The organism is Halorussus lipolyticus (assembly GCF_029338375.1).
GTDB lineage: Archaea > Halobacteriota > Halobacteria > Halobacteriales > Haladaptataceae > Halorussus > Halorussus lipolyticus.
The window spans coordinates 109,693-220,750 of record NZ_CP119804.1 but is presented as its reverse complement, the minus strand read 5'-3'; the positions used below and the strand labels follow the sequence as shown (position 1 = coordinate 220,750).

116 protein-coding genes and 1 tRNA gene (2 of these 117 running past the window's edge) are annotated in these 111,058 nt (G+C 64.8%); 64 read left to right on the top strand and 53 right to left on the bottom strand.

The window, feature by feature from the left end; all coding sequences use genetic code 11:
• The 6 genes from P2T57_RS01160 to P2T57_RS01135 all read left to right on the top strand — a co-directional run.
• Positions 1-3, top strand: the 3' end of a protein-coding gene (locus P2T57_RS01160) for a CBS domain-containing protein (RefSeq protein WP_276300644.1). 537 nt of this gene lie to the left of the window's left edge; the window shows 3 of its 540 coding nt (coding positions 538-540); the start codon falls outside the window, past its left edge; the stop codon is at positions 1-3.
• A 132-nt stretch (positions 4-135) separates the two neighbouring features.
• Entirely contained in the window at positions 136-1,257 is a 1,122-nt protein-coding gene (locus P2T57_RS01155) for a pyridoxal phosphate-dependent aminotransferase (RefSeq protein ID WP_276300643.1), read from the top strand.
• A gap of 761 nt (positions 1,258-2,018) precedes the next feature.
• Positions 2,019-2,870, top strand: coding sequence for a UbiA family prenyltransferase (locus P2T57_RS01150; RefSeq protein ID WP_276300642.1), 852 nt, complete (start codon positions 2,019-2,021; stop codon positions 2,868-2,870).
• A 200-nt stretch (positions 2,871-3,070) separates the two neighbouring features.
• Positions 3,071-3,742: a DUF7282 domain-containing protein gene (locus P2T57_RS01145; RefSeq protein WP_276300641.1), complete on the top strand. Its 672-nt coding sequence runs from the start codon at positions 3,071-3,073 to the stop codon at positions 3,740-3,742.
• A gap of 113 nt (positions 3,743-3,855) precedes the next feature.
• Positions 3,856-4,755, top strand: a complete 900-nt coding sequence (locus P2T57_RS01140; RefSeq protein WP_276300640.1) for an alpha/beta fold hydrolase — start codon at positions 3,856-3,858, stop codon at positions 4,753-4,755.
• Positions 4,756-4,981: 226 nt separating this feature from the next.
• Positions 4,982-5,809 carry a hypothetical protein gene (locus P2T57_RS01135; RefSeq protein ID WP_276300639.1) on the top strand — a complete coding sequence of 276 codons (828 nt, stop codon included), beginning with the start codon at positions 4,982-4,984 and terminating at the stop codon, positions 5,807-5,809.
• A gap of 9 nt (positions 5,810-5,818) precedes the next feature.
• Here P2T57_RS01135 and P2T57_RS01130 read toward each other — a convergent pair whose 3' ends face one another.
• Positions 5,819-6,358 carry a hypothetical protein gene (locus P2T57_RS01130; RefSeq protein WP_276300638.1) on the bottom strand — a complete coding sequence of 180 codons (540 nt, stop codon included), beginning with the start codon at positions 6,356-6,358 and terminating at the stop codon, positions 5,819-5,821.
• Positions 6,359-6,439: 81 nt separating this feature from the next.
• Positions 6,440-7,621, bottom strand: coding sequence for a redox-regulated ATPase YchF (locus P2T57_RS01125; protein WP_276300637.1), 1,182 nt, complete (start codon positions 7,619-7,621; stop codon positions 6,440-6,442).
• Positions 7,622-7,778: 157 nt separating this feature from the next.
• Between P2T57_RS01125 and P2T57_RS01120 the strand changes: the two genes are divergently transcribed.
• On the top strand, positions 7,779-7,997 hold the full coding sequence (locus tag P2T57_RS01120; RefSeq protein WP_276300635.1) for a dodecin family protein: 219 nt from the start codon (positions 7,779-7,781) through the stop codon (positions 7,995-7,997).
• A gap of 74 nt (positions 7,998-8,071) precedes the next feature.
• Here the strand turns inward: P2T57_RS01120 and P2T57_RS01115 are convergent, their stop codons facing one another.
• The 7 genes from P2T57_RS01115 to P2T57_RS01085 all read right to left on the bottom strand — a co-directional run bounded on the left by P2T57_RS01115 (position 8,072) and on the right by P2T57_RS01085 (position 15,712).
• Positions 8,072-9,001 carry a cation diffusion facilitator family transporter gene (locus P2T57_RS01115; protein WP_276300634.1) on the bottom strand — a complete coding sequence of 310 codons (930 nt, stop codon included), beginning with the start codon at positions 8,999-9,001 and terminating at the stop codon, positions 8,072-8,074.
• A 108-nt stretch (positions 9,002-9,109) separates the two neighbouring features.
• The gene (locus P2T57_RS01110) at positions 9,110-9,841 is read right to left on the bottom strand and encodes a bifunctional helix-turn-helix transcriptional regulator/GNAT family N-acetyltransferase (protein WP_276300633.1); all 732 of its coding nucleotides are present in this window, start codon (positions 9,839-9,841) and stop codon (positions 9,110-9,112) included.
• A 226-nt stretch (positions 9,842-10,067) separates the two neighbouring features.
• The gene (locus P2T57_RS01105) at positions 10,068-10,472 is read right to left on the bottom strand and encodes a DUF8055 family protein (protein WP_276300632.1); all 405 of its coding nucleotides are present in this window, start codon (positions 10,470-10,472) and stop codon (positions 10,068-10,070) included.
• A gap of 20 nt (positions 10,473-10,492) precedes the next feature.
• Complete coding sequence (locus tag P2T57_RS01100; protein ID WP_276300631.1) at positions 10,493-12,160, bottom strand: FAD-dependent monooxygenase; 1,668 nt, start codon at positions 12,158-12,160, stop codon at positions 10,493-10,495.
• Positions 12,161-12,199: 39 nt separating this feature from the next.
• Positions 12,200-13,678, bottom strand: coding sequence for an electron transfer flavoprotein subunit alpha/FixB family protein (locus P2T57_RS01095; RefSeq protein WP_276300630.1), 1,479 nt, complete (start codon positions 13,676-13,678; stop codon positions 12,200-12,202).
• A 2-nt stretch (positions 13,679-13,680) separates the two neighbouring features.
• Entirely contained in the window at positions 13,681-14,550 is an 870-nt protein-coding gene (locus tag P2T57_RS01090) for an electron transfer flavoprotein subunit beta/FixA family protein (RefSeq protein WP_276300629.1), read from the bottom strand.
• A 208-nt stretch (positions 14,551-14,758) separates the two neighbouring features.
• A complete protein-coding gene (locus P2T57_RS01085; protein ID WP_276300628.1) occupies positions 14,759-15,712 on the bottom strand; it encodes a polymer-forming cytoskeletal protein in 954 nt (317 codons plus the stop codon).
• Positions 15,713-15,826: 114 nt separating this feature from the next.
• Between P2T57_RS01085 and P2T57_RS01080 the strand changes: the two genes are divergently transcribed.
• The 3 genes from P2T57_RS01080 to P2T57_RS01070 all read left to right on the top strand — a co-directional run bounded on the left by P2T57_RS01080 (position 15,827) and on the right by P2T57_RS01070 (position 17,183).
• On the top strand, positions 15,827-16,024 hold the full coding sequence (locus tag P2T57_RS01080) for a DUF5800 family protein (RefSeq protein WP_276300627.1): 198 nt from the start codon (positions 15,827-15,829) through the stop codon (positions 16,022-16,024).
• A 93-nt stretch (positions 16,025-16,117) separates the two neighbouring features.
• Positions 16,118-16,255 (top strand): hypothetical protein, encoded by a 138-nt coding sequence (locus P2T57_RS01075; RefSeq protein ID WP_276300626.1) that lies wholly within the window; start codon positions 16,118-16,120, stop codon positions 16,253-16,255.
• A gap of 142 nt (positions 16,256-16,397) precedes the next feature.
• Complete coding sequence (locus tag P2T57_RS01070; RefSeq protein WP_276300625.1) at positions 16,398-17,183, top strand: lamin tail domain-containing protein; 786 nt, start codon at positions 16,398-16,400, stop codon at positions 17,181-17,183.
• Positions 17,184-17,210: 27 nt separating this feature from the next.
• On the opposite strand, the gene P2T57_RS01065 is transcribed toward P2T57_RS01070, so the two are convergent.
• From P2T57_RS01065 to pan1, 3 genes are all read right to left on the bottom strand, one after another.
• Complete coding sequence (locus P2T57_RS01065; RefSeq protein WP_276300624.1) at positions 17,211-19,472, bottom strand: amino acid permease; 2,262 nt, start codon at positions 19,470-19,472, stop codon at positions 17,211-17,213.
• The gene (locus P2T57_RS01060) at positions 19,469-19,900 is read right to left on the bottom strand and encodes a universal stress protein (protein WP_276300623.1); all 432 of its coding nucleotides are present in this window, start codon (positions 19,898-19,900) and stop codon (positions 19,469-19,471) included. Before P2T57_RS01060 ends, P2T57_RS01065 begins: the two co-directional genes overlap by 4 nt.
• 138 nt (positions 19,901-20,038) lie before the next feature.
• Positions 20,039-21,253, bottom strand: coding sequence for a proteasome-activating nucleotidase Pan1 (gene pan1 / locus P2T57_RS01055; protein WP_276300622.1), 1,215 nt, complete (start codon positions 21,251-21,253; stop codon positions 20,039-20,041).
• Positions 21,254-21,425: 172 nt separating this feature from the next.
• On the opposite strand from pan1, the gene P2T57_RS01050 reads away from it, so the two are divergent.
• The 3 genes from P2T57_RS01050 to rad50 all read left to right on the top strand — a co-directional run bounded on the left by P2T57_RS01050 (position 21,426) and on the right by rad50 (position 25,765).
• Positions 21,426-21,701, top strand: coding sequence for a MarR family transcriptional regulator (locus tag P2T57_RS01050; RefSeq protein ID WP_276300621.1), 276 nt, complete (start codon positions 21,426-21,428; stop codon positions 21,699-21,701).
• 153 nt (positions 21,702-21,854) lie between these two features.
• The gene (gene mre11 / locus P2T57_RS01045) at positions 21,855-23,102 is read left to right on the top strand and encodes a DNA double-strand break repair protein Mre11 (protein WP_276300620.1); all 1,248 of its coding nucleotides are present in this window, start codon (positions 21,855-21,857) and stop codon (positions 23,100-23,102) included.
• A complete protein-coding gene (rad50, locus tag P2T57_RS01040; protein ID WP_276300619.1) occupies positions 23,099-25,765 on the top strand; it encodes a DNA double-strand break repair ATPase Rad50 in 2,667 nt (888 codons plus the stop codon). The genes mre11 and rad50 overlap by 4 nt, the downstream gene beginning before the upstream one ends.
• Positions 25,766-26,115: 350 nt before the next feature.
• Here rad50 and P2T57_RS01035 read toward each other — a convergent pair whose 3' ends face one another.
• From P2T57_RS01035 to P2T57_RS01025, 3 genes are all read right to left on the bottom strand, one after another.
• Complete coding sequence (locus P2T57_RS01035) at positions 26,116-26,541, bottom strand: DUF7346 family protein (protein WP_276300618.1); 426 nt, start codon at positions 26,539-26,541, stop codon at positions 26,116-26,118.
• Positions 26,542-26,920: 379 nt separating this feature from the next.
• On the bottom strand, positions 26,921-27,301 hold the full coding sequence (locus tag P2T57_RS01030) for a DUF7322 domain-containing protein (RefSeq protein ID WP_276300617.1): 381 nt from the start codon (positions 27,299-27,301) through the stop codon (positions 26,921-26,923).
• Between the two features lie 44 nt (positions 27,302-27,345).
• Positions 27,346-27,531, bottom strand: a complete 186-nt coding sequence (locus P2T57_RS01025; protein ID WP_276300616.1) for a DUF7331 family protein — start codon at positions 27,529-27,531, stop codon at positions 27,346-27,348.
• A 130-nt stretch (positions 27,532-27,661) separates the two neighbouring features.
• On the opposite strand from P2T57_RS01025, the gene P2T57_RS01020 reads away from it, so the two are divergent.
• The 7 genes from P2T57_RS01020 (at position 27,662) to P2T57_RS00990 (ending at position 38,200) form a co-directional block, all read left to right on the top strand.
• Positions 27,662-32,917: a DNA polymerase domain-containing protein gene (locus tag P2T57_RS01020; RefSeq protein WP_276300615.1), complete on the top strand. Its 5,256-nt coding sequence runs from the start codon at positions 27,662-27,664 to the stop codon at positions 32,915-32,917.
• A gap of 149 nt (positions 32,918-33,066) precedes the next feature.
• The gene (locus P2T57_RS01015) at positions 33,067-33,975 is read left to right on the top strand and encodes an ABC transporter ATP-binding protein (RefSeq protein ID WP_276300614.1); all 909 of its coding nucleotides are present in this window, start codon (positions 33,067-33,069) and stop codon (positions 33,973-33,975) included.
• 9 nt (positions 33,976-33,984) lie between these two features.
• Entirely contained in the window at positions 33,985-35,415 is a 1,431-nt protein-coding gene (sufB, locus tag P2T57_RS01010; RefSeq protein WP_276300613.1) for a Fe-S cluster assembly protein SufB, read from the top strand.
• The gene (gene sufD, locus P2T57_RS01005) at positions 35,412-36,665 is read left to right on the top strand and encodes a Fe-S cluster assembly protein SufD (RefSeq protein WP_276300612.1); all 1,254 of its coding nucleotides are present in this window, start codon (positions 35,412-35,414) and stop codon (positions 36,663-36,665) included. Before sufB ends, sufD begins: the two co-directional genes overlap by 4 nt.
• A gap of 374 nt (positions 36,666-37,039) precedes the next feature.
• Positions 37,040-37,531: a replication factor C small subunit gene (locus P2T57_RS01000; RefSeq protein ID WP_276300611.1), complete on the top strand. Its 492-nt coding sequence runs from the start codon at positions 37,040-37,042 to the stop codon at positions 37,529-37,531.
• The gene (locus P2T57_RS00995; RefSeq protein WP_276300610.1) at positions 37,528-37,959 is read left to right on the top strand and encodes a metal-dependent transcriptional regulator; all 432 of its coding nucleotides are present in this window, start codon (positions 37,528-37,530) and stop codon (positions 37,957-37,959) included. The genes P2T57_RS01000 and P2T57_RS00995 overlap by 4 nt, the downstream gene beginning before the upstream one ends.
• Before the next feature lie 137 nt (positions 37,960-38,096).
• Positions 38,097-38,200: transfer RNA gene (locus tag P2T57_RS00990), tRNA-Gln, on the top strand.
• Between the two features lie 34 nt (positions 38,201-38,234).
• On the opposite strand, the gene P2T57_RS00985 is transcribed toward P2T57_RS00990, so the two are convergent.
• On the bottom strand, positions 38,235-39,383 hold the full coding sequence (locus P2T57_RS00985) for a site-2 protease family protein (RefSeq protein WP_276300609.1): 1,149 nt from the start codon (positions 39,381-39,383) through the stop codon (positions 38,235-38,237).
• Positions 39,384-39,559: 176 nt separating this feature from the next.
• Between P2T57_RS00985 and P2T57_RS00980 the strand changes: the two genes are divergently transcribed.
• The 4 genes from P2T57_RS00980 to P2T57_RS00965 all read left to right on the top strand — a co-directional run bounded on the left by P2T57_RS00980 (position 39,560) and on the right by P2T57_RS00965 (position 41,915).
• Entirely contained in the window at positions 39,560-39,769 is a 210-nt protein-coding gene (locus tag P2T57_RS00980; protein ID WP_276300608.1) for a DUF2065 domain-containing protein, read from the top strand.
• A gap of 187 nt (positions 39,770-39,956) precedes the next feature.
• Entirely contained in the window at positions 39,957-40,238 is a 282-nt protein-coding gene (locus tag P2T57_RS00975) for a hypothetical protein (RefSeq protein WP_276300607.1), read from the top strand.
• A 47-nt stretch (positions 40,239-40,285) separates the two neighbouring features.
• Complete coding sequence (locus P2T57_RS00970; protein WP_276300606.1) at positions 40,286-41,011, top strand: alanyl-tRNA editing protein; 726 nt, start codon at positions 40,286-40,288, stop codon at positions 41,009-41,011.
• Positions 41,012-41,204: 193 nt separating this feature from the next.
• Entirely contained in the window at positions 41,205-41,915 is a 711-nt protein-coding gene (locus tag P2T57_RS00965; RefSeq protein ID WP_276300605.1) for an HD domain-containing protein, read from the top strand.
• Positions 41,916-42,012: 97 nt separating this feature from the next.
• Here the strand turns inward: P2T57_RS00965 and P2T57_RS00960 are convergent, their stop codons facing one another.
• Both P2T57_RS00960 and P2T57_RS00955 read right to left on the bottom strand, forming a co-directional pair.
• Positions 42,013-42,690, bottom strand: coding sequence for a LysE family translocator (locus P2T57_RS00960; RefSeq protein ID WP_276300604.1), 678 nt, complete (start codon positions 42,688-42,690; stop codon positions 42,013-42,015).
• 54 nt (positions 42,691-42,744) lie between these two features.
• Positions 42,745-43,470, bottom strand: a complete 726-nt coding sequence (locus tag P2T57_RS00955) for a metal-dependent transcriptional regulator (protein ID WP_276300603.1) — start codon at positions 43,468-43,470, stop codon at positions 42,745-42,747.
• A 200-nt stretch (positions 43,471-43,670) separates the two neighbouring features.
• Here P2T57_RS00955 and P2T57_RS00950 point away from each other — a divergent pair, with 200 nt between their 5' ends.
• A complete protein-coding gene (locus tag P2T57_RS00950) occupies positions 43,671-43,841 on the top strand; it encodes a hypothetical protein (RefSeq protein WP_276300602.1) in 171 nt (56 codons plus the stop codon).
• A gap of 158 nt (positions 43,842-43,999) precedes the next feature.
• On the top strand, positions 44,000-44,125 hold the full coding sequence (locus P2T57_RS00945; protein ID WP_276300601.1) for a hypothetical protein: 126 nt from the start codon (positions 44,000-44,002) through the stop codon (positions 44,123-44,125).
• Here the strand turns inward: P2T57_RS00945 and P2T57_RS00940 are convergent.
• A complete protein-coding gene (locus P2T57_RS00940) occupies positions 44,122-45,315 on the bottom strand; it encodes a threonine synthase (protein WP_276300600.1) in 1,194 nt (397 codons plus the stop codon). The genes P2T57_RS00945 and P2T57_RS00940 overlap by 4 nt on opposite strands.
• Before the next feature lie 122 nt (positions 45,316-45,437).
• Here P2T57_RS00940 and P2T57_RS00935 point away from each other — a divergent pair, with 122 nt between their 5' ends.
• Complete coding sequence (locus tag P2T57_RS00935; RefSeq protein ID WP_276300599.1) at positions 45,438-45,569, top strand: hypothetical protein; 132 nt, start codon at positions 45,438-45,440, stop codon at positions 45,567-45,569.
• A gap of 139 nt (positions 45,570-45,708) precedes the next feature.
• The gene (locus P2T57_RS00930) at positions 45,709-46,140 is read left to right on the top strand and encodes a universal stress protein (protein ID WP_276300598.1); all 432 of its coding nucleotides are present in this window, start codon (positions 45,709-45,711) and stop codon (positions 46,138-46,140) included.
• A 343-nt stretch (positions 46,141-46,483) separates the two neighbouring features.
• On the opposite strand, the gene P2T57_RS00925 is transcribed toward P2T57_RS00930, so the two are convergent.
• A complete protein-coding gene (locus P2T57_RS00925) occupies positions 46,484-47,686 on the bottom strand; it encodes an inorganic phosphate transporter (protein ID WP_276300597.1) in 1,203 nt (400 codons plus the stop codon).
• A gap of 115 nt (positions 47,687-47,801) precedes the next feature.
• On the bottom strand, positions 47,802-47,930 hold the full coding sequence (locus P2T57_RS00920) for a hypothetical protein (RefSeq protein ID WP_276300596.1): 129 nt from the start codon (positions 47,928-47,930) through the stop codon (positions 47,802-47,804).
• Positions 47,931-48,089: 159 nt separating this feature from the next.
• Between P2T57_RS00920 and P2T57_RS00915 the strand changes: the two genes are divergently transcribed.
• Positions 48,090-49,373 carry an MFS transporter gene (locus P2T57_RS00915; protein ID WP_276300595.1) on the top strand — a complete coding sequence of 428 codons (1,284 nt, stop codon included), beginning with the start codon at positions 48,090-48,092 and terminating at the stop codon, positions 49,371-49,373.
• Here P2T57_RS00915 and P2T57_RS00910 read toward each other — a convergent pair whose 3' ends face one another.
• Positions 49,374-50,150 carry an enoyl-CoA hydratase/isomerase family protein gene (locus P2T57_RS00910; RefSeq protein WP_276300594.1) on the bottom strand — a complete coding sequence of 259 codons (777 nt, stop codon included), beginning with the start codon at positions 50,148-50,150 and terminating at the stop codon, positions 49,374-49,376. It abuts the gene before it with no gap.
• Positions 50,151-50,405: 255 nt separating this feature from the next.
• Here P2T57_RS00910 and P2T57_RS00905 point away from each other — a divergent pair, with 255 nt between their 5' ends.
• Together P2T57_RS00905 and P2T57_RS00900 are read left to right on the top strand one after the other, a co-directional pair.
• Complete coding sequence (locus tag P2T57_RS00905; protein ID WP_276300593.1) at positions 50,406-50,906, top strand: DUF5797 family protein; 501 nt, start codon at positions 50,406-50,408, stop codon at positions 50,904-50,906.
• A gap of 45 nt (positions 50,907-50,951) precedes the next feature.
• Complete coding sequence (locus P2T57_RS00900; RefSeq protein ID WP_276300592.1) at positions 50,952-51,299, top strand: hypothetical protein; 348 nt, start codon at positions 50,952-50,954, stop codon at positions 51,297-51,299.
• A gap of 1 nt (position 51,300) precedes the next feature.
• Here P2T57_RS00900 and P2T57_RS00895 read toward each other — a convergent pair whose 3' ends face one another.
• Together P2T57_RS00895 and P2T57_RS00890 are read right to left on the bottom strand one after the other, a co-directional pair.
• A complete protein-coding gene (locus P2T57_RS00895; RefSeq protein ID WP_276300591.1) occupies positions 51,301-52,371 on the bottom strand; it encodes a DUF5787 family protein in 1,071 nt (356 codons plus the stop codon).
• A gap of 134 nt (positions 52,372-52,505) precedes the next feature.
• Complete coding sequence (locus P2T57_RS00890) at positions 52,506-52,943, bottom strand: bis(5'-nucleosyl)-tetraphosphatase (protein ID WP_135825632.1); 438 nt, start codon at positions 52,941-52,943, stop codon at positions 52,506-52,508.
• 161 nt (positions 52,944-53,104) lie between these two features.
• Between P2T57_RS00890 and P2T57_RS00885 the strand changes: the two genes are divergently transcribed.
• Positions 53,105-53,431, top strand: a complete 327-nt coding sequence (locus P2T57_RS00885) for an uS10/mL48 family ribosomal protein (protein WP_276300590.1) — start codon at positions 53,105-53,107, stop codon at positions 53,429-53,431.
• Between the two features lie 279 nt (positions 53,432-53,710).
• Here P2T57_RS00885 and P2T57_RS00880 read toward each other — a convergent pair whose 3' ends face one another.
• Together P2T57_RS00880 and P2T57_RS00875 are read right to left on the bottom strand one after the other, a co-directional pair.
• Positions 53,711-53,977 carry a DUF7513 family protein gene (locus P2T57_RS00880; protein ID WP_276300589.1) on the bottom strand — a complete coding sequence of 89 codons (267 nt, stop codon included), beginning with the start codon at positions 53,975-53,977 and terminating at the stop codon, positions 53,711-53,713.
• Positions 53,974-55,545, bottom strand: a complete 1,572-nt coding sequence (locus P2T57_RS00875) for a Na+/H+ antiporter NhaC family protein (protein WP_276300588.1) — start codon at positions 55,543-55,545, stop codon at positions 53,974-53,976. The genes P2T57_RS00880 and P2T57_RS00875 overlap by 4 nt, the downstream gene beginning before the upstream one ends.
• Before the next feature lie 105 nt (positions 55,546-55,650).
• Here P2T57_RS00875 and P2T57_RS00870 point away from each other — a divergent pair, with 105 nt between their 5' ends.
• The 6 genes from P2T57_RS00870 to P2T57_RS00845 all read left to right on the top strand — a co-directional run bounded on the left by P2T57_RS00870 (position 55,651) and on the right by P2T57_RS00845 (position 59,625).
• Complete coding sequence (locus tag P2T57_RS00870; RefSeq protein WP_276300587.1) at positions 55,651-56,943, top strand: amidohydrolase; 1,293 nt, start codon at positions 55,651-55,653, stop codon at positions 56,941-56,943.
• 58 nt (positions 56,944-57,001) lie between these two features.
• Positions 57,002-57,592: a plastocyanin/azurin family copper-binding protein gene (locus P2T57_RS00865; protein WP_337250809.1), complete on the top strand. Its 591-nt coding sequence runs from the start codon at positions 57,002-57,004 to the stop codon at positions 57,590-57,592.
• 109 nt (positions 57,593-57,701) lie between these two features.
• Positions 57,702-57,998, top strand: a complete 297-nt coding sequence (locus P2T57_RS00860; protein WP_276300586.1) for a DdfA family disk-determining factor — start codon at positions 57,702-57,704, stop codon at positions 57,996-57,998.
• Between the two features lie 54 nt (positions 57,999-58,052).
• Complete coding sequence (locus P2T57_RS00855) at positions 58,053-58,343, top strand: DUF5789 family protein (RefSeq protein ID WP_276300585.1); 291 nt, start codon at positions 58,053-58,055, stop codon at positions 58,341-58,343.
• Positions 58,344-58,437: 94 nt separating this feature from the next.
• Positions 58,438-59,025 (top strand): CPBP family intramembrane glutamic endopeptidase, encoded by a 588-nt coding sequence (locus tag P2T57_RS00850; protein WP_420028549.1) that lies wholly within the window; start codon positions 58,438-58,440, stop codon positions 59,023-59,025.
• A gap of 150 nt (positions 59,026-59,175) precedes the next feature.
• Entirely contained in the window at positions 59,176-59,625 is a 450-nt protein-coding gene (locus P2T57_RS00845) for a DUF302 domain-containing protein (protein WP_276300583.1), read from the top strand.
• Here the strand turns inward: P2T57_RS00845 and P2T57_RS00840 are convergent, their stop codons facing one another.
• Positions 59,626-59,847, bottom strand: a complete 222-nt coding sequence (locus P2T57_RS00840) for a hypothetical protein (protein ID WP_276300582.1) — start codon at positions 59,845-59,847, stop codon at positions 59,626-59,628.
• A gap of 152 nt (positions 59,848-59,999) precedes the next feature.
• Here P2T57_RS00840 and P2T57_RS00835 point away from each other — a divergent pair, with 152 nt between their 5' ends.
• Positions 60,000-60,650: a hypothetical protein gene (locus P2T57_RS00835; RefSeq protein ID WP_276300581.1), complete on the top strand. Its 651-nt coding sequence runs from the start codon at positions 60,000-60,002 to the stop codon at positions 60,648-60,650.
• 9 nt (positions 60,651-60,659) lie between these two features.
• Here P2T57_RS00835 and nreA read toward each other — a convergent pair whose 3' ends face one another.
• From nreA to P2T57_RS00820, 3 genes are all read right to left on the bottom strand, one after another.
• On the bottom strand, positions 60,660-61,919 hold the full coding sequence (gene nreA / locus P2T57_RS00830) for a DNA repair protein NreA (RefSeq protein ID WP_276300580.1): 1,260 nt from the start codon (positions 61,917-61,919) through the stop codon (positions 60,660-60,662).
• 350 nt (positions 61,920-62,269) lie between these two features.
• Entirely contained in the window at positions 62,270-63,385 is a 1,116-nt protein-coding gene (locus P2T57_RS00825; protein WP_276300579.1) for a DHH family phosphoesterase, read from the bottom strand.
• Positions 63,386-63,473: 88 nt separating this feature from the next.
• Positions 63,474-64,007 (bottom strand): inorganic diphosphatase, encoded by a 534-nt coding sequence (locus P2T57_RS00820; RefSeq protein ID WP_276300578.1) that lies wholly within the window; start codon positions 64,005-64,007, stop codon positions 63,474-63,476.
• 226 nt (positions 64,008-64,233) lie between these two features.
• On the opposite strand from P2T57_RS00820, the gene P2T57_RS00815 reads away from it, so the two are divergent.
• Complete coding sequence (locus tag P2T57_RS00815; RefSeq protein WP_276300577.1) at positions 64,234-64,590, top strand: PadR family transcriptional regulator; 357 nt, start codon at positions 64,234-64,236, stop codon at positions 64,588-64,590.
• A gap of 25 nt (positions 64,591-64,615) precedes the next feature.
• Here the strand turns inward: P2T57_RS00815 and P2T57_RS00810 are convergent, their stop codons facing one another.
• A complete protein-coding gene (locus tag P2T57_RS00810) occupies positions 64,616-65,182 on the bottom strand; it encodes a DUF7108 family protein (protein ID WP_276300576.1) in 567 nt (188 codons plus the stop codon).
• On the bottom strand, positions 65,175-65,768 hold the full coding sequence (gene rnhA, locus P2T57_RS00805) for a ribonuclease HI (RefSeq protein ID WP_276300575.1): 594 nt from the start codon (positions 65,766-65,768) through the stop codon (positions 65,175-65,177). Before rnhA ends, P2T57_RS00810 begins: the two co-directional genes overlap by 8 nt.
• A 175-nt stretch (positions 65,769-65,943) precedes the next feature.
• Between rnhA and P2T57_RS00800 the strand changes: the two genes are divergently transcribed.
• A complete protein-coding gene (locus P2T57_RS00800; RefSeq protein ID WP_135825617.1) occupies positions 65,944-66,909 on the top strand; it encodes a transcription initiation factor IIB in 966 nt (321 codons plus the stop codon).
• 148 nt (positions 66,910-67,057) lie between these two features.
• Positions 67,058-68,401: an alkaline phosphatase family protein gene (locus tag P2T57_RS00795; protein ID WP_276300574.1), complete on the top strand. Its 1,344-nt coding sequence runs from the start codon at positions 67,058-67,060 to the stop codon at positions 68,399-68,401.
• A 54-nt stretch (positions 68,402-68,455) separates the two neighbouring features.
• Here P2T57_RS00795 and P2T57_RS00790 read toward each other — a convergent pair whose 3' ends face one another.
• Both P2T57_RS00790 and P2T57_RS00785 read right to left on the bottom strand, forming a co-directional pair.
• Positions 68,456-68,872 (bottom strand): HVO_A0114 family putative DNA-binding protein, encoded by a 417-nt coding sequence (locus P2T57_RS00790; RefSeq protein ID WP_276300573.1) that lies wholly within the window; start codon positions 68,870-68,872, stop codon positions 68,456-68,458.
• Positions 68,873-68,962: 90 nt separating this feature from the next.
• Positions 68,963-70,042, bottom strand: a complete 1,080-nt coding sequence (locus tag P2T57_RS00785) for a tubulin/FtsZ family protein (RefSeq protein WP_276300572.1) — start codon at positions 70,040-70,042, stop codon at positions 68,963-68,965.
• A 176-nt stretch (positions 70,043-70,218) separates the two neighbouring features.
• Between P2T57_RS00785 and P2T57_RS00780 the strand changes: the two genes are divergently transcribed.
• Positions 70,219-70,692: a DUF7310 family coiled-coil domain-containing protein gene (locus tag P2T57_RS00780; protein WP_276300571.1), complete on the top strand. Its 474-nt coding sequence runs from the start codon at positions 70,219-70,221 to the stop codon at positions 70,690-70,692.
• Positions 70,689-71,174 (top strand): DUF7311 family protein, encoded by a 486-nt coding sequence (locus P2T57_RS00775; protein WP_276300570.1) that lies wholly within the window; start codon positions 70,689-70,691, stop codon positions 71,172-71,174. Before P2T57_RS00780 ends, P2T57_RS00775 begins: the two co-directional genes overlap by 4 nt.
• Before the next feature lie 476 nt (positions 71,175-71,650).
• Here the strand turns inward: P2T57_RS00775 and P2T57_RS00770 are convergent, their stop codons facing one another.
• Together P2T57_RS00770 and P2T57_RS00765 are read right to left on the bottom strand one after the other, a co-directional pair.
• A complete protein-coding gene (locus tag P2T57_RS00770; protein ID WP_276300569.1) occupies positions 71,651-73,423 on the bottom strand; it encodes a type II secretion system protein in 1,773 nt (590 codons plus the stop codon).
• The gene (locus P2T57_RS00765; RefSeq protein WP_276300568.1) at positions 73,420-75,339 is read right to left on the bottom strand and encodes an ATPase, T2SS/T4P/T4SS family; all 1,920 of its coding nucleotides are present in this window, start codon (positions 75,337-75,339) and stop codon (positions 73,420-73,422) included. Before P2T57_RS00765 ends, P2T57_RS00770 begins: the two co-directional genes overlap by 4 nt.
• Positions 75,340-75,813: 474 nt before the next feature.
• On the opposite strand from P2T57_RS00765, the gene solA reads away from it, so the two are divergent.
• Positions 75,814-77,010: an N-methyl-L-tryptophan oxidase gene (solA, locus tag P2T57_RS00760; RefSeq protein WP_276300567.1), complete on the top strand. Its 1,197-nt coding sequence runs from the start codon at positions 75,814-75,816 to the stop codon at positions 77,008-77,010.
• Between the two features lie 47 nt (positions 77,011-77,057).
• Here the strand turns inward: solA and P2T57_RS00755 are convergent, their stop codons facing one another.
• The 5 genes from P2T57_RS00755 to P2T57_RS00735 form a co-directional block, all read right to left on the bottom strand.
• Positions 77,058-77,486, bottom strand: coding sequence for a DUF5791 family protein (locus P2T57_RS00755; RefSeq protein WP_276300566.1), 429 nt, complete (start codon positions 77,484-77,486; stop codon positions 77,058-77,060).
• Positions 77,487-77,903: 417 nt separating this feature from the next.
• Positions 77,904-81,056, bottom strand: coding sequence for a DUF7286 family protein (locus tag P2T57_RS00750; RefSeq protein ID WP_276300565.1), 3,153 nt, complete (start codon positions 81,054-81,056; stop codon positions 77,904-77,906).
• The gene (locus P2T57_RS00745; protein WP_276300564.1) at positions 81,053-81,586 is read right to left on the bottom strand and encodes a DUF7284 family protein; all 534 of its coding nucleotides are present in this window, start codon (positions 81,584-81,586) and stop codon (positions 81,053-81,055) included. Before P2T57_RS00745 ends, P2T57_RS00750 begins: the two co-directional genes overlap by 4 nt.
• Positions 81,583-82,002 carry a DUF7285 family protein gene (locus P2T57_RS00740; RefSeq protein WP_276300563.1) on the bottom strand — a complete coding sequence of 140 codons (420 nt, stop codon included), beginning with the start codon at positions 82,000-82,002 and terminating at the stop codon, positions 81,583-81,585. The genes P2T57_RS00745 and P2T57_RS00740 overlap by 4 nt, the downstream gene beginning before the upstream one ends.
• Positions 81,983-82,447: a DUF7283 family protein gene (locus P2T57_RS00735; protein ID WP_276300562.1), complete on the bottom strand. Its 465-nt coding sequence runs from the start codon at positions 82,445-82,447 to the stop codon at positions 81,983-81,985. Before P2T57_RS00735 ends, P2T57_RS00740 begins: the two co-directional genes overlap by 20 nt.
• A 351-nt stretch (positions 82,448-82,798) precedes the next feature.
• Here P2T57_RS00735 and P2T57_RS00730 point away from each other — a divergent pair, with 351 nt between their 5' ends.
• The 4 genes from P2T57_RS00730 to P2T57_RS00715 all read left to right on the top strand — a co-directional run bounded on the left by P2T57_RS00730 (position 82,799) and on the right by P2T57_RS00715 (position 86,299).
• A complete protein-coding gene (locus tag P2T57_RS00730) occupies positions 82,799-83,695 on the top strand; it encodes an SDR family oxidoreductase (RefSeq protein WP_276300561.1) in 897 nt (298 codons plus the stop codon).
• 61 nt (positions 83,696-83,756) lie between these two features.
• Positions 83,757-84,944: a DHH family phosphoesterase gene (locus tag P2T57_RS00725; protein WP_276300560.1), complete on the top strand. Its 1,188-nt coding sequence runs from the start codon at positions 83,757-83,759 to the stop codon at positions 84,942-84,944.
• A 52-nt stretch (positions 84,945-84,996) separates the two neighbouring features.
• Positions 84,997-86,085, top strand: a complete 1,089-nt coding sequence (locus P2T57_RS00720; RefSeq protein ID WP_276300559.1) for an aldo/keto reductase — start codon at positions 84,997-84,999, stop codon at positions 86,083-86,085.
• A 40-nt stretch (positions 86,086-86,125) separates the two neighbouring features.
• Positions 86,126-86,299 carry a hypothetical protein gene (locus P2T57_RS00715; protein ID WP_276300558.1) on the top strand — a complete coding sequence of 58 codons (174 nt, stop codon included), beginning with the start codon at positions 86,126-86,128 and terminating at the stop codon, positions 86,297-86,299.
• Between the two features lie 29 nt (positions 86,300-86,328).
• Here the strand turns inward: P2T57_RS00715 and P2T57_RS00710 are convergent, their stop codons facing one another.
• Positions 86,329-86,526: an HVO_0758 family zinc finger protein gene (locus P2T57_RS00710; RefSeq protein WP_276300557.1), complete on the bottom strand. Its 198-nt coding sequence runs from the start codon at positions 86,524-86,526 to the stop codon at positions 86,329-86,331.
• Between the two features lie 313 nt (positions 86,527-86,839).
• Here P2T57_RS00710 and P2T57_RS00705 point away from each other — a divergent pair, with 313 nt between their 5' ends.
• Entirely contained in the window at positions 86,840-88,036 is a 1,197-nt protein-coding gene (locus P2T57_RS00705; RefSeq protein ID WP_276300556.1) for an MFS transporter, read from the top strand.
• A gap of 5 nt (positions 88,037-88,041) precedes the next feature.
• Here the strand turns inward: P2T57_RS00705 and P2T57_RS00700 are convergent, their stop codons facing one another.
• Positions 88,042-88,437 carry a DUF7522 family protein gene (locus tag P2T57_RS00700; protein WP_276300555.1) on the bottom strand — a complete coding sequence of 132 codons (396 nt, stop codon included), beginning with the start codon at positions 88,435-88,437 and terminating at the stop codon, positions 88,042-88,044.
• Positions 88,438-88,548: 111 nt separating this feature from the next.
• On the opposite strand from P2T57_RS00700, the gene P2T57_RS00695 reads away from it, so the two are divergent.
• The gene (locus P2T57_RS00695; protein ID WP_276300554.1) at positions 88,549-89,655 is read left to right on the top strand and encodes a glycosyltransferase family protein; all 1,107 of its coding nucleotides are present in this window, start codon (positions 88,549-88,551) and stop codon (positions 89,653-89,655) included.
• A 43-nt stretch (positions 89,656-89,698) separates the two neighbouring features.
• On the opposite strand, the gene P2T57_RS00690 is transcribed toward P2T57_RS00695, so the two are convergent.
• Positions 89,699-90,712 (bottom strand): hypothetical protein, encoded by a 1,014-nt coding sequence (locus tag P2T57_RS00690; protein ID WP_276300553.1) that lies wholly within the window; start codon positions 90,710-90,712, stop codon positions 89,699-89,701.
• Between the two features lie 358 nt (positions 90,713-91,070).
• Between P2T57_RS00690 and P2T57_RS00685 the strand changes: the two genes are divergently transcribed.
• The 7 genes from P2T57_RS00685 to P2T57_RS00655 all read left to right on the top strand — a co-directional run bounded on the left by P2T57_RS00685 (position 91,071) and on the right by P2T57_RS00655 (position 97,692).
• Complete coding sequence (locus P2T57_RS00685; protein ID WP_276300552.1) at positions 91,071-93,080, top strand: PGF-pre-PGF domain-containing protein; 2,010 nt, start codon at positions 91,071-91,073, stop codon at positions 93,078-93,080.
• Between the two features lie 62 nt (positions 93,081-93,142).
• On the top strand, positions 93,143-93,775 hold the full coding sequence (locus P2T57_RS00680) for a rubrerythrin family protein (RefSeq protein WP_276300551.1): 633 nt from the start codon (positions 93,143-93,145) through the stop codon (positions 93,773-93,775).
• A gap of 120 nt (positions 93,776-93,895) precedes the next feature.
• Positions 93,896-94,573: an SCO family protein gene (locus P2T57_RS00675; protein WP_276300550.1), complete on the top strand. Its 678-nt coding sequence runs from the start codon at positions 93,896-93,898 to the stop codon at positions 94,571-94,573.
• Positions 94,570-95,094 (top strand): TlpA family protein disulfide reductase, encoded by a 525-nt coding sequence (locus P2T57_RS00670; protein WP_276300549.1) that lies wholly within the window; start codon positions 94,570-94,572, stop codon positions 95,092-95,094. The genes P2T57_RS00675 and P2T57_RS00670 overlap by 4 nt, the downstream gene beginning before the upstream one ends.
• Positions 95,095-95,751: a cytochrome c biogenesis CcdA family protein gene (locus P2T57_RS00665; RefSeq protein ID WP_276300548.1), complete on the top strand. Its 657-nt coding sequence runs from the start codon at positions 95,095-95,097 to the stop codon at positions 95,749-95,751.
• A 509-nt stretch (positions 95,752-96,260) separates the two neighbouring features.
• Complete coding sequence (gene msrA / locus P2T57_RS00660) at positions 96,261-96,803, top strand: peptide-methionine (S)-S-oxide reductase MsrA (RefSeq protein ID WP_276300547.1); 543 nt, start codon at positions 96,261-96,263, stop codon at positions 96,801-96,803.
• A 49-nt stretch (positions 96,804-96,852) separates the two neighbouring features.
• Complete coding sequence (locus P2T57_RS00655) at positions 96,853-97,692, top strand: ABC transporter permease (protein ID WP_276300546.1); 840 nt, start codon at positions 96,853-96,855, stop codon at positions 97,690-97,692.
• 35 nt (positions 97,693-97,727) lie between these two features.
• Here the strand turns inward: P2T57_RS00655 and P2T57_RS00650 are convergent, their stop codons facing one another.
• From P2T57_RS00650 to P2T57_RS00620, 7 genes are all read right to left on the bottom strand, one after another.
• Positions 97,728-98,267, bottom strand: a complete 540-nt coding sequence (locus P2T57_RS00650) for a chemotaxis protein CheD (RefSeq protein WP_276300545.1) — start codon at positions 98,265-98,267, stop codon at positions 97,728-97,730.
• Entirely contained in the window at positions 98,264-98,947 is a 684-nt protein-coding gene (locus P2T57_RS00645) for a chemotaxis protein CheC (RefSeq protein WP_276300544.1), read from the bottom strand. The genes P2T57_RS00650 and P2T57_RS00645 overlap by 4 nt, the downstream gene beginning before the upstream one ends.
• Entirely contained in the window at positions 98,944-99,453 is a 510-nt protein-coding gene (locus P2T57_RS00640) for a chemotaxis protein CheW (RefSeq protein WP_276300543.1), read from the bottom strand. Before P2T57_RS00640 ends, P2T57_RS00645 begins: the two co-directional genes overlap by 4 nt.
• Position 99,454: 1 nt before the next feature.
• Positions 99,455-101,245 (bottom strand): methyl-accepting chemotaxis protein, encoded by a 1,791-nt coding sequence (locus tag P2T57_RS00635; RefSeq protein ID WP_276300542.1) that lies wholly within the window; start codon positions 101,243-101,245, stop codon positions 99,455-99,457.
• A gap of 254 nt (positions 101,246-101,499) precedes the next feature.
• A complete protein-coding gene (locus tag P2T57_RS00630; protein ID WP_276300541.1) occupies positions 101,500-102,756 on the bottom strand; it encodes a chemotaxis protein CheC in 1,257 nt (418 codons plus the stop codon).
• Positions 102,753-105,692 (bottom strand): ATP-binding protein, encoded by a 2,940-nt coding sequence (locus P2T57_RS00625; protein ID WP_276300540.1) that lies wholly within the window; start codon positions 105,690-105,692, stop codon positions 102,753-102,755. Before P2T57_RS00625 ends, P2T57_RS00630 begins: the two co-directional genes overlap by 4 nt.
• A 66-nt stretch (positions 105,693-105,758) precedes the next feature.
• On the bottom strand, positions 105,759-106,127 hold the full coding sequence (locus P2T57_RS00620; protein WP_276300539.1) for a response regulator: 369 nt from the start codon (positions 106,125-106,127) through the stop codon (positions 105,759-105,761).
• A 239-nt stretch (positions 106,128-106,366) separates the two neighbouring features.
• Between P2T57_RS00620 and P2T57_RS00615 the strand changes: the two genes are divergently transcribed.
• From P2T57_RS00615 to P2T57_RS00600, 4 genes are all read left to right on the top strand, one after another.
• The gene (locus P2T57_RS00615; RefSeq protein WP_276300538.1) at positions 106,367-107,530 is read left to right on the top strand and encodes a DUF3179 domain-containing protein; all 1,164 of its coding nucleotides are present in this window, start codon (positions 106,367-106,369) and stop codon (positions 107,528-107,530) included.
• Entirely contained in the window at positions 107,530-108,135 is a 606-nt protein-coding gene (locus P2T57_RS00610) for a hypothetical protein (RefSeq protein WP_276300537.1), read from the top strand. Before P2T57_RS00615 ends, P2T57_RS00610 begins: the two co-directional genes overlap by 1 nt.
• A gap of 304 nt (positions 108,136-108,439) precedes the next feature.
• The gene (locus tag P2T57_RS00605) at positions 108,440-108,595 is read left to right on the top strand and encodes a hypothetical protein (RefSeq protein ID WP_276300536.1); all 156 of its coding nucleotides are present in this window, start codon (positions 108,440-108,442) and stop codon (positions 108,593-108,595) included.
• A gap of 136 nt (positions 108,596-108,731) precedes the next feature.
• Positions 108,732-108,962, top strand: a complete 231-nt coding sequence (locus tag P2T57_RS00600; RefSeq protein WP_276300535.1) for a hypothetical protein — start codon at positions 108,732-108,734, stop codon at positions 108,960-108,962.
• A gap of 32 nt (positions 108,963-108,994) precedes the next feature.
• On the opposite strand, the gene P2T57_RS00595 is transcribed toward P2T57_RS00600, so the two are convergent.
• Complete coding sequence (locus P2T57_RS00595) at positions 108,995-109,822, bottom strand: TrmB family transcriptional regulator (protein ID WP_276300534.1); 828 nt, start codon at positions 109,820-109,822, stop codon at positions 108,995-108,997.
• Between the two features lie 477 nt (positions 109,823-110,299).
• On the opposite strand from P2T57_RS00595, the gene P2T57_RS00590 reads away from it, so the two are divergent.
• The gene (locus tag P2T57_RS00590) at positions 110,300-110,677 is read left to right on the top strand and encodes a DUF7344 domain-containing protein (RefSeq protein WP_276300533.1); all 378 of its coding nucleotides are present in this window, start codon (positions 110,300-110,302) and stop codon (positions 110,675-110,677) included.
• A complete protein-coding gene (locus P2T57_RS00585; RefSeq protein ID WP_276300532.1) occupies positions 110,674-110,913 on the top strand; it encodes a hypothetical protein in 240 nt (79 codons plus the stop codon). The genes P2T57_RS00590 and P2T57_RS00585 overlap by 4 nt, the downstream gene beginning before the upstream one ends.
• A 9-nt stretch (positions 110,914-110,922) precedes the next feature.
• Here the strand turns inward: P2T57_RS00585 and P2T57_RS00580 are convergent, their stop codons facing one another.
• A protein-coding gene (locus P2T57_RS00580; protein ID WP_276300531.1) for an acetamidase/formamidase family protein crosses the window boundary here: on the bottom strand, positions 110,923-111,058 show its end. 827 nt of this gene lie beyond the right edge of the window; 136 of the gene's 963 nt are visible here — the last part of the coding sequence; its start codon lies off the right edge, out of view; the stop codon is at positions 110,923-110,925.

Below are 111,058 nucleotides of genomic sequence, written 5' to 3'. Positions count from 1 at the left end.
TAAACGACCGTTTGCCGCGCTCGCGGTACAACTGCTTGTATTCCCTTCCGGAAACATCGCCCGAGATTGAACGAGGCCGGTAACGTCCGTCCAGAACCACCAACAATTATCGTTCGGGGCGCGTTTGTCGGACGTATGACGGACTTCTCCGACAGGGTCGAGCAGGTGTCGATAAGCGGTATCCGCGAAGTGTTCGAGGCCGCGGGCGAGGACGCCATCAACCTCGGAATCGGGCAACCCGACTTCCCGACGCCCGAACACGCCCGACAGGCCGCAGTCGAGGCCATCGAGGAGGGCGCGGCCGACGCCTACACCTCCAACAAGGGGACGCTGGAACTCCGCGAGGCCATCAGCGCGAAACACGAGCGAGACAACGACTTCGCGGTCCCGCCTGAGAACCTGATTGCGACGGCGGGCGGGAGCGAGGCGCTCCACCTCGCCATGGAGGCCCACGTCGATGCCGGTGAGGAGGTCATCTTCCCCGACCCCGGATTCGTCTCCTACGACGCGCTGACCCGCATCGCGGGCGGCGAACCGAAACCAGTCGCGCTCCGCGAGGACCTGACGATGGACCCCGCCGACGTGGAGGAAGCCATCACCGACGACACCGCGGCGTTCATCGTCAACAGCCCCGCGAACCCGACCGGTGCGGTCCAGACCGAGGAGGACATGCGGGAGTTCGCCCGCATCGCCGACGAACACGACGTGCTGTGCATCTCCGACGAAGTGTACGAACACATCGTCTTCGAGGGCGACCACTACTCGCCGATGGAGTTCGCCGAGTCGGACAACGTGGTCGTGGTCAACGCCTGCTCGAAGACCTATTCGATGACCGGGTGGCGTCTCGGGTGGGTCGCCGGAAGCGAGCGCCGAATCGAGCGCATGCTCCGGGTGCATCAGTACGTCCAAGCCTGCGCCTCCGCCCCGGCGCAGTTCGCCGCCGAGGCCGCCCTCTCCGGCCCGCAGAACGCCGTGGACGAGATGGTGTCTGCATTCGAGGAGCGCCGGGACGTCCTCCTCGATGGCTTCGCCGACATGGGACTGGACTGCCCGACGCCGAAGGGCGCGTTCTACGCCATGCCCAACGTTCCCGAGGGCTGGACCGACGAAGTGCTTGACCGCGGCGTCGTGGTCGTGCCCGGCGAGGCGTTCGGCGACCACGGCGAGGGCTACGCCCGCATCTCCTACGCGACCGACATGGAGTCGCTGAAGGAAGCCATCGAGATTATGCGTGAGGCGACGAACGCGGTTCGATAATCAGGAGAGCAATTAAATTATTTCTTTAAGGATTGTTTTTGTTTTCTTACTATGGGAAGTTATTTCTATACATTCGCTACGTCTGAACCGCGGTTTGGCGCGCGCTGGCGCGGCCTCCGTGCCGCGCCATCGGCGTGCGAGGGATGAGTAGCGCAGGCCGAAGGCCGAGGCTTGCGAGACGCCGCGCGTCTCGCTGATCTGCGAACGTGGTTCGCAGACAACGCAAGAGGTTGGGGAGGTGTGAGGCCCGCGGTAGGCGGTGCGGGCGGTGTAGTGCGGTGCTGTGCGGTTGCGGTGACGCCTCGGTTCAAGCCTGAAGCTAGTCCACTGATTCGTTTCCGTTGTGGCACAGTCAACGTGTCAGGCGACATCACTATTTCAAGATAGCAGATGAAACTTCGGTTTCGAAAGCCCTCGCGGACCTCGCGGTCGCTCAGCGGGATATTTGCGGCTTCGCTGACGCTCGCCGCAAATATTGGCCACGCTGAGACGACCACGTAAACGCGAGGTCCGCTCGCCCTTTCAGTCCGCCGAGGCTCCTCGGTAAGAGGACCGAAACCGCACCGCAACCGCGCCCCGAACCTCCCCGGACCGTTCGCGCCTGTCGGCGCTGACGATGCGCGTCCCGTAGTCGGTGAAGATTCACGCCCCGGTGGATGGTCGAAGTTCCCGATTTCCACGCAGAACGAACTACTTCGACGCCGAGTCGGTCCCCTAGCCGCCCTGAGATTTTATGCCTCTCCCGCCCGTCATGAGGTACCATGCCCATCTCGCGCCGGGATTCCGGCGTCGTCCCCGCCCTCGCCGCGCTGGCCTCGCAGGTCCACCCCGTGTTCATGCTCCCGCCGGTCGCCTGCTCGCTGTTCGGCGGCGTACTAGCCGGGCAGTTCGCACCAGTGGTCGGTCTCCTCCACGCCACCGCCATCTTCTCGGCGGTGTACACCGCCCACGTCAAGGACGGCTACGTCGATTTCTACGTCCGCGACGAGGACGACGACCATCCCCTCTCCGAGCGAGGGTGCAAGACTGCGCTCGCCGGTTCGACCGCGCTCTTTTTCACCTGCCTGCTGGCGCTCTGGGTCGTCGCGGGCCTCGGGACCGCACTGCTCACGCTCCCGGCGTGGCTCATCGCGTACCACCACGCCCCGCAGTTGGACACCAACCCCGTGACCGCCACGACCGGGTACCCACTCGGCATCGCCTTGGCGCTTCTGGGCGGGTTTCACGCACAGGCCGGGGCGCTGGCTCCCATCGCTCTCGCCTTCTCTGCGGTGTTCCTCGTCCTGCTGTCGGGCGTGAAGGTCATCGACGACGCCCAAGACTTCGAGTACGACAAGTCCATCCAGAAGCGCACCGTCGCAGTGACTCTCGGTCCTCGGCGCGCCCGGACCGCGGCCTACGCCCTGATGGCGACTTCGTTGCTCCTCGTCGTCGCGCTGGCCGCGCTGGCGGTCTTTCCGCCGAGTAGCGTGGCCGCCGTCGCTGGCTTCGGTGCCGTCGCGGGAGTCGCCCGCCGTGCCGACCCCGAATTGGCGACGATGTTGTTGGTCCGGGGGTCGTACCTGTTTCTGGCGCTCCTGCTCGTTGCGGTCTGGTTCCGACCGCTCGCGTGACTCGCCGTCAGCGATTAGCGGGAGAGTCCGCCGTAACCTCCGTTTCGAGCGCGGAGCAGGCCACCGTCCCGACTGTTCCTCGCCCAATCGGTCGATTACGCGAGTTAAGTCCGGACCTATCTCGCGGTATGCTCTCGTTCGCCACGTAAACGATTGATACGTTCTTCCCCGCGACCGGCGTGGTTCCTTCCGGAGAAACAATGACACGACAGACAGCAGTCCTCGCAGTCGTCGCGCTGATGGTCGTCGGAACCGGGGTCGCCTTGGCGGGTGGCGTCCCGTCTGCGACCGACGACGCGCCGATGGCACAGGACACCGAGACCACGACCGCAATGGACGGCAACGAGACGACTGCCGCCGACGGCGAGACGATGGGGAACGAGACGACGACCATGGCCGACGGCGGAATGGCTGAGAACGCAACCGCGAGCGTCATCTTCCTCAACCAGAGCGCGGGCTTCACCTTCACGGGTGAGAATCCGAACACGACGACAGTGCTGATAGAGCGCGTCGTCGTCCCCGAAGGCGGCTTCCTCGTGATTCACGAGGCCCAGAACGTCTCGGGCGACTACGCCCCCGCAGACAACGTGTCGGTGGGTCCGGTGGTCGGCAACTCGACCTACCTCGAACCCGGCGACCACAGTAACGTCGTCGTGGAACTCGACGAGCGAATCAACGAGAGCCAGACGCTCGTCGCCATGCCCCACCGCGACACGAACGACAACCAGCGATACGAGTTCCCCGAGGCCGACGACCCATACGTGACTGACGGTTCGCCGGTCATCGAAACCGCGTACATCATCGTGGACTACGACGTCATCGACGCGAATCTCGGTGACGACGCCGCGAACGAAACCACGACCGAGATGTAGGTTGGACTCTCCTCGCCAATCCCTCTCGGCGCGGAGAGATTCACAAACGACATTATAAATAATATTATATTTTGACATAAAGACTTAATCGCGTCTGCTTATATGTCTAGAATATGGAAATTGAAGGCCCGTGGACGCACGAGCAGGCTATCGTCGGCGACGTGCGACTCCACTACGTCACGGCTGGAGACGACGACGACCCGCTCGTGGTTCTGCTACACGGGTTCCCCGAGTTCTGGTACTCGTGGCGCGAACAGATTCCGGCGCTGGCAGACGCCGGGTACCGCGTCGTCGCCCCTGACATGCGGGGGTACAACCGGTCGGAGAAGCCCCACGGCGTCCGAAGCTACCGGACAGAGGAGTTAGCCGAGGACGTGGCAAATCTTATCGAACACTTCGACCGCGACGAGGCCCGCGTCGTCGGCCACGACTGGGGTGGGGTGGTCGCGTGGGAGGTAGCGATTCGCCACCCCGAGGTCGTCGAGCAACTGGCGGTGCTGAACGCGCCCCATCCGGCGGCCTACCGCCGGGAACTCGCCAGAAACGCCGAGCAGTGGAAGCGGTCGTGGTACGCGATGGCCTTCCAGATTCCGTGGCTTCCGGAGGCGTGGCTTGGCGCACAGGACGCCGCCAGAGTCGAAACGCTGTTCCGCGAGACGGCGACGCCCGACACCTTCAGCGACGACGACCTCCGGCGGTATCGAGCGGCCGCCTCCCGGCCGGGTGCGCTGACCGCCGCCATCAACTACTATCGGGCGCTCTTTCGGGAGAACCTCGCCAGCGAGGCCAAGCGACTGGTCGGCCGGGGAAGTCGAACCCTCGACGTGGACGCGCCGACCCTGCTTCTGTGGGGTGAACGGGACGACGCGCTGAGCGTCCACCTGACCGAAGACTTGGACCGGTGGGTGCCCGACCTGCGAGTCGAGCGATTCCCCGAGGCCACCCACTGGGTCCAGCACGACGAGGCCGAGGCGGTGTCCGAGTCGCTGGTCGAGTTCTTCGGGAGTAGCTAGCCTCCTCGTCGGTCGTCCGTTGGTCTGCTACTTGAAGTGGATGAATATGTCTAAAAGAAATCCGATGCTGTCTCTAGAACATAATTTAGTTGCTTTCGAACTCCCTTTTCAGCTCCCAACCATGACCCGCTCGTTCACGCCCGACTCGCCGAACGGGTTGACAAATATATAGAATCAAATATTTATACTAGAAAATTTTAAGTTCTTATCGTGTTATTAAACATTCATGTCTGACAGCGATACTCGGAACGAATCGGACCGGAAGCCGACCACCTCCCGACGGAATCTGCTCCGGGTTGGGACCACAGCGGTCGCAACCGGCGTCGTCCCCGGAATCGTCAGTGCCAACGACGGACAACCGACCAACAGCGAGCGCGCCGACCGAGTTCACCAGCAGGCCCTCAGCGTCCGGGACCGGACCGGAAGCCAGCGACGGTTCAAGCAGTTCCTCTCGAAGCGCGCCGACTACTTCGCAAACAAGCGGATGTCGTTCACGCCGGCGTCGTTCGAGGCCGACGCTCCCTCCACCCAGAACTGGAGTTCCGACGCCATCTCGACCGACCTGACGCTGACCTACTACTACGACTCCTGTACCTCGGGCGACCCCTACGCCTACTTCGACTTCTACATCACGGTAGATTCGGAGTACGGCCGCGGCGAGGGCGGTCCCGACCAGCACAGCATCGGGTGGGCCGACCACCACTTCCGGTACGAACAGGACTCGGCGTACCACGACAGCGACATGAGCAACCTCAGCCTCGAAAAGGAAGCACTCAACGGCGTGGACTGGTCGTGGAAGGACGGCAAGTCCTGCGGTCTCGGCACGTGTGGGACGAAAGACTACTACGTCGGCTGTAAGGCCCAACTGCTCACGACCGACCAAGAGCGCGGCGTCGAGGCGTCCTACTGGGACATGTGGAAAGACGCGAAGGTCGAGAGCGTCAGTTTCACCTCGTCGGGGTCGGTCTCGTTCACCTTCACCCAAGAAGGCCGAACCGACCAGTACGGCTACCAAATCCGCGAGGACAGCGACGCCTACAGCGGGTGCTGGTAGTCCGAGACCTCATTTGTTCTCGGGAAGCCGAACGACCTCCTCGGGGTTCTGGAAGGCGTACATCACGATAGACCCCTCTAGACGCTGATTCTTCAGGAGTCTCCGGGCCTCGGCGCGGTCCATCTCGCCGATGATTTCGGCCGCGGTCAGCAGGTCCTCCTGCGAGACGCCGAGGTCCTCGCGCTCGATTTCGACTCCCTCGGGCGCTCGAACGCTTTCGAGCATGACCTCGACGTACTCAGCGAGGTCTGTCGTGTCGGCAAGTCGCTCGTGCCACGACTGGGGGTAGATGCTCACGTTGTCGCCGATTCGGTAGAGTCGCTCGCCGGACTGCCACGACCGGGCGTCGGTGAGTCGGTTCTCCAGCGACGAGTCGAACCGGTCGCGGTCGTACTCCAACTCGTCGGCGTAGGCCTCCAGCAGGTCGCCGGGGACGCCCGGCCCCTCGACGGTGTGGTGGCGTTCGAGGTACCGGACGAGTTCGCGGGCAGTGAAGTAATCGTCGTGGTGAGAGAGTTCGTTTGCGAGGTCGGAATCGACGGATGCCATAGACGCTGTGCGACGGGAACAGCCAAAAGCATCGTGTAAGTTTTCGGTCGTCTCCGAGGCGGTGTTAGCAGACCGACCGGGCTACTTGGCGGTACTCACGATTTTCACCACGTCGCCCTCCTCCAGTTCGTAGTCGTCGCTAATCTCCCGATTCGTCTTCCCGTTCACGGCGTGCAGATAGCCGTCGCCGATGTCGGAGTGGACCGCGTAGGCCAAGTCCGTGGGCGTCGAACCGCGCCGTAGCAAGAAGGCGTCGGGCAGGACGTTACCCTTCGCGTCGGTCCACTTCGATTCGTTCTGGACCGGGTAGGCCGTAATCTGGTCCAGCAGGTCGTAGACCGCGGTGTTGAGCGCCTCCTGAACTCCCGTGCCGCCCCACTCCTGCATGACCTCTCGAATCTGGTCGAGGCCCGCGGACTGCTCGTCGGAGAGGTCGCCCAGAATCTCGAAGTCGTCGTCGCCGGGATTGTAGTCGATGGCCCCCGCGTTCTCGGCCTGTCGGAGGGCCAACTCGCCCTCGGCGGTGGCCGCAATCACGGGCTTGCCGGTCTCCTTGAGGCGCTCGATGTTCTCCGGCGGCGCGATGTCGGCCTTGTTCGCCACGAGGATGATGGGCTTGGTCCGGGCGCGAACGTCTCTGGCGAGGGCTTCCCGGTGGTCGTCGGTCCACTGGATGGGGTCCTCGGGGTACTCGATTTCCCGGAGGCTGGCGGCCACGTCGGCCTCCGTCGCGCCGAATCCGGTCAGCATGTCGGCCAGCGCGTCGTCGATGTCGAAGTCCGGCGACCGGGACTTGCGCTCGACCGATTCCCAGTTGCGGTCGATGATGCTTGCCAGCCACTGGTCCATCTCCTCCTCGATGAAGTCCACTTCCTCTACCGGGTCGTAGGTGCCGACTTCGACCGGTTCGCCCTCCTCGTTGGTCCCGCCGGAGGCGTCCACGACGTTGACGATTGCGTCGGCGTTGGTCAACTCGTCCAAGAACTGGTTGCCGAGGCCCTTGCCCTCGTGGGCACCGGGGACGAGGCCGGCCACGTCCAGCAGTTCGATGGGGACGTATCGCTTGCCGTCGTGGCAGTTCTCGTCTCTGCACCGCTCGTCGCGTTCGAGACAGGGGCAGTCGGTTCGGACGTGACTGACGCCGCGGTTGGCGTCGATGGTCGTGAACGGGTAGTTAGCCACATCCACGTCGGCCATAGTCGCAGACTTGTAGAAGGTTGACTTGCCCGCGTTGGGCTTGCCCGCCAGCGCGATGGAAATCATGCTAGGAGATACCGGCGTCGAAGAAAAGCCCCTTTCGGTTCTTCGAGTCCGCGGTTCGCACGTCGTCGTTCGACCATTCCCGATTCTGACCGCCTCACGTCGTCACCGTAGCGCGGCCACAAGACGCTACTCACATCCCGTCGTAGTGCCGCTGGCCATGACGGCAGTAAAAATCATCAAAGTCCTCGGCACCTCAGACGAGGGCTGGGAGCAAGCGGCCCAAGAAGCAGTGGACCAAGCCAGCAAGACCATCGACGACATCCACGGCGTCGAAGTCGAGGACTGGACGGCCGACGTGGAGAACGGCCAGATTCAGGAGTACAAGACCACCGTCGAAGTCGCCTTCCCGGTCCACGAACAGCAGGAGTCCCAGTAGCGCAACGACGCGAGCGTCCGCGGTCGTCGGGTTCTTTTCGGGCCGGTTTCGCGGGTTCTCGTCTCGAAAGCGCGTCACGACCCAGTGCGTTCCCCGCGTCCCGTCGCCGACGGGCGGTCGGCGGCGTCCTTCCACTCGCCGAGGCCGGCGGGGTCGAGGTGGACGTGAACGTCCTCGACTGACTCGACTTCCCGGACGCGCTGGCGGAGGTCGGACTCGATTTCGTGGGCCTCGCGGACCGTGCGGTCGGACTCGATTTCGGCGTGGAACTCGACTTCCACGACCTGCCCCGAGTAGTAGGCCGCGAAGTCGTGGACGCCGTAGACCTCGGGGTGGTCTCGAATCCGAGACCGGATTCGTCGCTGGTGGTCCTCGGGCGGCGCGCGGTCCACGAGGTAGTCGATGTTCTCGCGGGAGATTTCGACGCCCTGATACACGACGAGGAGGCTGACGACGCCCCCGGCGATGGGGTCGAGAATCGGGTAGCCGAGCGCCATGCCGGCGACGCCGGCGAACGCCGCCAGCGTGGTGTAGATGTCGTTGAGGCTGTCGGCGGCGAGCGCGCGCAGGCTGGACGACTGGACGCGACGGTTCACCCGGACGGTGTACCAGTAACAGCCGAGTCGGTCGAGGAGCGCGAAGCCGAGTCCGGCGACGAGGACGACGCTGTACTCGGCCTCCGGCCCGGCCAGAAGCGACTTCCCGGAATCGACCAGCAGTTTGAGACCGAGGAGGACGAGGACGCCGCCGACGAACAGCGCGCTCAGCGGTTCGAATCGCTCGTGGCCGTGCGGGTGGGTCTCGTCGGGGTTCTCGAACGCGAACCGACCCCAGACGAGTACCACGCCGCTGGCCAGCAGGTCCGCAACCGAGTGGGCGGCGTCGGCGGTGAGCGCGAGGCTTCCCGAAAAGACGCCGAGCGCCCCCTCCACGACGATTTTGAGGAGGTTCGACGCGACGTTGACCCACGACGCTTCGAGGAAGGCGGTTCTTCGGTCGGACATCGAGTGAGTACAACGTCCCGCTCAAACTCCTTAAGAACCACCATTAGCCGCCTCTAACGGTGTTTTAGATTGAATCTAAATTTCTTTTTGTCGGGGGGACAGCTGTGATTACAACTCCACCGCCATCATCACTTCGTCCACGTACTCGCCGTCGATTTTGTAGTGGTCCTCGCGGACCGCCTCGGTCTCCCAGCCCTGCGCTTTCAGGAACTCGATGGCGTACTCGTTGGTCGAGGGCGCGCTCTGGTAGACCTTCTCGTAGCCGTTCGACGCGGCCCACTCCAGTCCGCGTTCCAGCAGGTGGCTCCCGATGCCCAGTCCCTGATAGTCGTCCAGCACGCCCACGGTCAGTTCGGCGGTGTGGGCCAACTTGTCGAGTTCCGGCGCGTAGAGGTGGACCCACCCCACCACGTCGTCGCCGACGGTGGCGACGAAGAACATCCGGGACTCGATTTCGTTGTGCCGGAGCAGGGCGTCGTCGTGGTCGATTTCGTCGGCCACGCTCTCGGCGACGATGTAGCTTCCCTGCTCGGCGACCCGGCGAATCGCGCCGACGATGCCCGAGAGGTCGTCTTGGCGGGCGGGCCGGACGACGAACTCCACGTCGTCGACTTCGTACTCCTCGGCCGTGCCCTCCTCGAAGGCGGCCCGAAGCATCCCGTCGCGTTCTTCGAGATAGCCGTCGCGCTTGAGGATGGCGACGTGGTGGCGGAACCCGCCGGGGTCTACGTGGAGGACATCGCGGGCCTCCTCGAAATCGACCTCGCCGTGGCTCTCGACGTACTCGTAGATTCGCTTGCGGTCCTCGTGGCCGAACTCCAGCGTTTCGGAGAATTTCATGTTCAATGATAACACACTCCGTGGCCACTTAGTCCTTTCTCGCGTTTGGGGTGTTGGGTAGGTGACCGGGAGCAGAGACAACTATAAATTTCTTTGAGGCTTCATTTTATTTTCTTCCAATATCTATACAATTGCCTCGGGCGGAACGGTGAGTCCGCCGAGTGCCCGCCTCCCGACCTTCCACTCGCCTATTGACCTTGCGCCCGCCTACCGCCTTCGCACCCACCTACCGACTTTTCACCCGCCACGCGACACCGGCCTCACGGTCGGCGTCGCGGTCCGGAACGCCCGTCAGGAGTCGCGCGCTCTCCACCACGTCGCGGGTCTCGATGACGGCCTCGGCGGCCGCTCGGACCGTGCAGTCCGGGTCGATTTCCCGGCCGTGACACCGGGCGTAGAGGGCTAACCAGTCGTTGACCGCCCGCTCCATCGCCGCCATCTCGTCGCTGTCGAGCGGCGCGAACTCGCCGGTTCGGGCCTCGACGTAGACCGAGACCACCTCGCCCACGCCGTCTCGGGCGAACTCGACGGCGCGCTCCTCGTCCGGCGGGTCGTCGGGCGGGTCGAACGCCCGGCGGTCGTCGCGGGCCTGTTCGGCGAGGACCTCGATTCGTCTTCGGTAGTCGCTCATCGCGGTTCGCTTCCCATCGCTCACCCTTCCTTGTACTCGACGCCCTTGCCGCCGCGGGGGTGTTCCCAGTCGGTGTCGGCGACCACCGCGCAGGTGCCGCACTCGACGCAGGGCTGAGTGTCGAGGCTGACGCGCTTCTCGTCCGAGCCGTTGGTTTTGACCGTCTCGGCCCGGTAGCACCCGCCGCCGAAGTCCTCGGCGCTGACCGGGCAGGCGTACACCGCCGCGCCGCTGGCCTCCATCGAATTGTCCCGGAGTTCGATGTGGGGATTGCCCACGTCGGTATCGTAGGTCAGGTCGCCGATTCGGGTGGCGAGGTCCTTGGGTTCGTAGTCGGCCTCGCCCGAGACGCGCTCGCCCAACTCCTCGGCGATGACGGTCGGCAGGGTGACGTAGGGCGTCTGGGTGTCGGGCACGATTTGGGAGAGGGTCGGCGACGAGTAGAGGTCTTCGAGGAGACCCCCGGCCAGTCGCACGCCGAGGCGACCCACCGACGACGTGAGCAGGGAGTCGGCCACCTCGGTCACGGCGTCGTGTTCGCCGAGCGCGCTGGCGACCTGATACCCCTTCGGCCGCAACTTGCCCATGATGCCCTCGGTGCGGAGTTTCTGCTCGTAGAGTTCGCCCGCCTTATCCGGGTCGCCCCGCAGTTTAGCCTCGGCGAAGGCCTCGCCGGCCAGCGCGCCAGCACTCACGGCGTGGTTCATCCCCTTGATGATGGGACCTTGGGCCTGCATCTGGCCCGCGGCGTCGCCGACGACCAGCAAGCGACCGCGGTGTGGCGCGGGGTGGGCCGCCTTCTTCGAGTCGGGGACCAACTTGGCGCTGTACTCCACTTCGTCGTAGTGGCCCTCAAGCCAGTCGGCCATCAGGGGGTGGGTCAGCAGGTTGTCCAGCAGTCGGTGGGGTTCGGCCTCCTGTTCCACGATGCTATCGAGGTGGAAGACCGACCCAATCGAGAGACTGTCCTCGTTGGTGTAGACGAACCCGCCGCCCCGCACGTCCTCGAACAGGTCGCCCGAGAACAGGTGGGCCTCGCCCTCGTCGTCGCCGACGCCGAATCGCTCGGCGATGACCTCGGGGGGCACGTCCACGACCGCTTTCACGCCTTGGAACCACTCGTCGGGGTCCTCCCAGTCCATCAGTCCCGCGTCGCGGGCCAACTCCGAGTTCACGCCATCCGCCGCAACCACGAGGTCGGCCCGAATCGGGTCGAGTTCGTCGCAGGTGACGCCGACAATCTCGCCGCCGTCCCGCAGGAGGCCGTTCACTCGCACGTCGGTCAGGAGGCCGCCGCCGGTCTCGCTGGTCATCTCGTGAACTCGGTCGGCCATCCACGAGTCCATCTTCCGGCGAAGTACCGCGTCGGACCACTCGGTGTCGTGTTCGTGGAGGTCGGTGATGTCGAAGGTCTCGACCTGCTCGCCCGCCACGTTGTGGAGGTAGTAGTCGGTGACCGGGCGCTCGGTTGCCTGCTCGCGGAACTCCGGGAACAGGCCGTCGATGGTGTAGGGCGCGGACTCCTCGGCGTAGATGAGACCCCCAGTCACGTTCTTCGACCCGGCTTCGACCCCGCGTTCGAGGACGAGGGTCTCCACGTCGTTTCGCGCCAGTACCGCCCCGGCGGCGGCCCCGCCGGGTCCGGCCCCGACCACGACCGCCTCGTAGTGTTCGTACTCGTCAGTCATCGCTGGTCTCCGTCGTGCTGGTCAGTCTCGTTCCGCTTGTCAGTCATCGCTGGCCTCCGCTTTCATGGTCAGTTCGCCCGCCTCGACCGACTCGGTGAGGCGGGGAAGCACGTCGAACAGGTCGCCTTCGATGAAGTAGTCGCTGAAGTCCCGAATCCGGGCGTCGGTGTCGGTGTTGATGGCGACGATGGTGTCGGACTCGTCCATCCCCACCTTGTGCTGGACCGCGCCCGAGATACCGGCCGCGATGTAGAGGGTCGGTTGGACGATTTGGCCAGTCTCGCCGATTTGGCGCTCCTCGGTGACGTACTGGGCGACGTGCCCGTCGAGGTCGTAGGACGCCGTGACGACTCCTCGGGAGAGACCGAACGCGGCGTCGTCGAAGGTCTCGACCAAATCGAGACCCAACTCGATGCCTTCGGTCGGGTCGTCGCCGATGCCTCGACCGAGCGCCACGACGACCTCGTGGCCGGTCAAATCGACGCCCTCGTCCAGTCTGTCGAAGTCGGTCACGGCCACCCGGAACCAGTCGTCTTCGAGGTGCAGGTCGTGTTCGACCACTTCGCCCTCCTTCTCGTAATCCGGTTCGATGGGGTCGAAACTCCCCGGAATCACCGAACACCCCTGCGGGTGGAACTCCCGGCCGGGGTTGTCCAGACAGAGGATGGTCGAGTACTCGAACCCCGAGAAGTCCGGGCGCTTCATGTGGAGGACGCGCTCGAACTCGACCTTCTCGCCGGGTTCGCCGGTCTTGACCGGGTTCGAAACGAGTTCCTCCTCGATGAACAGGCCCGAGCAGTCAGAGGCGAGGCCCGAGTCGAGTTCGGCCTGCACCTGCGCCGAGAGGTCCCGGCCGTTGTTGGTCGCCGGAAAGAGGAAGTACCGTGGCTTGTCGTAGTCGCGCCACTCGGCGGTCGGTTCGGTGCCGGGATTTCCGGTGGCCCAGTTCGGCGGGTCGGCACCCCCGCGGGCCATATCCGAGACGATTTCGGTGTAGGGCTTGTGGCGGAATCGCTCTAACCGCGGGTCCTCGTGGTAGATTGCTACGTCCGCGCCGTAGGCGAGTACCTCGTCCGTGAGGTCGGTGACTTCGCCATCGCCGACGAGGACGCCGACGACGCGCTCCGATTCGTACTCGTCGTTGTAGTCGTCCATCAACTCGCGGGCCTTGCCGAGCATCTCCTTGGACACGTCGAGCAGTTCCCCGGCTTGGGTCTCGCAGTAGACCCACATGTCCTCGTACTCGCCGCCCTTCAGCGCCCGGACGTGCTTCTTGTCGCGGGTCTGGGTCTCGACCTCGTAACTGGCGTCTTCCTCGATTCGGTCGTCTGGTTCCGGTCGGTCCTCCAACTTCTCGATTCGGTCCCGGATGGCCTCCTTGGCGGTTTTCCGGTCCTTCCCGTCCTGTTCGGCCGCCAGCACCGCGTCGAGTTCGTCGGGGTCGTCTATCGCCGCGAGTTCGTCTTCCAGTTCGTCCACGGTGTAGTCGCTCGGGTCGAGGTCGGGATTTTCGGCCACGCTCAGTCACCTCCCGCGAGGGGTCGCATCTCGTCAAGCACCTGTTCCATGCCCTCCTCGTCGCCGGGAGTTATCATCGTGGCCTCGCGCTCGGAGGGAGCCTTCGGGATGGGGTCCACGCCCGAGACGATGGTCGGCGAGCCATCGAGACCGATGAAATCGGGGTCGAGTTCCAACTCGTCGGCGCTCCACGACGTGAGGTGATTTTCGTACTCCTCGACGCGCTCGTCGGTCTCGGCCTTGAGTTGCTTGTGGCGCAGTCGGTGTTCGGCCCGCCGGTAGGAGGGTTCGAACTCGGGGTCGGTCACGACGAACGCGGGCAAGGGGGCCTCGACGGTTTCGATTTCGTCCACGTCGCCCTCCACGAGGCGCTTTGCGCGGATTTTGTCGTTCTCGTCGTCCACGTCGAGCGCGATGACGTGGGTCACGATTGGCCGGTCCAGACACCAGCAAGTCTGGGGACCGGTCTGGCCGGTCTCGCCGTCTGCGGTCTTGAACCCCGCGAAAATAAGGTCTGGTTCGTTCGATTCACCATCGCCCTCGCCTATCTTCTCGATGCCCGCCGAGAGCGTGATGGCGGTGGACCACGTGTCTGCCGCCGCCATCTCGCGGTCCGACAGGAGATAGAGGTCGTCGGCGTAGACGCCCATGGCCTCCTCCAGCACGCTCTCGTAGCCCGGCGGTCCCATGCTCATCACGCTGACCGTCCCGCCGTGCTTGACCTTGGTCTGGAGCGCGGCCTGAAGCGCGAACTCGTCGTTCGGGTTCATCACCGTGGGGGTCGCACCGCGTTCGAGGTGGCCGTCCTCGTCGAACGACACCTGTCCCTCCCGGAAGTCGGGTACGCCCTTCGTCAGCACTACCGAGTGCATCGACACCACCGTCCTAGAGTGAGTCTCTCTCCCATACGTCGTCAGTATATCATCGTCAATGTTTATTACATTAACCCCGGCCCGAACTACTCAGGTTCGGACAGCATCGGTAAAAACCGGCGGGCGACTGTCGAACTCGTCGGAGAGCGGTCGCGCACTCGAACGAACGTCGAAAATGACAGGTCCGTGTCCTTCTGGGACGGGCGATTTACTCGCCGCCTTCGGACGTGTTCTCCGTCCCCGCGTTCGCGCCGTTCCCGTCTTCGGCGTCGCCGTGGAACCGCTTCCGGCCGCCGTCGCCGTCGGCCGCGATGTGTTCGTGCGTTCCGGCCTTGACCATCGACATCTCGCCGCTGGCGCGCATGGTTCCGTCCACGATTGCCCCCTCGTGGAAATGGAGGTCCTCGCAGGACACGTCGCCCCGGACCTCCACGTCGTCGGCAAGTTCGACCGTCCCGCTCCGGGTGGTCACGTCGCCGTGGATGACAGTGTGTTCGCCGACCGAGATGTCGCCCCGAGCGCGGAGACTGCCGAACACGTCGTTGCGCTGGCCGACCTCGATGGATTCGGCGCGGATGTTGCCGTGGAGTCGGCAGTCGTCGCCGATGGTCGCGGGGGTCGAGACCCGCCACGAGTCGTCCGAGACGTGGCCGTTCCGGGGGACGACTACGGGGTCGGCCTCGACTTCCTCGCTTTCGAGAAGGTCCGAGACGACTTCTTCGGCGGCCTCCTCCTCGCCGATTTGGAGGAGTTGCTGGAGGTAGACGAAGACGAAGACGATGGTCGGCATGGGGTTGCGGATGACAATCCAGCCGTTGGCCTCGAAACCCTCCTCGATGTCCACGTCGTCACCGATGTCGAGGTCACCGCTGACCATCAGGCGGCCGCCGACGTGGACTCGCTCGCCGAGGTAGGCATCCCGGCCGACCAGCACGTTGTCCTGCACGTCCGACCACATGTCGAGGCGACAGTCGGCCTCGGCCTCGATGTGGCCGCCGAACTGGACTCGCTCGCCCGCGATGACGTTGTGTCCTCGGACCCCGAACTCCACGGTACTCTGTCCGCCGACGATGACGTCACCGTCGGTCACTAAGTCGTGCTCCTCGACGGTCGTTCCGTCGGGGATGGCGAGTTCGTCGAGCGGGTCCGAACCGAGTGGCACACGGGTAAGTTCCACGTCAGTCCTAATAAACTTCCGTCAGACATGCACCACAAAACGAACACTCCTCGGCGCGGTTCGGATGGGTTTTTAAATGGCGGGGCCAAACGGCGGGGTATGACGACGCTCGCCTTCGAAGAAGACGGCGTGGACGTGGTGTACGAGGGGACCGAGTTCCGACTCTCGAAGGACCTCATCGAGGGAGCGACCGGGAAGAACTACTTCGACGTGACCGACCACGAGGTCCTGCGCATCGTGGAGAAGGACCCCGACATCTCGGGCGAGGCCCGGCGCATCGGCGACATCATCCGGTGACTCCCGACTCCGAGGGCGCTCCGCGGCCGACTCGCCCGAGTCGGCCGCGGCGCTTCAGGTAGGATTAAGGTCCGCTGGCCGAACGTATCGAGTATGAACCTGCCCGCCGACTTCGACCACCCCTCGTGGCTGACCGCGTTCGGAACGTTCGCCGGTTACGGCGCGATTCTGCTGGCGATGTTCGTCGCCCTCTTCGTCGTCCCCTACGCGGTGTTCGTCGCGCTCGGCTGACGCATCGGAAAAGAAATATCTTCCTTTCTCTTAGCAATCTAGATGTTTCCCATACATTACAAATTGTTTCTGAGAAGCGCATATTTATTTCTGAGGGAGAATACATAAGCGGCTCGCGGTTGCCCTCTCTGCGGGGATGGGAATGACAGAGACCAAACCGTGGGCGAGCAGAACCACGACAGACCACGACGAGATACGCGAGTGGGTCGAGGACCGCGACGGCGAACCGGCGCACGTCGTCGGCACCGGCGGGGACGACGACCTCGGGATTCTGCGGTTCGACTTTCCCGAGGAGGAACCCGACAGGAACCTCGAAGCCGTCGAGTGGGACGCCTTCTTCGAGAAGTTCGAGACCGCCAATCTCGCACTCCGGTACCAGCGCGAGAAGCAAAACGGCGAGCGGAGCTACTTCAATCGGTTCGTCCGGCGGGCCGAAACCGGCGTGGCCGAGGTCCCCGACGCGGACGTGTCGGTGGTCGCGGTCGGGTCCGAACCGATTCCGGATGCCGGAGCGGCCGACGAGTCGGCGTCCGAATCGACGGACGACTCCGACGACGAGTCCGCGTCCGAGGAACCGCAACCGACGCCCCGACTCACCGTCGGCCTCGCCGTGGACGAAATCCACGAGGACGCCCGCGGCTACGACCACTGGAACAAGAACGACGAGTATCTGGTCTTCCGGAACGAGGCCGACGAACCGCTCGACCTCACCGGGTGGACCGTCGCAAACAGCGACGAGACGACCTACGAGTTCCCCGAGAAGTTCGTCCTCGACCCCCGGAAGGCTGTGACGCTCCACTCGGGGTCGGGCGAGGACACCGACCGGGACCTCTACTGGGGGTCCGAGCGCGCCATTTGGAAGAACACCGGCGACGTGCTGACGGTCCGTGACGACGAAGACCGGCGCGCGATTCGGGAGTCATACTGAAAAAACGAAATCCGCTTTTCGACCGGTTTACCGGCCGAACAGTCGGTCTACGATGCCTCGCTCGTGGGCGCTCTCGGCCAGCAGGACCGAGCAGTCCACGTCTTCTACCACGTCGAGGACCAGCGACCCGCCGACCAGACGCGACAGCAGGCCTCGCTCGGTCGCGCCGATGATGACCATCGAGGAGTCCTCAGCGGCGCGTTCGATTGCGCCCTCCACGTCGCCGGTTTCGACCCGGCGCTCGGCGTCTTCGAGGCCGTGGTCGGCCGCCCACTCTTCGAGGAACGCCTCACCCTCCGCGGCGTCGTCGGCGACGTGCAGGAGCGTGACCTCCGAGTCGTAGGTGTCCTGTAGGAGTTTGGCGATTTCGGCGCTGAGGTCCGAGTCGGGACCGCCCGCGGTGGGCACCAGCACTCGCTCGGGGTCGAACCCGCGGTCTTTCAGCACGAGGAAGTCGCTCGGGAGGTCCATCCCGAGGTCGTCCATCGCGCTCTCGACTCGACCGGGCGACCCGTGGGAGTCGTCGCCCCATCCCATCACCACGAGGTCGGCGTCGTGGGCCTCGGCCGCCGAGAAAATCTCCTCGAACGACCGGTGGGAGACGATGGTGTGGGTTTCCACGTCCACGCCGAACGTCTCGGCGTCACGTTGGGCCTCGTCCAGAATCTCGTGGTAGTTCTCCTCGTGTTCGTCGAGATGGTCGGCGGCGTGCGACAGTGGCGTCTGGTCGGGCACCGTGATGACGTGAACCGCGTCCAGCACCCCGTTACGCTGTTTGGCCACGGCGCTCGCCAGCGTGATGAGGTCCTTCTCGTGTTCGGGGTTGGCCAGCGGCACCATCACCCGGTACTGGCCGCCGTCGGGTTTGATGGACGTCGCGGCCGACACCGCCGAGTCGGGCATCTCGTCGCTCCGCGAGAGGACCAGATTCGAGAGGCGGCCCTGCTTGTCGGTCCGGGACTTGCCGTAGGCGAAGTACCAGACGATGCCGCCCACGACGAAGACGAGCGACAGTCCGATTTCGATGGGCTTCATGAACGCGATGAGGCCGAACGAGGTCAACGCGCCGAGTATCGGGACGAACGGATACAGCGGCACCTTGAAGTCGGGTTGATACTCGGGGTCGTCGGACTCGCGCATCACGATGAGCGCGACGTTCAGCAGGCCGTAGACGATGAGGTGGAGGACGCTCCCGGCCTTCGCCAGCGTCTTCACGTCGCCGACGACGATGAACAGCAGGATGAGGCCGCCCGTGACCGCGATGCTCCGGTAGGGGGTGGCGAACTTGGGGTGGATGTCGTTGAGTTTCGCGCTGATGAGTTTGTCCCGACCCATAGCGAAGTTGATGCGCGACGACGCCAGAATCGAGGCGTTCGCGCTGGATGCGGTCGCCAACAGCCCGGCGAACGTCAGCAGTCCGACCCCAATCGCGCCGAGACCGAACGCGCCGAACGAGATTTCGGCCACGTCGAGAACCGGCGTCTTGGTGAACTCGGGACTCAACTGTCGCCAGTTGATGACGCCCATCAGGACCACCATGATGATGGCGTACATCACCGTCACGATGACGACGCTCCCGACTACTGCGAGCGGCAGGTTCCGACCCGGATTCTTCAACTCCTCGGCGACGGTGGTAATCTTGGCGAACCCGAGGAAGGAGACGAACACGAGTCCGGTCGCGGGGAGAATCGCAGTCGCACCGCCGGTCTCGGCCGGGAAGAACGGCCTCAGCGTCGAGAGGTCGGCCTGTAGGAACCCCAGCGCGGAGAACAGCGTGAGGATGCCCACCAGCGTGACGACGATGAACACCTGCAGGCGACCCGTCTCCTTCGCACCGACGTAGTTGACCGCGATGAACGTCGCCCCAGCGAGGAGCGCCCCGATTTGGAAGGACGAGAGCGTAATCACGCCGAGTCCGACGGCCGGAATCGGGAGGAAGGTAGCGAGGTACTCGCCGAATCCGAGGGTGTAGAACGCGCTGGCGAACGCCAGCCCCATCCAGTTGCCCCATCCGGCGACCGACCCGAACAGCGGACCGAGTGCGTGGTTGATGTAGTAGTACCCGCCGCCCGCCTTCGGCATCGCGGTGCCGAGTTCCGACGCCGACAGCGCGGTGAACAGCGAGATGACGCCGCCGACCACGAACGACAGCGCCACCGCGGGTCCGGCCGCCGCGGCCGCCTGCCCCGGCAGGACAAAGATGCCGGCTCCAATCATGGTCCCGACGCCGATGGTCAGCGCCGCGAGGAGACCGAGGTCTTTGGCCAGCTCCTCGTCACCCGATGTCATCCGTCCTCCCCTCGGGGTAGTGCGATTACCGGTCGGTCGGCCTGTGTCACCAACTTGGTCGTTCGGTCGCCGGAGAGAAGGCGGACGAGTCGCCCGCTCCGGCGCGGCCGGAAGGCGATGGCGCTCGCGTCCAACTCGTCGGCCACGTCGAGGATGGCCTGCACCACGTCACGCCGGTAGGCGGTTTCTTCGTCGGCGTCCGGGAAGGTTTCCCGAATCGCCGTGAATGCGTCCTCGGCGAGTTGCTCGGACTGCTCGACCGGCGTCTTGTCCGGCACGCCCTCGCCCTTCTCCACGACGTGCAGGGCAGTCACTCGCTCGGGACTGTACGGCGCGAGTTCTCGCGCCGACAATCGCGCGTCCTCCTCGTCCGCCACGGGGACGAGGACGTGCGAGAGTAGTTTCGATTCGGAGTCAGAGTGAGTCATACGAGGGCATTCCCGCGTGGAGGCTAAAATGATTCCCCATCTACAGTGAGCGCGGAAAGGTTTCAATTCCGACACTACTGGCGCTCTCGTCGGGGTCAACGAGAAAACAGCAGACGGTGACGAGGAGCGTCGAACGCCTCAGGCGAAGGTCTTGGACACTTCGTCGTCGTCGTCCTCGGCGTCGATTTTCGCCTTGGCGTCCTCGAAGTCCTGCATCGTGATTTCGGTCCGGTCGTCGCGGATGGCGAACATCCCGGCCTCGGTACAGATGGCCTTGATGTCCGCGCCGGAAGCGTCTTCGACGTCCTCGGCCAGTTTGGCGTAGTCGAGGTCGTCGCTGACGTTCATGTCGCGGGTGTGGATGCGGAAGATTTTCTCCTTGCCCGCTTGGTCGGGTTTGGGCACCTCGATGAGGCGGTCGAACCGGCCGGGCCGAAGGATGGCGCGGTCGAGCATGTCGAAGCGGTTCGTGGCCGCGATGATGCGAATCTCGCCGCGGTCCTCGAAGCCGTCCATCTCGCTGAGGAGTTGCATCATCGTGCGCTGGACCTCGGCGTCGCCGGAGGTCTTCGAGTCGGTCCGCTTGGCCGCGATGGCGTCGATTTCGTCGATGAACAGCACGGCGGGTTCGTGCTGGCGAGCGACCTCGAACAGGTCACGCACCAACTTCGCGCCCTCGCCGATGAACTTGTGGACCAGCTCCGAGCCAGCCATCTTGATGAAGGTGGCGTCGGTCTGGTTGGCGACGGCCTTGGCGAGCATCGTCTTGCCAGTGCCGGGCGGGCCGTAGAGGAGGACGCCGCTGGGCGGGTCGATGCCAACCTCGCCGAACATGTCGGGGTTTTCGAGGGGCATCTCGACCGTCTCGCGGACCTCCTTCATCTGCTCTTCAAGGCCGCCGATGTCCTCGTAAGTCACTTCGGGCGACTGGTCAACCTGCATGACTCGTGCCCGAACGTCGGTCTCGTTCTCTAGCGTCTTCACGATAGAGAGAGAGTTGTTGACGGCCACTCGGTCGTCGGGGTCGAGGTCCTCGCGCATCTCGTCGGTGACCTCGGTGACGGCCTCCTGATTGTTGCCGTGTTGCTTGATAATCACGCCGTCGTCGGTGAGTTCCTGCACCGTGGCGACGAACAGCGGCGACTGCTTGAGTTTCTTGTTCTCGTGGGTCAGACGTTCGAGCTTCTGCTGGTACTTGTTGTTCTCGGCGTTCGCATCCAGAAGCTTGTCTCGCATCTCCTCGTTCTGAGACTCCAGAACCTCTAACCGCTCCTGCAGGGCTTCGATCTTGTCCTGCTGGGACGCGCTCTCCTCGTCGTAGGGGAGATCAACGTCTTCCACAGTATCGGTCATCACGACGGTCTAGGTCCCACCCTCATAAGAGGCTTCGGGTGGGGTGTGACGAGTGTCAGACAATAGCACGTTTCCTCGGCCCTTACTGTCAGTGAGGAACAACAATTATGCCCTAAGGTAATATTTTAGAAAAGGAAATATTATTATGTTGTATCCAGAAGTAGGAGATAGCATGAGCGCCTCAGAGACTGCACAGCACGAGGAGAGTCGGCTCACGGGGGAGAACGCGACCGAGGCGATACAGGAACTGCCGCCGAGCGCGAAGTTGGTCGCCAAGGTCCTCGAATATAACGACACGTTAACCCAGAGCCAAATCGCCGACGAGTCCCTGCTCCCGGACCGAACCGTCCGGTACGCGCTGAACCGACTGGACGAGGAGGGCATCGTGGACTCGCGGTTCTCCTTTTCGGACGCCCGCAAGCGACTCTACTCGCTGGACCTCGACTGACCGGGAGACGACGCTCGCTGGTCCTCGGGTGGGGTCCAAGTTTATATCTCATCGCGCGCGACTCGGGGCTATGCCGGAGAGCAACGATTCGCCGGACCGCCGAGTTGCTACGTCACCGAATACATTTAGGCCCCGGATGCAAACGACGAATCAATGACACGGGTGATACACACGGGGGACACCCACCTCGGGTATCGACAGTACCACTCCCCCGAGCGCCGGAAAGACTTCCTCCGGGCGTTCGAGCAGGTTATCGACGACGCGATAGACGAGGACGTAGACGCGGTGGTCCACGCCGGAGACCTGTTCCACGACCGGCGGCCCGACCTGAACGCCCTCCACGGAACCATCTCTATTCTGGGCAAACTTCGGGACGCCGACATCCCGTTTCTCGCCATCGTCGGCAACCACGAGGGAACTCGCGGCCGCCAATGGCTCGACCTCTTCGAGATGCTCGGACTTGCCACGCGACTGGACGATACCCCCGAGGTCGTGGGCGAAACCGCCTTCTACGGCCTCGACCACGTGCCCAAGTCCAAGCGCGAGGACTTGGACTACCAGTTCGCCGACCACGACCAACCCCACGCCGCGCTGGTGAGCCACGGCCTGTTTCAGCCCTTCGACCTCGGCGACTGGGACGCCGAGGAGGTCCTGACCGAGGCCAACCTCGATTTCGACGCGATGCTGTTGGGCGACAACCACAAGCCCGACAAAACGGAGGTCGCTGGCGCGTGGGTCACCTACTGCGGTTCGACCGAGCGGTGTAGCGCCGCCGAGCGCGACGACCGGGGCTACAACATCGTGGAGTTCGACGGCGAGGCAACCATCACTCGCCGGGGCATCGACGCGACCCGCGACTTCGAATACGTCCGCGCCGACCTCGCAGAGGGCGAGGGCATCGAGCGCGTCCGGGAGAAAATCCGGGAGCGAGACGTTTCGGAGGCCGTCGTCGTCGTGGAAATCGAGGGCGAGGGCGACCACATCGCGCCCGCCACCGTCGAGGAGTTCGCGCTGGACGAGGGCGCGCTGGTGGCCCGAGTGAAGGACCGCCGCGAAGTCGAAGACGAGGACGGAGAGGTCGAAGTCTCGTTCGCCGACCCCGACGACGCGGTGCGAGAGCGAGTCAGGGACCTCGGCCTGAGCGAGGCCGCCCGCGGTCTCGACGAGACGGTCCGAGCGAGCAAAGTCGCCGACTCGAACGTCCGCGAGTCGGTCGAGAATCGGGTGAGCGAACTAGTTGAGGGCGACCTCTCGGCGTTCGAGTCAGCGCCCGACGAGCGCGAGGAGAAAGCGCCCGACCCGGACGACACCGAGGCCGTGGAAGCAGTCGCGGAGGCCGCGGCCGATTCCGCCGCGACGGAGACTGAACTCGAAGATGGAACGCTGGAGGAATATCAATGAAATTCGACCGAGTTCGCCTGCGAAACTTCAAGTGTTACGCCGACGCTGACCTGCGCCTCGACCCCGGCGTGACCGTCATCCACGGGTTGAACGGGAGCGGGAAGTCGTCGCTGTTGGAAGCCTGTTTCTTCGCGCTCTACGGCGCGAAGGCCCTCGACCGCACCCTCGAAGACGTGGTGACCATCGGCGAGGACGAAGCCATCATCGAACTCTGGTTCACCCACGAGGGAGGTAACTACCACGTCCGGCGGCGGATTCGAGCGACCGGCGAGCGAGCGACGACTGCCGAGTGCGTGCTGGAGACGCCGGTGGATACCGTAGAAGGGGCGCGAGACGTGCGCGCAGAGGTGACGAAGCTATTCCGGATGGACTCTGAGGCGTTCGTCAACTGCGCCTACGTCCGGCAGGGCGAGGTCAACAAACTCATCAACGCTACGCCGGGCCAGCGCCAAGACATGATAGACGACCTCCTCCAACTCGGCAAACTGGAGGAGTACCGCGAACGCGCCAGCGACGCCAGACTCGGCGTCAAGTCGGTGCTGGACGACAAGTGCGGCAGTCTCTCGGAGTTGGACGCCCAAATCGAGCAGAAAGAGGACAAGGGCCTCCACGAGCGCCTGAACAACCTCAAGTCGAAGCTCAAAGAGACCGAGGGCGACATCGACCGGTTCGAGGAGAACCGAGAGACCGCCCGGAAGACCCGCGAGCAGGCAATCGAAGTGTTGGAGACCTACGAACAGAAGCGCGACGAGTTGGACTCGCTCTCCGAGGACATCGAGCAGTTGGAGTCCGAAATCAGCCAGACCGAACAGAAGCGCGCCGAACACGGCGAGCGCGTCCGAGACCTCCGCGAGCGCGTCGAGGACCTGAACGACCAAATCGCGGACCTGCTGGCCGAAACCGCGCTCGACTCGGCCGACGAGGAGGCCATCGAGAATCGACTGGCCGAACTCGACGCCGAGGACGAGGCGGTCGCCGACGAACTGAACGACGCCAAGACGCAGGCCCAGATGTTCACCAATCAGGCCGAAAACCTCGCCAGCAGGGCCGACGAGTTGGCATCCGACGCGGACGACAAGCGCGAGGCGGCCGACGAACGCGAGGCCGAGGCCGACGAGGCCGAGGCGGACCTCGAATCGCGCTGTGAGCGAGTCGCCGAGTTGGACGCCCAAATCGAGACCGAGCGAGCCAAGTTCGAGGACGCGCCCGTCGAGTTCGGCGACGCCGAGGGCCTCCTCGAAGACCGGCGCGAGGAGAAGTCCGACCTCCAGCGCCGAATCGAGGAGACCAAGGCGAATCTCCAGAGCGCCCGCGACAGCGTGGCCGAGGCCCAAGAATTGCTGGACGAGGGCAAGTGCCCCGAGTGCGGCCAACCGGTCGAGGACTCGCCCCACGTCGATACGCTCGAAGAAGACCGCGAGCGAGTCGCCGAACTCGAAGACGAACTGGCCGACCTGCGCGACCAGCGCGAGGAGGTCGCCGAGGCGGTCGAACACGCCGAAACGCTCGTGGAGGCCGAGCGCGAAGTCGGAAACCTGCGCGAGAACCGCAAGTTGGCCGAGGAGTCCGTCGCCGACCGCGAGGAGACTGTCGAGCAGAAGCGCGAGGAGGCCGAAAGCCTGCGCGAGGCGGCCGACGAACGCGAGGCCGATGCTGGAGACAAGCGCGACGACGCCGAAGAACTCCGGGAGAAGGCCAACGACCGCCGGGAGACGGTCGAAAGACTCGAAGCCGAGCGCGAGGAAATCGAGGCCAAGCGCGACCGCCTCGACCGGATTCGGTCGCTCCGGAGCGACCGCTCCGACGCCGAGGACGACATCGAGCGCCACCGCGAGAAGCGCGCCAGCCTCGAAGACCAGAACGACCTGCGCCGGGACCGACTCGCCGACAAGCGCGACCGGCGGAGCGAACTCCGGGAGAGTTACGACGACCAGAAGGTCCAGACCGCCCGCGAGAACAAACAGGAGGCCGAAGACTATCTAGAGGACGTCGCGGTGAAACTGGACGAACTCAGCGAACGACGCGACAACCTCCAGACCGCCATCGGCGGCGTCGAGAACGAAATCGAGGAGCTAGAGAACCTGCGCGACCGGCGCGAGGACCTACTGGAGCGGGTCGAATCGCTCGAATCGCTCCGCGACGAGGCCGCCGAACTGCAGGAGATGTACGGCGACCTCCGGGCGGAACTCCGCCAGCGCAACGTCGAGCAGTTGGAGCAGATGCTCAACGAGGTGTTCGACCTCGTGTATCAGAATGACTCGTACGCGCGCATCGAACTCGACGGCGAGTACGAGTTGACCGTCTACCAGAAGGACGGCGAACCCCTCGACCCCGAGCAGTTGTCCGGCGGCGAGCGCGCGCTGTTCAACCTGAGCCTGCGGTGTGCAATCTATCGCCTCCTCTCGGAGGGCATCGAGGGAACCGCGCCGATGCCGCCCCTGATTCTGGACGAACCGACCGTCTTCCTCGACTCGGGCCACGTCTCGCAACTCGCGGAACTCATCGCGTCGATGCGGGAGTTGGGCGTCGAGCAAATCGTGGTCGTGAGCCACGACGACGAACTCGTCGCCGCCGCCGACGACGTGGTGTACGTCGAGAAGGACTCGGTGTCGAACCGCTCGACGGTCGAGCGCCGCGAGAGTCTGGTCGAGGCCGCGGACTGACCGCCGCGGTCGGCGTGATTTTCTCGGCGTCGATTACCCGGCGCGTGACGGGCGGCTCCCCGTGAGCCGCCCACCGCGCGAGGTCGTCGGGAGCGTGGCGACCGACTGCTCGGCAGACGCGGGTTGTCTGCCGGTGGACGACTGAGCGCCGGGACGGCGCGAAGGAGGAGGCTGGGGAGGAGTGAGGTTCGCGCTCAGTGACTGAACCCATCGGGTGCGCGCCGACCGCCGACCCCGAGCAGGCGGGCATGTCGAACTCGTCTCCCGTTCCACAAACTGTGACGAGCGACCGGAACTAGACGTGTAAAAGAGTGTTTAGAACACCTATATATTGCTAAAAGACAGCAATATCAATCTTGGGAGAGTAACGCCAGACCGTCTTCCGCCGTTTCGGTCGTCGCGTAGCCCCGTTCGCCCATCACCGTGGTCTCCTCGACCAGTCCGCCAGCGCGGAACTCGGTGAGGAGGCCCAACAAATCGCTCTCGCAGAGGTCGGTCGCGTCCAACAGGTGCCGAACCGAGTGCGGTCCGCGCTCGCGCAACTCCACCAGCAGGCCGAGCGCCCGGTCGTCGGGCGCGGCAGTCAGAATCCGCCGGGCGGGTTCCGGAATCGCCCGCGCAGAGGTCGCTAGCGGCGACTCGCCCGAGACGGGTTCGAGGTCGGCGCGGTTTCGGTGGGTCTCCTCGCCCGTCTCGGGGTCCCGGACCTTGCAGGAGTCCCCCGACTCCTTGACAACCAAGAAAACGTCGCCAGCGTCGTCCCGAACGGTTCTCATGGCCCGTCGTAGGTGTGGGTCTGGGTTAGGCCTTCTGGACTCCGAGAAACTGTTTCGAAAGTCTCCATCCGGTCGCTCTATCTTAATGTGGTCGGGAACGCGAACAGCAGGATTGCGGTGGTGTTGTCCTCTTGAAGCCCCCGCCCGGTCTGAATCGTGAGAACCGGTATTGAGAACGCAATTAGTGAGGTGAATACCTCTGAAGGCCCCGCCCGGTCGCGGCCCCTTCATCCACCGGAAGACAAACCGCGTCTTCCGAGCCGCTCGTTCGCTTCGCTCACGAGGACCACCCACGGTGGTTTGTGGAGGAGGCTTCTCGGTGGATTGGTCGGCCGAGCGCAGTCAGTAGAGAAGTCAGGCAGTCGCCGAAAAGCGGTCGTCAGTCTTCGTCGTCGCCGTCAGTCACTTTTTGATACTGCCGCCAGCCCCGGAGGAAGGCGAACGCACCGGCGAGGAAAATCGCGCCGCCGACTTGCAGACGCCCGCGGAAGCCGACGACCATCAGGCCGAGGCTCATCCCGAACAGCGCGACGTTGAAGATGAGGACGAGCGACCAGAACTGCTTCTTGAGTTCCGGGTCGGCCTCGTCCTCGTTTTGCGACAGGTCGGGGACCGACGGCGGGTCCGGCCCGAGGTCCGCGCCGAGGCCCTCCGCGGGGTCGTCCGGCAGGAGGTCGGCCTCGGCTTGGGGCGGGTCCTCGGGCAGTAACTCGGCTACCGAATCGTCGCTGTCGTCGGGCGTCGAATCGTCGGAGGCCACAGTTCGAATCCGGAAGGAGCGAGGAAAAGCGCTTCGCCCTCGGGTCAGACTTGTTCTTTGAGCGTAAGCGGTTTGCCCGCCTTCAACCACGCCAACGGATTCTCCGCGTCGTAGAATACAACGCCGTCCTCCGTGTCGTAGGACTCGATGGTCGCTTCCGTCTCGGTGGTGTCGGGAAGCGCCGCTTCCGCACGGTCCAGCTCGTCGTCGGGGTTGACGTGGTCGGACATAGGCGTCACCTCGTCCCGTGGTAAGCGTTAACACATTAAATATCTTTCCGTCCCGGAAACCTTTCGGGGTAATCGACCGGGGTCCGTCAAAAGGGAGGGTTTTTACCCGAAAGGGCCAAACTCCGGATATATGAGCGATTCGGGGTCTAACAGTACGCTTACGGACTTCTCCGGCGGGGGTGGCGGCGAGCGCGACGTAGCGGCCGAGGCCCGCGCAGTCGCCGGAACCGACGACCAGAACGTCGATTCGGTCGTCGAGGCCGACGACTGGCTTCCCGCCCGCGACGGCGAAATCGAACTGTCCGTCATTCAAGTCGATTACACCATCGAAGGCTCGGGTGACGACGAGAAACCCGTCGTCCACGTCTTCGGCAGGACCGCCGACAACGACCTCGAACACGTCACGGTCCACGAGTTCGAACCCTACTTCTACGCGCCGACCGACTCGCTGGACGCTCCTCCCGAGGATCAGTACGACCGACTCATCGACAGCCGCGAGACCGACGAGAACGGCGACCCCTTCGTAAGCATCCGGGGCGAGAAACTCACCAAAATCGTCGGTCAGACGCCCCGCGACGTGGGGAACATCCGCGACGACTTCGACCACTACGAGGCCGACATCCTGTTCCCCAACCGGTTTCTCATCGACAAGGACATCAAGAGCGGTATCAGGATTCCCGAGCGCAGAGACGACGAGGGCACCCTCCACTTCCACGACGAGGTAGACGAGTTGGAGACCGTCGAGGTGCAGGCCGACCCCCGCGTCCACTACTTCGACATCGAGGTTGACGACCGGTCGGGCTTTCCGGAGGAGGGCGAAGAACCCATCATCTGTCTCACCACCTTCGACTCCTACGACGAGACCTACATCGCGTGGCTCGCCGACGCGCCCGAGGGCGACGCCGAGGCCCCCGAGGAACTCCCCGGCTACGACCCCATCGAGGACATCGACCTCGAAGTCCGGTCGTTCCCCGACGAGCGCGAGATGCTCGAAGCGTACCTCGACTACCTTAACGAGACCGACGTAGACGTTATATCGGGGTGGAATGCGGATGATTTCGACGCACCCTATCTCATCGACCGACTGGACGAACTCGACGGTCCCCACGAGTACGACCTCGACTCGGACCGCCTCTCGCGGGTGGACGAGGTTTGGCACTCCGACTGGGGTGCCCCGACGGTCAAGGGCCGGGTCGTCTTCGACCTGTTGTACGCCTACAAGCGAACCCAGTTCACCGAACTCGAATCCTACCGCCTCGACGCAGTGGGCGAAGTCGAGTTGGGCGTCGGCAAGGAGCGGTACGCCGGCGACATCGGGGACCTCTGGGAGGACGACCCCGAGCGCCTGTTGGAGTACAACGTCAGGGACGTGGAACTCTGCGTCCAACTCGACCGCAAGCAGGACATCGTCTCCTTCTGGGAGGAGGTCGCCTCCTTCGTCGGGTGCAAACTCGAAGACGCTACCACGCCCGGCGACGCGGTGGACATGTACGTCCTCCACAAGGCCTACGGCGAGTTCGCGCTCCCCTCGAAGGGCAAACAGGAGAGCGAGGACTACGAGGGCGGTGCGGTCTTCGAACCCATCACCGGCGTCAAGGAGAACGTGACCGTACTGGACCTGAAGTGTTTCAGCGGAGATACACAGGTCCTCACTCCAACCGGTACTCGAAACATCACCGACATGGAAGTCGGTGACGACGTTTACACACTCAATCCGGAAACGTTCGAATGTGAGGTCAAACCAGTCGTAGACACTCAATCGTATTCGAACAAGTATGGAGAACTGCATCACCTCTCGGGGAGCACCCACGACCTGAAAGTCACGGAGAATCACCGCTTCCTCTGCTCCTCAAAGCGAGGATGGGACGACCTCGAACCGACCGACTTCGAGTTCTCGGAGTATAGGGACCTGACCTCCGCTGACCGATTCGCGTTCCCCAATCACGAACCGATGTCTGGCGAACGTCCAGAGACGTTCGCGCTGTACGAAGCGGTGACGAACGAAGCGAAAGTCGCCGTTTACTCCGATAACGACCTGCGATGGCTCCGCCATCGACTTCCCGACGAAACCGAGCAGTCGCTCAATCTCGTTCACGGCTCGTCGTCTGCGGCTGGCTTACAACAGAAGGTCGGAAAGTATCTGTTGCCCGTTTCGGTCTATCGGGCACATCGTGAAGAGATAGAAGAACACGCCGACGACGTGTTCCTCAAGTACGGCAAAAGTCATAGCGAACTTCCGACCGAAGTCGAGATGGACGACTGGTTGGAACTCGTCGGCTGGTACGTTACGGAGGGAAGCGTCGATGTAGAGCATGGACGGTTTACGCTCCACCAGTCCGACGAAGACGGTCGAGACTCTATCACGTCATTGCTCGACCGAATCGGAATCGACTACAGTACCGACCAGCGAGGCGTCAACGTCTCGAACGCGATTCTCGTAGACTGGCTCGTCGAAAACTGCGGCAAAGGATTCGCAGAAAAACAGCTTCCGAAATGGGTATTCGACCTCGACGGAAGACTGCTCGAAACCCTACTAAAGACCGCTATCGGTGGTGATGGTAGCCGTACCGAGAGCGGTCTTCGAAAGTTCTGGACGAAGAGCGACCAACTCAAAAGGGATGTTTCTCGGGTCGCCGTTCGCTGTGGTCACAAACCGACCGTTACGAAACAAAACGATGGAACGTGGTATCTCTCGATAGGAAAACAGGGGTCGTTCTGTAAGGACACGAACGCGACGGTTGAGGACCACGACGGCGATGTGCATTGTCTGACTGCGAAAGACAATCACGTCGTACTCGCCGGTCGTAACGGCCACTTTCAGTGGGTCGGTCAGTCGCTCTACCCCATGTCGATGACCACCATCAACGCCTCGCCCGAGACCAAGGTGGACCCCGGCGAGTACGACGGCGAGACCTACCGGGCACCCACGGGCACCCACTTCCGGAAGGAACCCGACGGCATCATCCGGGAAATCATCGACGAGACGCTGGCCGAGCGCGAGGAGAAGAAGGCCCTCCGGAACGAGCGCGACCCCGACACCCCCGAGTACGAGCGGTTCGACCGACAGCAGGCCGCGGTGAAGGTCATCATGAACTGCTTCACGCCGGATACCGAAGTCCTCACGCCGGAGGGGGTCAGGAACATTCGGGACCTCGACGTAGGCGACGAAGTGTACTCGCTCGACCCTGAGACCGAGGAGATGGAACGCAAACCGGTCGTAGAGACACACGCCTATCCCGACTACCGCGGCGACCTCGTAGACATCGAGACCAGCAAAATGGACTTCCGGGTGACGCCGAACCATCGCATGCTGGTCCGGAAGAACGAGACGAACGGCAGTACTGAAGACGGGTACAGTTTCGTGGAGGCCGGAGAGTTAGACCGGGCGACGAACTACGAACTCCCCCATGACTGGGATGGGCCGGAGGGGACACCCATCGAGGAAATCGACCTGACCGAACTTGCCGACGACTACGAAGTCTGGGCAAATCACGAGGTACACGGTCACACCCTCGCCGCCGAAATCGGCTGGTATCCCGACAAAGTTCAGAAATCCGACATCGACGAGGAGGGCTACGTCTTCTCGGCCGACGAGTTCGAAGAACACCGCGAGTATCTGGAGTCGGTCTGCTCGGAGTTCTACGTCCACGCCGAGTCCGGCCGCAAGTGGATTCCTCGGACGTACGACGGCGACGACTTCCTCGAACTCCTCGCGTGGTACGTCACCGAAGGAAACGTCTACACGTCGGAGGAAAAGCAGTTCGGCGAGAACTACCGCGGGTCCGCGACGAGTATCCAGATTGCCCAAGACGCGGTCATGGCTGACGGAGGCGAGGGCGACCATTCCGCCATCGGCGACCTCCTCGACCGGATGGGCTTCGACTACTACGTAGACGACACGGGCTATCAGTTCACCTCGAAACTTCTCGGCGAAGTCCTCGAACGTCTCTGTGGCGACAGCAGTTTCGAGAAGCGGATTCCGGAGTTCGTCTTCGAGAGTAGCCAGAAGCAAAAACGCCGGTTCCTCGAAACGCTGGTAGACGGTGATGGCGACAGGCAGAAGAATTCGTGGCGATACTCCACGGCGAGCGACCGTCTCCGAGACGACGTACTCCGACTCTGCGCCCACCTCGGACTGACGACGAACTACCGGAAGGATAGCGGGGCGTGGCGCATCTACTGCACCGAAGACAGCAAGAACACCCTCCGAATGCATCGTAGTTCCTCACGGAGTACTGCCGACGATGGCGTCTACTGCGTGACCGTCGAGGACAACCACACCCTCCTCGCGGGTCGGAACGGGAAGTTCCAGTTCGTCGGCCAGTCGCTCTACGGCGTCCTCGGTTGGGAGCGGTTCCGCCTCTACGACAAGGCGATGGGTGCCGCGATTACGGCGACTGGCCGAGAAGTCATCGAACACACCCAAGCGACGGCCGAGGAGATGGACTACGACGTTGCCTATGGCGATACCGACTCCGTAATGTTGGAAGTTGGACACATAAGTCCAGCGGACATCGATGGCGAGGTCGAAGTGACCGACGGAATGCGGGAGGCCCACCCCGAGATGGACGAGGAGGAACTCGAATCGCTCGCGGCGACGATTCAGAAAGGGTACGAAGTCGAGGAGCAAATCAATGACTCGTACGACGAGTTCGCGCTGGAGGAACTCAACGCGGCGGCCCACCGCTTCCAAATCGAGTTCGAGAAACTCTATCGCCGGTTCTTCCAAGCAGGCAAGAAGAAGCGCTACGCGGGCCACATCGTCTGGAAGGAGGGCAAGGACGTAGACGACATCGACATCACGGGGTTCGAGTACAAACGCTCGGACATCGCGCCCATCACGAAGGAGGTCCAGAAGCGCGTCATCGACATGATTGTCCACGGCGAGGACTTAGACGACGTGAAAGACTACGTTCACGACGTTATCGAGGACTACCAAGCAGGAAACGTGAATCTGGACGACGTGGGCATTCCGGGCGGCATCGGCAAGCGTCTCGACGCCTACGACACCGACACCGCGCAGGTCCGGGGTGCGAAGTACGCAAACGTCATGCTCGGGACGAACTTCCAGCGGGGAAGCAAGCCAAAGCGCCTCTACCTCGAAGGCGTTCACCCCGACTTCTGGCAGAAGATGGAAGACGAGGAGGGCTTCGACCCGAGCGGGAACTCGCGCGAGGACCGCATCTATCGGGAGTTCAAGAAGGACCCCGACGTGATTTGCTTCGAGTTCGCCGACCAAGTGCCCGACGAGTTCGACGTCGATTGGGACAAGATGCTCGACAAGACGCTTCAGGGTCCCATTGAGCGCATCCTCGAAGCCCTCGACATCTCGTGGGACGAGGTTAAATCCGGGCAGGAACAGACCGGACTCGGTAGTTTCGTCTGAAACATCGGCCACGTTCTCCTCGTCTTCCGCGTGATAGCTTTTCTCATTCTGGAAAGTTATTTTCCGGCGAGCAAAACCATTTGGGTGGGAATGCGAAAGCATTATGGGTCGCACGACCCTTTCTCAGAACGACTTAGGTGAGCCTAACAATGGCAACGCTAGAACTCAAAAATCTACACGCTGAGGTCGCTGAAGCCGACGAGAAGATTCTCAACGGCGTCGACCTCGAAGTCAAATCCGGCGAAATCCACGCCCTGATGGGTCCCAACGGGAGCGGGAAGTCCACCACGGCGAAGGTCATTGCCGGGCACCCCGCCTACGAAGTAACCGACGGCGAGGTCCTCATCCACCTCGACGACGAGGACTTCGAAGGCGAGATTCCCGAGGACAAACGGTCGTGGAATCTCCTCGAACTCGAACCGAACGAGCGCGCCGCGCTCGGCGTCTTCCTCGGCTTCCAGTACCCCGCCGAAATCGAAGGCGTCACGATGGTCAACTTCCTCCGACAGGCCCTGAACGCCAAACTCGACGAGCGCGCAGAGCTTTTCGAGGACGAAGACGACGAGGAGACCGAAGAAGAAGAAGAGGAGGCTGGCTACGACACCAGTCCGATGGAAGGCCCCGCAGACGAGGGCGAGGTCGACGTCGCCCAGTTCCAGCAGATTCTCTCCGAGAAGATGGAACTGCTCGACATGGACGAGACGTTCGCCCAGCGATACCTCAACGCGGGCTTCTCCGGCGGCGAGAAGAAGCAAAACGAGGTGCTTCAGGCCGCCATCCTCGAACCCTCGGTTGCGGTGCTGGACGAAATCGACTCCGGTCTCGACATCGACCGGCTTCAGGACGTGTCGAACGGCATCAACGCTCTGCGTGACGAGCAGGGCACCGGCATTCTCCAGATTACCCACTACCAGCGGATTCTCGACTACGTCGAACCCGACCACGTTCACGTCATGCTCGACGGCGAAATCGCCATGAGCGGTGGCGCGGAACTCGCCGAGAAGCTCGAAGACAAGGGGTACGACTGGGTTCGAGAAGAAGTCTACGAGGCTGTATAAGGTGATAGCATGAGTTCCGAACAAGACCAACTAAAAGAGACCAACACAGAGGAGCGTTTCTCGTTCAAGAAAGACGAGAGCGCGGCGGTCAAGTCCGACAAGGGTCTGACCGAAGAAGTCGTCCGACTCATCAGCGACGACAAGGACGAACCCGACTGGATGCTCGACCGGCGGCTTCGAGCGCTCGAACACTGGCAGAACATGCCGATGCCGACCGACTGGCCGGGTCAGCCCGACCTGTCTGGTCTGGACATCGAGGAAATCGTGCCCTACATCCGCCCCGACGTGGACAAGCGCGAGGGCGCAGATAGCTGGGACGACCTGCCGGAAGACATCCAAGACACCTTCGAGAAACTCGGCATCCCGGAAGCAGAGCGCAAGGCCCTGTCGGGCGTTGGTGCCCAGTACGAGTCGGAGGTCGTCTACCAGAACATGCAGGAGCAGTGGGAGGAGAAAGGCGTCGTGTTCTGCAACATGGACGAAGCAGTCCAAGAACACGAGGACCTCGTGAAGGAGTACTTCATGACCTCCTGTGTGCCGCCGTCGGACAACAAGTTCGCGGCGCTCCACGGTGCAGTCTGGTCGGGTGGCTCGTTCGTCTACATCCCCGAGGACGTAACCGTCGAGATGCCCGTGCAGGCGTACTTCCGGATGAACTCGGAAGGCATGGGTCAGTTCGAGCACACCCTCATCATCGCCGAACCCGGCAGTGAGGTTCACTACATCGAGGGTTGTTCCGCGCCCAAGTACGGCACCCACAACCTCCACTCCGGCGGCGTGGAAGTCTTCGTCAAGGAAGACGCCCACGTCCAGTACTCGACCGTGCAGAACTGGTCGAAGAACACCTTCAACCTCAACACCAAGCGCGCCATCGTCGAGAAGGGCGGGCGCATGGAGTGGGTCTCCGGTTCGATGGGGTCGAAGGCCACGATGCTCTACCCCTGTACCATCCTGAAGGGTCGCGGGGCCTCGGCGAACAACATCACCATCGCGTTCGCCGGCGAGGGCCAGAACATCGACACCGGCGCGAAGGTCTACCACAACGCGCCGAACACCAAGTCCACCATCGAATCCAAGTCCATCAGCAAGGACGGCGGCCGGACCAACTACCGCGGTCTGGTCCACATTTCGGAGGGTGCGACCGGTTCCTCCACGGCAGTCGAGTGTGACGCGCTGATGTTCGACAACGAATCGACCTCCGACACCATGCCCTACATGGAAATCGACGAGTCGAAGGTCGACGTGGCCCACGAGGCCACGGTCGGCAAAATCGGCGACGAGGACGTCTTCTACCTCCAGTCGCGCGGACTGGACGACGACGACGCCAAGCAGATGATCGTCTCCGGCTTCATCGAGCCGATTACGGAGGAACTGCCCATCGAGTACGCGGTGGAACTCAACCGACTCATCGAACTCGAAATGGAGGGGAGTCTCGGATGACTACGACGCAGGTACACGAGACCATCACGGAGGAGACCGTTCGGGAAATCTCCGAGAGCCTCGGCGAACCCGACTGGCTCCTCGAAACGCGCCTCGACGCGCTGGACGCGCTCGGCGAGTTGGAGATGCCCGACGTGATTCGGACGCCGGGCCGGGATTGGACCAACCTCGACGCGCTCGACTACGAGAGCTTCGTGGACCCGCTGAACGCCGCCGAGGAGAAAGACCAAGTTGGTCCCGAGGACGCCGAAGTCCTGCCCATCTCGGAGGCCATCGAGGAGCGCGAGGACCTCCTCAAGGAACACTTCGGGTCGGTCATCGACCCCGAGGAGAACTACCTGACCGCGCTCTCGACGGCGCTGTTCAGCACCGGCACGCTGGTCTACGTCCCGAAGAACGTCGATGCCGAGGACGTGACCATCCGGACGACCCAGCACTCCAAGTCGCTGTTCAACTACACGCTGGTCGTCACCGAGCAGTCGAGTTCGGTGACGATTCTGGAGCGACAAGACACCGGCGAGGACAGCGAGGCGCGGAGCGCCTCGGATGCAAGCGGTGAAACCGCGAGCGGCGACCGCTACTACAGCGGCATCGTGGAAGTCGCCGCGGGCGAGAACAGCCACGTCCAGTACGGTTCGCTTCAGGACTTGGACGAGGAGACGTACAACTACACGCTCAAGCGCGGAAACGCCTCGGACTACGCCACGGTCAACTGGGTCGAGGGTAACCTCGGGTCGCGTCTCACGAAGTCCTCGGTCGAGACCAACCTCGACGGCGAGGGTTCGGAGACCAAGACGGTCGGCGCGTTCTTCGGCCACAACGACCAGCACTTCGACATCGCGGCCCGCGTCTGGCACAACACGGCTCACACCACCGCGGACCTCGTGACTCGCGGCGTGCTGGACGACGAGGCCCGCTCGGTCTACGAAGGCGTGCAGGACGTTGGTCGGGATGCGTGGGACACCAACTCCTACCAGCGCGAGAACACCCTGATGCTGAGCGACGAGAGCGAGGCCGACGCCTCGCCGAAACTCATCATCAACAACCACGACACCGAGGCCAGCCACTCGGCCACGGTCGGCCAAATCGACGAGGAAGACATGTTCTACATGACCTCCCGCGGACTGGACGACGAGTCGGCCCGGAACATGCTGGTCGAGGGCTTCTTCGTGCCCGTCCTCGAGGAGGTCGAGGTCGAGGAACTCCGCGAGGACCTCCAAGACCGCATCGAAGACCGACTTCACGAGTAGCGACCTCCTCTTTCGTCTTCTCTCTCGTTTCGCTCGACGCGCCAGCGACGGCTTCCGGTGGTCGCTCGCGGACCCGCGAGCGACCGGGCTTTCGAAACTCGGCGTCCCGACCGATTCGATCGGACTCCTCGATAGCGCCGAACACCGTTTCCGGAAGGCATTAAATATATTTATGAAGAACAGACGAATACGTGCCAGACAACTATTTCGATTGCTCTAAGCGGTCGGCGTCTTCGAGTGTCCGACTGCGGATTCGCGCCGGACCCAGCGACGTTAGCGTTCACGAGGGATTCGGGACCAAACCTGTTAAGTCGCCCAACTACCGACTGTCTACCAATGATAGCCGTATCGACCGACGACTACGGGTGGTCGGGATGAGCGTCCACGACCGAGTTTCGACGGACAACCAACTCGCCCGCCTCCTCCAAATCGCCGTCGTACTGGAGGAGGTCGTGGAAGTCCGCGCGGCGCGACACTACGAGACCCTCTCGCCCGCCGAACGCGACGACGACATCGAGGCCCTCCTCGAAGCGGCCCGCGACGAGTCCGCGGACCACCGCCAGCGCCTCGAATCGCTCATCGACCAGTTGGACGCCGAGGCCGTCCCCCTCGAGGAGGTCGAAGCGTTGGTCGAAGCCACCTACGCCCAGACCGGCCCGGAGGACTTCGATGGGGTCCTCTACGACCAACTCCACGGTGAGGAGACCGCCTACAAGTTCTACGACGACCTCATCGAAGCCATCGAGGCCAGCGATACCGATTTCGGTCTCGACCGAGACGACCTGCTCGCTACCCTGAAAGAGATTCGCGCGGAGGAGGCCGACGGCGTGGAGGAAGTGACCGCGGTAATGGAGGCCCGAGAATGAACACGGCAGACCAGTACCTCAAAGCGATTTATCTCGTCCAGAAGATGGAGAACGGCCCGGCCTCGACCGGTGCGCTCGCCGACCGCCTCGAAGTGAGTCCGGCCAGCGTCAACGAGATGATAGGAAAGCTTCAGGAGCGCGGTCTGGCCGACCACGAGAAGTACAAGGGCGTCACCCTCACCGACGAGGGCATCGAGCAGGCCCGCGAGGCCCTCCAGACCTACTGCATCATCGAGCGCTTCCTCCACAACGTGCTGGAAGTCGAGGAGTTCCCGAGCGAGGCCAAGGCCCTCGAAAGCGTGATAGACGAGACGGTCGCCGAGCGATTGGACACCATCATCGACCGCGAACCCCAGTGTCCGGACTGTTTCGACGCCGAGGCCGACATGTGCGCCGAGCTAGTGGGTTCGGAAGGCGAAGCGGACTAGGGGTGTGAATGCTTCTCGGTGTCTTTCGATTGCGATACGTTCAAGTGGGTCTTTGCGTTAGAAAGAGGTGAAGTCCCGTGGTGGTGAACGGTCCAACGGACCGTGAGGTACACGGGACGAGTGAACGACGTGAGCGAAGTCCCGTGGTGTAGCGGCCAATCATATGGGCCTTTGGACGTGTCGGGTTACGAGTCGGCACGGAAGACAGCCCATGACAGCGGTTCGAATCCGCTCGGGACTATGAAAGCTTCCTTACACTTCATTTCTCTCCTCAGCTACATCGCCGTCCGAGGACCCATCGGCGTCCCGGCCTCCCGCCGAACCTGAAGCACCGTCGCCAAGTCCGCGCCGGTAATCGTCCCGACGACCTCGCCGTCCGCTTCGACGAGAGCGACGTCCGCTCTCGACTCGTTCATCAGGCTGATGACCTCGAACATCGGGGTGTCGGCCGAGACGGTCGGGATGGACTCGTTCATGACCTCGCGGACGGTCTCGGCGTCCCTGCGGCGGCCTCGGCGGAGGTGGTCCAGCGAGACGACCCCGACGACCGACCCCGAGTCGTCCGTGACCGGGTAGGCCGTCCGGCGCTCCTCGAACATCCGGGTGCCAACGTCCGACAGCGGCGTGTCGGTGGAGACGGTCTGCACGTCCGCGGTCATCACGTCCTCTGCGGTCACGCCGTCAAGGAGCGTCTCCAGTGCGACCAGTCGGGATTCGCCGTTGGCGGCCGCGAAGACGAACAGCGCCAGCAGGAACAGCATCGGACTGAACGAGAGGACTCCGAGGATGGCGAACCCGATGGCGAACAGCGACCCGACGCGCGCCGCGGTCCGGGTGGCCTCGGCGTACGGTCGGTTCCGGGCCAGAAGCGCCCGGAGGACCCGGCCGCCGTCCATCGGAAACGCCGGAAGGAGGTTGAACACGGTGAGGACGACGTTCGTGACGACTAGCCACCCGACGACGAACACCAGCGCCGGGGCGGATGCGGGAACCACTGAGACGAGGCCGTAACAGACGACGGCGACGGCCACGCTCGCGGCCGGTCCGGCGAGGGCAATCGTGAGTTCGCGTTTCCACTCGCGGGGCATCGTCTTCAGGTTGGCGAGACCACCCAACAGCCAGAGGGTGATGGACTCGACTTCGATGTCGTACCGCCGGGCGGCCCACGCGTGGCCGAGTTCGTGGAGCGCGACGCTGACGAACAGGCCGACCGCCGCGGAGATGCCGATGAGCCACGGCGTCGTCCCGGCTTGGAGGGTCCCGGCGTCGAGCGCGACGATGGGGAACCCGTTGATGATGTCAGTGTAGAGGTCGATTTGCTCGCCGCTCCCGATGAGCCACGCCAGCACTGGGAGGACGACCAACAGCGAGACGTTGATTTGGATGGGGATGCCCCAAACCGAGGTGATTCTGTAGTTTCTCACGTCGAAACCGTAGGATGGAACACGATAAGGCTTTTCGGCGGTCGGGGCGACGGTCGTCTTCGGCCGGGAAATAATTTCGATTCTTACAGACAGGGATATGTGTCTTTAGAGTGCCCATTCGATTGCCGTCTCCACAGTAACCTATTTAGTGATACACGTTGACTAGTGACACTCCGATGCGCGTCCCCGTGAAACTCACCATCGGCCTCCTGTTGCTGGCGTGGGGGTTCGCGGACTACCTGTTCCCCCAGACCGTCCTCGAAGTTCAGTCGGACCTCCTGAACGTCCCGCCCGAACCCGAGGAGGCCCTCGCCGACCACAAGCGCCGGGTGGGTCTCGTCTGCATCCTCGCCGGCGTGCTGGCGGTCATCGTCGCGTTTGGCTGACGTTGGGGGCCGATTACCGGCGTTTCAGGCGCTGTTTACCGCGCCGGGATTTATTTACAATAAATAGATACCAGAATCTAAAACCTTATCAGGCGACACATAACAAAACACGAACGTACCGTCTCTCCCCTCGCATGGTCCCCACTCGCGCGTATCGATTCGACGAACGCTCGCAAGCCCGAGAGAGATGGAACTGACGTGGATAGTGGCGTCTTCGCTTCTGTGCGCCGGGTTCGGCTACGTCTTCGTCCGGCGAGCCAAGCAGTTCCGGGTCGTCTGCTGGACGCTGTTGGGCGCGTCGCTGTTCGCGCTGGCGACCCGAGACCTGTTCCGGTCCCGCCAGCAAGGCCGACCCTCGCCGACTCCTCGAGAAGCGCCGAGTCGAGCGCCGGACCGAGGCGACGACGAGCGCCAGCGCGTTGCCCTCCTGAAGCGACTCCGGCGACGGCTGGGTAGTTGGCTCGGATAAGTTCCGCCAACCCACAGATTAAGCGCCTCGCCCACTTTTTGCCGAGTATGACCGAGCAACGCTACCTTCCCGACGAGGACGACGTGACCGAGTTCGAGGCCACCGTGGCCGAAGTCGGCGACGACTACGTGGTCCTCGACGGGACGTACTTCTACCCCGAGGGTGGCGGCCAACCTGCCGACCGCGGCGAACTGTCGTGGGACGGCGGGAGCGCGGCCGTCACGAAGGTACGGAAGAACCACGGCGACGTGCGCCACTACGTCGAGGAGGTATCGGGCGACCTGCCGGACCCCGGCCAGACTGTCCGGGGCGACATCGACGCCGAGCGCCGCGAGGCCCATCGCCGGATGCACACCGCCCAGCACGTCGTCTCGCGCGTCGTCTTGGACGAGTACGGTGCCGAAACCGCCGGGAACCAGATTCACGCCGACCGGTCGCGCATCGACTTCGAACCGGCCGACTTCTCCGAAGACGACGTGGCGAAAATCGAGCGCCTGTCGAACGAGGCAATCGAGCGTGACCTCGCCGTGACAAAGGCAGAACGCCCCAGAGAGGAGGTCGAGGACCAGACCGACGAGGGCCGCGCCCTGTTGAACCTCATCCCCGACCACGTGGACCCCCTTCGCGTGGTCGAGGTCGAGGACTTCGATTACTGCCCCTGCGGGGGCACCCACGTCGATAGCCTCGGTGCGGTCGGGCGAATCGAAATCATCGACCGGACATCGAAAGGCGAGGAGACCGAGCGAATCGAGTTCGTGCTGTCGGAGTCGTAGCCCGCGAGACGCAAACTGTCCGATTCCGTATTCCGCCGGGCTGGGCAGATTCCGAATCGAGCGACGTTCGCGCCGGACGAACGCGGGGAAACTGGCGAACAGTGCTGAGTGTCTTCGTCGTAAGTCTAAAGAGTCAATCATACGTTTATACGAGTAAGAATGAGTACGGACATCTGCGAATCGAGGTGGTTCTGTGGGAGTCGAAATTAAGGAGTCGCCCATCTCTGAAGCGGAATTCGAGGAGATGAAGGACTTCGTTTACGAGTACCTCGTCGCCAGCGTCGAGAACGAGGACGGCGGCGGTCGGATGCGGTGGTACCCGTGGCACTCCGCCGAATACCGGTTCAACCACATCCTCAACGTGGTGGACCTCGCGGGCACCATCGCCGAGAGGGAGGGCGCGAACGTGGACGTGGCGCGAGTCGCCGCGCTGTTCCACGACATCGCCAAGTTGGACGCCGACCAAGAGGTCCACGCCGAGGAGGGCGCGCGAATCGCCCGGAAGTACCTCGAAACCCACGGCGAGTTCCCCGAGTCGTTCATCGAGGAGGTCTGCAAAGCGGTCGAGAACCACTCCTATCAGGGTGATTTGACCGACCTGCCCAAGGAGACCCAGTGTCTCATCGAGGCCGACCTACTGGACAAGGTGGGTGCGAACGGTACCGCCCTGATGCTGTTGCGGATGGGCTACGAGGCCCGGACCCACATGGACGCCGCCGAGATGGTCGATAGGGTGATGGAACGGGGCAAGGACGCCGCCAGTCGAGTCCAGAGCGAGACCGCCGAGGGAATCGCCCACAAGCGACTCAAGCGCGTCAAGTGGTTCCGCGAGTGGTTGGAGGGTGAGGTCCCCGAGATGGACCGCGAATCGTCGCCCGACCGCCGGACACAACGACGGCCATAGCGACGGGCCGAAACCCCGAACGAGTTGGCCGACGACCCGTTTTTGCCGAAAGTAGCGTCCGGAGCCGTGAATTTCGAGGACGCGCCGTGGAACTCGCCTACGCCAAAATCCCGGTCGCCTTCGAGAGGAAGGACAGTCCCGCCAGCGCCAGCACCACGGCACTCAGATAGGCCACGAGTGGCGCGAAGGCGTCCACCCGCCGACCGACCGTCACCAGCGCGGCCGGGAACCCGGTAATCCACACCGCGATGCCGCCGAAGAATCCGACCACGATAATCGGGCTTCCGGTCGAGACGGCGACATCGCCGAGCGCACCGATTGTGTACGTGCCGGGGTCGAGCAGGCCGACGCCCGCGGTCAGCCACCAGAGAATCTGGTAGGGGTTGGTCAGCGCCAGCACGAACGCCTTCCGGAAGCCCTTGCTGTCCGCATCCCCGGCTACGTCGCCTGCGCCGTCCGTCGCGGCATCACCCCCGAACGCGGCGTTGGCGTCGGTGGCCGTGCCGTAGGCGAAGTAGAGCATCAGCAGGCCGCCGAAACCGAACAGCGCCTGCTGGACGACCGGCACGTCCCGGACCACAGTGACGACACCCAACAGCGCGAGGACGAAGAAGCAGGCGTCGGCCGACAGCGCGCCGAGTCCGGCCCGGAATCCCGACCCCCATCCGCGGAGGACGCTCTCCTCGGCGATGATGGCGTTCATCGGACCGGGCGGGGCCGCCAGCGAGAGGCCGAGCGCGACCCCGGCCAGCGCCGAAACCACGAAATCGAGCATCGGTCCGAACTACCGAGTTGGGCCGAGAAAAAACTGTCTCTCCGACAGGACGAGTCAGGCCTCTATCTCCTCGCCGTTCTCGTCGTCGTCGCCGCTCTCGGAATCGGCGGTCGAATCGGCGGGCCGGACCCGGATGGACCGGGCGACGTTCTCGGGGAGGCTCTGCTCTCGCTCGCCGTTCCCGGCGAACCGGACCGTCACCATCCCGAAAGGGGCCACGTCCACGACTTCGAGGTTAGTTCCGGGCGCGATGCCCGCGTCGGCGAGGTAGCGCAGTTCCTCCTCGTCGCGGTCGCTGACCCGCGAGACGACCAGCGAGGCCCCGGCCTCGTGGTCCGAGAGGGGCGTGGTGGCGTCGTCCTCGGGCGGCGTGAGGTCGGCGCTCGGGATGGGGTCGCCGTGGGGGTCCACCTCGGGGTCGTCCAGCACCTCGGCGACCCGGCGCTCGAACTCCTCGCTGATGTGGTGTTCGAGGGTGTCGGCCTCGTCGTGGACCTCGCTCCACGAGTAGTCGAGATGCTCGGTCAGGTAGGATTCGAGGAGGCGATGGTGGCGAAGCACTTCGAGGGCCACCGTCTCGCCCTCCTCGGTGAGTTCCACCCCCTTGTACTTCTCGCGCTCGACGAGGCCCCGGTCTTCGAGTTTCTCGACCATGCTGGTCACGGTCGGTGAGGTCACGTCGAGGTACTCGGCGATGGCCGAGGTAGCGACCGGCCCGCCGTCCTCTTGTTGGAGGGCGTAAATCGACTTGAGGTAGTCCTCCATCACGTCGCTCAACATTCGATGTCGGATTTAGCTCCGTCTAAGACTTATATTTGTCTCCCCGACGTTACCCGGTGAGTACCGGACTACAGGCACCCCGAACCGGACTCGGGGCGAAATTATCGAGACGCTACCGGCGGGTTAGCAGGTGAAAGCGTCGGGACGACGGGCCGATTAGACGGCGTATAACTAACCGTCGCGGGGCCGACTTCTGGGGCATGTCGCAAGCAGAGATGCGTATCGGGTGTCCGAACTGCGACGACAGGTCAGTCGAGGTCGTCACCGACGGCGGCGAACCCGACCCCCAGTTTCGGGACGCCGACCGACTCACCGGGACGCTGGTAGACTGTGGCGGTTGCGGCGACGAGTTCGAAGTGTACTTCTACTGACCGCGACTCGACCGGTTCGGCCCGCTCCCGGTTCCGTTTTTTCCCGCTCTGGTCCGGCTTACTCGCCGATAGCGACCACGTATCTCCGCGTAGACAGCCTGTACCCGGCCCGTAGACGGCGTATAGTAATAGCCGACTCTCGCGTAGCGACGGACACGATGTCAGAGTCCGAGACGAGCGAGCGCATCACCGCTCACTTCCACGACGGGAGCCTCGAACTGCGGTCGAAGGAATCGCCGGACGCGTGGCTCATCGCCGAGGACCCGGTGAGCGTCGAGCGTTAAATTCCCTTGCTCATCAGGTGACTGCGGAGAACGTCGTCGTCCTTGTTTCCTGCCCCGGTGTTGAGGAGGACGATGGTGTCGTCCTCATCGAACTCGCCTCTGCGGGCGAGTTCCCACGCGCCGGAGGCGGCCGCCGCGCAGGTTGCGCCCATCTCTAAGCCCTCGTGTTGGGCGACCGTGATGGCGCTGTCGAGGATGTCCTCGTCGCTGGTTGCGACTGCGCCGCCGTCGCTCTCGCGCAGGGCGTCGAGGATGAGGGGACTCGCGCCGGGATTTGGAATCTCGATGCCGCCGCAGATGGTGTCGGGGGTCTCCCAGACCTCGTGAACGTCCTTGTCCTCCTCGAAAGCCTCCACGACGGGGGCGCATCCGGACGACTGGGCCGCGTACATCGAGGGAATCTCGTCAATGAGGCCCAAATCCCGGAGTTCCTTCGCGCCCTTGTGCATCCCGACGAGGCCGACGCCGCCGCCGGTCGGGTAGACCACCGCGTCGGGGACCTCCCAGTCGTTCTGTTCCACGATTTCGTAGAGCATCGTCTTCTTGCCCTCGTGGCGGTAGGGGGTGACGAACGTCTTGACCGAGTACCAGTCGTCGTTCTCGGCCATCGCGTCGGCGTAGGCCTCTCCGGCGTCACCGATTCTGCCTTCCACGACTTTCATGTCGCCGCCGTGGACGTTGACCATCGCCTTGTTGGTGAACCCGGCCCGAGAGGGCAGGAAGACGTGCGAATCGAGGCCAGCGCGGGCGGCGTAGGCCGAGGCGGACTGCCCGGCGTTGCCCGCCGAGTTCAGCGCCACGTCGGTCGCGCCGTGTTGGACCGCCGCGGTGATGGCCGCGGTCTGGCCGCGGTCCTTGAACGTGCCCGTGGGGTTGCGCCCCTCGTCCTTGAACAGGACGCGCCCGACGCCCAACTCGTCGGCGAGGTTCGGGCACTCCACGAGTTGGGTCGCGCCCTCGTCCATCGAGACGGCCGCGGTCCGGGGGAAGGGCAGTAGCTCCTCGTAGCGCCACATCGACTCGAAGCGCCGCGATTCGAGGTCCTCGCGCGACAGGTCGATTTCGTCGTAGTCGTACTCGGGGTCCAGAATGCCGTCACAGTCGGGACACCGGTGGGTGGTCTCCTCGGCGTCGAACGTCTCGCCGCAATCGACACACGTCAGGCCGACGAAGGCGTCGGTCGTTTCCATGCGCGCAGGTTCGGAGTCGAGGGACTAATCCTTGCCCCTTCGACTGCGCTCGGCGCGTGCTTCCCTCGCTGGCCCGGCGCGTCGGAGGTAGCTTTTTGCCCGCCCCCGCGACACCGACTCCCGTGACCGAACCCGCATCGCCCACCCCTGCCGATGTGTTCGGAGGCGTGGCCGACGAGACCATCCTCCGGACGCTGGCCGAAGCACCCTACGACGAGTACCGGGGGACGCTGACATTCATACGTAATTCTTAACAACTGAATTTCGATTTGTAAGCAATCGTCTCTATTGCCCTTCTCGGTTCGTTCGCCCCCGTCGTCACGCCCGACGGAGGCCGAACGTTCGATTCCGCCGTCGCCGAACTACTTGTACCCGCCCGCCGAAACTACTGTCATGGAACCCTCGCACGTCCTCGTTCCCCTCGACGGGTCGCCGCTGGCCGACGACGCGCTTGTCTTCGCGCTCGACACCTTCGACTGCGAGATTACGGTCCTGAACGTCGTCACGCCGCTGGACGATTCGATGAGCGAGGGCGGCCTCCTCGAACCCGACGAGGAGCGCCGGGCCGAGGCCCGCTCTCGCGCGGAGACCATCATCGACCGCGCCAAGCGCCGCGCCGCCGAGGCCGACCGAAGCGTCGAAACCGCCATCGAGACCGGCGACCCGGCCGAGACCATCGCGGAGTTCACCGAGGACCACGCCGCGGACCACATCGTCATGGGCGGCCACGGCGGCGAACGCGGCGAGATTGCGCGTCGGCTTCTGGGGACGGTTGCGACGAAAGTCGTCGGCGAGGCTCCCGTCTCGGTGACTGTCGTACGTTGAATTAGATTTTCTTTATGCTTACTTCCTGAAGTCAAGTTCCGGACGAATACAGACGACGTGGTGGTGAACGTCTCTTGAAGCCCCCGCCCCGTCGCGGTCACTCCGCAGGATATTTCTGCGCTCTCAGCACCGCCCGCGCAGAAATAGTTACCTGCGGAGACGACCACGGGCCTCCGGCCCGCGACGGGGCGGCCCCTTCACCCCACCCATGGCGGTTGGCCGGTCGGGCATTCGCTGGCGGTTAATGTACCGAGCGTTCGCTGGCAGTCCGTTCGGCCGAGCGCGCCGCCAGTTCCTTGACCAACCATCGCACCTCTGAAAACCGCTTCTCTCGACCGTCTCGTCAGGCCAGAACCTGCGCGAAGGCCCAGTAGAGACCGTATCCCACCGCGACCGACGAGACCAGCGTGATGACCCAGAACGCGAGCGTCACCCCGATTTTCCGGCGCGAGACGCCCGCTGAACCTCCGGCGAGGCCGCCGCCGATGACCCCCGAGATGATGATGTTGTTGAACGAGATGGGAATCCCGAGCGCGATGGCGGCCTGCGCGATGACGAATCCCGGCACCAGCGCGGCGATGGAGCGCCGAATCCCGAGTTGAGCGTACTCCCGCGAGGTCGCCTGCAAGAGCCGAGGAGCACCCATCCACGCCCCGGCCAGAATCCCGGTCGCGCCGATGGCCAGCAGGACGATGCCCGGCAGGCCGAGTTCCGCCCGGTAGAGGTTCTCCAGCGGTCCCGTGGCCAGACCGACCTGACTCCCGCCGCTGGAGAAGGCGACGACGCTCCCGAGCGCCACCAGAAACGTCTTGACGCCCTTATCCACCGACACCTGCGTCCGCCGCCGGATGAAGACGAAGCTCACGGCCGCAAAGAGTAGGGTCGCGGCCACCGCCGCAATCTCGACGCCAGCGAACGCCGGCGTCTCCACGAATCCCGCGAAGTAGCCAGCGAGCGACCCCTGCTCGGCCCCCGAGGGCGAGGGAATCACGCTCAACTCGACGTTGGCCACGATGGCTCCGACCAACCCGGCCAGCAGGGGAACGCTCACCGTCTCGGGGATGTCGTCGCGCCGGAGGACGGTCGCGGTCAGGTAGGCCAACCCGCCGGAGACCGGCGGCACGAGCGCCCAGAACGTGGCGATTCGCCGGTAGGTGTCGAACGCCGGAGTGCCGCCCAGCGATAGGCCGACGCCTATCATCGCCCCGGTCGTGGCGAACGCCGCCGGGACCGGATAGCCGGAGTAGACGCCGAACGCCATGAACGCCGTCGCGGTGAGCAGGCCCGCCGTCGCCGCCAGCGAGGTGATTGCCACCCCGTCGATGAGGCCCGCGCCCACCGTGTCCGAGATGCTCCCGCCCTGCGTCAGCGCGCCCAGCGCGGCCAGAATCCCGATGAGGAAGGCGGCCCGCATGGTCGAAATCGCGTTCGCTCCGATGGCGGGCGCGAAGGGCGGCGAATTGCTGTTCGCGCCGAGCGCCCACGCCGTGAACAACCCGGTGAGCGTGGCCAGCGCGACCAGCGCCCAGAAGACGAGACCTGCCACTATCGCCGGCGACCTCCGAGTTCGCCGTGGACACCGCTAGTCACGGTTGTACGACCCGGCCCGCTGTGGGCGAGGAGTCCTCGGACACGCTCGTCACCACCGCCGGAGACGCACGTCACCACTCGTCCGGCGGTGGCAACTCCTCGCCGCATCGCCGACAGTACTGCATCGGCGCGCGTGACGGTCGGTCGTCTGCCTCGACCGTGGCCTTTCGCCCGCAGTTCTCGCATTCTATCTTTGTCATCGGTTCCATCCCGCGGTCGTCGGCGCGCGCCGACGGTCCGACTGAGAACACGACTGATACGTCACGAGATGTGATAAATCTATCCACGCTCCGCACGACCGAAATTGTGAGCGTGAATGCCACAACCGACTTGCGGACGGCACCCGTCGTTTCCGACGAATGGCGCTGTTGGGAACCGACAGGCGCGTGTTGACCCTCGCGTTCGCTCGGATGATAGATGCGGTGGGGAACTCGTTTCTCATCGTCGTCCTGCCGCAGTTCTTGGACGACGTAATCTTGGACACGCCGGGCGGCGGCGCGGAGTTTCTGGGCATCGCGGTCGCCCAGTCGATTCTCATCGGGGTCGCGCTCTCGCTGTTCGGGTTCCTCAACAGTTTCGGCCAACCGTTCACCGGGCGACTCTCCGACCGGACCGGCAAGCGCAAGGCGTTCATCCTCGCGGGACTGGCCTTGCTGGGCGTCGCCAGCGGGGCCTACGTCTTCGCCGATAGCTACGCCGCGGTGCTGGGCCTCCGGATGTTGCAGGGGGTCGGCGCGGCGCTGGCGATTCCCGCGACGGTGGCGCTGGTCAACGAACTGGCGACCGACGCGACCCGCGGCGGCAACTTCGGCGTGTTCAACACCTTCCGACTCATCGGCTTCGGGTTCGGCCCGCTCATCGCGGGGTTTCTCATCGAGTTGGGTCCCTACGCGACTCCCGCGGGGACCGTCTCGGGGTTCACCGCGGCGTTCGGACTGGCCTTGCTGGGCGCGGCGACGAGCTTCGGCTTGGTCGCCGTCTTCGTCGAGGACCCCGAGGACACCAGAGCCAGAGCGGGCGACGAACTCGCGGTGTCGGTGAGCGACCCCGACGACGCGGGTCTCGACCCGGTGTTCACCCTCGGCGTCGCCACGCTGTTCATGGCCATCGGCATCGGCCTGTTTGCAACCTTGGAGCCACAACTTTCGACGCGACTCTCGCAGGGGTCGGTGGTGTTCGCGCTCGAATTCGCGGCGGTCGTCATCGCCAACGTCGTCTTTCAGGTCCCAATCGGGCGGGCCAGCGACACCTACGGGCGGCGGCCCTTCCTCGTCTGGGGGTTCGTCCTGCTGGTTCCGGCGCTGTTCGCGCAGGGGTTCGTGACGACGCCCGCCGGGATGATTACCGCCCGATTCGTGCAGGGCATCGCGGTGGCGATGGTGTTCGCGCCCTCGCTGGCGCTGGCCGGTGACTTGGCGAAGGAGGGCGAGTCGGGCACGAAGCTCTCGATTCTCACGATGGCGTTCGGGTTGGGGACCGCCATCGGCCCGCTGGCGTCGGGCTTTCTGGTCACGTTCGGGTTCGTCTGGCCCTTCGTCTTCGGCGGGGTACTGGCGGCGCTGGGGCTGGTGCTGGTCTACACGCAGGTCGAGGAGACCGTCTCAGGTGCCGAAGAAATCGCGGCGGTGAGTCCGCAGGACTGATTACTCGAAGTCGGGTTCGCGGTCTTCGAGGAAGGCCTCCATCCCCTCGCGCTGGTCGTGGGTGCCGAACAGACCGCTCCAGAGTCTGCGCTCGTAGCGCAGGCCGGCGTCTTGCCCGGTCTCGTGGGCCTGATTCAGGGCTTCCTTGGCGGCAGAGAGCGCATAGGTCGGCTTGGCCGCGAGGTCGGTGGCGAGTTCGGCCACGTGGTCGTCGAGTTGGTCGCCAGCGACGATTTCGCCGACCAAGCCGTGTTCGTTGGCGTCTTGGGCGTCGATGCGCTCGCCGAAGAAGATGAGTCTGCGTGCCATCTCGTCGCCGACGAGACGGGGCAGGCGCTGGGTGCCGCCCCAACCGGGGATGATGCCGAGGTCGATTTCGGTCTGGCCGAGGACCGCGCTCTCGGCGGCGACCCGGAGGTCACAGGCCAGCGCGAGTTCGCACCCGCCGCCGAAGGCGTAGCCGTTGATGGCCGCGATGACCGGCGCGGGGAAGGTCTCGATTTTGTCCGCGACTCGGTGGCCCAGTTCGGCGTAGGCCTGCGCTTCGGGCGTCGAGAGGTCCTGCATGTAGCTGATGTCCGCGCCGGCGATGAAGGCGTCGTCGCCCGCGCCGGTGAGGACCAGCGCGCCCACGTCCTCGGACTCGGCCTCGGCGAGGGCCTCCTCGATTGCTTCGAGGGTATCGACGTTGAGCGCGTTGAGTCGGTCGGGTCGGTCTACCGTCAGGGTCGCTACGTCCTCGTCGTAGTCGAGACTGATGGTCTCCCAATCGGACATACTTCACCGAACGTCCCCAGCGGGAATAATCCTTCCGAGACGGCTCCGTTCGCCGACGTTTCGAGGAGACCACGGTTGCGGTACCGTTCGGTCGCCCCGAGCCGGTATTTTCGGCTAAGGGGCAGATAGAATTGTTTAACACATAGATAGATTGCCTTAGAAAGCATATCGAATTGCTCCGCGCGGACTGGACGAACGGCCAACCCTTTCTTCCATCCGGAAAGCGGAAATATCGCCCGGCCGTAGCGCCGACCAATGACTCTCTCTGACGAGGCCCGCGAGCGCCTCGCCGACCTCGTGGAGCTACAGCCGACCAAGAACTCGGAGCTACAGGAACGGTGGGGCCTCGAAAGCGGTAGCGAGGTCCACCAGTACCTCGAAAGCGAACTCAAGGAGTACTACTATCGGGACGACAACAGCCTTATTCGGGCGAACAAGGAGGCCGCCGAGATGGTGGACGTGGAACCCGGCGTGGTGGACGACGAGGGCGAGGGCACGCCCGAGGCCATCCGAGTGCCGCGACTCCAACAACAGGTGTTCGCCGTCGTGGCCGGCCCCGACGAGGAGTCCGAGAGCGTCGTCTCGGTCCTCCAGAAACTCCGCGCCGAGTTCGACGTGGACCCGCCGGCCGAGGACGTGCGCTCGGCGCTCCAGTCGCTCCGCCGGAAGGGCGTCGTGGAAGTCGTCTACCGGACCGTGCCGACGTTCAGACTGACCGTCGAGCGCGATTCGGTCGAGGTGTCGGTCGCGGAATAGCGGACGTATCGAATACTTTTTATTTCGAGACGAGTCCGCTTTTTTATGGCAACCCAGTCGGATGTCTCGCGCGAAGGCAAACGCGGGGACATCCGGACCCTCATTCGGCGACTGCTTCCCGGCGACGAAATCACGTACTGGACTTCGGAGCGAGGCGGTCCGATAGATGCGACCGTCACGGCGGTCACGACCGAAGACGGGTACTACGAGGTCCGCATCGAAGGGCCACGAGGAGGAACGTACTCACTCGTTCCCGATACGCCGGACGGGATGGGTGACCATCCGAACCCCGAGAACTTCCACGTCTCCCCCAACCCCGAAGACGTTAAAAACGAGAAGAAAACGCGCGGAACCGTCCTCGGACTCTCGATTACCGCCGGAAGCGAGCAGTAGGTCACGAATCGCTCCCCGGTCGGTTGCGCTCGCACCGGTTCTCCAGCAACGTCCGAATTCCCTTGCCCGGTCCGCCCTCGATGGGCCACCCCTTCGTCCGCCATTGCGGTGGCTCCGGTGAGAACTCCGGGCACGACCCCGAACACTCCGAACTGGTCTGGTGGCAGTTCTTGGCCGCGCAGTAGGGCAGGAGGGTCCGGTCCTCGCGGCGCATCTGGAAGTGCCGACAGTCCGGGCGCATCGTCTCGGCGAACGACCGCCAGCCCTTCTCGTAGGCGCGTTCGGCGATTTCGAGGCGCTTGTCCGCCTTCCACTCGGGGTCGGCGTACTCGAAGCGGGCCGCCGAGGAGCCATACTCCCCATCGCTCTCCCCGCGTTCGAGGACTCTGGTTCCGGGCGCGTCGGCGTCGAGGTCTCGCGGGAACCACTCGACTGTGGCCGACCGAGAATCGCTATCGAGCGTCAGGATGCCAGCCTCGACCGGGACGCTTTCGAGCAGGGCGGGTTCGACCTCCTCGTCGGTCGCGCGGGTGGCGACCCACACCTCGTCGGCCAGCGACAGCGCCACGTCGTACTCCAGTTGGGGCCGGAGGTTCCGGGCGGCGCTGGCGTCCAAATCCGGCTTGTTCTCGATGGCGACGATGCGCTCCACCCAGTCGGGGTAGGCCCACTTGCGGCGAATCTGGATGCGGTTGTTGCGCTTTCGCACGTCGAGAATCCCGCGGTCGTCGGCGCGGTGGATGGACTCGCGGACGTAGCGCCACGGGTAGCCCGGATGCGGGAGGGCCTCGCGGTACCACTCCCAGTCGGCCGGGGCGTCCCGAACCACGTCCAGCAGGTCCGAGTCGAGGCGCTCGCGGCCGAAGTTGGCCCGGCGGCGGACGCCCTCCGGATTGACCTCCACGACGATGGTGTCCCAGCGCCTGCGTCCGGTTCCGAGTTGTCGGGCGACGATGGCGGGACAGTCCGTTTTTCCATCGGCCGAGTCGGGCGGCCACTCGCGCTCGGCCCACCGGCAGGTCCGCAACTCGAAGACGAACTCGGGGTCGGCGTCTGGGTCCGCGTCGCTCACGGTCGGCGTTGGGCGTCGGTCGGCCTAAGTGGTTCGGAATCGGGGGCCGCGCCGCTGGCGAGTCGTCGGGAGGCCGTGAAAAGCGCCGAATCGGACCGCGAGTCCCACTGCGGGCAATCGGAGTCCGCGGGCGACTACACGTCGCCGTTCTCCTCTTTCTCGTTCAGGAACTCGTGGGCGTCTTCGAGAATTTCGCGCGGGCCGTCCTGCGTGATGGTGTTGATGGCTTGGTCGTAGTCGCGCCACTGGTGGTCGCGGTGTTCGTGGCTGAGTTCCGCGCTGGCCTCGTAGGACTTGGCGATGAACAGGTGAACCGTCTTGTGGATGGTGTTCCCGTTGGCCTCGAACACGTAGTCGTAGTCGTCCCGAAAGCCGTCCAGCAGGCGGAAGTCCTGAATGCCCGCCTCTTCTTTCACTTCGCGTATGGCTGTTTGCTGTAGCTCTTCGTCCCCCTCCACGCCGCCTTTGGGGAACTCCCAGTCGCCCGGACGGGACTTGAGAAGGAGGTATTCCCGGCGACCGCGGGTATCCCGGTAGAGGATTGCGCCCGCGGACGTAGCTTCAACCGTCATTTACCGGAGTATATACGGCGGTGCGTTAAGAGAATGTCGGAGGATGGCGCGCAGACGACGGTTGGCCTCTCGCGTGGGAACGACTGGCAGAGTATCGCGCACAGAGAACAGACGTTTTACGTACCTCGATGCTGAACCAACGGGATACCCAATTCCCAGCCATGACCTTTGTAACCAGAATCCGGCTTCAGAGCGGGAATCGCCCCGCGCTGGAGACCATCGTAGACGAGATTCGCTCGAAAGCAGAACAGAAAGGCGCGGAACTCCGCGGGCCACACTCGGCACCGCCGGAGCGACTCAGCGTGCCACAGTACAAATCGACTGCCGGCGACGAGACCCGACAGTTCCGGTCGTGGGACTACACGGTCTACACCCGACAACTCGAAATCGTCGGCCACAACAAACTCGCCCGACAGGTCACCGAGTTCGACTTCCCCGAGGGCGTCCACATCGAGGTCGAGTTAGAGCAAATCGAACAGATGGCCTGAGCGTTTTCTTCGGGCCTCTCTGCATTCGGTTTTTCGCGGTCTTGCTTTCTGTGTGCTTCACCTCCGAGTTGCCGGTTTCGAGGAGAAAGCACGCAAGCAGACGCTCGCTTCAGACTTGCACAACGCCGTCTCTCGGACTGCGAATCTCACCCTCCCCGACCTCCTCGTTCGGCCCCTCCCCGCGCCAAAGAACGAACCACAATCTGCTAAGCAATATCTGCACACACCAAACAATTGTAGTTCTACGTTAGTCCGAAAAGGAAATCCGCGGCTCGGACCTCAGAACGACGACTGGCCGACCGTCTCCAGATACGTCGCGGTCCCGTGGTGGTCGTTGTCGTCGAACTCCTCGACGCGGAGTCTGACGCGAGTGTCGAGGACATCCTCGGGTGCGTCCTCGACACGAAGAATCGTGTCGCCGACGCGGGCGACGGGGGTGGCTCCGTTGTACCCCGTCACGAACGCCGAAATCTCCTCGCCCGGTTCGAAGGACGGCTTGTTCGTGCGGAACCACCAGCCAGCGAGGTACTTCTCGCGGAGGCTCATACGCGGGCCACCTCCTCGGACTCGCGGTCAGTCGTGTACTCTAGCCCGAACCCGGTCAGCGCCGAGACGATGAACACGCCGAACAGGAACCACCCGTGGAAGACGAAGGGCCAGACCTCCGCGGGGTTGACAAGCATCGCTTGCGTGAACCAGTCGAACTCGCCGACCAGCCCCTGCATCTCGGTGTAGCCCACGAGGACGCCGCCGGCCCACGGGAAGATGTAGCCCAGTGCCGAGGTGTTGGCGTCGAGAATGTTCGCGCGCCGGTAGCCGTTGACGTTGAATCGCTCGCCGATGCGGGCGACGTAGGGCGCGATGGCGATTTCCGCGGCGGTGTTGATGGTAATCATCGCGTTGACCGACGCCGTGCCCAGAACCATCGTGGTCTCGGCGCGCCGGACGCTGGTGGCGACCCGATTGAGCAGGAAGTTCTGGACCGCCTCGAAGCCGCCGCCCCGAATCATGATGCGCGCGCCGGCCACGATGAGGAGCGTCAGGACGATGAGCGGGAAGAACCCGGCCGCGCCCGAGTAGAAGGTGCCGTAGACGCCGATGTCCGGCGAGGTGGCGGGCACCGTCGTCACGACCGGCAGGAACTCCAGCGCCTGTGCGAAGTCGGAACTGGCCGGTGCGCGGAACAGTAGCATCTCCGAAATCGACGCGAGGCCGAAGACGACGTTCGCCGCGACCGCGACGACGAGGCCCCACGAAATCGCTTCCACGATGTGCCGACCGCTGATTGCGGTAGCGATGACGACGCCGATGGACGCAAGGTGGACCAGACCGAGGGCCTCGGACTGGCCGCTGAGGATGTCCGCGCTTCCGGCAACGTCCACGCCGGACATCGCCGACCCCGCGAGGAGGTAGGTCGAGAACGCCAGCACGGCCGCCACGCTGGCGTACTTGAACCGCGAGGCCACCACCCCGCCGATGTCGGCGTCCTGCGTGACGGCGCTCACGATGGTCGTGTCAGAGACCGGCGCGAGGTTGTCGCCGAACACCGCTCCCGAGAGAATCGCGCCGAACAGCAGGGTCGGGTTCGCGCCGAGTAGGACGCCCGCCGGGAAGAACAGTCCGACGAACGCGATGACGGTCCCGTATCCCGTGCCGATACCGGTGGCGAGCAGGGCCGCCAGAACGAACGTGATGGCCGGGAACAGCGTTGGGCCGACTTCGAGGGCTTGGGCGGCCCAGACCAGACCGCTGACGAACTCGCCGGCCTGTATCGTGTCGGCGAACATGCCCGCCCAGAGCCACGCCACGATTGCGGTCGCGGCGACCCGCTGGGTCATCCCCTCGAAGATGGTGTTGGCGTAGGTCTTCCAGTCGCCCTTGGCGAAGAACATCCCGACGATGAGCGAGACGAGCATCCCGGCGACGAGTCCGGTCGTGTCGCCGATTCGCATCAGTCCGCTCTGGAAGACGGCCCACCCGATGAACAGCGCGATGGGGATGGCGCTGGCGGCGGGACCGCCGTAGAATTCGATTCGGGGGCCGCTTCTGGCCTGTTCAGCGTCTGCCAATTCCTCCGCAACTGAGTCTTCTGGGTCCTCCCCAGTATCTACCATGCTTAATCATGCCTTCCGAGTGGGGGTACAAGAACCCACGCAATTCCGTAAGTCTGTCTTGCCGCCCCTCTAGCACTTAAGGTCCCCGCGCACCTCCGGACCCACATGAGCCAACAGGCCGACCGAGACCGATTGGTCGAGATTCGACGTGACCTCCACCAGCACCCAGAACCCGCGTGGCGGGAGTTCTACACGACCGCCAAAATTGTCGAGGAGCTAGAACGAATCGGCGTAGACGACCTCTACGTCGGCCGGGACGCCATCGCCGAGGACGCCCGCATGGCGGTCCCCGACGACGAGGAGCTAGCCGAGTGGTACGAACAGGCCCGCGAAGCGGGCGCAGACGAAGCAGTCCTCCAGCAACTCGAAGGCGGCTACACCGGCGCTGTCGCAGTCGTCGAGGGCGAGAACCCCGACGAGGGACCCACGATTGGGCTTCGAGTTGACATCGACGGTCTCCTCCGGGCGGAATCGACCGACGAGGACCACCACCCCGTCCAAGCGGGCTTCCGGTCGAAGCACGAGGGGGCGATGCACGCCTGCGGTCACGACGCTCACGCCACCATCGGCCTCGGCGTCCTCGAAGCGGTCAAGGACGGCGATTTCGAGGGCACCCTCAAGGTGTTCTTCCAGCCGGGCGAGGAGATGATTGCCGGCGGGAAGTCGATGGCCGAGAGCGACCACCTGCAGGACGTGGACTACCTGCTGGCGGCCCACGTCGGTCTCGACCACCCGACCGGCGAGGTCGTTGCGGGCCTTGACGGCTTCCTCGCGGTCAGTCACTTCCGCGCCGAATTTTCGGGCGAACCGGCCCACGCCGGCGGCCAACCCAACGAGGGAGAGAACGCGGTGCAGGCGATGGCGACTGCGGTCCAGAATCTCTACTCCATCGCGCGCCACGAGGACGGCGCGACCCGAGTCAACGCGGGCAAAGTCGGCGGCGGCACCGCGACCAACATCATCCCCGAGGAGGCCTTCATCGAGGGCGAGGTCCGGGGCGAGACCACCGAACTCAAAGATTACATGAAGGAGAAGGCCGAGCGCGTCCTCGAATCCGCGGCCGAGATGCACGGTTGCGAGGTCGAAATTACGACCAACGGCGAGGCCCCGAGCGCCGAGAGCGACGACGAACTCGTCTCCATCGTGGCCGACGCGGCGGGCGAGACCGGCGGCGTCGAGAGCGTGGTCGAGCGCGACGAACTCGGCGGGAGCGAGGACGCGACCTATCTGATGCGGACCGTCCAGCAGAACGGCGGCAAGGCGGCCTACGTCGGCGTCGGCACCGACCACCCCGGCGGCCACCACACCGCGACGTTCGACGTTGACGAGGACTCGCTTCCGGTCGGCATCGACGTGCTGGCCGACGCGATTCGGGACATCGCGGCCCGGCGACCCTAACAGCCGACATCCCTACGCGGGGCAACAACTTTGGTAGTCGGAGTAGAGATACCTCTGGATGGGGGGAGACAGTTCGACCGCAGTTTCTCGGCGCGGATTTCTCGGGGTGGCCGCAGGAACCGTGGCCTCGTCCTACGCCGCGGGCAAAGCCGAGGCCAGTGTGCAGGACAATCAGCGCGTCATCGACATGACCGACGGCCTCGTCTTCGACCCGGACGAGGCCACCGTCACGCCCGGAACCACCGTCGTCTGGGAGAACGTCGGGAGCGTCGGCCACTCCGTGACCGCCTACGAGGACGAGATTCCCGACGAAGCCGACTACTTCGCGTCAGGGGGATTCGACAGCGAGGAGGCCGCCCGGAGCGCCTACCCGGAGGGCGACGTTCCCGGTGGCGAGTCGTACCAGTACACCTTCGAAGTCGAAGGGACCTACGGCTACTTCTGCATCCCGCACGAGACGGCCGGGATGATTGCGGAACTCACCGTCTCGGCCGACGCGGGCGGGGAAGGCGGCGGCGACGGCGGCGGCGTCCCCGGAATCCCGGAGAGCGCGCGGGTCGTCGGCATCGTCACGATGGCCGCGATGATTTCTGTCATCGCGCTCGCCTACTTCTTCATGAAGTACGGCGGCGACTACGAGGCGGAGTAGACGGCACCAGTACTGACACTCGAACAACTTATTCAAAGCAATGCGATGAATTTTTATACACTGATACAGCAAAGTTGAGTAGCTTCGACTGTTCGGAGGAAGATGACAAATGAGTGAAAACGTGACCGAGAACCTCAACGAGACACACGGTATCACGGAGAGCGAAACCTACGACCGCGACCGGCCGCTCAGCGCCGCGGTCGTGGATGCGGTCGCGGACGCCGCCGACGTGGACCCCGCCGAAATCGGCACGCCGCTATACGACCAAATCGACCCCGACGCGCTCGACAACCTATTCAGTGACCGACACAACGGGATGCCCCGCGGGAGCGGTCACGTCGTATTCTCGCTTCTGGATTACGAAGTCACCGTCTACAGCGACGGCTACGTCGTCGTCCGCGAGTAGTTTGCTAAAGGTCTTTCCGAAAGCACTAATCCCTCGGGATTCGAATCGCGGCGTATGGCTGACGACAACGAGGAAGAAGCAGAACCCGCCGTCGAACTCGGCGAGGGCGAACCCGTCGAGGGAGCGCCGCTCGCGCGCGTCGCCGCTCGACTCTACTGGCCGATTCAAAAGAGCAAGATTCTCGAAAAGGAGGAGGGCGCGGTCATCCGGACGCCCGACGGCCCCCGAGAGTTGGCCGACGTCCTCGCGGAGGTAGACGAGACGTACTTCCAGAGCAAACGGGAGTTCACCAACGGCGTCCGGTCGGCCGTCGGCACCGGTCCGGTTCCGACCGCCGACGAGTAGCGTGTCGGCCGCTCGGTCGGTCCGCCGGGGCGTCGCCCGGCTAAGTTGGGTCCAGCGCGCGCTCGTCGCCGGGGCCGTCCTGACCGCGGTGTGGATGACGTGGGACGTGCGCGGACTCGACGAGCGACTCGTCCGAGATACAATCGTCTACATTCTCGCGCCCCTCGCGCTGGCGGTCCGACACGGCCGCCACCTCGGCTATCGCGTGGACCGGACCGCGATTCGCAACACCCTCTTGCTCTCGCTGTTCGTCGTCCCCTTCTACGTCGTCGGGTCGTCGCTTCCGACGATTCGGGCCTACTACCCGATGTGGGAGACCAGCGCCGCGCTCGGGGAGTTTCTGCCCCACGCCGCCGCCCAGTTCGTCGTCGCGCTGGCGGCCGAAACCTACTACCGGGGCCTGCTCTGCGTCGGCGTGCGCGAAATCGGGTTCAAGAGCGTGTTCATCAGCCCCGTCGTCTACGCTTTCCACCACATGTACAAGCCGCCAATCGAACTGATGCTGTCGGGACCGACCGACGTGCTGTTCGGCGCGGTGGACTACAAGAGCAACTCCATCCTGCCCTCGGTGGTGGCCCACGGCGTCGGACTGGGCGTGCTGGACTGGCTAGTGCTTCACCCGCCCTTGTTGGCCCCCGAGCGCGTGGTTCGGTGGCTGTCGTGGCTCCCGATTCCGATTTAGTCGGACGGTGTTCGCCACGAACGCAAGCAATCAAACCCTATCTAAAGAAAACAATTTCAATTCTCTTTCGTGGGTTCTGATTGCCCCGGCCGAGCGCCGAACCCGAGACGGGAACGACTTTATCACTCTGCACCGCGAAAGGAGTCTTGCATGAGTCTTGCAATCGACCCCTCGGCGCTCGACGCCGAGGACATCGGCGAGGAGCGCGCGACGCTCGAAATGGACCACGACGAAGCGGTCGAACACGTCCGCGAGGCCTTCACCGACGCCGGGTTCGGCGTCGCCACCGAGTTCTCGGCCTCCGACATGCTGAACGAGAAAATCGACGCCGGTCGGGACAACTACTACGTGTTGGGTGCGTGCAATCCCAACATGGCCGACCGGGCGCTCGACGCCAGCGACAACCGCATCGGCGCGCTGTTCCCGTGCAACGTCGTCGTCTGGGAGGAGGAACCCGGCGTCCAGACCGTCTACCACGTCAGCATCATGCGAATCGCCCGCCTCGTCGGGATGGCCCCCGACGACGACGAGTGGGAGGACATCGTGAGCGATACCGGCGAGTTCGTAGACGAGGCCTTCTCCAACCTCGACACCGCGTAGCTATCGGTCGTCGTCCAGTTCTTGGATTTCTTCGCGGAGTTGTCGGACCTCCTCGCGGAGCGACTCGATTTCGTCGCTCGCCGGGCGGTCCGACTGCGCGTTCCGATAGAGGTAGAGACCGCCGCCGACCAGCACGATTGGGATGCCGAACAGGATGACGGCGATGAGAAGGATGACCAGCAACTCCATCCCTCCCGGAAAGCCGAGGACCAACGGAACCATGCCCTGAACTGGTTCGACCAGCGAAATAAGTCTTCTCACGCCGACTCCGCGGTTGCTTCGCCCGCGGAGTCGCCTCGGAATTACGCCCGTTCTGTCGGCAAGCGACAATCGAACGTTTCCGTCGGGACGACCGATTGGAAACGGGATTCTCCGTGACAGACGATACAGACGCGACGCCGAACCGCCGAACCGTCCTCCGAGGAGCGGCCGTCGTCGGACTGCCGCTGATGGCCGACGCCGGGAGCGCCCGAACAGGCCCAGCGAGCGCCCAAGCGGACCACGAACTCGTCGTCCGCGCGGCAGAGGGCGAGACCGTCACCTACACGTTTCGGGTGAGCGGGTCGGTCGAGCGCGGCGAAACCGCCGACGACCGGGACGCCGTTCTCGGCGGCACCGCGGTCAAAGGCGAGGTCTTCGACGGCCGTGAGGACTCGTTTCGGTTCACCGGCGAACTCGTGACCCTGCGCCTCGACGGGGCCGGGACGGTCCACGTAGACGGCGAGTTAGTGAGAGACACGACGACTGACGACGCACTCCCGAACACGATAACCCTCGAAGCCGAAGACGAGCGCGTCGCCTACGAGTTCCGAGTCTCCGGGCAGGTGGCGAAGACCGAAGACGCCGGCACGCTCGGGGTCGATACTATCGAGGGCAACGTCGTCAGTGGGAAGGTCGGCGGGTCGATACAGGGAAACCCGGACCCGGTGGATAGCTATCGCTACTCGGGAGCCATCGAAGTCGAGGAGACCGACGGTCCGCTGACGGTCACGCTGGACATCGGCGGCGCTGAGACCGAGCAGTGAGACAGGTCCTCAGGAGAAGTCCGCGAGGTTGGCCTGTAGCCCCGACAACATGTGGGACTTGCGCCGGAGGCCGGCGAGCGAGACCGGTAACTGGGGCGCGATTTCCCGGACTGCGCCGTGGAAGGTCTCGGCCTCGCCGAACTCGCCTTCGAAGGCGTTGCGGACGCTCTCGCGGATTTGCCAGACGCCGACCGGTGCCCAGTAGTCGTCCGAGACCTCCCGGAGGACCAGACACTTGGCCTGTCGGCCGACCGATTCGAGGTGTTCGAGGACTGCGAGGCGAGAAGCGTAGTAGGCCCCGGCGGTCTCCTCGACGTAGCCGGTTCGGCCCTCGTAGCCCTCGTGGGCGCTCCCCATCCACGTCTCGCCGTTGGGGTCCTGATTCCAGATGCTTCCGGGGGCCTTCATCTCGACCAGTTCGTACTCCCACTGGCCGGGCGTGAGAATCACCCAGTAGCGGTTGCCCATGTACTCGTTGACCCAGACCTGCGTCTGGTCGATACTCGGCCGGTCCCGAATCTGGCCGCGGAGGAACTGGCCGATGGTGTCGTCAACCGCGGTGATGGACCACCGCGTCGGGACGAGTCGCCGATTCTGGCCTCTGCCGAGCGCACCGGCCGAGAGGATGTCGTTGATTTCGTAGACGTCGAAGCCTCTGCGGTAGAGGTAGGCCATCGCGCCTTGGGCTTGCCAGTCGTCGTCCTCCAAGGTCTTCTTGACTGGCCGCGGGACGTGAGGGTTCTCGGTGAGGTCCGCCGACGTGGCGCGGGCCGAGGGACCGGTGGGCGTCGTGATGTCGTCCACGTCCAAATCGAGGTCCAGCGAGTCCGAGAGGCCGATTTCCACGTCTACCGGTCGGTCGGCGATGGCGACCTCTCGCTGAGTGCCGACGAATCCGTCCCACGCGTCGCTGACGTTGTCCACGTCCGCCGAGTGGTTGGAGTTCAGCAGGCCGGTCCGGTACTGAAGCACGTTGTCGATGTCCAGTCCGCGCTCGTACCACTCGCTGTCGGTGGTGAACTCCGAGGCGCGGTCCTCCTCGCCCACCGGCGAGAGGATGCCCGTCGAGACGTTGGGGTAGTTCGACCGCCCGACGAACACCGAGGGCGAGGTGCTACCGACCAGCGAGTCGCCCTGCGTGACCTCCGAGAACCGGTCTTGGAAGTCCTCAACGTAGTCGAGAATCTCGTAGGACTTCTCCTCGGCGAGGCGACGCTTGCGGTCGGATTCGTCGGGGCCGAGGCCCTCGATGTACTCGTCGAGACGCATTCGTCGCTGTTTGGGACCCGAGCGATTTGAACCTTACTCGCGCGGTCCAGCAGTCGCTATCTGGTTGGGGCTTGCAGGTGGTGCTTTCCATCCGCGGAGGAGTCGCACCGCCGATTTCGCTGACTCCTCCGCGGCGACTCTCAGGTCATGGAGAGGGTTGGCCGCGGTTTGATATTTGAACCTCCGGGCGAAACGGAAACGGGACCTCTATCGGCGAACGCTCGGCGGAACAGGCGACTGTCTGGGTGGATAAAGCGACCGACCGGGGGCTTCAGAAGACCGGTTTACGACGAACTCGCCGAAATTAGTGTCGCAAAATCGACCGATGAAGACAGAACAGAAATACGGGATTACGACGATTCAAAGGCCTCGAAAAGCGCCTTCCGGGTACTCGCGTCGATGAGCATGTCCAGCGTCTCCTCGTGTTCGCCGTTGACCTGCGCGAACAGGCCGAGGGGGACCCGCGCAGTCGCGGCGTCGGTGTTCCCGCCGGTGGTTTCGCTGGTCTCGAACGCGGTGTCCAGAATGTCGAAGGCGTTGGTCCGCACGTCCTCGGCCCGGCAGGAGACCACGATGGTCTCCTCGTGGATGCCGAAGACGGCGGCGGTCGAGACGCCTTCGAGGCGGAGCATCGTGTCGGCCGCTTCTTCGAGGGCGGAGACCGAGGGGACCGCCCCGACGTTCGTGACGGCGAAACTCGCCCGGCGCTCGCGGTTGGCGATGGCGTCGCTGATAACGTCGAAGGTGTCGCCGCTCATGCCCGGCGACCGGAGGTCCTCGATGCGGCCGAGGTCGGCGTAGGTGTGGAGGAATCCGGCGGCCTCGTAGTCTCGGGTCCCGTTCGCCCGCCGGAACTCGCGGGTTCCGGCACGGATGCCGTGGAGGAGCGCCGTGGCGATTCGCTGGTCGGGGACGACCGCCTCGGATTCCAGCAGGCGCGTGACCGTCGTGGCGGTCGAACCGTCGTCGGTCGGGGTGACCGTGAGGATGTTCTCCTCGGCGGTCGGTCGGTGACGAATCACGGCGACGACCGGCGGGTTGTTCGAGAGTCGGGGCACGCCGCCACCGCCGCCGACTGCGACTGCGGCGTCGGCGTCGGTGAGTTCGTCGGCCCCGTCGCCGATGACCGAGAGTTCGAGGTCGAAGATGTTGCAGAAGGTCTTGCTGTCCTCGCCCGTGACCGGCCCCTCGGCGTAGAGGCGGGCGGTGACGCCCCACTCGGTGCAGAGGGTCTGTAACCCGACCGCGGCCGACAGCGCGTCGATACTCGGCCCTTCGGGCACCACGAGCGCCACCCGGTTCTGGCCCGCAATCGTGTTTTTGAGCGCATCAATTGGTTCGTCATCGTCGTCTCGTCGCCAGTCGTTGACCGATTGGACGGCGTAGACGGCCAGTCCACCCGAGAGCAAGAGCGTCACCGCTACCGCAATTATCTCGACACCGCCGAGCGCAGACCCGAAAGCCATCGCTTCGGCTTGTTCAGGCCACCGTCAAATAGTTTCTGGCAGGTATCCGGTGTCTGAGACTGTCAGAAACCGGAAATTGCCGGAGAAGTTAGGCGAAGTTCTCCTCGTAGAGGTCCATCGCGTGTTCGATGGCGTCTTGGGCGGACTGCTTGTCCTCCCAGCCGAGAGTCTCGGTCTGCTTGCCTTCTTCGAGGTTCTTGTACGTCTCGAAGAACTCCGAGATTTCGTCTTTCTGCTGTTCGGTGAGGTCCTCGACGTCCTGCACGTTGTCGTAGCGCGGGTCCTCCGAGGGGACGGCGATGACTTTGTCGTCCTGCTCGCCGTCGTCGTCCATCTTCATGAGCGCGACCGGACGGGCCTCGATGACGCAACCGGGGAAAGTCTGGTCTTCCACGAGGACCAGCACGTCGAAGGGGTCCTCGTCGTCGTAGTAGGATTGCGGGATGAAGCCGTAGTCGCTCGGGTAGTGGACGTTGCTGTGGAGAACACGGTCGAGGACGACGCCGGGGATGTCCTTGTCGTACTCGTACTTGTTTCGCTCGCCTTTGAGACACTCGACGACCGCGTAAATCTCCTCAGGTGGGTTCGGTCCAGTCTCTAAGTCTTCCCAGAGGTTAGCCATGGTGCAGTCCGAAAATCCGTCCGAAGTCCGGATAGTACTTTCGGCATCGGGCCGTCGATTCACGTCGGCCAAAGAGGAAAAATGCGTGACAGCTAAAGCCAATTTTCAGGGACCAACTTAAGATACATAAAAATCGGTGATACAACTCGCCGATAAACTATGGAACCTCCGACCGAGTGAGGAAGGATTAAATACCATCGTGACAAATCGCAGGGTGTCAGAGTCTATGTCAGAGGCACAGACACTCACAGAGACGAGTACCGCGCGCAACCTTACCGCCTTCCAGAAGAACATCCTCACCATCCTCTCCGAGGAGCCGATGTACGGTCTCGCCATCAAGCGCGAGCTGGAAGACTTCTACGGTGAGGAGGTCAACCACGGCCGCCTGTACCCCAACCTCGACACGCTGGTCGAGAAGGGGTACGTCGAGAAGAGCGAACTCGACAAGCGAACCAACCAGTACGAACTCACCGACGAGGGCCTCGCCGTCGTCGTGGACGCCCTGCAGTGGACGCTCTCGAAGTTCGTCACGGGCGAGGACCGCGGCGACCAAGTCCGCGACCTCGTCGCCGGCAACGAATAGTACCGACTCCCGACGATACCAGCGACTACTCGTCGGCGGCCTCGAACACGAGGTCGATAGACTCTCGGACGACTGCACGTTGCTCTTTTGACGGCCACGCGTTCCGGGGGAAGTACTCGCCGAGGAACTCCTCGACTTCGCCGCTGGTCGCCGAGTCCATCGGCCGAGCGTAGTGGTTACTCATGAAATCAGCGAACGCTGAGGCGTTGTCGCCGTGAACGTCGCCGTGGGCCTCGCGGACCTGCGCCACGAGGCCCCGGTTGTGTTCGTCCACCTCGTCCCACTCGTCGGGGTCGCCCGGCCCGGACAGCGAGATTTCCACCGCGCGGCCGGTGTCCTCGATGCGCTCCGGCCGGATGGTGCCGTCCTCTTTCCACTCCTCGGGATAGAGAACCAGCGTCGCGCCGGTGTCGTCGTCCCGAATTCGCGCCCTGAAGCCGTGGTCGGCCAGCAGGTCGGCGCGCTCGTCGCGGTAGGCCTCGGCCTCGGAGTCGTCCACGGCGTCGCGGGCGAGTCGGGTGAGTCGTTCGGCGCGCTCTACGGTCGATTCGGGAAGCTCTGCGTCGGCGTCGTCGGTGTCGGACTCAGGCATTGTCGAGGGCCTCGTTCGCAAGTTCGTCGGCGCGCTCGTTTATCTCTCTCGGGACGTGCTGTAGCTCCCAGTCGTCGAAGTCGGTCAGAATCTCGCGGACCGTGACCCGATGTTCGCGGAGTTCAGGGTCGTTAGTATTCCACGCGCCAGTGACCTGTTTCACGATGAGTTGGGAGTCACCTTTCACCTCGACAGAATCGAACCCGTAGTCCCTCGCTGTCCGCAGGCCCCGAATCAGGGCCTCGTACTCGGCCTGATTGTTGGTCGCCCGGCCGATGGTCTCGCCCCCCTCGGCGACGATGCCGTCGCTGGTGACGATGACCCACCCGACTGAGGCGGGGCCGGGGTTCCCCCTGCTCGCGCCGTCGAAGTAGACGTAGGCGTGACCGCCCTCGTCGCGGAGGAGCGTCTCGATGTCCTGCGGGTTCGCCCCCTGCACGACGACTTTCCCCTCGTAAGCGACTGCGTTGGCGTCGCCGTACTCGGCGCGCCACTCCTCGTGTTCCGAACTGCCCGACGACACCTCGACACCTTCAGCAAGCAGTTTTTCGCGGGCAGAGTCCACGTCGCACTCGATGACGGGCATGGCGTCTGTTCCACGATACCCGCTTATACACTTTCCGATGGCGATTTCCGCGGGTCATTTCAACTATCGTCCGGATTCGGAACGAAGGACGCGCATTGCTGATTTTGACCTTCGAGAAAGGAGTTATTACCGACCGAGGATTTAAGTGTGTCGGCACTACTACTATAAAAGTGCGATGACACGGTCCACTCGCCAGCGGGAGCGCCAAGCCGAGGCGGAGCAAACCGAGGATGAGTCAGAGGGTGTACGGGAATGCCCGGAGTGTGGTTCTGACAACCTCGTAAAGAGTTCCGACAGGGCGGAACTCGTGTGTGATGACTGCGGCCTCGTCGTCGAGGAGGAGCAGATAGACCCCGGTCCTGAGTGGCGCGCGTTCAACCATCAGGAACGGCAGGAGAAGTCCCGCGTCGGTGCCCCGACCACCCAGACGATGCACGACAAGGGCCTGACGACCACCATCGACTGGAAGGACAAGGACGCCTACGGTCGGTCCATCTCCTCGAAGAAGCGGAGCCAGATGCACCGTCTGCGTAAATGGCAGGAACGGATTCGGACCAAGGACGCAGGCGAGCGGAACCTCCAGTTCGCCCTGAGCGAAATCGACCGCATGGCCTCGGCGCTCGGCGTCCCGCGGTCGGTGCGGGAGGTGGCCAGCGTCATCTACCGACGAGCGCTGAAGGAGGACCTGATTCGGGGACGCTCCATCGAGGGCGTCGCCACCTCCGCGCTCTACGCCGCCTGTCGAAAGGAGGGCATCCCGCGAAGCCTCGAAGAAATCTCGGAAGTATCGCGCGTCGAACGAAAGGAAATCGGTCGAACCTACCGCTACATCTCCCAAGAACTCGGCTTGGAGATGAAACCGGTGGACCCCAAGAAGTACGTCCCGCGATTCTGTTCCGAACTCGAACTCAGCGAAGAAGTCCAGACCAAGGCCAACGAAATCATCGAGACCACCGCCGAGGAGGGCCTCCTCTCTGGCAAGTCGCCGACCGGGTACGCCGCGGCGGCCATCTACGCCGCCTCCCTGCTCTGCAACGAGAAGAAGACCCAGCGCGAGGTCGCCGACGTGGCCCAAGTCACCGAAGTCACCATCCGCAACCGGTATCAGGAACAAATCGAGGCGATGGGCATCCACAGCTAACGCCCCGGCACTCGCGTTCGACCGAACTCCTCGCAGTCTTCAGCAGGTCGACCCCGGTAGCCGCGCCCTCGAACCTTCATCATCCTTCACGTCGAAGGGCGTGGCTACGAAAAGAAATTTCTTGTAGGTCCTCGTCCTATCGGGGTACATGGGTCTCTTTGATAGGATTCGCGGCGACGACAAGCCCCGCGTTGCCTTCTTCGGTATCGACGGCGTTCCGTATAGCTTCTTAGAGGACCACTTCGACCGGTTCGAGCATCTGGGCGCGCTCGCCGACGAAGGCTCCTCGGGCGCGATAGACAGCATCGTCCCCCCCGAATCGTCGGCCTGCTGGCCCGCACTCACGACCGGCGTGAATCCGGGCGAGACCGGCGTCTACGGATTCCAAGACCGCGAGGTCGGCTCTTACGACACCTACGTCCCGATGGGCCGCGACGTGCAGGCGACTCGGCTCTGGGACCGCGTGGCCGACGCGGGCCGGGACGCGACAGTGATGAACGTCCCCGTCACCTTCCCGCCCCAGCGCAACGTCCAGCGCATGGTCTCGGGCTTCCTCTCGCCCGGCGTGGACAAGGCGTCGTACCCCGACGAGATGCGCGAGTACCTCCAGTCCACCGACTACCGCATCGACGCCAACGCTAAGTTGGGCCACGACGAGGACAAGTCGGAGTTCATCGAGAACGCCCACAAGACGCTGGACGCTCGCTACGAGGCGTTCAAACACTACCTGCAGGAGGACGACTGGGACCTGTTCTTCGGCGTCTTCATGACGACCGACCGGGTGAACCACTTCCTCTACAAGCACTACGAGGAGGACATGGAGTACAAAGACGAGTTCCTCGAGTTCTACGAGAAGGTGGACCGCTACCTCGGCGAGATTCGCAAGAACCTGCCCGACGACGTGACCATGATGGTGGCTTCCGACCACGGGTTCACCTCGCTGGATTACGAGGTCCACTTCAACGAGTGGCTCGAACAGGAGGGGTGGCTCTCCTACGAAGACGACGACCACGAGGAGCTGGGCGACATCAGCGACGACACCGAGGCCTACTCGCTCATCCCCGGTCGGTTCTACATCAACCTCGAAGGGCGCGAACCACGCGGAAGCGTCCCCGAAAGCGAGTACGAACAGAAGCGCGCCCAACTCAAGGAGGCCCTCGAAAACCTCGAAGGCCCCAACGGCAAGAAGGTGTGTGACCGCGTGGTCGAGAAGGAAGACGCCTTCCGCGGCGACCACGAGGACATCGCGCCGGACCTCGTGGCCATCCCGAACTACGGCTTCGACCTCAAGGCCGGGTTCAAGGGCCACGACGGCGTGTTCGGGCAGGGTCCCCGCAACGGGATGCACAGCTTCGACAACGCCTCGCTGTTCGTGGACGACCCCGAAGCGACGGTCCGGGACGTGGACCTCTACGACATCGCGCCCACCATCCTCGACCTGATGGAGATGGAGTACGACGCGGGCGAGTTCGACGGTAAGAGCTTAGTCTGAGGAAGACGCGGGGTTTCGCGCTCCCACTCGACCGCGAACGATTTTTTGCCGACGCTACGACAGGCCAGCGGACCGTCCACTGAGGTCCGGATTCCGAAGCGAGTACCGGACCTCAATTTCGTCGTACCAGACGACCGGTCGCTTGGCACGTCCGTCCTGTTCGAGTTCGAGGACGCCAAGTTCGGCGAGTTCGTTGACCGCGGTCGAGACGTTTTTTACGTCGCGTTCGACGGCGCGGGCCAACTCCCTGACACTAGCCGGTTCTTGGTTGACTGTCGTCCGAAGCAACTCCAAGTTCTTCGGACTCAGCACGCGGTCGAGGGCCTTCTCGTCGGGGAGACTGAGGACGTGGGCCTCCGGAACTTCGTCGTCAGCGAGTCGTTCGAGGTCGTCTACGGCGTCCTCGAAGAACGATTCGGCTGACTCGACGCGAATCGTGAGGGCCGTGGGGTCGGTTTCTGATTCAGTCATGGACGCAGTATCGGTTCTACTCGAAAATATGACTGTTGGTGCAACTGCCAACAAAACTGGAAAGCAAGCAGTACTGAAAATCAGACCCGACTAAATCAGGTCGTCTAGCTGGTCGTTGCGGAACTGCTCGGCCGGGTCCTGTTTCTGCTGTTCGGCCTGCTTGCTGGCCTCCTTGGCGCGTTCGAGGAACTCCTCGATGCGGTCCGAGCGCTCGACGCCGCCCAGCAGGACCAGCGAGGCCAGACGCCCGCTGTCGAGCGGGAAGTCCCCGCCCCGGACTTGGAGGCTTCCGGTCTGCTCCTCGACCCACTTCCGGGAGCGCTCGACGCCCTTCCGGGGAATCGTCTCGGGTTGGCCCGCCACGACCAGCAGGCCCGAATCGGCCTGCACCGCGTTCGGGAGGCTGAGGTTGCTCAGGAGGGCCTTCCGGGTGATGGAGGTGATGGTGTTGACGTTGGCCTCGGCGTCCTCGGCGGCCTCGGCGCTGGCGAACCCGAGGGTGGCGATGCCGCCCGACCGGAGGGTGTTGATGACCTCGCTGGAGTCCACGACGCTCTCGCCGACGCCCTCGACGGCCTCGCCCGAGGCGAACAGCAGACCGACGCGCTGAGCGATGTTCTGGTTGATTTTGTCGAAGGCCTGCCCGACGCTCTCGCCGGAGGTGTGCCACGCGTCGTTATCGATGAGGAGGGTCGCGTCGGCCTCGCGGACGAGCGTCTTGAGCGAACGCCCGGCGTTCGCTTGATACATCGCGCCTTCTCCTCGGCCGGGGAGGACGCCGAGGCCGTAGACGGGAATCTCGTAGACGCGATTGAGTTCGCGGGCGAGGACCGGCGCGCCGCCGGACCCCGTGCCGCCGCCGAGACCCGCGACGACGAAGATGGCCTCGGCTTGGGCCGTGATGCGGCCGTCCAAAGCGTCCATCACTTCCGTCGCGTCGCTCTGCATGACCTCGGCACCGAGTTCGTTGTCGCCGCCGACGCCGTGGCCCTTCACGCGGTCCTGTCCCACGAGGACGGTATCGAGGTCCAATTCCCGGAGGTCGGCTTCCGCGGAGTTGACTGCGAGTGCTCCCTGTACTGCACCGAAACCCATCTGCTGGTCGTACTGGGCCAATCGCTGGGTAAGCTTACCCCCGGCCTGTCCGACACCAATCAGGACGACTTTCATGCGCGTTGGGTTGAATTGATGGCTAATCAACCTTCCGGCGTGCGCCCGATTCGGACTCCATTACTTCCGAAATCGAGTATTTACGGTTCTGTTAGGACTCTCCCGGAAGTGTCGTCTTTTTACCACAATTGTCGGGGGACGTACCTTTAAATCTGAAGCCGGGACCAACACGGGCCATGTCCGATTTCGACGCGCTGGACGAGCGACTCCGGGCCGTGGAGCGCGCGCTGACCGACCACGACAGCGACCTGACCGACCTGCGGGACGCCGCCGAACTGACCCGCGAGGTCGAACGACTCGCCGACCGACTCGACGACGCCGAGGAGCGCCTCGACGGCCTCGACGCTGGCACCCAAGCCCTCCGAGGCTACGTCGGCAACGTCCGGGCGGTCAACGAGTCGGTCGAGCGCCGGGCCGACACTGCGCTGGCGAAGGCCGAGGAGGTGGAAGCCGAACTGGACGGTATCGACGCCAGTGCGTCGGCGAACGCCGACGCCGAACCCCGGCCTGTCGCACCGTCACATCCGACTCGGCCCTGCGGTTGCGAGCGCGACCCTCGGCGAATCGCGTCGTGTCCCGCGAGGTCGGAGTCCGACGCCGAGCGCAAGGACGCCGGCCTCCTCGCCCGCATCGCGGCGGTCCTGCGGTGATACGGGTGGTCCTCGGGGTCGCGCTCGCGGTGGCCCTCGTCGCTGTCACGACCCCGGCGCTCGAAGACGCCCGCGAGAGTCGGAGCGAACTCCTCGCCGAGCGAGAACTGGGCCGCGTGGAGGCCGTTATCGAGGAGTTAGCCCGCGAGGAGGCCCCCGGCGCGCGCCGAACGCTCACCCTCTCGCTCCCCGGTGATTCACCGACCGAGGCCTCGCTGTCGTTCGTCGCGCTCGGCGGAGTCCCCGGAAATTCATCAGCGACCGCGACTGACACCGCTGAGGGCGACCTCCTCGTCTTCCGAGTCGCGGGCGGTCCTCGCCACGTCCGGCGGGTCGCGGCCGACCTGCGAGTCGTCAGCGAGGACGCTCGGTCGGCCGTGGACTCGCGGGCGCTGGTTCTGCGCGGCGGAGAGACCTACGAGGTGACGCTCCGGGTGGTCCGCTCGGACGGGCGTCGAATCGTGGTCGTGTCGGTTCGATAGCGATAGAATTGTAGCGTTGTTTCTACCATTCCTATATATTTCTCTTAGAAATATTTTAATGTCTTTGGTGGAGGTAGCTCGCGTCAGACGCGAACACAGGCGTCACCGCGACCACACGGCACCCTGACCACACAGCACAGCACCCCAACCGCACAACACGGCACCCTGACCACACAGCACAGCACCCCAACCGCACAACACGGCACCCTGACCACACAGCACAGCACCCCAACCGCACAGCACGGCACGCCAACCGCACAACACGGCACACCGACCCCACAGCACGACACTGCCCCGCGCCCCGTGCCTCCCCGCCCGACTCTGCGCTCACTCCGTTCGCGCAGGACGGCCGCGTCCCGTGGTCTGATTCGTCGGGCGTGACCCGTGGTCTGGTCCGTCGGGTCGTCCCGCGGATTGATTCACCGAGCGCGTCCCACGGAGTGCCGGTGGTCACGAAACCCACGTCAGACAGCCTCTCACGCCGCGAACCCGGCCCCGACGAACCCCGCCAGAAACGCGCCGACCGCCGAGCAGAGCGCGAGACCCACTCGATAGCCGACGAGCGCGCGGTCAAGGCCCCGCTCCAGTCCGGTCGCCAGCGCGGTCAGAATCCCAGCGAGGAGCAGAACGTAGCTCCCGACAGCGAGGCCGAGCGCGGCGGTCGGCAGGGGTTTCCCCAGCGTCCCGCCAGCCATCCCGTCGGCGAGCGCGACGGTCGCACCCCCGACCAGCGGGCCGAAGACCCCGGCAGTGTTCCGCAGAGTACCCGTCACGCTGGCGAGTTCCCGCCGGGCCTCGCGCTCGACGCGCCGGAGGTCCGCCACGTGGTCGGCCATCGAGACCACCGCCCGGCCCGCGGGTCGGCCTTCCCGCGCAGAGATGGCCAGCAGGGCGGCCACGCTCCGGGCCTGCGGACTCGGCACGTCGGCGAGCGCGCCGTACTCGCCCAGAAACGCCTCATGGACCCCGACTCGAAGTCGTCGCTGGACTCCCGCCGTCTCGGTCAGCATCTCGCCGGTCCGGCCCGCGACTTCCGGCCCGGCCGCAGAAATCGCCGATTCGACGGCCTCGCCGTCGCCGACTCGCCTGCCGATTAGATAGAGCGCGTCGGTCAGGTGGGCCTCCACGGCGCGGGCGTCGTCCCGGACGGACTTCACGGGCCGGAACCGGACCACCAACCCCGCGCCGACCGCCAACCCGACCACGGCGGGCCAGCGCGTCCAGTCGGGAAGCGGCGCAGTCCCGACGACCCCAACCAGTCCTGCCCCGCAACCGGCCCCGAGCGTCGCCCACCGCCGGTCGGGCACCTCGGGATGGTCGCGCGAGACCTTCGGCGGCGGAAACGCCGCGGGTCGCCGGACCAACAGCCACCCGCCCGCCCCAATCAGCACTGCGGGCAGAAGCAGGTCGTAGACCACCACCAGCGCCGGAATCGACAGCGGTAGCCCGGCCACCCGCCCCGCGGGGAGGACCGCCACCAGCGCGAGCGGAAGCAGGACCCCGAACGCGTAGAGGCCGGTCGTCGGTCCCCGGACCTCCTCGGCGAACTCGGCCATCCGGTCGCGGGTCCCGTCGAGAATCGCGTCCATCGCTCGGTCCAGCGTGGCCTCGCGCTCCTCGGCGGGCGCGTCCGCCGCGGCCTCGACCAGCAGTACAGCGCGCCGGAGCGGTGGGTTCCACTCGGCCCACGTCGCTCCGAAGGCTTCGAGGCCCGACCGAGGAGTCCCCTCGGCACGCCGAACGCACTCTGCGAGGTCGTCGGCCAGCGCGCCCTCGCCCCGTGCCGCGAACGCCGCCGCCCGCTCGCTGGCCGGTTCGATGCGCATCCGGAGGACCGCCCGAGCGACCAGCGCCGGAGCGGTCCCCAGCGCGGCGGTCCGCCGCGCAGTCGCCAGCGCCACCGGTCCCCGCCACGCCAGACGAACCGCGCCCAGCGCGACTGCGAGCGACCCGGCCGCAATCGGCGTCAGCGCCCGAACCGACGAGGAAGCAGTCGCCGCGCAGACGAGACCCCCGATTCCTGCGAGAACTGCGGCCCCGTACCCTGCCCGAACTATCGTCTCGGCGTCTGCTCTCGTCTCGGCGTCTCCTCGGCGCTCGGCGTCCGCGCTCCAATCGAGGAAGGCCAGCGCCCGCCGGAGGTCGGCGAGTTCGTCGTTGCTGTCGGCGGCGGCGGCGGCGAGTTCGACCTGCCGCGGGTAGCACCGCCCGAGGAGTTCGAGGACGAGCCAAAATCGGGGTCGGGTCACGACGACTTCCCCCGACGGTCGGCGTATGCGGAACCGACCGCTTTCGGACCGGTTCGCCCCGTCTCCGCGAGTTCGGCGAGAAGGGCTTCGCGCTCGGCCAACTTCTCGCGGGCGTCGGCGTAGGATTCGCCGGCCTCAGTGAGTTCGGCGACCAGCGCGCTGTTCCCGCGGTCGATGCGACCCGTGGCGGCGAGTCGGTCGGCCTCGATAGCGTACAGGTTCTCGAACCGGTCGCTGTCGACCACCTCCTCGATTGCTTTCACCCGGCGGCGCTTTCCCTCGGGCGTCGAGACGGCTTCGAGCGTCACCACGAGGTCGGTCGTGGCGAACGACGACGCCGGGACCCCGAGGTCCGAGACGACGCGCTCGCGGACCGCCTCGCCGCCGTCGCCGTGGATGGTCCCGAGGACGGCATCGCCGCTCGCGCCGACTCGCATGGCCTCGTAGAGGACCGCGGCCTCCTCGCCCCTGACCTCGCCGACGACCAGCGCGCCCTCTCCGAGTCGGAGCGCGGTCCGGAGTGCCTCCGGGGGCGCGAGGCCCGGCCTGTCGCCGGTCTCGGTTCGGAGGGGTTGGGCGTCCCGGCCTCTGCGCTGGAGCGCGGAGACCGGGAGTTCCGGCGTGTCCTCGATGACGACCGTCCGGGTGTCTGCGGGGAGTTCCCAGCAGAGCGCGCCCAGCAGGGTGGTCTTGCCCGAACCGCGAGGGCCGGCGACGAGTCCGGCCCCGGCGCGCTCGACAGCGAGCGAGAGGAGCGCCCCGGCGTCGGCGGGCACGGTCCCGTTTTCGACCAGCGCGGGCAGGGTCCACGGCGTCGCGTCGTGAGCGCGGAAGGCGAACCCCGGCCCGTTGCTCACCGGATTCGTGACGCCCGCCACGCGGACGGAACTCCGGCCGCCCGAACCGACCTCGGCGGTCGCGTCGAGCGTCGGCGAGGCCCGCGAGAAGGCCCGACCGCTCTCGCGCCGGAAGCGAGACGCGAGGGCTTGGGCACCGGTCTCGGTCAGGCGGACGTTGGTCCGCATTCGCTCGCCGGCCACCGAGACGCGCAGGGGGTTCTCGCCGACCGGTGCGGTGGCGAATACGTCCGAGACTTCGGGGTCGGCGAAGAAGTCGGCCAGCACGCCGTAGCCGCGGGTGTGTTTCCGGAGCGCATCGGCGATGGTCTCGACCGGCAGGTCGGGGTCCTCCGCCGAGTCCTCATCTCGTCGGTCCGCGACCCGCCGGACCGCTCTGCCGGGCGCTCGCTCGCCGGCAGAGATTGCTCCGTCTGCGAGGAGACCGTAAGCCTCGGCGAGAACTCGTCTCGCTGGAGCGTCGAAGCCGTGTTCGACCGGTTCGAGGTGGTAGGTCCGGAGCGCGCGCCGGTCGTCGTACACCCGGACTGTCGCGCCGGTAGCGAGTCGGCGGGTCTCGGCGAAGACAGCGTCCGGCGGCGGGTCGGCGGCCACGCGGGCCTTCGCAATCGGCGGGCCGAGGAAGGGCCGGAGCGCGTCGTCGTAGCCCGACGCTCTGCGGGCGCACTCGGCGAGGCCGGTTTCGGCGACGAGTTCGCCGACCGGTCCCGCCCGGCCCGTCGCAGAGCGGGCAGACCCGAGTGGGTCCGACCGGGCGCGCTCGGCGAGTTGTCGGTCGTAGTAGGCAACGCGCTCGACGAACCGCCCGGCAGAGACGAGGAGCGCCGCCGATTCGGCTTCGTAGGTGCGTTCCACCGAGGAGGTTCGGGTCACGACCGCCTCGGCCTCGCGGTCGGCCAGCGCGCCGATTGCGGTCGCCCGGCAGGCCGGTTCGGCCGAGAGGTCGCCCGCGCCGGGGCAGTCGCCGGCGTCGAGGACCAAGGCGTCGTCCTCGAAGGTCGGTCGGCAGGCGCAGTCCGGGTCGGGGTCCTCGTGGAATCGCGCCAGTAAGTCTCGCATGGCCCCGGAGTCGTCGCCTCCTCGGATTTAAACTCTCGTGAGAGTGGTATTCGGTGGAACTGACTGTGGGGTTCACCCGGCGAATCAGTCCACAGGACGCGCTGGAGGACAACCCGCGTCCTCCAAGCCCTGCCTCACTTCGTTCGGCAGGACGCCGCGGGCGCGCAGTTCTGCGCGCCCGCGGCGGGGGGTGGAGGTTCGGGGGCGCGGTGCAGTTGTGGTGCCGTGCTGGGCGGTCCGGACCTCGGCGGACTGAAAGGGCGAGGACAGTTCCGGGAACCCCGGCGACGTAAGCACTGGAGGAAGTGAGCGAAGCGAACGACCGAAGCGCGCAACGAGCCGCGGGACCGGAACTTACCGAGGGCTTTCGAGGCCCTCCTCACTTCTCTGGCGGGGTCGCTGAACGCGACCATTCCGAACGCTCGTCTCCGCAGAACCCGAGAAACTAACCCCCGCGCCGACGTGCCGCCAGCTATGACCGAGACGACGCCCGCAACCGACACCGCGGATGCAGACCGGAGAGACGTTATCGTGGTCGGCATCGGCGGGATGGGAAGCGCGTCAGCCTACCACCTCGCGGACCGCGGCCTCGACGTGCTGGGCTTCGAGCGACACAACATCCCGCACTCGCAGGGGTCCTCGCACGGCTACACCCGAATCATCCGATTGGCGTACTACGAGCATCCCTCCTACGTGCCGCTCCTCCGGGCGGCCTACGACGAGTGGGCGGACTTGGCCGACGAGACCGGCGCGGACCTCCTCCACCAAACCGGGTCGCTCGCGGTCGGCCCGCCCGATAGCGACATTTTCGAGGGCGCGCGTCGGACCTGTCGGGAGCACGGTCTCGACCACGACGTGCTGTCGGGTGGCGAACTCAACGAGCGGTTCCCCGGCTACGACGTGCCCGACGAGTACCGGGCAGTCTTCCAGCCACAGGGCGGCTTTCTGGTGCCCGAGGACTGCATCACGGCCCACGTCGAAGGAGCGTTCGCCCGCGGAGCCGAGATTCACGCCCGGACGAAAGTTCGGGACTGGACCGCGCTGGACGACGGCGGGGTCCGGGTCAAGGTCGAGCGCCGCGGCACCACCGAGGTCCACGAGGCCGACTCGCTCGTCGTCGCGGCGGGCGCGTGGACCGGGAAACTCCTGCCCGAACTGGCTCCGGTCCTCGAACCCGAGCGGCAAGTATTGGGCTGGTTCCAACCCGAGGAGCGCGCCCGGTTCAGTCCCGACACCTTCCCCGTGTTTTCGATGCGGTGCGACGACGGCGAGTACATCTACGGCTTCCCGGTCCACCGGGTACCGGGGTTCAAAATCGGGAAGTACAACCACCGCCGGGAGACCGTGGACCCCGACGAGATGGAGCGCGAACCCACCCCGACCGACGAGGCTATCCTGCGGGAGTACACCGAATCGTACTTCGACGGCGCTGACGGGCCGACGACCCGCCTCGAAACCTGCCTGTTCACCAACTCGCCGGACGAGCGGTTCGTCATCGACACCCACCCGGAACACCCGCAGGTCGCCGTCGCTGGCGGGTTCTCTGGCCACGGATTCAAATTTTCGAGCGTGGTCGGGGACATCCTCGCGGACCTCGTGGTCGAAGGCGAAACCGACCACCCCATCGAGCAGTTCGCCATCGACCGGTTCGACAACCTAAACGTTTCTTAGAAACAGGAAAATATTTCTTTAGAATAGGTTTCTGATGATAACCCGGCTTACCGCTGACGGCTGGCGATGAAGTGATAGATGGCCGCGTACTCGCCGACAGTCATCGGCGAGCGCCCCTCGACCTTCTGGTGGACCTGCTTGCCGTCCATCTCCACGTCGCTCTCGACGGCGATGGTGTCCACGTCGAGGACCGCGGTGGTCATCCCCAGCAGCAGGTTGTCCCGGACCTCGGCCACGATGGCGTCGCTGTCGGGCGCGTCGTCGGCCAGCGCGGCGACGGCGGCCGCGTCCTCGATGTGTACGTCGGCGGCGTCGCCCTCGGCGAGGGCTTCGACGGTCTCGCGGTCCACGCCGGTCTCGTCGGCGACCGCATCGACGCCTTCGGCTTCGACGATTTCGGCGAGTTCGTCAGCGTACTCCTCGGCGAGTTCGTCGGGCGACGTGGCCTCGGGGTCCTCGATGTCGTCGTAGAGCATACCCGAATCGACGGCGCGGTGATTGAAAGGGGTTTCACTTCGATACAGGGGTGTCGGGTTCGGCTGTTGCGGAGCTGGTCTCACGTTTGGAGCGGCGAGATGACAGACTGATTCCAGAGTGATGAGACAGCCAACTGAGTCGAGGAAGCTAGCTTCAGACGTGAGCAAAGCCGTCACCGCGACCGCACAGCACCGCCCCGCACCGCAACCGCTACCGCAGGCCACACCCTCCCCAACCGATTGCGGTCCTCGGCCGATGGCTTGCGGTCCTCATCCCTCGCGCGATTCGGCGCAGTCACGAGAGACACCGGCGGACAATCCGCGTCCGCCGAGCAGTCACTCGCTTCGCTCGTGACGACCGTGCCAGCACGCGCCGAGACTGAAAGAAACCCAGTTAGCACGTTTGCGGCCGGTTTCTCACCCCGAGTTCCACCCCGGCGAGGACTCGTCCCGGTTCCCGCCCCGGTCGCCGACTCCCGGCGGACCGGGCGGCACGACCACCACGACGGTCGTGCCCGTCTCGAAGGCGACCGGCGCGGTGCGCCCGAGGAGGTCCCGCTCCCCGTCACCGTCCACATCGACCCGGACGGTCGCGTTCTCGCGGACGTACCGGACCTCCTCGCCCGGCGGCCCCTGCGGCGCGCTGACCGAAAACCGGGCGTACTGGCCCGAGACTTCGACCGTCCAGACGTTGACCGTCGCGTACCAGTACCCCGGCACCGGCGCGACCGGTAGTCCGGCCGGCACCGCCCCGAGGACCTCGCCGAACCACCGCTTGCTCGCCAGTTCGGTCGCGTTCCCCAGACCCGACGTAATCGCCTGCTTGAGCGCGTTTTCGGCCAGTCTCTGTGTCACCGTCGTCGTCTGGTTCACCGCCGACCGGGGCGGCCCCTCGACCGTCCGACTCGTCGCTTCGACCGCCAACTCGGCCCGGAGGCCAACCCAGTCGCGCCTGTCGGGCCGGTCGAGCGCCGGACGACGCCGAATCACCGCAGACGCGATGGCGTCGGCCGCAGAGCCGTTCGCCACCGCCAACGCCCTCCCGGCGGTCGTGTTCCAGCGCGCCAACCCCTCGTGGACCGCCACCCGGCGCTCGCCGCGGGTCAGGTCGAACCGGGTCAGTGCCAACTCCGCGACCAGCATCCGCCGGGCCTCCCGCATCGACTCGGCCAGCGACTGCTGAAGCCGATTCCGCCGACGTTCCAGCGACCGGTTCTCGCGCTCGGCCAGCGTCCGGTTCGCAGTCCGCAACGCCACCGCGCCGGTCCGGAGACTGACCCGCTTCGAATCGCCAGCGCCGCCGTCGTCGCCTGCGACCGCCGAGGCCACCGTCTCTGCGGCGTCACCGTAGGGCACCGCGAAGACGTTCCGGTTCCGGGCAGAAAGGGGTGCCCGGCGCTCGCCCTCCGGTATCACGGCGACCTCCTCGTGGTCCACTTTCGCCAGCGTGAGGTACGGCGGCGCACCGCTCACGCTCAGGTTGACCGGCGCGCCCGGCCCGTCGGCACCCATCGGCCGACGAGGACGCGTCTCGGGCGTGGTCCGAGCGCGGAGCGTCCGGCGGGCCTCGTCCAGCGAACGCCCGGCGTCGGCAAGCGCCTCGCCGACGCCGACTCGCGTCCGGTTCTGCCGGGACGCACGCGCCTCCAGTCGCGCCACCACCCGGTCGAGGTAGGCCGTCCGGACTGCGACTCTGGCCCGGTCGGCCACCCCGTCGTACCGCGCCGGAGCGTCCAGCAGGTCCTCGCGCTCTGCTCGAACCGCCTGCGCCAGTTGCGCTGGCGGCGGGCGCTCGCCGAGGACCCGCTGGCGGGGGACCCCAATCGAGATGTTCCGGACCTTCTCGCGGAGGTTAGCCGCGTCCCGATAGACCCACTCGCGGAGGTCCGGGGGTCGTCGCCCCGCGACCTTCTCGGGCCGAGTGTCCAGCGTCCCGGCGACCGCTCGGCGGGCCAGCGCGTCGTGGCCTCCTCGGTCCCGGACCAGTCGGTCGGTGGCCCGGTCGGGAATCCCTGCCAGATTCGGGCCGTCGAGGGGGCCTCCTCGGTCGTGGAGAGTCCCAATCGGCCGGGAGGGCGGGACAGCACTCCCATCGACGCTGTGGTCGCCCGCGACACCGATGCGTGTCACGAACGTCTCGGACCACCGCCGGACGGTCCGGCGCGACTCGTTGCCTCGCGTCCAGTTGGCGACGAGGGCGTGGGTCCGAACGACTCGGGTCGTCTCGTAGCGACCCCGCCCGCTTCCGAGGAGATGCCACCCCCGCGGCGGTCCGGGCGGTCCGGTTGGTGGTCCACTCGCGGCCTCGGTCCGGGTCGTCGTCCGGACCTCAGTTCCCGCGAGCGTCCAGTTTGCGCCGGGCGAGGCCGGGGCCGGGCGCTCCTCGGCCTCGGTCCGCTCGACTGCGGCGACGAGGCGCGCATCCACGGTGTAGGACGACCGCAGAATCTCGCCGAGCGTCGGTCTCTCCTCGCTTCCCGGTCCGTCGCCGCTTCTCGGTTCCTCCGCCTTCACGAGGTCCGAGAATGCGCGGTCCGCGGTCCGGTTGACCCCGGCGGGGAACACCCCGTTTCGCTTCCTCCTCGCGGAGTCTCCGGGTCGGCCCGCGGTCACGCCGCCCGGCATGGGATTTTCCCGCTGGTACTGCTTGGCGGCAGTGAGCAGTTGGTCGGTCCGGGCCGACCCGTACTGGGTGTTGGCGGCAGTGAGCAGGTCGATTGCGCCGACTCTGGCGGTGGCCCACCCGAGCGCCCGGCGACCGGCGGGGTCGCTCCGGCCGAAGACGGCGCGCTGTTCGCGCAGGAGGCCGCCGTTCACAGCGAGTTCGACGTGGCGGTTCGCCACCACGTTCTGGACCGGCGCACCGCCGTACTGGGCGTAGCCCCGGACCCACGACACGCCGTAGAGTCGCGCCGTGAGTCGCCGACCGAGGCCCGACACGAGGGGGCCGCGATTGAGGCGCGACTCGAATCGCTCGGTGCGCTCGTGGAGCGCCAGCGCGGGGGTCGCTACAACCAGCGTCGGCGAGAACTCCTCGCGTTCGACCACCCGGTTGTCCCGAGTCGCCGAAACGGTAATATTCTCGACTCGGACGCGCAGGCCGGCGTTCTCCCGGCTTTGGTTGTCTCCCGTGCCCGCCGGTTGGACGCTCACCCGACGCTTGGCCCGCCGGAGGTCGGAGGCGTTCGAGACCGAGGAGAGCGACACTTCTCCCTCCACGTCGCCGACCCGGACGCCGACGGAATCGAGGTCCTCGCGGACGGCGAGGTAGATTCGAATCCGGAGGGAGTCGCGGTAGGGCGTCGAGTCGTTCAGGACGCGCCCGAGGGTGGTGTTCGCCGGATGGGTGACAGGATTGCGTGCGGCCTGCCGACCGGCGCGGGTGATTGCTCGTCGGAGCGTGGTCGAGGACGCCGCTTTCGCTCGCTCCACGGCGAGACCGACCGATTCGTCGGTTTCGGGGGCCGGTTTCCCCGCGAGCGAGGCGCTGAGGGCCGCGCTCCCGACCAGCAGGAGGACGCCGGCGAGTGCGAAGGGGACCCGAGCGCGCCGGTCCTCGGCGAACCTCACGCCGACCACGTCCTGACGGTGAACCGGGTCCGGCGCAGTTCGAATCGCGCGGCGTGAACCTCGGTCTCGGGCGGTGGGGTGCCCCCGGCGACGAGTCGGTCGCCCGTTCCGGTTCGGGGTTCGACTTCGGTGGCGACCACCTGTACGCCGAGGCCCGCCGGGAGGTGGCGTCGGAGCGTCCGGTTGACGCTCGCGGTGACGCTCCGAGCGAAATCCCGGCCCGCGAAGTCCGGGTCGGCGGTGGCTCTCCCGGCGTCGGCGGCTCCTCCGGCGTCAGCGCGGGTTGCACTGGCGAGGAGACCGGCCAACGTGTCGTGAGCAGTCCGGCGGGAATCGTCGCCAGCGCCGTAGGTGACGCGGGCGGTGCTGGTCGCCAGCAGGTCCGCGGTCCGGTCGGCCGAATCCGGGCCGGTCGCGTGGCCGGCCTCGATTCTGGAATCCCGAACGGGCGTCTCCGCCAGCGTGACCGCGCTCGCCGAGACTAACAGGAGGCACAGCGAGGCGTCCAACACGGTGCTGATGGCTCTCACGACCATACCTCCGCGCGGAGTCGGCCGGGCCGGATTCGACCGGGAGCGGTCCGGACGCTTACGCCGATTTTGGCTACGTCGGCTTCCGGCGGCGGGGTCGGTCCAGCGTGCCATCGCCGTCCGCCGACGCGAAGCGTGAGATTGAGCGCGTAGCCCTCCGGTCCGGCACGCAGGCCGGCGGCGAGCGAATCGGGACCGAGGACGCCCGCCTCGTCGCTCGCAGTGCGCTCGACTCGCTCGACTGTCGGCCCGGCGAGATTCCGGTCGGGCGTCGGCACAGACTCGTCGAGGACGCCGGTGTAGGCTGTCAGCGCGGCCCCGACGGCGAAGACGGCGACCAGCGCGGCCAGCGGTTCGACTTGGGCGCGGTGGGTTCGAGCCGAGGAGGCCGCCCCGCTATCCGACCAGCGTGACATCGACGCCCTCCCACGTCACGCGCCGGACGGTCAGTTCGTCGGGCGAGCGCCACTCCGGGGTCCGGTCGCGGGCCTCGGCCCCGACCCGGCGGAACTCGGCGGGTGTGGAGAAGGCCTCCTCGGGCGGCGTCCCGCGAAGCACGTCCCAGAGCGCGGTGTCGCGCCGGACGGGCGTCACCGGACCGTAGGCCAGCGCCGCGTGGCCCGACCTTCCGTCGTCCCGGAGCCAGATTCGGTACGGGCCGATTCGCACGGCGTCGGCCGACAGCGGGTGGACGCCGGTCGTCGGGTGGGCGCTCGCTGAGACGGCATCGACGGTTTCGGCCGCTCCCGCGGCGTCCGGCGGCGGCGCGCGGGGCAGGGCCACAGCGAGGCCGACCGCGGCGGTGCTGGCGATAGCGAGGCCGACCCAGAGATACCACGTCTCGACTGGTGCGTCGAACATGGGCCGGGTTCGTCGCGTCCTCGGTCTTAAAGTTGAGGTTAGAGTTAGTATCCGGAATCGTGTCGTCGCCACAGACTCGACAGCAATCGAGGCGGTGAACGTCTCGAAAGCCCGCGACCGGACGGCCCCTTCACCCCACCCGAGGAGAGTTCGGTCAAGCGCCTGCTGGCGGCTGGTCAGTTTGGCGTTCGCCGGTGAGTCTTCGGCCTCGCCGCCGCGGCGGAGGGGCCGTTTGTCGGCAATTAAAAAGTATCTTAAGAATAGATTCTAACGTCTAAAACGATTGTTTTGGTGGCTTTGGTTCGAATGCGCTGTCGCGGGAGTTATCCGCGCTCGCGCCAAGATTCGACCATGGAAGTGGCGATACTCGGATGCGGCTACGTCGGACTCGAACTCGGTCGCCAACTGACGGAAGCGGGCCACCGCGCAATCGGCGTCCGGCGCTCGGAATCGGGCATCGAGGCCATCGAGGACGCCGGTTTCGAGGCCGTCCAAGCCGACGTGACCGACGCCGAAACGCTGTCGGCGGTCCCCGACGCGGACGCTATCGTCTTCTCAGCGAGTTCCGGCGGGAGAGACGCCGAGACAGCGCGCGAAATCTACGTCGAGGGGCTTCGGACCGCTATCGAACACTTCGGCGCGCGAGAAAATCCCCCGGAGCGGCTACTCTACACCTCCAGCACCGGCGTCTACGGCGACCACGGCGGCGACTGGGTGGACGAGGAGACCCCGCTGTCGCCCCAGACCGACAAGACCGAGGTCTTGGCCGAGGCCGAGCGCGTGGCACTGGACGAGGCCCCGGAGAACGGCATCGACGGCACCGTGGCGCGACTCGCCGGCATCTACGGTCCCGACCGGACCCGACTGGAGCGGTATCTGGAAGGTCCCGTGACCGAGGGCTACCTGAACATGATTCACCGCGACGACGCCGCGGGCGCGGTCCGGTTCCTGCTGGCCGAGGACCTCGCTCGCGGTGAGGTCGTGCTGGTCGTGGACGACGAACCCGTCTCGAAGTGGGCGTTCGCCGATTGGTTGGCCGACGAGTGCGGCGAGGAGCATCCCCCCAAGCAGACCACCGACGAGCGACTGGCCGACGACGACCTCTCCGAGCGAGTCGAGCGCCGGATTCTGACCAGCAAGCGATGCTCGAACGACAAGCTACGAACTCTCGGCCATGATTTCAACTATCCTACCTATAGGGAAGGATACCGGGACGAAATCGAAGCGTACCGGAACCAACCCGAGTGAAACCCTCAATTTTCCACCTATCGGGAAAATTTCTTGTTCGTCGGGGCCGTCGGTGGGACACATGCAACTGCCGGCCATTCCGGAACTCCGGGTTCGGGAGGTCGTTCAGGCCGCCGAAACCTACGGTCTGAGTCCCGAACTCGTGGGTGCGGCCGTCCTCGGCACTATCGCGCTGTTGGCCTCGCTGTGGCTCGTCGTCCGATGGCTTCGCCGGCCGATGGGGGCGAAACTCAAGCGTGCGCTGGCCAAGCGCGACGAGATTGCGGTCCTGATGCACCCGAACCCGGACCCCGACGCGATGGCGTGTGCAATCGGCGTCGCGCATCTCGCCGGAGCGGTCGGCACCGACGCCACACTCCAGTTCGCGGGCCAAATCCGCCATCAGGAGAATCGCGCGTTTCGGACCGTCCTCGATTTGGACCTCGACAAAATCGACCACGTGAGCGAACTCGCGGCCGACGACGTAGTACTGGTAGACCACAACACCCCGAGAGGCTTCGAGGGGGCCGAGCGTCTCGAACCCTACGCGGTCGTGGACCACCACCCCGGCAACGGGACCGGCGAGCAGTTCACCGACCAGCGCACCGACTACGGGGCCTGCGCCACCATCATCGCCGAGTATCTGGAGGACGTGGGCGGTACCCCGGTCAGCCCCGACGACGCCGACGAGGAGACCGACGGACTGGTCGTCCCCGCGGAAATCGCCACGGGCCTGCTCTTTGGCATCCAGTGCGACACCAAGCACCTCACCAGCGGGTGTACCGCGTCGGAATTTCACGCCGCGGCCTACCTCTACGAGGGCATCGACGAGGACCTGCTGGACCGCATCGCCAACCCGCAGGTCAGCGCCGAAGTGCTGGAAATCAAGTCCCAAGCCATCTCGGGCCGGGACGTTCGCGGGTCGTTCGCAGTCAGCGACGTGGGCCGCATCAGCAACGCCGACGCCATCCCGCAGGCCGCCGACGAACTCCTCCAACTGGAGGGCGTCACCGCCGTCGTCGTCTTCGGTCGGCGCGACGATACAGTCCACCTCTCGGGGCGGTCCCGCGACGACCGGGTTCACATGGGCAACGCCCTCGAATTCGTGGCCGAGGACATCCCCGGTGCCAGCGCCGGCGGCCACGCTCGGATGGGCGGCGGACAGGTACCGGTGGAAGGCGCGGCCTACGCCAACGGCGGCGAGGCCGCGATGTGGTCCCAAGCCGAACTCGCCGACGATATTTTCGCGGCTCTGAACGGCGACGTGTAGCCTTCCGGCGAGAATCTTCGGTCTTATCCCGATAGAACCGCTACCTCCGGGTATGGCCACCGACGACGGAACCTACGAGTACAAACTCGAACACGGCGACGACTTCGGCCGGACCTACTTCCGCCGGTTCGACGGACTGGCGATTTCCTCTATCGGCGTCGGGACCTACCTCGGCGACCCGACCGACGCGGTGGACGCGCGGTACCACGACGCCATCACGACGGCCCTCGAAAGCGGTATCAACGTCGTGGACACTGCGAGCAACTACCGGTGCCAGCGGAGCGAGCGCGTCGTCGGGCAGGCAATCGAGGAGGCCGACGTGTCCCGAGACGCGGTATTCGTCGCCACGAAAGGCGGCTTTCTGCCCTTCGACGGCGAGCGCCCCGAAAACCCCGGCGAGTACGTCAAGCGCGAGTTCGTGGACACCGGCCTCGTGGACCGCGACGAGTTGGCGCGGGGAAGCCACTGCATCGCGCCCGACTTCATCGACGCCCAACTCGACCAGTCGCTGGAGAATCTGGGCGTCGAGGAAATCGACCTCTACTACGTCCACAACCCCGAGACGCAACTCCACGCTCGGTCCCGCGAGGAGGTCTACGACCAACTCGAAGCCACCTTCACCCGACTCGAAGAACGCGCTGACGAGGGCGACATCTCGAAGTACGGCGTAGCGACGTGGAACGCCCTCCGGGTGCCCGACGACCACGACCAGTATCTCTCGCTGTCGGAAATCGTCTCCCGCGCTCGGAAGGCCGCCAAGTCTGCGGAGAACACCGCGACCCACCTCCGGGCGATTCAACTGCCCTTCAACGTCTTCATGGCCGACGGGTTCACTCAGCAGTCCCACGAGGGGCCGGAGGGTCCCCAGAGCGCGCTCTGGTTCGCCCACGAGGCCGGGATGAACGTCTTCACCAGCGCCAGCATCGCGCAGGGCGACTTGGCCGCCGAGATTCCCGAGGAGGTCGAAGACCGACTGGAGGGCGACACCACGGTCCAGCGCGCCATCAACTTCGCTCGGAGCGCGCCCGGCGTGACCTCCTCGCTGGTGGGGATGAGTCGGCCCGAACACGTCGAGGAGAACGTCGAGGCCGGGCGATTCGACCCCCTCGGCGCGGACGCCTTCGACGCCGTGTTCGAGTGAGACCGATACGGATTTTGTTCTGAACTTCGTCGGGCCGAGTATGAGGCCCATCATCTCCATCGAGAGCGTCGTCGGGTTCGCTCTCGCGTGGGGTGCCGTCTGGTTCGTCCACTCGGTGGTGAACGGCAAACCCCTCAGTAGCTTGCTGGTCGCGGCGTCGTTCGTCGGGTTCGTGCTGATTGCGGTGTTGTCCTACGGGACGGTCGAGTACTGAACACGCGACGGTGGCCTCCTTGGCGGCCACTATCTGCCCGCGGTCCGCCACGGCGGAGTCTCCCGCGATTTCCACGCCCGGCCGCAGTCCGGACACGTTCTGACGGGACTCGTTTCGTCAGTCTCCGCGTCGGTCGTCAGCGACTGGCGGCAGATACCGCACGCGAATCGGCCTCGGGTGTCCTTCCGTACTTCGCCGTCCCAGAGGCCGCGACGAATTGATTTCATGGCGACAGGAGTACGACGGACTCGGCGAAAAGGTTAGGGGCCGTTTCGAGCAGTAGGGACTACCTACGCCGTGAGAACGGCGGTGACTGCGAGTGGCAGTGGTTCGAGCGACGTTCACAACCCCAAGTACCCGATAGAGCAATCTAGATAATCGCTAAGAAAATGAAAACACGTCCGAAAGCAAGACTCTCCGTCCGCTGAATACCGCTACCCCTGTCCACGGGAACGCGCCTCAGACTCACTACCACTCAGCTGAAACGTTCAGTTCGCCGGATTCGGAAGGTTTGACTGTGCCCTCGGAGTAGCATCGAACGTGTCTCGTGGCCGGGTCTTCGCGTCGATGTGTTCGGTCGTCTTTCTGGTCAACCTCGCCCGTATCGTGTTCGCGCCCCTGCTGGAACCGCTTTCGGCCGCGTTCGCGCTCACCGAGTCCACGGCGGGCCTCGTCGCCACGCTGGCGTGGTTGGGGAGCGCCACGCCTCGGATTCCGACGGGCTACCTGCTGACGCGGGTGGACCGCCACAAGGTGGTCCTCGGGACCGGCGCGGTGCTGACCGGCGCGTCGGCGTTCATGTCGGTCGCCGGGTCGGTGGTCCACCTCGGCGTCGGCGCGTTCCTGATGGGCGTGGCCAGCGGCGCGTACTTCATCGCGGCCAACCCCCTGCTGACGGAACTCTACCCCGAGCGCGTCGGCCGGACGCTCGGGATTCACGGCACCGCGAGCCAAATCGCGGCCGTGATTGCGCCGATGTTCGTCGGCGCGGTGCTTGCGGTCGCGCCGTGGCGCGCGGTCTTCACCATCATCGCGGTCGTCGCCGCGCTTGCGACCGCCGTCTTCTACTGGACCGCGCGCCGAACCCAGATGCCCGACGCCGGAACCGAGGACCGCGACCTGCTCACCGCGGCCCGCAGGCAGTGGCCCATCATCCTGAGCGGCATCGCCATCCTCGGCGCGACCGGGTTCGTCTGGAACGGCCTGTTCAACTTCTACGTCAAGTACGTGACCGCGACGAAGGGCATCGACGCCGGGACCGCCAACACGCTCCTCACCGTCGTCTTCGCCGCCGGCGTGCCCGCGTTCTGGGTCACGGGCCGACTCGCCGACCGCGTGCCCCACGTCCCGCTGATGCTGTCGATTCTGGCCGGGTTCGTCGCCTGCCTGTTCGCGCTGACCGCGGCGCAGGGACTGGCGATGCTGGCGGTCGTGACCGCGATTCTGGGCTACGTCGTCCACAGTCTGTTCCCCGCGCTCGACACCTACCTGCTCGACTCGCTCCCCGACGAGAACCGCGCCAGCGCCTACTCGCTGTACAGCGGGTCGATGATGATAGTGCAGGCCACCGGGAGCGTCGTGGTCGGCGCGCTGGTGGACGCCGGATTCGACTACAACACGGTGTTCCGGTCGTTCGGCGGCCTGCTGGTGGCGATTCTGGCCGTGCTGGTGTTGCTGTGGGCGGGCGACAAACTGCCGACCGGCGGCCGGGACCCGAGCGTGGCCCGCGGCGATTAGCGACCTCAGAGCATCCGGCGACAGACCGCGACGGCGGGACCCAGCAGGGTGGCGTCGGGGTCTAACCCCACGAAGACGGCCTCGTCGTCGCACCACGCGACCAGATTGATGCCGTCCTCGAACACCCGAATCGTGTGCTGGAGGTCCCCGAGCGCGGGAAACAGGTCCTGTTGTTTGTCCTCGGCGATGCTCTCTAAGACCACCTCGTCGAATATCTCCTCGCGCATCTCGTCGGTGTACTCCTCGGCGATGTCGTCTCGCATGTAGGCGATGTCGTACTCCCGGTCGGAGATACGGCCGACCGCGATGGTTCGGAGGCGCTCGCCGAGTTCGGTCCGGAGGGCCTCACAGAGGTCCGGCCGAGGAGCGTCGGCGGGAATGTCTACAGACTGAGCGTTCATACGTGGCCCCTTGGGGCCGAGGTTCATCAATTTATTCCACGAGTGAAAAAGAGAATGTATCTTCGAGGAGATTCCACCTCCTTTTCAGTCCGCCCTCCTAACCCCCACCCGATGGAGTACGGACAGGAGCGAATCGCCACGCTACACGACCTGACGGGCCGGGTTCCGGACGCGCCGACCGACCGCGCTGGAGTCGTCGTGCCGATGACCGAGCGCGAGTACGCCGGACTGGCCGCCGAGCGGGTCCTCTCGGAGTTGGAGTCGGTCGCGCCAGCGCAGGTGGTCGTCCCCCTTCGGGCACCACCCGAGAAGGTCGGGCCGTTTCTGGACTGGCTCGGGGGGTTCGACCTCCCGCTGTCGGTGGTGTGGTGCAACGGGCCGGGCGTCACCGACCTACTGGCCGACCGCGGCCTGAACGGCGAGGCCGGAAAGGGCCGGGACGTGTGGCTGGCGCTCGGAGTCGCCACCGCCGACAGCGAGTACGTCGCGGTCCACGACGCCGACGCCAAGACCTACGAATCTGCCGACGTGTCTCGACTGCTCTACCCCCTCGCGCAGGGCTACGAGTTCTCGAAGGGCTACTACGCCCGCGTCGAGAACAACAAGCTCTACGGTCGGCTCTGTCGCCTCTTTTACGAACCACTCGTGCGCGCGTTGGCCGACGCCCATCCCGACGCCGCGGTGCTTTCGTATCTGGGTGCCTTCCGGTACGCGCTGGCCGGGGAGTTCGGCGCGACCAGTGACCTCGTGCGCTCGCTCCGGGTCGAGCGCCACTGGGGACTGGAGGTCGGACAACTCGGCGAGGCCTTCGCCCACGCCGGGTTCGAGGACACCGCACAGGTCGATTTGGGCCGGTACGAACACGACCACCGGGCGGTGTCGGGACCGACCGGCCTCTCGGACATGAGCCGTCACGTCGGTCGGGCGCTCCTCCGGGCGGTCGAATCCCACGGCGTGGCCCCAGAGTACGACACCCTGCCCGACCGCTACCGCCGGACTGCGGGGCAGTTCATCGACCAGTACGCCGCCGACGCGGGATTCAACGGCCTCGACTACGAGCGAAGCGAGGAGCGCGAACAAGTCGATGTCTACGCCGAGGCGGTCCGCCCGCCGGGCGAGGACCGCCGACTGCCGGCGTGGCGCGAGACGAATTTGAGTGCTGACGAGGTGCTATCAGCGTCGAAGCGGGATGTCAAGGCGGTTCGCGGCCAAGAATAAGCGATTTAGATAGTAGAAGGGTAGTTTCGAGACTCAATCAAATCTAGAAGAGACTATCGTCGTTTTCTGAATTTGCCTTTTTGTCCCAGTCAGTAGACGATTTGAGAACTAAAGGCTCGGATACCGTTTTTGAGTCAGGGTCTTTATCTTCCGGTGCAGATTCGACGACCTCACTGAAAACATCTGAACTAATATCTACGATATCTTCGGCGGATTCCTCCGTAAACTCGTAGCTTTGGAAGTCGTCAACTGAAACCTTTGGTGGATTTTGAACGAAGGATTTCACATCTGAATGAACACTAGAGAGCTGGGGTTTCTTTCGATACTTGTTGACGTGTTCCACGACCCACTTTGCTTTCTCCGTGCTAACGACATCTTCAAAGAGAGCTTCCCGAAGCTCCCAGTGAACCTCACTCATAAAGAACGCGACGAAGCGATTGCCACCATATCGACCAAGACGGAATAGCGTCCCACTTCGAGCGAAGAAAATCCGATTTGTTCCTTTCCACGCAAGTTTATAAGGGACTCCAACCCACATGAGACCGAATTCCAAACAGAGGCAAGCGATGCTCAGCACGAATTCTATATACTTTGACTTGTTCTCTCTATCAGTAGCATACGCCTTGGCTTTATCAAGGACATTATTGACCGAACCCAGTAGAGGAGCATAGTGAACGACCAAATCTGCTCGCTTTCCGACCGAATTCAGTAAACTCTCGTCAATGATTCCAGCGAGATTATTCTCGTGGAGAACCTCCACAAGTCGGCTGAACGACCGGAGGTCGTTTCGAGCGTCAGATAAGCCACTGATGGCGGCGGCAATATCATCCGAAGAGTATTTTCCGAGTTCGTCAGTTGTATCTCGTTCTAAATTATAAAGGAGCTGTGCGAGTTCCCATGCTACTCTTTGACGGCTCCTTGGGTCGGACAGATACATAATCGATTCGGGAAGTTCACTGACATCAAATCGGTAAACTTCGTCAGAATTTCTTTCTGTAGCAGTTACTGCTGAAGTGCCACTAAGGGAGATGGCGCTTGCTACTCCAAGACTTTTCATGAGCGTGCGTCGGTGAATTTGGTTATATGGCAATTTACTCAAGAAAAGATAGCGCGCCATATATCATTTTTGCCACTAAGTAATTTATAGTATTTTATGATTATCTTATAATTTTATACTATGCCAGTCTATTACTTCTTCCAAGGGTCTTCTGTCCTATTAGTAGATATATTATGTTACTCTTGGTATATTTTATCTACGTTGGATAATTATTTAGTTATTTATTCTAAGAAATTATATTTCCAATAAATGGGCGAATCAACTTATTAGTTAGATACCATTATCCTCTGAATTGTCTGGCCTGGATATGATAAATCGGAACCTTAACACACCGAACGTCTCTACCGTTGGCACGATTATGAGCGAGTCGAAGCTATCGTCGGTACTTCTCGTCGGTCTCTTCGTCTTCTCTCTCCTCGCAGTCGGCGGCGCAGGGACCGCGGCGGCGGGGAATTCTATCGACACGAGCGCCAACGCGCCGCTAGAGGACGGCGGAATCTACTGGCACGGACAGGTCCTCTATAACGACACGGTAGCCAACGCTGGCGAGCGATTACAACTTCACAATGGGTCCTCGGACGCTGTGGTTCGAGACGTTTCGGCGGGCAATTCGGGCCTGTTCACGGTCGATACCGGTGACCTCCGCGGCAAGTACTACCTCCAGAACGAGTCGGACCAGACGGTCGCGCAGTTTCAGGTCGTCGAACAAGAAATCGACTTCCGGTATCAGAACTACTACCGCGTCGATAACGGGACCGCGACGCACGTTCTGCACCTCGAAATAAACTCGAACCGAGGAGGCGGGTACGCCCTCGCACTCGAATCCCCGACGCTCAACCTCACGAAACGAATCGATAGCGCACAGGTCGTCAACGGGACGACCTACGTGTCGAGCGCCGACCTTCCGGCCGAAGTCAACGTCAGCGACCTCGAAGACGGCACGCACCGAATCGACGCGAACGTCTCCGACACGCCCGTTCAGGCCAACAAGACCGTCCGGCCATCGAACTACACCCGCGTCGAGTTCGTCCGGCACCCGCCGACCGAGGAACTCGTTTCGGGGAACGACTACTGGCAGGGGCACACGCTGGCCTACGACCACGAACCCACCGACGAGACGCTCAACGTCTACACCGAGGAGGGCGCCTACGCAAATCAGGTCGCCTCGAACGAGACCGGTTGGTACGTCTTCGATTCCGGCGACTTGGAGGGCGGCTACTACCTCGAAAACGACACCCACCAACTCGCCACCTTCCTCGTGCGGAACCACTGGGTGAACACCTCGTTCGCCGACGCAACCGTGACCGAAGGGACCGGCGAGACGAACCTCTCGGTCACGTCGAACCGGACCGGCTACGACCTGCTCCTCTGGGCCGAGAATCTGAGTCGGGAGACGCTACACGAGGCGGTTCCGTCCTCGACGGTCACGAACGAGGGGGACCTCGTGGTGCAGAACCTCTCGGACGACACGTCGCTTTCGGTCAACTACTCCGCCGTCCCGGCGGGGAACTACACCCTCTACCTCGCGGGCAACGACACCGCCGCGAAGAGTACCGCGACCCTGACCGTGACGGCGGACTCCTCGGGGGGCGACGACGGGAACGATGACGGCGGAGACGACGGTGGTAATGGCGGGTCGGGCAGTAGCGGCGGCGGAGGCGGTGCCGGTGGCGCACCCCCGCCAGCGGTACAGGTCGAGGACGTCGCGTCGGGCGACGACTACCGACGCGCGAAGGTGGCAAACGCCCGCGCCGACAACCCCGCCAGCGTCTCGCTGTCGGGTCTCGGCACCGACCGCGCGTCGTTCGACCGACTCCGAATCACGCCCGAAAGCGAGGAGGCCGAACCTCGCTTCTTCGTGAACGCCTCGACGCTGGACGACCCCGGCGTCGCCGGACCGACCGAGGGCGAGACGCTCGCGTACCTCTCGGTCGAAACGACGTACATCGAGAGTAGCGCCCTCGCGTCCGTCAGAATCACCTTCCGCGTTCCCGCGGCGGGAACCGACCCCGAGGGGGTGACGCTCTATCACCGGGCGAACGGGACGTGGGAACCGCTCTCGACGAGTCTCGTGGACGAGCGCGGCGGTGACTACGTGTTCCGGGCCGAGGCGACTGGCTTCTCGCTGTTCGCGGTCGGCGAGACTGACGTGGCGAGCATCGGGAGTGAGACCGAGACTGCGACGAAGACCCCGACCAGTGGTCCCGCGGAACTGACCGCGACGACAACCGAGGAGTCCGGCAATGCGACCACGGCGGCGACCGAGGAGACGACCCAATCGTCGGGACCGGTCGGCCACGACGCCGCCAGCGTGCTGGTTCCGCTGGTCGCGTTGTTCGTCGCGCTCGGCCACCGAACCCGGAACTGACGACCGGGAGTCGTCTGCTGGCCTCGCAAACGTTCAAATCGAATGGTACCGTATCCGGATGTATGGACGCCGACACCTTCCGCGAGCGCGTCGAGACGGCCAAGGCCACCGAACTCGACCGACTCGGTTCTCAACAGGCGCTCGTCGCGCTCACCGACGCGCAACTCGACCGCGAGAGGGTCCTCCGGGCGGTTGCCCAGAGCGAACACGTCGCCCGCGAGACGTTCGCCGGGTGGGCCGAGGACGAAGACGACCCCGACGCCAGCGAGGCCTTCGCGGACCTCGCCGAGCGAGAGCGCGACCACTACGAGCGCGTCGTGGCCGAGTTGGACGGCGAGTTCGAACCGACCGACGCGGTGGACTCGATGCACGACCACCTCCGAGGACTCGACGACGCCGTGGCGCGGTCGGCGGGCCTCGTCGGGCGCTCGCTGGCCAGCGACAAGACCCAACTGCAGGTGGTGAACTTCTTCGTCAACGAGGCCGACGAGCGCCGGGCGGACCTGTTCCGGGACCTGCGGGCCGACACGCAGGACGAGGCCGACGAAGGCGTGCGACTCTTGGCCGAGACCTGCGAGGGCGACGACGACTGGGAGCGAGCGCGGGACGTTGCGGTCGAAACCGTCCAAATCGCCTACGAGGACTACGCAGAGACGCTGGACGGGATGGGTCTCGACCCGAAGCCGATTTGCTGACCGCCGGTCGCTTGCTGAGTGTCGGTCGCTCGTTGACCGCCGGTCGTGGGACGGAGTGACGACCGGAATTTCGAGAATCGCACCAGACCACCTTTAGGCCGCCGGTGGCGAGATGCAGGTATGAACCGCCGCGACTATCTTCGGACCGCAACTGCGGTCGGCCTCGCGGGTAGCGTCGCCGGGTGTACCGGATTTCTCGGGTCGGACGGGAACCCGAACGTGACGCTCCCCCGACCCGACCGCGAGAACGACGTGGACAGCGAGACGCTCCCCTACCCGGCGTGGGGCCAGCGAGTGCCCGACGTGTCGCTCCCCGCACCGCTGGACGACCGGACGGTCGAACTCCGGAGCGTCGGCAAACCGATGGTGCTGACCTTCTTCTACAGCCATTGCCAGACGGTGTGTCCGGTCCTCGTCTCCGCCGTGCGGAACGTCCACACCCACTCGCTGAATCAGGGTTACGCCGACGAGGTGGCCTTCTTCCCGACGACGTTCGACCCCGAGCGCGACGACGCCGAGCGACTCCGGACCTACGCCGAGGAGATGAACGTGGACGTAGACGCCGGCAACTGGCAGTTCCTGCGGCCCGAGTCGAAAGACCGGGCGAAGGCCGTGGTCCAAGACGAGTTCGGCGTCGCCTTCGAGCGCACTCACCCCGACGAGATGGAGAAGTACATGTTCACCCACAGCGCGCTCACCTTCCTCGTGAACGCCGAGGGCTACGTCGAGCGCGCCTATCGCTCGAAGTCGCCGGACGCGAAACAGATACGGTCGGACCTCGAAACGGTTCGGTCATGAATAGGCGCAGGCTCCTCGTCGCGCTCGGCGGCCTCGGCCTGACCGGGACCAGCGCGTGGGTCCTCGGCGACGGCCTCGGGTCGGACTCCTCGGAGGCGCTCCCGATGCCGGTCGAGACGTTCGACGCGCCGGGGTCGGTCGCGGGGGAGATGCAGGTTCCGGCCGCCGGGACCGTGACCGTCGTGGACCTCTTTGCGACGTGGTGCAGTCCGTGCAAGGAACAGATGGACGCGCTCGGCGCGGTCCGCCGCGAGTACGGCGACGAGGTGGCGATGATTTCGGTCACGAACGAGCGCCTCGGCGGCGGCCTCTCGAAGGGCGACATCCGCGACTGGTGGCGCGACAACGACGGCGCGTGGACGCTCGGCCACGACCCGGACAGCGAACTCATGTCGGCGCTCGGCGCGGGCGGTATCCCCCACATCGCCGTCTTCGACGCCGAAGGCGAGGTCGCGTGGGCCGAGACCGGCGTCACCGACGCCGAGACGCTCCGGAAACGGGTCGAGGAGGCGCTGGCGTAGATGGCGGCCTCGGAGTTCGCCGGCGCGCTCGCGTTCGCCGTCAGTACCGGCGTGACGACGTTCTTCGCGCCCTGCGCCTTTCCGCTTCTGCCGGGCTACGTGGGCTACTACGTCGAGCAGGGCGACGATTCGTCGGGCCTCGTCTCGGCGGGCGCGGCCGCGGTCGGCGCGCTGGTCGCGCTGGGTGCCGTCGCCGTCCTCGCGTTCGGCGTCGGCCAGACCGTCACGTCCGCGCTCCCGCTCCTCGAACCCGTGGTTGGCGTTGGACTGGTGGCGTTCGGCGCGCTGACGCTGACCGGGCGCGTGCCGAACCTCTCGGTCGCGCTCCCCGAGCGCCCCCAGTCGGTCCTCGGCTTCGGCGCGTTCGGCGCAGTCTACGCCCTCGCCGCCGCGGGGTGCGTCGCCCCGCTGTTCCTCGGCGTCGTGACGCAGGCGCTGGCGTTCTCTCCGGCCCGAGGAGTCGCGGTCGTCGCCGTCTATGCCGGGAGCGTGGCCGCGCCGCTGGTCGGCGTAACCCTGCTGACCAGCGCGGGCGTCGAGACGTGGCGCGGCCTCGGGCGCTACTCCGGCGCGCTGGAGCGCGGGGCGGCGGTCGTGATGATTCTTGCCGGTCTGGGACAGCTCTACCTCTCTATCGTGGTTCTTGACGTTCTGTAAGCGGGTTTCGGTCGGCTGATTTTCGGGGATTTTCCTCGAAGTTACGGAGTCAGTCCGGCGCGCGGGGCGCGCACAGAACTGTGCGCGTCCTCGTGCGAGGGACGAACGACCGCGCTCTGCGCGGGAGTGAGGAGGCTGGGGAGGTTCGAGGCTCGCGCTCGGTGGCGCAGGCTATCAGGATACGCTCGGTCGAATCTGTACGGGCTGGCCCAATATAACTAATTATTTTCTAAAGCATTTATTATATTTGTTTACAATGTCTATAGAATCCTTAACTAGCAGGCACTCGGTCGGTCAACCGCCGAGACGCGCTCGACTGACCACTCAACCACGGGTGGATGAAGGGGACGCCCGGTTGCGGGCTTCAGAAGTCTTCATTACTGTCTCCTCTGCTGTCGTTCTCGAACCGATTCTGCCCATCAAACACTCCGGTCCAACATCAACCAAGAAAATAACACCTCCTAGCCGCTTCCCGCAAACCTAACCGTCCGCGACTCCTACACCCGCCCATGACAGCGACCGAAACCGCCACCCTCGGCGGCGGGTGCTTCTGGTGTACCGAAGCGGCGTTCAAGGAACTCGACGGCGTGGAATCGGTCACGTCGGGCTACGCCGGCGGCGACACCGAGGACCCGACCTACGAGGAGGTCTGCTCGGGCGACACGGGCCACGCCGAAGTCGTGCAGGTCGAGTACGACACCGAGAAACTCAGCTACGAGGACGTGCTGAAGGTGTTCTTCACGGTCCACGACCCGACCCAGTTGAACCGACAGGGACCGGACGTGGGGACCCAGTATCGGTCCATCGTCCTCTACCACGACGACGACCAGAAGGAAATCGTCCAGCGATTCCTCCGGGAGTTGGACGCCGAAGGGGCCTACGACGGCGACGAAATCGTGACCGAGGTCGAACCGCTGGAGGAGTTCTACGAGGCCGAGGAGTACCATCAGGACTACTACGAGAAGAATCCCAACGACCAGTACTGCTCGATTCAGGCCGAACCGAAGGTCCAGAAGGTGCGCGAGAAGTTCGGCGAGAAGGTCACGCAGTAGCACACAACACCCTCCCAAAAGCCATGTAGGTGTCTGATTAAAATCCTACATGGGCTTCATCGCGGTCGTCAAGAAGGATTTCCGGGACTCCATCCGGTCGTTCTCGCTGGTCTCGACCACGCTGTTGTTCGTCGTCTTCGCCACCGGTCTGGCCGCGATACAGTGGGTGCCCGTGATGTACCGGGACAGCGCCGTCGAGACCAGCACGCTGGCGTTGCTCAACAGCATGCGCCAACCGACCGTGTTCCTGATTCCGCTCATCGGTCTGCTCCTCGCCTACGACACCATCGCCGGGGAGCGCGAGAGCGGCAGTCTCCGACTCGCGCTGTCGCTCCCGAACTCGCGGGCAGAGGTCGTCTTCGGGAAGTTCGTCGGCCGGACCGGCGTCATCGCCGTCTCGATTCTGGTCGGTTACGCCGTCGCGGGAATCGTCGCGCTGGCGACCTACGAGTCGTTCGACGTCGCCGTCTTCGTCCTCTACACCCTTCTCACGATACTCTACGGCGCGGTCTACGTCGGCCTCGCCACGGGCTTTTCGGCGGGGATGCAGTCGAGACGCCGGGCGTTCGCCGGTGCTGGCGGACTCTACTTCCTGTTCATACTGGGATGGGACGTTCTGCTCCTCCTGCTCCAGTTGGCGATTTACGGCCAAGACATCCCCGAGACGGGCCTCCCCGACTGGTTCAAGTTCCTCGGATTGGTGAACCCCTCGACGGCGTTCATGCACGCCGTGCGGGTCGTTATCCCGGAGTACGGCGAACTCACGTTCTACCCGGAGGGGAGCGCCATCTACCTACAGGATTGGGTCGGATTCGTGATTCTGGCCTTCTGGGGTGTCATCCCCCTCGCGCTGGGATACCTCCGGTTCGAGCGCGCGGACCTCGACTGACGGGAAAATAACGCGTCAGTCTGAGGTCTGCCTGCTCAGTCAAGGTCCGCGTCGTCGCCTGCTCGCAGAATCGTCGGTTCCGGGTCGTAAGCCGTCACGACCTGCAATTCGCCAGTTTCGGTGTCGAACTCTACTGTCCGGCCTCTGCTCCCGCCCACGTCCTCGCCTTCGATTGGCACGTCCAAGTCTGCGAACTCCTCGCGGGCGGTGGCGACGTTGTTGTCGCTGACCTCGCGCGGGAGTTGCTGGAGGTCCAGCAGGTCGCTCCCGCCGACGACGTACCCCTCCAGTCCGGCGTAACTCGCGCCCGCCGAGACGGCTTCGCGGAGCATCGTCTCGACGGCGGCGTCCACGTACTTGCCCTCGCTGGTGCCGTCGCCCTCGGACTGGCGCGGGAGCATCGAGTGGGCCAGTCCGCCGACGCCGTTCTCGGGGTCGTAGATAGCGAGGCCGACGCAGGCCCCGAGACCGTAAGCGACCAGCGTCTCGCCCTCGGAAACCACCTCGTACTCCGAGACGCCGACGAAGCGCCGGTTGCGGTCGGGTTCGTCGGGACCGCCCTCGTAGGTCTTCATTCTATCACGTCGAGACCCACCGCCGAGATTTTGGTGACGAACTCCTCCTTGCCGGGGAACATGTAGATGGTCGCGTCGATGCCGTGCTGGGGAATCCGCAGTCTCGACCGGATGAACAGGCCGACCTCGTACTGCTTGAGGATTCGCGCGACCAGCGTTCGCTCGGGGTCTTGGACCGCGACCGGCGACCCGGTGTCGATGGTGGTCTCGAACAGCGTGGCCCACTCGTCCACGAACCCGTTTGCCATCATGTTGCAGAGTTCGGTCAGGGCGTCCCGGCCCATCTCGGTCGAGACAGATGAGAGGTCCTCGACGGCGCGCTGGAGCATCAGCGCCGCGGCCTTGTTCGCGCTGTCCATCGGGAAGGTGACCAGCACGTTGCCGACCAAGGGTTTACTCAGGAGGACCCTCGCCCCGGCGCGCTGGTCGGTGTGGAACTGCGAATCGAGGGTCTGGGTGTCTGCGTAGCCGATTTTGACCTGCTCGGTCGTGACCGTCAGGTCGTCGTCCACCACGTCGTTGATGCGCGATTCGACGCCCGAGATGGCGGTGTCGCCCAACCAGTTCAGCACCGCCAGCGTTTCGAGGGGGACGGTGAGTCGGTCGTCGGCGGGAGGAGTCCCATTCTCGCTGTCTCGCTCGGCCGAGTCCTGCCCGGCCGAATCGTTCTCGGGCGTCACGATTGCCCCCTCGCCTCGCGGACGATTGCGTCGAGGTCGAACACCCCGATTGGCTGGCCCGCTCGGTCCGGGTCCTCGACCACGGCGCGGAACCACCGCGGACCGACCGGGAGCGACCAGTCCTCGACCGCACCCGGAGGAGCCACCGTCTCGACGTTGTGGGCCTCGATGCCGACTACCTCGTCCACCAGCAGGCCGGTCGGCCGGGCGTCGTCGCGGTCCAGCAGGAGGAGAGTCGGCTCTGCGGCCACTGGGCGCTCGGGGAGTTCCAACAGCGCCCGGCCTTCGACCACGACCGGAATCTCGCTCCCGAGATTCGTCACCCCTGCGATGGTCCGGCCGGTCTGGGGCACCTCGGTCACGTCCGGGTCGGCCAGAATCTGCTCGACGCGGCCGAGTTCGAGGGCGTAGCTCTCGTTGCCGAGGTTGAAGTTCACGAACTCGACCCACTCGCGCCGGTCGCCGGGGGCCTGTATCGTCCCGGCGTTCGACAGGTCGCCGCTCATCTCAGGCCTCCTCGCCGCCGGCGGATTCGGTGCGGTCGCTCGGGTCGTCGCCGACCGTCTCGTCGGGGCCGTCGCCGACTCGCTCCTCGGCGGTCACTTCCCCGCCGTCGGGTTCCGGCACCTCGGCGGGCGTCGGGTCCTCGTCCGCGGTGGCGTCCGGTTCTACGGCGTCGTCTTCGGTTTCGGGTTCCGGGTCGTCGGAAACCGGGTCATCAGCAATCGGGTCCTCGGCAATCGATTCGACCGCCTCGGAATCCGCCGGCGACTCCTCGGGTTCGTCGGACTCCGAGGGTTCGCCCGTGGCATCGACCTCGAAATCGGCGCTGGCGACTTCGTAGTCGTCGTCCAGCGATTCCAGCGCGTTGCCGAGGCGGGTCGCCTGCTCGGCGAGGCCGGCCGCGGTGTCCGAGACTGCCGAGAGCGCGGTCGTTTGGGCGTCTGCCGAGGACGCGACGGTTTCGGCCTCGTCGCGGATGCCCTCACTGACTTCGGCGGCGTCCTCGACCATTTCGAGGGCCTCCTCGGTCGAGTCGGCCTGCTCGCGGGTCGCGTCGCTGATTTCCTGCACGCCGGCGTTGGTCTCTCGGGCGTAGTCAGCGATGTCCGCGAGCGCCTCGGCCGCGTTCTCGACCGAATCGGTCTGCTGGGCGATGCGGGCGCTGGTGTCCCGAACCTCGTCCACCGTGCGGTCGGTCTGCCTGCGGATGCGGGTCAGTCGCTCCTCGATGTCGGCGGCGGCCTCCTTGGTGCGCTCGGCGAGTTCCTTGATTTCGTTCGCCACGGCCGCGAAGCCAGCGCCCTGCTCGCCGGCCCGAGAGGCCTCGATGTGGGCGTTCAGCGCGAGCATGTTGGTCTGCTCGGCGATTTCGCCGATGAAGTCGATGAGTTCGTCCACCTGCTGGACCTCCGATTCCAGACTCTCGATGGCCTCGACGGTCTCCTCGGACTCGTTCTCGATGTCGTTCATGCCCGAGACGGCGCGGTCGGCGGCCTCGCGGCCTTCTCTGCCGGTCTCGACGGTCTGCTCGGCGATAGTCGCCACCTCGTCGGTGGACTCGGCGACCGCTTGGACCGCGGTGGCGAGGCGGTTCATCTGGTCGGTCGCGGACTGCAAGTCGTCGGTCTGGGTCCCGGCCTCCGCGGAGATGTCTTCGACCGACGAGACCACCCCGTCACTCCCCTCCGCGACTTCGGCGGCGTCGAACGCGACTTCTTGGCCGTGGGTGACCACCTCGTCGGCGAGGCGCGTCAGGTCCGCGACCGACTCCTCGAACGTCGAGAGGGTCGCGTTGAACTCGGTAGCGAGTTCGGCCATGGCCTCGTTGTCGGCGGGGTTCATTCGGGCGTCGAGGGTGCCCTCGGCGGTTTCGGCCGCGACCCCAGCATACTCTCGGGCGGTCGCTTCGAGGGAGTCGGCGCGCTCGTCCGCCGTGCGGCGCGCTCGATGCTCCTCGACCAGCGTCTCGTGGGTGTCGGCCATCGAGTCGGCGACCCGACCAGCGCAATCGACGCGGGCGGTGTCGAAGGCGGGGTCCTCGCCGTCGGCACGCCGGTCTGCGCTGGCGACCAGTCGGTCGAGCGATTTGGCGGTGCGCCACGACGAGAGGGTGGCGACGAACCCGGCCACGAGCGCCCCGCCGAACGCCGCTGTGGCGACCGTGCGGTCGAATCGCCCGGTCGCGTACACTCCTCCTGCTGTGACCGCCCCCACGACGACCATCGTCAGACCCACCTTGAGCGGATGGCTTCGCCTGAGGAAAGTAGGGACGAACGCGCGCGGAAAGTTGGACATTGAGAGAACCCATTCGGCATGGCGTAATAAATCTTCACGCAACATGACCAAATAGTTATAAAACGTAACGGATACAAAATCAAGGCTCGCTGTGGGCTTTTACAATCGACGGACGATGCGGGAGTAGGGGCAGTGATGGCGAGCGGTGACGGTGAGCGATGTGAACAGTGGCCGTGAGCGATGACAGCGAGCCGAGGAGACCTAATTCATGATTTAAGCCATGATATTATTTTCTTAGAATATAATTTGATTGCTCACAGTGTGTCCCAGTAGTCCAAGTCCACGTCCTGCTCGGAGAGGTCGGTCGAGGCCTCGGGTTGGGTGACGGCGACCCGCGACATGTCGAACGCGCCGAGGGCCTGTCGGAGGTCCTCCTCGTCGGGGATGACGTAGATGTCCAAATCGACCTCGGTATCGACGGCCTCGATTCGGGTGTCGAAGACGAAGGCGAACTCCTGCGAATCGCCCAATCCGACGACGAGGGGGTCAACCACCGCCGCACCCATGTCGTGAGCGTAGGCCGGCGTCGAGTGGTCGATGCTGGTGTCGAGCAGGTTGGCCCACCCGTCGAGCATCCCGCTGGCCATCACGTTCGAGAGTTCCTGAATCGCGTCACGCTCGAACTCGCCGAGGCTCCGGGCCGTCTCGGTTTCGAGGCTCCGACTCACGAGTCGGCGGGCCGAGTCGGCGTCGAACAGGAACAGCAGGTAGCCACTCGGCATCCCGGCGAAACTGAACGCCACGCCGACCATCGGTTCGGGGGAGACTTCGCTCGGAATCGCGTCGAGCGAGATGAAGTTGATGCGCCGGATGTCAACGTCCATCTCGATGCCGGTCATCTGGGTCAGGTTGTCGGCGACCTGCGTGGCACCGCGCTGGGCGATGCGGTCGAACCCGACCAGTTTCTCGAACTCGATGGCGCGGTCCTCCGACCGGGCCTGAAACAGGCGCTGGACCGTCTCGGAGTCGGGAACGAGGTAGTGGCGGAAGGTTAGCTCCTCGCCCACTGCTTCGAGGTTGTTCCGGAACAGGACCGCGAGTTCGTCCTCGTCCGGCGTCAGTTCGGTCCCCGCCAGAAACTCGTCGGGCCGGTCGGCGCTGACGTAGGTCGGGGCCGACACGTCGATGTTCGTGTCCAGCACGTTGGCCCACCCGTCCACGAACCCGTTGTTCATGATTTGGGCGATTTCGGTGACCGTGCTCTCTTGAAGCGTCCCCGCCGTGACCGTCGGAATGCCGTCGATGACCGCGGTGGCGATGGTCTCGGCGCTCTCGGCGTCGAACAGCAGAAGCGAGGTCCCGCCGAACCCGTCCGAGAGTTCGACCCGGATGCCGACCCACTCGGTGCCCGAGAGGTCCCGCGCGATGGCGGCGTCTCGGGTGAAGTTGAGGTGGGTCACGTCCACTCGGGCCGGGATGTCGGTCATCGAACTCAACCGATTCGCGGCCAGTCCGGCCCCCTCGCGGGCCATCTCGTAGAACGTCCCGAGGGTGTCCACGTCGAGTTTCATAGCGACTCCGTGTCGAGGACGTTCACGGCCCGTCCGTCGCCGAGCGTGGTCGCGCCGCTGACGCCGGGCACGTCTCTGAGCAGGTCGCCGTAGGGTCGGACCACGACCTCTTGGGAGGCGACCACTCGGTCACACCGGACCGCGCGCCGACCGGTCTCGGCCCGAATCCAGACGATTTGGTCGTCCGGAGCGCCGGGGGCCTCTTTCCCGTTCGCTTGCGACAACTCCAGCGCCTCCCGGAGGTCAACGTGGGGATAGGCGTCCTCGGCCTCGACGCCCTCGGGCAGTCCGCCCACGAGGTCCAAGTCCGAGCGCCGGACCACCTCACGACCGTCTACGGTCTCGACCGGCGGCGTGGGGGTTATCTGCTCGACCGCAGTCATCGGGATGCCGAAGGTCCGGCCCTCGACTTCCACGAACAGGACTTCGGTCAGCGCGATGGAGACCGGGACCGTGAGTCGAACCGTGGTTCCCGCGCCGAGTTCGCTCTCGACCGTCACGGTGCCGTTGAGGTCCGCGACGGTCCGGTTCACCACGTCCATGCCGACGCCCCGACCGCTCACGTCGGTCACTTCGTCGGTGGTGGTGAATCCGGGTTCGAACAGGAGGTCGTAGGTCTCTGAGTCGGAGAGTCGGTCGGCCTCGGCGGGCGAGACGACGCCGCGCTCGACGGCCTGCTCGCGGACTGCTTCGGGGTCTACTCCTCGGCCGTCGTCCGAGAGTTCGATGACCACCTCGTCGCCGACGCGCTCGGCCGAGATTTCGACGGTCCCCTCGCGGGGTTTACCGGCTTTCTCGCGCTCGTCGGGCGGTTCGATGCCGTGGTCCACGGCGTTTCGCGCGAGGTGAACCAGCGGGTCCCGCAGGCGGTCGATGATGGACCGGTCGAGTTCCACGTCGGCGTCGTCCACCGCGACCGAGACCGCTTTGTCCTGCGCTCGGGCCACGTCCCGGACGGTCCGGGGAATCGTCTCGATGGCGGTTTCGAGCGCCATCAGTCGCACGTCCATCACGGTCCGGCGGTAGTCGGTCACGATTCGCAGGAGGTTCGAGACCTCCTCGCGAATCGCCTCGTCGGTTTCGGGAGTGACTGCCTCGTCCAGCCGGAGGTGGGACAGCGATAGCTCCTCGGCGACGTCGAGGAGTCTGTCGGCCGTGTCCACGTCCACGGTCATGGCCTGCAGGCGGTCGAACTCGCCGGTCTCGCCGGGCGCGGCGGCGTCGGCGGTCGGGAACTGGTCGGCGTCGAGACTGCTCTCCTCGATGGTCGAGACCGCGGACCGGAAGACCGCGCCCTCGTCGTCGTCGCCGGTCGGTGCCTCGCCGAGGAGGTCGCCGAATCGGGATTCGAAGGCCTCCATCTCCTCGTCTACCGACACGTCCATGCCGGTCTCGGCTTCCCCGGAGAGGTCGTCGCCCATCCCGTCGAAGTCGCCCGAGAGGTCCACGCCGAGGTCCTCGTCTGGCATCGAGTCGGAGTCCGGCACCGCGTCGGTGAGCGAATCGGCGTCCGGCAGGGGGTCGGTGTCCGGAAGCGAGTCGGCGTCGGGTACGTCGTCCGAGACGGATTCGGTCCCGGTCGAACTATCGTCCGGGTCCGCAGTCTCGGGTGGGGTGTCGTCCTCGGGTTCGCCGAAGACGAACGTGCCGGTCTCCTCGTCGCTTGCCTCGTCCGGGTCGTCCGGTGTCGCGCCGTCCTCGACCGATTCGTCGCCCCCGACCGAATCGCCGTCCGCGAGGCCGAGCGGGTCGTCTGCCGCGACCGACTCCGACGAATCGGCGTCGTCGGAATCGGTCTCGTCGTCCGGCTCCGAGACAATTCCAGCACCACCCGAAACATCTATAGAAGTGTCTTCCGAAGTTGTCGAGTTATCTGAAACGATTGTCGAGTTGGCCGAATCGGTCTCGTCGTCTGTTGACTCACCGGCGACCTCTAACTCTTCCGCGGACTCGTCGGCCGACACTTCCGCGTCGGCCTCTACTGCCTCTGCTGACTCGTCGGCCGCCGGTTCGCCGGCGGCCTCTACTGCCTCTGCTGACTCGTCGGCCGCCGGTTCGCCGGCGGCCTCTACTGCCTCTGCTGACTCGTCGGCCGCCGGTTCGCCGGCGGCCTCCTCGTCGGGTTCCAACTCGATTAACTCCTCGATAGTATAGGTGTCCTCGTCGTCGAACTCGCCGAACTCCACCGAGTCGATGTCGTCCTGAAGCGCGTCGATGCTCTCGTCGCCGGACTCGATTTCGGCCTTGGTCCGCTCGAAGAACGAGGACGGTTCGTCGGGCGTCGCGGCCTCCTGCGGTTCGTCGCGCTGGTCGTCCGCCGACTCGTCCTCGCCTGCGTCCTCGCCGAGCATACCCCACCCGTCTAACTCCTCGTCGTCGCCCTCCGGGTCGTCCATTCCGTCGAGGAGCGAGTCGAGGTCGTCGAACTCCGAACTCTCCTCCAAGGCTTCGACTACATCGTCGCTCAGGTCGGCGTCGGCGGGGTCCCAGTCGTCGCCCGAGTCGGCCGATTCCGACCGAGCGGAATCGGCAGGCGGAGCGGTGTCGGCGGACGATTCGGCGCGCGCTCGGTCCAGCGTCTCGCGGAGCGATTCGCCGGCCTCCTCGGGGTCGCCGTCCACGCCGCTTCCGACCGCGGCGTCCCGGACCGTCGCCTCCAGCAGGTCCACCGTCTCCAGCGCCGCGTCTACCAGCTCCGGCGTCGGTTCGACCTCGCCGCCCCGAATCGCGTCCAGCACGTCTTCGAGGACGTGAGCGAGGTCCCCGGCCTCGCCGAGGCCGTGGGTCCGACACGACCCCTTGAGCGAGTGGGCGACTCGGAATAACTCGGCGACAGAGGCCTCCTCGTCGTCGCGTTCGAGTGCCAGCAGGCCGTCGCCCAAGGTTCGAATCTGGGACTTGGCCTCCCGAAAGAAGGCGTCGTCAGTCGGGTCCATACCGGCACCCCCGCGACGTGACTCGCCGCTGGCGGTCGCTCACGCCGGGAGTCGGTCGCTCGTCCATCAGGCGACCACCCCGTCGATGGCGTCGGTTAGCTCGTCGTCCTCGAACGGTTTCGTGATGTAGGCGTCGGCCCCGGCCCGCGCGGCCAACTGTATCTTCTGGCGCTGGCCGACGCTGGTACACATGATGACCCGCACGTCGTCGTCCAGTTTCTTGATGGCGGCGGTGGCCTTCAGGCCGTTTGCCTTCCGCATCACGATGTCCATCAGAATCAAGTCGATGTCGTCGGCGTTCTCCTTGTACTTCTGGATGGCCCACGCTCCGTTCGGCGCTTCGGCGACGATGCGGTACTCGTCGTCCGCCAAGGCGCTCTTGACCCGCTGTCGCATGAACTCCGAGTCGTCCACGATGAGAATCCCGGTCTTCATGGCATACTACCCATCATTTAGCGAGTACTCTCCATAGCATAAAACATTATTCCTCGTACCCGGTATGAAACCACCGCTCGTCAGTAACGAAGGGTAAGAGCCGACGATATACCAGTTTTCGGCCAATAAATTGAAATACGTTGATTCCAATTTCCTCCGCTTCGCTCCAAACAGTCGGGTGTGCAGTTCCGCGCCACGACCGTAGAAGCGTTAACCTTACTCGTGGCCTACCGACTCACATGGAAGGGAGTTCGAGGAGGACGTTCGTAGCCGCGGCCGGAGTCGCGCTCTCGGGGTTCGCGGGGTGCATCGGCAGAGCAGGACCGGGAGCAGGTGCGCAGGACGACGAGGAGACGACACCGACGACCACGGCGAGCAGACCGACCCAACAGGGCATCCCGGTCGCAGACGACCGACTGCCGGTCGAATACGACTTCGAGAAACTCCGTGAGGAGGTCCTCTCGGGCGGGCCGCCCAAAGACGGCATCCCGTCCATCGACGAGCCGAAATTCCGGGACGCCGGGAAGGCCGACGACGAACTGCGCCCCGAGGACGTGGTGTTCGGACTGGTTCGGAACGGCGAGGTCAGGGCCTATCCACAGCGCATTCTGGTCCATCACGAAATCGTCAACGACGTGGTTGGCGACGAACCGGTGTCCGTCACCTACTGTCCCCTGACCGGGACCGCGATGGGGTTCGAGCGCGGCGAGACGACCTTCGGCGTTTCGGGCAAGTTGGTGAACAACAACCTCGTGATGTACGACCGTGAGACCGATAGCCGGTGGCCGCAGGTGCTTGCGACCGCGATTTCGGGCACCTTCGAGGGCGAATCCCTGCGGGAGTTCCGACTGGTCTGGACGACGTGGGACCGCTGGAAGGCGGTCCACCCCGAGACGGCGGTCCTTTCGACCGACACCGGCCACGTCCGGAACTACGACAACGACCCCTACGGTTCCTACGTCCCGAACCGGAGCGGCTACTACGTCCGGGACTCGCCGCTGTTCCCGCCGCTGGGGTCGGACGGCCGCCTTCCGAACAAGCGCGTCGTGATGGGTTCGCGGACCGGTTCGGGCCGGATTGCGTTCGACAAGTCGGTCCTGCGCGAGGAGGGCCTGCTCTCGGGCGAAGTCGGCGGGACTCCCCATCTGGCGGTCTACGATTCGGCGCTCGACACCGGCTACGTCTACCGGAACCCAGAGGGCGCGTCGTTCGGCCGCGAGGAAGGAGCGCAGGGGCAGGTCGTCGCGGGCGATGGAACGAGCTACGACCCCGCGAACCTGCCGCTCGACCGGGTGTACGCCTTCGACGCGATGTGGTTCGCGTGGTCGGGGTTCTACCCGAGTACGGAACTGGTCGGGTCCGCCAGCGAGTCGCCGAACGCCGACGCGGGGCTGGTCGGGTGATGGCGACGGAGAACGTCTCGCGCGGACCGATTTCTCTGACCCTCTCGCGGACCAGATTCGCCATCGGCGCGGCGCTCGGTCGGCGCGACGGGCAGGCGGTGTTCGGGGGCGTTACCCTCGCCTATCTGGTGGCGTACCTCTGGTTCAGCGACCTCCTCGCGTTCGGAGGCCGGAACGGCGGCGAGTTCGGATTCGTCGTGGCCGACGACCCTCTCGGGCGATTCTTCCGACCGGCCAACAGCGCGCTGTCGTTCGAGCCAGTCGCGCTCGTGGAGTTCGGCGTCGGGACGTATCTGTTCTCGCTGAACACGTTCGTCGGGGTGGCCATCGCGCTGTTGGTGGGCCTGAACCTCGCAGTGACCTACGTCGCGTGGCGACAGCCCAAAGCGTGTGGCATTGGTTCGTCTTCGTCGGGCGTGCTGGCGGGGATTCCGGCCCTGCTGTCCGGCGCGGCGTGTTGCGGCCCCATCGTCCTCGTCATCTTCGGGATTCAGGCGTCGAGCGCGGTGTTGACCGTGTTCGAGTGGCTGATTCCCGCCGCGGTGGTACTGCTTGTCGGGAGTCTGCTGTGGGTCGGTCGGCAGGTGGACCCCGCGCTGGCGTGACGGGAGAGCGTCTCGACTCGGCGCGAGCGTTCGGCGGGCGTCTCGGCGGCCGAACCGCCGAGCGGTCGCGCTCCGAGAGCGCACGCCTGCCGGAAATCCGATAAAAGACAGGTGTACAATTCTTTAGAAATTGTTTTATTTTCTCTTGTATAGATTTAGCACCCTCGACGGCGAGAGACTGGGCGAGTGACCCGCGTGATACCGACAGCGGTTCGAGGGTCCGCGATGGCGACTGTCGCCGGTCCTCGGCGTGTCACCCTGAGATGGGTTACAGTTAGCTCGTCGGCGCGTGAGTGTCGTACCGATGGGAACGAATCGTCGGCGAAGGGAGGCGGTGCGGAAACTAGAGACGGCGTTAGAGACCGGAGACACCGCCGAAAAGAACTACCACACCCAGCAGGCCCTCCAACTTCTCGAACTGAACGGCGAACTCCCACCGGAGCGCGAACGGAAATCGTAACCGCACGTCCGACTGGAGTTGTCCGTTTTCCGCTCGATTCGTCCGATTCCGCCCAATCGGCCCAGTCGCCCCGTCGGCACGGCCACCAGAACAGTCTTGCTACGTCGGACGTTATTGGATGTGTGGATATGAGTAAATGCGTCGCCAACTACATCCGCTGTCGCCGTCGATTCCGTGGCACACGACGTACCTGACCGTAATCGTCCTCGCTCTCGGGTTCGTCGTCGCAATCGCACAACTCCGTCCGGCGTTCCGGGGTGTCTTCGAGTTTCTCCCGGCCGGACTCGTCGTCGGAGTGTTCAGCATCACGAGTCTCCTCTACTGGTACGACGTTTCCGACCACCGAATCCGCGAGCGACGGCCCTGAACCGAGTCACGGCCGGGGTTCGCCCCGGTCTCCTACTCGTCGTTCTGCTTGCCGGGGTCGGCCGATTGAAGCAGTCCGGTTGACATCAAGCGACGGATGATGACGACCAGTCCGTTCGAGAAACCGCGACCGTACACCGCACGCTCCTTGTCGGTCTCGGGTTCGATAGAACTGATGAGAATCGTGGAGCGGTCACCCAACAGCACGCGGCCGATTTTCACGTCGTTGGCGTTCTCCCCTGTCCCGTTGAGCCAATCGAGTTCCGAGACGAATACCTCGGCGTTGGGCACTCGCTCGCTAATCGCGTCTCGGACGGACTCGTCTTCCGTCCCGACGATGACCGAGACGCCCCGGTCGGTCGCGTCGTCCAGACTCTCCATCAGGTCGTCGGTGACGAGATTCGGGTGCCCGACGAGCAGGAACAGTTCTTCGTCTACGTTCTCGATGAGCCGGTGGGTCCGATTGGCAGTGGCCGTCGTTCCCGAGAGCGACCACACTTCGTGGACCGAATCGTTTTCGGTCTTGGCCGGTCGGTCGAGGTCCTCGATGACGTCTTGGAGCGTATCGAACCGGGATTCGTACTGGTCCCGGAGCGTTGCGATGGCCTCCTCGACCGGTACGGACCGGAACAACTGCGGACTCCCGTGCTGGACCTCCACGAGTCCTTGGGCCTCCAAGATTCGAACCGCGTCGTAGACTCGGGTTCGGGGGACCTCGGAACTCTCGCTTATCTCTTTCGCTGTCGCTTCCCGGATGCGGGAGAGCGCGACAAAACACTTTGCCTCGTACTCCTTCAACCCGAGTTGCTGGAGTAATTCGACTGCTTGGTCGCGGTTGTCGTGTGAATCGCTCGAACTCATGTGTCCCAACCTCGTCCCGCAGAAACGGGAGTTGCAATAGATATTATCATCCACGACCAATAGGACTTGTTCTTCTCGTAGCTCCGAGTCTCCGCGACAACTACGCGTTTCGCGGACGACGAGGAGATTCGACCGCCACCACCCGGAGAAACCAATTCCTGTTACTCAGTTAATCACACAAGCTTGATACCGGAGGGAATACTAAATCCGGATGGCACGCGCGTTGGTTCGTGTCCCAACCACTTGCCACGGCGTGCCTCCCTGCCACTTCCGTGGCAGGTTTCAGCGGCGACAGTCCGCCAAACGGCGGTTCGTGGGCTATCGAATCCGGCACGTGTTTTCACTCCGAAAACTACAGCAGACAGCGCCGTCTTGTCACTCTAATGCTCGTAAATCCACGAGCGTGTGAAAATGTCGGGGGTTGATATGTGTTACTCCCCCACTAGAGATAATCGGAGCGCTCCCACGGCCAGACCAATGACAGAGACACACCTCTCGGCGACGACCATGTTCGACCTGTTGAAGGACCGACGACGACGGTACCTCCTCTACGCTCTCGACCAAGACCCCGACCCAGTCGTGACCCTCGACGAACTCACTCGGAAAGTTCTCGATTGGGAAGGGCGGATGAACGCCGGCGTCGGGGAGGTAACTGCCGAACTGGAGACCCAGATTCGCGTCTCGCTCCATCACAACCACCTGCCGAAGATGGCGAGCATCGGCCTGCTTGAGTACGACGCCCAGAGCAAGACCGTCCGCAAGCGGAGTTCTCCCTCGGTCGTCGCGTTCATGGAAAGCCATCAGGACGAGGTACCGCACCTCCGGTCGCTGTTCTGCACCTCGGCGACGAGTTGAACGATGGACTACTGGTCGTCCCCGAGGCCACGGTCGCCGGTTCGGGCTATTATCACCTCCCGAACGACGCCAACACCGCCAGCCTCTGTGGGTCGATAAACGAGGAGAGCGCGTTTGCCTCGGACCCGTCGCAAGTCCTCGACCGAACCGAGGCCGAACGGCGCGAACTCGACATCTGTGGCCGGTGTTCGTCCATCACCGGGCAGTCCGGCGAGCGTTCGATGACGGACGACTGACCCCACTCGTCACGGGAAGATGCTCTCGGGCAGGTACGCCGAGACGGTCCAGTTGGGCGCGTCCACGACTTCGCTAATCTTCAAATCCACCGCCGCCGAACAGAGGAGGTAGGCCTCGCCCCGAGAGAGACCGCGCTCCTCGTGC

Excerpts from the sequence above, each read along its gene's own strand:
- P2T57_RS00605 (WP_276300536.1), top strand. The coding sequence starts at position 108,440 with ATGGGAACGAATCGTCGGCGAAGGGAGGCGGTGCGGAAACTAGAGACG.
- P2T57_RS00995 (WP_276300610.1), top strand. The coding sequence starts at position 37,528 with ATGAACACGGCAGACCAGTACCTCAAAGCGATTTATCTCGTCCAGAAG.
- P2T57_RS00765 (WP_276300568.1), bottom strand. The coding sequence starts at position 75,339 with ATGCGAGACTTACTGGCGCGATTCCACGAGGACCCCGACCCGGACTGC.
- P2T57_RS00945 (WP_276300601.1), top strand. The coding sequence starts at position 44,000 with ATGTCAGAGTCCGAGACGAGCGAGCGCATCACCGCTCACTTCCACGAC.
- P2T57_RS00620 (WP_276300539.1), bottom strand. The coding sequence starts at position 106,127 with ATGAAGACCGGGATTCTCATCGTGGACGACTCGGAGTTCATGCGACAG.
- P2T57_RS00855 (WP_276300585.1), top strand. The coding sequence starts at position 58,053 with ATGGCTGACGACAACGAGGAAGAAGCAGAACCCGCCGTCGAACTCGGC.
- P2T57_RS00595 (WP_276300534.1), bottom strand. The coding sequence starts at position 109,822 with ATGAGTTCGAGCGATTCACACGACAACCGCGACCAAGCAGTCGAATTA.
- P2T57_RS00920 (WP_276300596.1), bottom strand. The coding sequence starts at position 47,930 with ATGACAAAGATAGAATGCGAGAACTGCGGGCGAAAGGCCACGGTCGAG.
- P2T57_RS00670 (WP_276300549.1), top strand. The coding sequence starts at position 94,570 with ATGAATAGGCGCAGGCTCCTCGTCGCGCTCGGCGGCCTCGGCCTGACC.
- sufB (WP_276300613.1), top strand. The coding sequence starts at position 33,985 with ATGAGTTCCGAACAAGACCAACTAAAAGAGACCAACACAGAGGAGCGT.
- P2T57_RS01015 (WP_276300614.1), top strand. The coding sequence starts at position 33,067 with ATGGCAACGCTAGAACTCAAAAATCTACACGCTGAGGTCGCTGAAGCC.
- P2T57_RS00810 (WP_276300576.1), bottom strand. The coding sequence starts at position 65,182 with ATGCCTGAGTCCGACACCGACGACGCCGACGCAGAGCTTCCCGAATCG.
- P2T57_RS01130 (WP_276300638.1), bottom strand. The coding sequence starts at position 6,358 with ATGGCATCCGTCGATTCCGACCTCGCAAACGAACTCTCTCACCACGAC.
- P2T57_RS00955 (WP_276300603.1), bottom strand. The coding sequence starts at position 43,470 with ATGTTGAGCGACGTGATGGAGGACTACCTCAAGTCGATTTACGCCCTC.
- P2T57_RS00700 (WP_276300555.1), bottom strand. The coding sequence starts at position 88,437 with ATGAACGCTCAGTCTGTAGACATTCCCGCCGACGCTCCTCGGCCGGAC.
- P2T57_RS00710 (WP_276300557.1), bottom strand. The coding sequence starts at position 86,526 with ATGAAATCAATTCGTCGCGGCCTCTGGGACGGCGAAGTACGGAAGGAC.
- P2T57_RS01080 (WP_276300627.1), top strand. The coding sequence starts at position 15,827 with ATGACGACGCTCGCCTTCGAAGAAGACGGCGTGGACGTGGTGTACGAG.
- P2T57_RS00915 (WP_276300595.1), top strand. The coding sequence starts at position 48,090 with ATGGCGCTGTTGGGAACCGACAGGCGCGTGTTGACCCTCGCGTTCGCT.
- P2T57_RS00680 (WP_276300551.1), top strand. The coding sequence starts at position 93,143 with ATGGACGCCGACACCTTCCGCGAGCGCGTCGAGACGGCCAAGGCCACC.
- P2T57_RS00940 (WP_276300600.1), bottom strand. The coding sequence starts at position 45,315 with ATGGAAACGACCGACGCCTTCGTCGGCCTGACGTGTGTCGATTGCGGC.
- P2T57_RS00890 (WP_135825632.1), bottom strand. The coding sequence starts at position 52,943 with ATGACGGTTGAAGCTACGTCCGCGGGCGCAATCCTCTACCGGGATACC.
- P2T57_RS00910 (WP_276300594.1), bottom strand. The coding sequence starts at position 50,150 with ATGTCCGATTGGGAGACCATCAGTCTCGACTACGACGAGGACGTAGCG.
- P2T57_RS01090 (WP_276300629.1), bottom strand. The coding sequence starts at position 14,550 with ATGCACTCGGTAGTGCTGACGAAGGGCGTACCCGACTTCCGGGAGGGA.
- P2T57_RS00690 (WP_276300553.1), bottom strand. The coding sequence starts at position 90,712 with ATGAAAAGTCTTGGAGTAGCAAGCGCCATCTCCCTTAGTGGCACTTCA.
- P2T57_RS00825 (WP_276300579.1), bottom strand. The coding sequence starts at position 63,385 with ATGGCTTTCGGGTCTGCGCTCGGCGGTGTCGAGATAATTGCGGTAGCG.
- P2T57_RS00685 (WP_276300552.1), top strand. The coding sequence starts at position 91,071 with ATGAGCGAGTCGAAGCTATCGTCGGTACTTCTCGTCGGTCTCTTCGTC.
- P2T57_RS00885 (WP_276300590.1), top strand. The coding sequence starts at position 53,105 with ATGACCTTTGTAACCAGAATCCGGCTTCAGAGCGGGAATCGCCCCGCG.
- P2T57_RS01120 (WP_276300635.1), top strand. The coding sequence starts at position 7,779 with ATGACGGCAGTAAAAATCATCAAAGTCCTCGGCACCTCAGACGAGGGC.
- P2T57_RS01150 (WP_276300642.1), top strand. The coding sequence starts at position 2,019 with ATGCCCATCTCGCGCCGGGATTCCGGCGTCGTCCCCGCCCTCGCCGCG.
- P2T57_RS00610 (WP_276300537.1), top strand. The coding sequence starts at position 107,530 with ATGGCGACGGAGAACGTCTCGCGCGGACCGATTTCTCTGACCCTCTCG.
- mre11 (WP_276300620.1), top strand. The coding sequence starts at position 21,855 with ATGACACGGGTGATACACACGGGGGACACCCACCTCGGGTATCGACAG.
- P2T57_RS00870 (WP_276300587.1), top strand. The coding sequence starts at position 55,651 with ATGAGCCAACAGGCCGACCGAGACCGATTGGTCGAGATTCGACGTGAC.
- P2T57_RS00905 (WP_276300593.1), top strand. The coding sequence starts at position 50,406 with ATGACTCTCTCTGACGAGGCCCGCGAGCGCCTCGCCGACCTCGTGGAG.
- P2T57_RS01020 (WP_276300615.1), top strand. The coding sequence starts at position 27,662 with ATGAGCGATTCGGGGTCTAACAGTACGCTTACGGACTTCTCCGGCGGG.
- P2T57_RS00795 (WP_276300574.1), top strand. The coding sequence starts at position 67,058 with ATGGGTCTCTTTGATAGGATTCGCGGCGACGACAAGCCCCGCGTTGCC.
- P2T57_RS01100 (WP_276300631.1), bottom strand. The coding sequence starts at position 12,160 with ATGACTGACGAGTACGAACACTACGAGGCGGTCGTGGTCGGGGCCGGA.
- P2T57_RS00840 (WP_276300582.1), bottom strand. The coding sequence starts at position 59,847 with ATGGTTCCGTTGGTCCTCGGCTTTCCGGGAGGGATGGAGTTGCTGGTC.
- pan1 (WP_276300622.1), bottom strand. The coding sequence starts at position 21,253 with ATGACCGATACTGTGGAAGACGTTGATCTCCCCTACGACGAGGAGAGC.
- P2T57_RS00960 (WP_276300604.1), bottom strand. The coding sequence starts at position 42,690 with ATGCTCGATTTCGTGGTTTCGGCGCTGGCCGGGGTCGCGCTCGGCCTC.
- sufD (WP_276300612.1), top strand. The coding sequence starts at position 35,412 with ATGACTACGACGCAGGTACACGAGACCATCACGGAGGAGACCGTTCGG.
- P2T57_RS01105 (WP_276300632.1), bottom strand. The coding sequence starts at position 10,472 with ATGAGCGACTACCGAAGACGAATCGAGGTCCTCGCCGAACAGGCCCGC.
- P2T57_RS00785 (WP_276300572.1), bottom strand. The coding sequence starts at position 70,042 with ATGAAAGTCGTCCTGATTGGTGTCGGACAGGCCGGGGGTAAGCTTACC.
- P2T57_RS00635 (WP_276300542.1), bottom strand. The coding sequence starts at position 101,245 with ATGTCCAACTTTCCGCGCGCGTTCGTCCCTACTTTCCTCAGGCGAAGC.
- P2T57_RS01135 (WP_276300639.1), top strand. The coding sequence starts at position 4,982 with ATGTCTGACAGCGATACTCGGAACGAATCGGACCGGAAGCCGACCACC.
- P2T57_RS00755 (WP_276300566.1), bottom strand. The coding sequence starts at position 77,486 with ATGCTCTACGACGACATCGAGGACCCCGAGGCCACGTCGCCCGACGAA.
- P2T57_RS00630 (WP_276300541.1), bottom strand. The coding sequence starts at position 102,756 with ATGAAACTCGACGTGGACACCCTCGGGACGTTCTACGAGATGGCCCGC.
- P2T57_RS00970 (WP_276300606.1), top strand. The coding sequence starts at position 40,286 with ATGACCGAGCAACGCTACCTTCCCGACGAGGACGACGTGACCGAGTTC.
- P2T57_RS00715 (WP_276300558.1), top strand. The coding sequence starts at position 86,126 with ATGAGGCCCATCATCTCCATCGAGAGCGTCGTCGGGTTCGCTCTCGCG.
- P2T57_RS00615 (WP_276300538.1), top strand. The coding sequence starts at position 106,367 with ATGGAAGGGAGTTCGAGGAGGACGTTCGTAGCCGCGGCCGGAGTCGCG.
- P2T57_RS00590 (WP_276300533.1), top strand. The coding sequence starts at position 110,300 with ATGACAGAGACACACCTCTCGGCGACGACCATGTTCGACCTGTTGAAG.
- P2T57_RS00880 (WP_276300589.1), bottom strand. The coding sequence starts at position 53,977 with ATGAGCCTCCGCGAGAAGTACCTCGCTGGCTGGTGGTTCCGCACGAAC.
- P2T57_RS00930 (WP_276300598.1), top strand. The coding sequence starts at position 45,709 with ATGGAACCCTCGCACGTCCTCGTTCCCCTCGACGGGTCGCCGCTGGCC.
- P2T57_RS01050 (WP_276300621.1), top strand. The coding sequence starts at position 21,426 with ATGAGCGCCTCAGAGACTGCACAGCACGAGGAGAGTCGGCTCACGGGG.
- P2T57_RS01115 (WP_276300634.1), bottom strand. The coding sequence starts at position 9,001 with ATGTCCGACCGAAGAACCGCCTTCCTCGAAGCGTCGTGGGTCAACGTC.
- P2T57_RS00850 (WP_420028549.1), top strand. The coding sequence starts at position 58,438 with ATGACGTGGGACGTGCGCGGACTCGACGAGCGACTCGTCCGAGATACA.
- P2T57_RS00720 (WP_276300559.1), top strand. The coding sequence starts at position 84,997 with ATGGCCACCGACGACGGAACCTACGAGTACAAACTCGAACACGGCGAC.
- P2T57_RS00780 (WP_276300571.1), top strand. The coding sequence starts at position 70,219 with ATGTCCGATTTCGACGCGCTGGACGAGCGACTCCGGGCCGTGGAGCGC.
- P2T57_RS01110 (WP_276300633.1), bottom strand. The coding sequence starts at position 9,841 with ATGAAATTCTCCGAAACGCTGGAGTTCGGCCACGAGGACCGCAAGCGA.
- P2T57_RS00740 (WP_276300563.1), bottom strand. The coding sequence starts at position 82,002 with ATGTCACGCTGGTCGGATAGCGGGGCGGCCTCCTCGGCTCGAACCCAC.
- P2T57_RS00655 (WP_276300546.1), top strand. The coding sequence starts at position 96,853 with ATGGGCTTCATCGCGGTCGTCAAGAAGGATTTCCGGGACTCCATCCGG.
- P2T57_RS00815 (WP_276300577.1), top strand. The coding sequence starts at position 64,234 with ATGTCAGAGGCACAGACACTCACAGAGACGAGTACCGCGCGCAACCTT.
- P2T57_RS00800 (WP_135825617.1), top strand. The coding sequence starts at position 65,944 with ATGACACGGTCCACTCGCCAGCGGGAGCGCCAAGCCGAGGCGGAGCAA.
- P2T57_RS00600 (WP_276300535.1), top strand. The coding sequence starts at position 108,732 with ATGCGTCGCCAACTACATCCGCTGTCGCCGTCGATTCCGTGGCACACG.
- P2T57_RS01035 (WP_276300618.1), bottom strand. The coding sequence starts at position 26,541 with ATGAGAACCGTTCGGGACGACGCTGGCGACGTTTTCTTGGTTGTCAAG.
- P2T57_RS00695 (WP_276300554.1), top strand. The coding sequence starts at position 88,549 with ATGGAGTACGGACAGGAGCGAATCGCCACGCTACACGACCTGACGGGC.
- P2T57_RS01125 (WP_276300637.1), bottom strand. The coding sequence starts at position 7,621 with ATGATTTCCATCGCGCTGGCGGGCAAGCCCAACGCGGGCAAGTCAACC.
- nreA (WP_276300580.1), bottom strand. The coding sequence starts at position 61,919 with ATGCGTCTCGACGAGTACATCGAGGGCCTCGGCCCCGACGAATCCGAC.
- P2T57_RS00975 (WP_276300607.1), top strand. The coding sequence starts at position 39,957 with ATGGAACTGACGTGGATAGTGGCGTCTTCGCTTCTGTGCGCCGGGTTC.
- P2T57_RS01025 (WP_276300616.1), bottom strand. The coding sequence starts at position 27,531 with ATGTCCGACCACGTCAACCCCGACGACGAGCTGGACCGTGCGGAAGCG.
- P2T57_RS01000 (WP_276300611.1), top strand. The coding sequence starts at position 37,040 with ATGAGCGTCCACGACCGAGTTTCGACGGACAACCAACTCGCCCGCCTC.
- P2T57_RS01060 (WP_276300623.1), bottom strand. The coding sequence starts at position 19,900 with ATGACTCACTCTGACTCCGAATCGAAACTACTCTCGCACGTCCTCGTC.
- P2T57_RS00790 (WP_276300573.1), bottom strand. The coding sequence starts at position 68,872 with ATGACTGAATCAGAAACCGACCCCACGGCCCTCACGATTCGCGTCGAG.
- P2T57_RS00875 (WP_276300588.1), bottom strand. The coding sequence starts at position 55,545 with ATGGTAGATACTGGGGAGGACCCAGAAGACTCAGTTGCGGAGGAATTG.
- rnhA (WP_276300575.1), bottom strand. The coding sequence starts at position 65,768 with ATGCCCGTCATCGAGTGCGACGTGGACTCTGCCCGCGAAAAACTGCTT.
- P2T57_RS00950 (WP_276300602.1), top strand. The coding sequence starts at position 43,671 with ATGTCGCAAGCAGAGATGCGTATCGGGTGTCCGAACTGCGACGACAGG.
- P2T57_RS00725 (WP_276300560.1), top strand. The coding sequence starts at position 83,757 with ATGCAACTGCCGGCCATTCCGGAACTCCGGGTTCGGGAGGTCGTTCAG.
- P2T57_RS00675 (WP_276300550.1), top strand. The coding sequence starts at position 93,896 with ATGAACCGCCGCGACTATCTTCGGACCGCAACTGCGGTCGGCCTCGCG.
- P2T57_RS00845 (WP_276300583.1), top strand. The coding sequence starts at position 59,176 with ATGAGTCTTGCAATCGACCCCTCGGCGCTCGACGCCGAGGACATCGGC.
- P2T57_RS00640 (WP_276300543.1), bottom strand. The coding sequence starts at position 99,453 with ATGAGCGGCGACCTGTCGAACGCCGGGACGATACAGGCCCCCGGCGAC.
- P2T57_RS01075 (WP_276300626.1), top strand. The coding sequence starts at position 16,118 with ATGAACCTGCCCGCCGACTTCGACCACCCCTCGTGGCTGACCGCGTTC.
- rad50 (WP_276300619.1), top strand. The coding sequence starts at position 23,099 with ATGAAATTCGACCGAGTTCGCCTGCGAAACTTCAAGTGTTACGCCGAC.
- P2T57_RS01070 (WP_276300625.1), top strand. The coding sequence starts at position 16,398 with ATGACAGAGACCAAACCGTGGGCGAGCAGAACCACGACAGACCACGAC.
- P2T57_RS00730 (WP_276300561.1), top strand. The coding sequence starts at position 82,799 with ATGGAAGTGGCGATACTCGGATGCGGCTACGTCGGACTCGAACTCGGT.
- P2T57_RS00865 (WP_337250809.1), top strand. The coding sequence starts at position 57,002 with ATGGGGGGAGACAGTTCGACCGCAGTTTCTCGGCGCGGATTTCTCGGG.
- P2T57_RS01140 (WP_276300640.1), top strand. The coding sequence starts at position 3,856 with ATGGAAATTGAAGGCCCGTGGACGCACGAGCAGGCTATCGTCGGCGAC.
- msrA (WP_276300547.1), top strand. The coding sequence starts at position 96,261 with ATGACAGCGACCGAAACCGCCACCCTCGGCGGCGGGTGCTTCTGGTGT.
- P2T57_RS01145 (WP_276300641.1), top strand. The coding sequence starts at position 3,071 with ATGACACGACAGACAGCAGTCCTCGCAGTCGTCGCGCTGATGGTCGTC.
- P2T57_RS01065 (WP_276300624.1), bottom strand. The coding sequence starts at position 19,472 with ATGACATCGGGTGACGAGGAGCTGGCCAAAGACCTCGGTCTCCTCGCG.
- P2T57_RS00820 (WP_276300578.1), bottom strand. The coding sequence starts at position 64,007 with ATGGCTAACCTCTGGGAAGACTTAGAGACTGGACCGAACCCACCTGAG.
- P2T57_RS00980 (WP_276300608.1), top strand. The coding sequence starts at position 39,560 with ATGCGCGTCCCCGTGAAACTCACCATCGGCCTCCTGTTGCTGGCGTGG.
- P2T57_RS00665 (WP_276300548.1), top strand. The coding sequence starts at position 95,095 with ATGGCGGCCTCGGAGTTCGCCGGCGCGCTCGCGTTCGCCGTCAGTACC.
- P2T57_RS00650 (WP_276300545.1), bottom strand. The coding sequence starts at position 98,267 with ATGAAGACCTACGAGGGCGGTCCCGACGAACCCGACCGCAACCGGCGC.
- P2T57_RS00735 (WP_276300562.1), bottom strand. The coding sequence starts at position 82,447 with ATGTTCGACGCACCAGTCGAGACGTGGTATCTCTGGGTCGGCCTCGCT.
- P2T57_RS00860 (WP_276300586.1), top strand. The coding sequence starts at position 57,702 with ATGAGTGAAAACGTGACCGAGAACCTCAACGAGACACACGGTATCACG.
- P2T57_RS00900 (WP_276300592.1), top strand. The coding sequence starts at position 50,952 with ATGGCAACCCAGTCGGATGTCTCGCGCGAAGGCAAACGCGGGGACATC.
- solA (WP_276300567.1), top strand. The coding sequence starts at position 75,814 with ATGACCGAGACGACGCCCGCAACCGACACCGCGGATGCAGACCGGAGA.
- P2T57_RS01155 (WP_276300643.1), top strand. The coding sequence starts at position 136 with ATGACGGACTTCTCCGACAGGGTCGAGCAGGTGTCGATAAGCGGTATC.
- P2T57_RS00625 (WP_276300540.1), bottom strand. The coding sequence starts at position 105,692 with ATGGACCCGACTGACGACGCCTTCTTTCGGGAGGCCAAGTCCCAGATT.